Annotated in this window: 102 protein-coding genes, 5 tRNA genes and 2 pseudogenes (2 of these 109 running past the window's edge); 54 read left to right on the forward strand and 55 right to left on the reverse strand. The window is 63.2% G+C overall.

Annotated features, from left to right (window positions below):
• The 6 genes from E6P07_RS05840 to rfbF form a co-directional block, all read right to left on the reverse strand.
• Positions 1-1589, reverse strand: partial view of a flagellin N-terminal helical domain-containing protein gene (locus E6P07_RS05840; RefSeq protein ID WP_153974745.1) — the 5' portion only. It extends 514 nt beyond the left edge of the window; only the first 1589 of its 2103 coding nucleotides appear in the window; it begins with the start codon at positions 1587-1589; its stop codon lies beyond the left edge, outside the window.
• Between the two features lie 227 nt (positions 1590-1816).
• On the reverse strand, positions 1817-2311 hold the full coding sequence (locus E6P07_RS05845; RefSeq protein ID WP_153974746.1) for a hypothetical protein: 495 nt from the start codon (positions 2309-2311) through the stop codon (positions 1817-1819).
• 50 nt (positions 2312-2361) lie between these two features.
• Positions 2362-4365, reverse strand: a complete 2004-nt coding sequence (locus E6P07_RS05850; RefSeq protein WP_246172953.1) for an O-linked N-acetylglucosamine transferase family protein — start codon at positions 4363-4365, stop codon at positions 2362-2364.
• 17 nt (positions 4366-4382) lie between these two features.
• The gene (locus E6P07_RS05855) at positions 4383-6224 is read right to left on the reverse strand and encodes an O-linked N-acetylglucosamine transferase family protein (protein WP_246172954.1); all 1842 of its coding nucleotides are present in this window, start codon (positions 6222-6224) and stop codon (positions 4383-4385) included.
• A gap of 94 nt (positions 6225-6318) precedes the next feature.
• On the reverse strand, positions 6319-7374 hold the full coding sequence (gene rfbG, locus E6P07_RS05860) for a CDP-glucose 4,6-dehydratase (RefSeq protein WP_153974748.1): 1056 nt from the start codon (positions 7372-7374) through the stop codon (positions 6319-6321).
• On the reverse strand, positions 7371-8144 hold the full coding sequence (rfbF, locus tag E6P07_RS05865) for a glucose-1-phosphate cytidylyltransferase (protein ID WP_153976158.1): 774 nt from the start codon (positions 8142-8144) through the stop codon (positions 7371-7373). Before rfbF ends, rfbG begins: the two co-directional genes overlap by 4 nt.
• Positions 8145-8420: 276 nt before the next feature.
• Here rfbF and E6P07_RS05870 point away from each other — a divergent pair, with 276 nt between their 5' ends.
• Both E6P07_RS05870 and E6P07_RS05875 read left to right on the forward strand, forming a co-directional pair.
• Positions 8421-12623, forward strand: coding sequence for a hypothetical protein (locus tag E6P07_RS05870; protein WP_153974749.1), 4203 nt, complete (start codon positions 8421-8423; stop codon positions 12621-12623).
• A 376-nt stretch (positions 12624-12999) separates the two neighbouring features.
• On the forward strand, positions 13000-14136 hold the full coding sequence (locus tag E6P07_RS05875) for a transposase (protein ID WP_162008612.1): 1137 nt from the start codon (positions 13000-13002) through the stop codon (positions 14134-14136).
• Between the two features lie 231 nt (positions 14137-14367).
• On the opposite strand, the gene der is transcribed toward E6P07_RS05875, so the two are convergent.
• The 8 genes from der to ndk all read right to left on the reverse strand — a co-directional run bounded on the left by der (position 14368) and on the right by ndk (position 22536).
• Positions 14368-15771, reverse strand: coding sequence for a ribosome biogenesis GTPase Der (der, locus tag E6P07_RS05880; RefSeq protein WP_153974751.1), 1404 nt, complete (start codon positions 15769-15771; stop codon positions 14368-14370).
• Between the two features lie 5 nt (positions 15772-15776).
• Positions 15777-17051 (reverse strand): outer membrane protein assembly factor BamB, encoded by a 1275-nt coding sequence (bamB, locus tag E6P07_RS05885; RefSeq protein ID WP_153974752.1) that lies wholly within the window; start codon positions 17049-17051, stop codon positions 15777-15779.
• A 17-nt stretch (positions 17052-17068) separates the two neighbouring features.
• On the reverse strand, positions 17069-17695 hold the full coding sequence (locus E6P07_RS05890; RefSeq protein WP_153974753.1) for a YfgM family protein: 627 nt from the start codon (positions 17693-17695) through the stop codon (positions 17069-17071).
• 21 nt (positions 17696-17716) lie between these two features.
• Positions 17717-18979 (reverse strand): histidine--tRNA ligase, encoded by a 1263-nt coding sequence (gene hisS / locus E6P07_RS05895; RefSeq protein ID WP_153974754.1) that lies wholly within the window; start codon positions 18977-18979, stop codon positions 17717-17719.
• Between the two features lie 45 nt (positions 18980-19024).
• Positions 19025-20098 (reverse strand): RodZ domain-containing protein, encoded by a 1074-nt coding sequence (locus tag E6P07_RS05900; RefSeq protein WP_153974755.1) that lies wholly within the window; start codon positions 20096-20098, stop codon positions 19025-19027.
• 106 nt (positions 20099-20204) lie between these two features.
• The gene (gene pilW, locus E6P07_RS05905; RefSeq protein ID WP_153974756.1) at positions 20205-20993 is read right to left on the reverse strand and encodes a type IV pilus biogenesis/stability protein PilW; all 789 of its coding nucleotides are present in this window, start codon (positions 20991-20993) and stop codon (positions 20205-20207) included.
• Entirely contained in the window at positions 20990-22087 is a 1098-nt protein-coding gene (rlmN, locus tag E6P07_RS05910) for a dual-specificity RNA methyltransferase RlmN (RefSeq protein ID WP_153974757.1), read from the reverse strand. Before rlmN ends, pilW begins: the two co-directional genes overlap by 4 nt.
• 20 nt (positions 22088-22107) lie before the next feature.
• A complete protein-coding gene (ndk, locus tag E6P07_RS05915) occupies positions 22108-22536 on the reverse strand; it encodes a nucleoside-diphosphate kinase (RefSeq protein ID WP_153974758.1) in 429 nt (142 codons plus the stop codon).
• A gap of 545 nt (positions 22537-23081) precedes the next feature.
• Here ndk and E6P07_RS05920 point away from each other — a divergent pair.
• The 3 genes from E6P07_RS05920 to lysS all read left to right on the forward strand — a co-directional run bounded on the left by E6P07_RS05920 (position 23082) and on the right by lysS (position 26929).
• Positions 23082-24038, forward strand: coding sequence for an acetyltransferase (locus E6P07_RS05920; RefSeq protein ID WP_153974759.1), 957 nt, complete (start codon positions 23082-23084; stop codon positions 24036-24038).
• Between the two features lie 91 nt (positions 24039-24129).
• A protein-coding gene (gene prfB / locus E6P07_RS05925) for a peptide chain release factor 2 (protein WP_153974760.1) occupies positions 24130-25228 on the forward strand; the annotation gives its coding sequence in 2 pieces (ribosomal slippage) (positions 24130-24204 and positions 24206-25228; 1098 coding nt in all).
• A 180-nt stretch (positions 25229-25408) separates the two neighbouring features.
• Entirely contained in the window at positions 25409-26929 is a 1521-nt protein-coding gene (gene lysS / locus E6P07_RS05930; protein ID WP_153974761.1) for a lysine--tRNA ligase, read from the forward strand.
• Here the strand turns inward: lysS and ygfZ are convergent.
• Complete coding sequence (gene ygfZ / locus E6P07_RS05935; RefSeq protein ID WP_153974762.1) at positions 26926-27954, reverse strand: CAF17-like 4Fe-4S cluster assembly/insertion protein YgfZ; 1029 nt, start codon at positions 27952-27954, stop codon at positions 26926-26928. The genes lysS and ygfZ overlap by 4 nt on opposite strands.
• Before the next feature lie 76 nt (positions 27955-28030).
• Between ygfZ and E6P07_RS05940 the strand changes: the two genes are divergently transcribed.
• Positions 28031-29857 (forward strand): RNB domain-containing ribonuclease, encoded by a 1827-nt coding sequence (locus tag E6P07_RS05940; protein WP_153974763.1) that lies wholly within the window; start codon positions 28031-28033, stop codon positions 29855-29857.
• 81 nt (positions 29858-29938) lie between these two features.
• Here E6P07_RS05940 and mepK read toward each other — a convergent pair whose 3' ends face one another.
• Entirely contained in the window at positions 29939-30481 is a 543-nt protein-coding gene (gene mepK, locus E6P07_RS05945; protein WP_153974764.1) for a peptidoglycan L,D-endopeptidase MepK, read from the reverse strand.
• Positions 30482-30822: 341 nt separating this feature from the next.
• On the opposite strand from mepK, the gene E6P07_RS05950 reads away from it, so the two are divergent.
• The gene (locus E6P07_RS05950) at positions 30823-31503 is read left to right on the forward strand and encodes a lytic transglycosylase domain-containing protein (RefSeq protein WP_246172955.1); all 681 of its coding nucleotides are present in this window, start codon (positions 30823-30825) and stop codon (positions 31501-31503) included.
• A 22-nt stretch (positions 31504-31525) separates the two neighbouring features.
• Here the strand turns inward: E6P07_RS05950 and E6P07_RS05955 are convergent, their stop codons facing one another.
• From E6P07_RS05955 to E6P07_RS05985, 7 genes are all read right to left on the reverse strand, one after another.
• Positions 31526-31744, reverse strand: coding sequence for a hypothetical protein (locus E6P07_RS05955; RefSeq protein WP_153974766.1), 219 nt, complete (start codon positions 31742-31744; stop codon positions 31526-31528).
• A gap of 77 nt (positions 31745-31821) precedes the next feature.
• Positions 31822-31897: transfer RNA gene (locus E6P07_RS05960), tRNA-Thr, on the reverse strand.
• A 95-nt stretch (positions 31898-31992) separates the two neighbouring features.
• Positions 31993-32292, reverse strand: coding sequence for an oxidative damage protection protein (locus E6P07_RS05965; protein WP_153974767.1), 300 nt, complete (start codon positions 32290-32292; stop codon positions 31993-31995).
• A gap of 2 nt (positions 32293-32294) precedes the next feature.
• The gene (mutY, locus tag E6P07_RS05970) at positions 32295-33389 is read right to left on the reverse strand and encodes an A/G-specific adenine glycosylase (RefSeq protein WP_153974768.1); all 1095 of its coding nucleotides are present in this window, start codon (positions 33387-33389) and stop codon (positions 32295-32297) included.
• Positions 33390-33438: 49 nt separating this feature from the next.
• Positions 33439-33512, reverse strand: a tRNA-Gly gene (locus tag E6P07_RS05975).
• A gap of 10 nt (positions 33513-33522) precedes the next feature.
• A complete protein-coding gene (locus E6P07_RS05980) occupies positions 33523-34563 on the reverse strand; it encodes an integrase core domain-containing protein (RefSeq protein WP_153974769.1) in 1041 nt (346 codons plus the stop codon).
• Between the two features lie 42 nt (positions 34564-34605).
• Positions 34606-36435 carry an AMP-dependent synthetase/ligase gene (locus tag E6P07_RS05985; RefSeq protein ID WP_153974770.1) on the reverse strand — a complete coding sequence of 610 codons (1830 nt, stop codon included), beginning with the start codon at positions 36433-36435 and terminating at the stop codon, positions 34606-34608.
• A gap of 188 nt (positions 36436-36623) precedes the next feature.
• Between E6P07_RS05985 and E6P07_RS05990 the strand changes: the two genes are divergently transcribed.
• Genes E6P07_RS05990 through dapB form a run of 3 tightly spaced genes read left to right on the forward strand, consistent with a single transcriptional unit; the run spans position 36624 to position 41814 of the window.
• Positions 36624-37718 (forward strand): efflux RND transporter periplasmic adaptor subunit, encoded by a 1095-nt coding sequence (locus E6P07_RS05990; protein WP_425505159.1) that lies wholly within the window; start codon positions 36624-36626, stop codon positions 37716-37718.
• The gene (locus tag E6P07_RS05995) at positions 37711-40968 is read left to right on the forward strand and encodes an efflux RND transporter permease subunit (protein WP_153974772.1); all 3258 of its coding nucleotides are present in this window, start codon (positions 37711-37713) and stop codon (positions 40966-40968) included. Before E6P07_RS05990 ends, E6P07_RS05995 begins: the two co-directional genes overlap by 8 nt.
• 21 nt (positions 40969-40989) lie before the next feature.
• A complete protein-coding gene (gene dapB / locus E6P07_RS06000; protein WP_153974773.1) occupies positions 40990-41814 on the forward strand; it encodes a 4-hydroxy-tetrahydrodipicolinate reductase in 825 nt (274 codons plus the stop codon).
• A 159-nt stretch (positions 41815-41973) separates the two neighbouring features.
• On the opposite strand, the gene E6P07_RS06005 is transcribed toward dapB, so the two are convergent.
• Together E6P07_RS06005 and E6P07_RS06010 are read right to left on the reverse strand one after the other, a co-directional pair.
• Complete coding sequence (locus E6P07_RS06005) at positions 41974-42366, reverse strand: DUF3775 domain-containing protein (protein ID WP_153974774.1); 393 nt, start codon at positions 42364-42366, stop codon at positions 41974-41976.
• Positions 42367-42568: 202 nt separating this feature from the next.
• A complete protein-coding gene (locus E6P07_RS06010) occupies positions 42569-43501 on the reverse strand; it encodes a histone deacetylase family protein (protein WP_153974775.1) in 933 nt (310 codons plus the stop codon).
• A 147-nt stretch (positions 43502-43648) separates the two neighbouring features.
• On the opposite strand from E6P07_RS06010, the gene E6P07_RS06015 reads away from it, so the two are divergent.
• Positions 43649-46327, forward strand: a complete 2679-nt coding sequence (locus tag E6P07_RS06015; protein WP_153974776.1) for a bifunctional acetate--CoA ligase family protein/GNAT family N-acetyltransferase — start codon at positions 43649-43651, stop codon at positions 46325-46327.
• Between the two features lie 19 nt (positions 46328-46346).
• Here E6P07_RS06015 and E6P07_RS06020 read toward each other — a convergent pair whose 3' ends face one another.
• Positions 46347-46742, reverse strand: coding sequence for a zinc ribbon domain-containing protein (locus E6P07_RS06020; RefSeq protein WP_162008613.1), 396 nt, complete (start codon positions 46740-46742; stop codon positions 46347-46349).
• Positions 46703-46900 carry a MerR family DNA-binding transcriptional regulator gene (locus E6P07_RS13720; RefSeq protein ID WP_211363170.1) on the reverse strand — a complete coding sequence of 66 codons (198 nt, stop codon included), beginning with the start codon at positions 46898-46900 and terminating at the stop codon, positions 46703-46705. Before E6P07_RS13720 ends, E6P07_RS06020 begins: the two co-directional genes overlap by 40 nt.
• A 206-nt stretch (positions 46901-47106) precedes the next feature.
• Here E6P07_RS13720 and E6P07_RS06030 point away from each other — a divergent pair, with 206 nt between their 5' ends.
• Entirely contained in the window at positions 47107-48423 is a 1317-nt protein-coding gene (locus E6P07_RS06030) for an MFS transporter (protein ID WP_153974778.1), read from the forward strand.
• A 7-nt stretch (positions 48424-48430) separates the two neighbouring features.
• On the opposite strand, the gene E6P07_RS06035 is transcribed toward E6P07_RS06030, so the two are convergent.
• Positions 48431-51979 carry a sulfite exporter TauE/SafE family protein gene (locus E6P07_RS06035; RefSeq protein ID WP_153974779.1) on the reverse strand — a complete coding sequence of 1183 codons (3549 nt, stop codon included), beginning with the start codon at positions 51977-51979 and terminating at the stop codon, positions 48431-48433.
• 234 nt (positions 51980-52213) lie between these two features.
• On the opposite strand from E6P07_RS06035, the gene E6P07_RS06040 reads away from it, so the two are divergent.
• The gene (locus E6P07_RS06040) at positions 52214-52549 is read left to right on the forward strand and encodes a hypothetical protein (RefSeq protein WP_153974780.1); all 336 of its coding nucleotides are present in this window, start codon (positions 52214-52216) and stop codon (positions 52547-52549) included.
• Positions 52550-52570: 21 nt separating this feature from the next.
• On the opposite strand, the gene E6P07_RS06045 is transcribed toward E6P07_RS06040, so the two are convergent.
• The gene (locus E6P07_RS06045; protein ID WP_153974781.1) at positions 52571-53119 is read right to left on the reverse strand and encodes an Lcl C-terminal domain-containing protein; all 549 of its coding nucleotides are present in this window, start codon (positions 53117-53119) and stop codon (positions 52571-52573) included.
• Between the two features lie 161 nt (positions 53120-53280).
• Between E6P07_RS06045 and fliW the strand changes: the two genes are divergently transcribed.
• From fliW to E6P07_RS06110, 14 genes are all read left to right on the forward strand, one after another.
• Positions 53281-53706, forward strand: coding sequence for a flagellar assembly protein FliW (fliW, locus tag E6P07_RS06050; RefSeq protein WP_153974782.1), 426 nt, complete (start codon positions 53281-53283; stop codon positions 53704-53706).
• A gap of 253 nt (positions 53707-53959) precedes the next feature.
• Positions 53960-54424 carry a rhodanese-like domain-containing protein gene (locus tag E6P07_RS06055; protein ID WP_153974783.1) on the forward strand — a complete coding sequence of 155 codons (465 nt, stop codon included), beginning with the start codon at positions 53960-53962 and terminating at the stop codon, positions 54422-54424.
• A 10-nt stretch (positions 54425-54434) separates the two neighbouring features.
• Positions 54435-54722, forward strand: coding sequence for a DUF2934 domain-containing protein (locus E6P07_RS06060; RefSeq protein ID WP_153974784.1), 288 nt, complete (start codon positions 54435-54437; stop codon positions 54720-54722).
• 53 nt (positions 54723-54775) lie between these two features.
• Positions 54776-55573: a 16S rRNA (adenine(1518)-N(6)/adenine(1519)-N(6))-dimethyltransferase RsmA gene (gene rsmA / locus E6P07_RS06065; protein ID WP_153974785.1), complete on the forward strand. Its 798-nt coding sequence runs from the start codon at positions 54776-54778 to the stop codon at positions 55571-55573.
• A 68-nt stretch (positions 55574-55641) separates the two neighbouring features.
• Positions 55642-56817: a DUF5610 domain-containing protein gene (locus E6P07_RS06070; RefSeq protein ID WP_153974786.1), complete on the forward strand. Its 1176-nt coding sequence runs from the start codon at positions 55642-55644 to the stop codon at positions 56815-56817.
• Between the two features lie 192 nt (positions 56818-57009).
• The gene (locus tag E6P07_RS06075; protein WP_246172956.1) at positions 57010-58071 is read left to right on the forward strand and encodes a methyl-accepting chemotaxis protein; all 1062 of its coding nucleotides are present in this window, start codon (positions 57010-57012) and stop codon (positions 58069-58071) included.
• 97 nt (positions 58072-58168) lie between these two features.
• Entirely contained in the window at positions 58169-58540 is a 372-nt protein-coding gene (locus E6P07_RS06080) for a response regulator (protein WP_153974787.1), read from the forward strand.
• A gap of 40 nt (positions 58541-58580) precedes the next feature.
• Positions 58581-58901 (forward strand): STAS domain-containing protein, encoded by a 321-nt coding sequence (locus tag E6P07_RS06085; protein WP_153974788.1) that lies wholly within the window; start codon positions 58581-58583, stop codon positions 58899-58901.
• Positions 58898-60475, forward strand: a complete 1578-nt coding sequence (locus E6P07_RS06090) for a chemotaxis protein CheA (protein ID WP_170286770.1) — start codon at positions 58898-58900, stop codon at positions 60473-60475. The genes E6P07_RS06085 and E6P07_RS06090 overlap by 4 nt, the downstream gene beginning before the upstream one ends.
• Positions 60417-62468, forward strand: coding sequence for a methyl-accepting chemotaxis protein (locus E6P07_RS13585; protein ID WP_246172957.1), 2052 nt, complete (start codon positions 60417-60419; stop codon positions 62466-62468). The genes E6P07_RS06090 and E6P07_RS13585 overlap by 59 nt, the downstream gene beginning before the upstream one ends.
• Positions 62469-62478: 10 nt before the next feature.
• Positions 62479-63036 carry a chemotaxis protein CheW gene (locus E6P07_RS06095; protein ID WP_153974789.1) on the forward strand — a complete coding sequence of 186 codons (558 nt, stop codon included), beginning with the start codon at positions 62479-62481 and terminating at the stop codon, positions 63034-63036.
• On the forward strand, positions 63023-63895 hold the full coding sequence (locus E6P07_RS06100) for a CheR family methyltransferase (protein WP_153974790.1): 873 nt from the start codon (positions 63023-63025) through the stop codon (positions 63893-63895). The genes E6P07_RS06095 and E6P07_RS06100 overlap by 14 nt, the downstream gene beginning before the upstream one ends.
• On the forward strand, positions 63892-64494 hold the full coding sequence (locus E6P07_RS06105; protein WP_153974791.1) for a chemotaxis protein CheD: 603 nt from the start codon (positions 63892-63894) through the stop codon (positions 64492-64494). The genes E6P07_RS06100 and E6P07_RS06105 overlap by 4 nt, the downstream gene beginning before the upstream one ends.
• A 71-nt stretch (positions 64495-64565) precedes the next feature.
• A complete protein-coding gene (locus E6P07_RS06110) occupies positions 64566-65684 on the forward strand; it encodes a protein-glutamate methylesterase/protein-glutamine glutaminase (protein ID WP_153974792.1) in 1119 nt (372 codons plus the stop codon).
• A gap of 12 nt (positions 65685-65696) precedes the next feature.
• Here the strand turns inward: E6P07_RS06110 and E6P07_RS06115 are convergent, their stop codons facing one another.
• Together E6P07_RS06115 and E6P07_RS06120 are read right to left on the reverse strand one after the other, a co-directional pair.
• Positions 65697-67265 carry a methyl-accepting chemotaxis protein gene (locus tag E6P07_RS06115; RefSeq protein WP_153976159.1) on the reverse strand — a complete coding sequence of 523 codons (1569 nt, stop codon included), beginning with the start codon at positions 67263-67265 and terminating at the stop codon, positions 65697-65699.
• A 78-nt stretch (positions 67266-67343) separates the two neighbouring features.
• A complete protein-coding gene (locus E6P07_RS06120) occupies positions 67344-67961 on the reverse strand; it encodes a YfbR-like 5'-deoxynucleotidase (protein ID WP_153974793.1) in 618 nt (205 codons plus the stop codon).
• An 82-nt stretch (positions 67962-68043) separates the two neighbouring features.
• On the opposite strand from E6P07_RS06120, the gene E6P07_RS06125 reads away from it, so the two are divergent.
• A complete protein-coding gene (locus tag E6P07_RS06125) occupies positions 68044-69849 on the forward strand; it encodes an AAA family ATPase (protein WP_153974794.1) in 1806 nt (601 codons plus the stop codon).
• A gap of 147 nt (positions 69850-69996) precedes the next feature.
• Positions 69997-70728, forward strand: coding sequence for a putative metalloprotease CJM1_0395 family protein (locus E6P07_RS06130; RefSeq protein WP_153974795.1), 732 nt, complete (start codon positions 69997-69999; stop codon positions 70726-70728).
• Between the two features lie 18 nt (positions 70729-70746).
• Here the strand turns inward: E6P07_RS06130 and E6P07_RS13590 are convergent, their stop codons facing one another.
• Positions 70747-70959, reverse strand: a complete 213-nt coding sequence (locus tag E6P07_RS13590; protein WP_162008614.1) for a putative motility protein — start codon at positions 70957-70959, stop codon at positions 70747-70749.
• A gap of 244 nt (positions 70960-71203) precedes the next feature.
• Between E6P07_RS13590 and E6P07_RS06140 the strand changes: the two genes are divergently transcribed.
• The 5 genes from E6P07_RS06140 (at position 71204) to E6P07_RS06160 (ending at position 75334) form a co-directional block, all read left to right on the forward strand.
• Entirely contained in the window at positions 71204-71524 is a 321-nt protein-coding gene (locus E6P07_RS06140; protein ID WP_153974797.1) for a hypothetical protein, read from the forward strand.
• Positions 71525-71574: 50 nt separating this feature from the next.
• Positions 71575-71865, forward strand: a complete 291-nt coding sequence (locus E6P07_RS06145; protein ID WP_153974798.1) for a PilZ domain-containing protein — start codon at positions 71575-71577, stop codon at positions 71863-71865.
• Positions 71866-72113: 248 nt separating this feature from the next.
• Positions 72114-72908: a hypothetical protein gene (locus E6P07_RS06150; RefSeq protein WP_153974799.1), complete on the forward strand. Its 795-nt coding sequence runs from the start codon at positions 72114-72116 to the stop codon at positions 72906-72908.
• A gap of 284 nt (positions 72909-73192) precedes the next feature.
• Positions 73193-74413, forward strand: a complete 1221-nt coding sequence (locus E6P07_RS06155) for an HDOD domain-containing protein (protein WP_153974800.1) — start codon at positions 73193-73195, stop codon at positions 74411-74413.
• Positions 74414-74461: 48 nt separating this feature from the next.
• The gene (locus tag E6P07_RS06160) at positions 74462-75334 is read left to right on the forward strand and encodes an HDOD domain-containing protein (protein WP_153974801.1); all 873 of its coding nucleotides are present in this window, start codon (positions 74462-74464) and stop codon (positions 75332-75334) included.
• Positions 75335-75351: 17 nt separating this feature from the next.
• Here the strand turns inward: E6P07_RS06160 and E6P07_RS06165 are convergent, their stop codons facing one another.
• The 3 genes from E6P07_RS06165 to E6P07_RS06175 form a co-directional block, all read right to left on the reverse strand.
• Entirely contained in the window at positions 75352-76047 is a 696-nt protein-coding gene (locus E6P07_RS06165; RefSeq protein WP_153974802.1) for a diacylglycerol/polyprenol kinase family protein, read from the reverse strand.
• 80 nt (positions 76048-76127) lie between these two features.
• Positions 76128-76214, reverse strand: a tRNA-Leu gene (locus E6P07_RS06170).
• A gap of 64 nt (positions 76215-76278) precedes the next feature.
• Positions 76279-76737 carry a tetratricopeptide repeat protein gene (locus E6P07_RS06175; RefSeq protein ID WP_153974803.1) on the reverse strand — a complete coding sequence of 153 codons (459 nt, stop codon included), beginning with the start codon at positions 76735-76737 and terminating at the stop codon, positions 76279-76281.
• A gap of 264 nt (positions 76738-77001) precedes the next feature.
• Between E6P07_RS06175 and E6P07_RS06180 the strand changes: the two genes are divergently transcribed.
• Positions 77002-78279 carry a bifunctional O-acetylhomoserine aminocarboxypropyltransferase/cysteine synthase gene (locus E6P07_RS06180; protein ID WP_153974804.1) on the forward strand — a complete coding sequence of 426 codons (1278 nt, stop codon included), beginning with the start codon at positions 77002-77004 and terminating at the stop codon, positions 78277-78279.
• Between the two features lie 266 nt (positions 78280-78545).
• Positions 78546-79175: a phosphate signaling complex protein PhoU gene (phoU, locus tag E6P07_RS06185; RefSeq protein ID WP_343031247.1), complete on the forward strand. Its 630-nt coding sequence runs from the start codon at positions 78546-78548 to the stop codon at positions 79173-79175.
• A 58-nt stretch (positions 79176-79233) separates the two neighbouring features.
• On the opposite strand, the gene E6P07_RS06190 is transcribed toward phoU, so the two are convergent.
• The 4 genes from E6P07_RS06190 to miaB are packed head-to-tail and all read right to left on the reverse strand — an operon-like array spanning position 79234 to position 82944.
• Complete coding sequence (locus E6P07_RS06190; protein ID WP_153974806.1) at positions 79234-80118, reverse strand: CorC family transporter; 885 nt, start codon at positions 80116-80118, stop codon at positions 79234-79236.
• A 23-nt stretch (positions 80119-80141) separates the two neighbouring features.
• Complete coding sequence (gene ybeY, locus E6P07_RS06195) at positions 80142-80645, reverse strand: rRNA maturation RNase YbeY (protein ID WP_153974807.1); 504 nt, start codon at positions 80643-80645, stop codon at positions 80142-80144.
• Complete coding sequence (locus E6P07_RS06200) at positions 80642-81613, reverse strand: PhoH family protein (protein WP_153974808.1); 972 nt, start codon at positions 81611-81613, stop codon at positions 80642-80644. Before E6P07_RS06200 ends, ybeY begins: the two co-directional genes overlap by 4 nt.
• Positions 81610-82944, reverse strand: coding sequence for a tRNA (N6-isopentenyl adenosine(37)-C2)-methylthiotransferase MiaB (miaB, locus tag E6P07_RS06205; RefSeq protein ID WP_153974809.1), 1335 nt, complete (start codon positions 82942-82944; stop codon positions 81610-81612). Before miaB ends, E6P07_RS06200 begins: the two co-directional genes overlap by 4 nt.
• Before the next feature lie 281 nt (positions 82945-83225).
• Between miaB and E6P07_RS06210 the strand changes: the two genes are divergently transcribed.
• The 14 genes and pseudogenes from E6P07_RS06210 (at position 83226) to rsxC (ending at position 95565) form a co-directional block, all read left to right on the forward strand.
• Complete coding sequence (locus E6P07_RS06210) at positions 83226-83786, forward strand: Na+/H+ antiporter subunit E (protein ID WP_246172958.1); 561 nt, start codon at positions 83226-83228, stop codon at positions 83784-83786.
• Positions 83787-83891: 105 nt separating this feature from the next.
• The gene (locus E6P07_RS06215) at positions 83892-84158 is read left to right on the forward strand and encodes an MrpF/PhaF family protein (RefSeq protein ID WP_153974810.1); all 267 of its coding nucleotides are present in this window, start codon (positions 83892-83894) and stop codon (positions 84156-84158) included.
• Between the two features lie 10 nt (positions 84159-84168).
• Positions 84169-84450 (forward strand): cation:proton antiporter, encoded by a 282-nt coding sequence (locus E6P07_RS06220; RefSeq protein WP_246172991.1) that lies wholly within the window; start codon positions 84169-84171, stop codon positions 84448-84450.
• Positions 84447-84695, forward strand: a complete 249-nt coding sequence (locus E6P07_RS14190; protein ID WP_153974812.1) for a Na(+)/H(+) antiporter subunit B — start codon at positions 84447-84449, stop codon at positions 84693-84695. Before E6P07_RS06220 ends, E6P07_RS14190 begins: the two co-directional genes overlap by 4 nt.
• Positions 84696-85376, forward strand: a complete 681-nt coding sequence (locus tag E6P07_RS06230; RefSeq protein WP_153974813.1) for an MnhB domain-containing protein — start codon at positions 84696-84698, stop codon at positions 85374-85376. It begins immediately after the preceding gene.
• Entirely contained in the window at positions 85373-85720 is a 348-nt protein-coding gene (locus E6P07_RS06235) for an NADH-quinone oxidoreductase subunit K (protein WP_153974814.1), read from the forward strand. Before E6P07_RS06230 ends, E6P07_RS06235 begins: the two co-directional genes overlap by 4 nt.
• Positions 85721-85952: 232 nt before the next feature.
• Positions 85953-86336: pseudogene (locus E6P07_RS14195) on the forward strand (proton-conducting transporter transmembrane domain-containing protein); the annotation flags it as partial.
• Positions 86337-87068: 732 nt separating this feature from the next.
• A pseudogene (locus E6P07_RS14200) lies at positions 87069-87926 on the forward strand (proton-conducting transporter transmembrane domain-containing protein); the annotation flags it as partial.
• Positions 87923-89428: a proton-conducting transporter transmembrane domain-containing protein gene (locus E6P07_RS06245; protein ID WP_153974816.1), complete on the forward strand. Its 1506-nt coding sequence runs from the start codon at positions 87923-87925 to the stop codon at positions 89426-89428. The pseudogene E6P07_RS14200 and the gene E6P07_RS06245, both read left to right, overlap by 4 nt.
• Positions 89425-91110: a complex I subunit 5 family protein gene (locus E6P07_RS06250; RefSeq protein ID WP_153974817.1), complete on the forward strand. Its 1686-nt coding sequence runs from the start codon at positions 89425-89427 to the stop codon at positions 91108-91110. Before E6P07_RS06245 ends, E6P07_RS06250 begins: the two co-directional genes overlap by 4 nt.
• 178 nt (positions 91111-91288) lie before the next feature.
• Positions 91289-92629, forward strand: a complete 1341-nt coding sequence (locus E6P07_RS06255; protein WP_153974818.1) for an MFS transporter — start codon at positions 91289-91291, stop codon at positions 92627-92629.
• A 120-nt stretch (positions 92630-92749) separates the two neighbouring features.
• A complete protein-coding gene (gene rsxA, locus E6P07_RS06260; RefSeq protein ID WP_153974819.1) occupies positions 92750-93331 on the forward strand; it encodes an electron transport complex subunit RsxA in 582 nt (193 codons plus the stop codon).
• Between the two features lie 64 nt (positions 93332-93395).
• Positions 93396-93965 (forward strand): electron transport complex subunit RsxB, encoded by a 570-nt coding sequence (gene rsxB, locus E6P07_RS06265; RefSeq protein ID WP_153974820.1) that lies wholly within the window; start codon positions 93396-93398, stop codon positions 93963-93965.
• Positions 93966-93978: 13 nt separating this feature from the next.
• Positions 93979-95565, forward strand: coding sequence for an electron transport complex subunit RsxC (gene rsxC, locus E6P07_RS06270; RefSeq protein ID WP_153974821.1), 1587 nt, complete (start codon positions 93979-93981; stop codon positions 95563-95565).
• 64 nt (positions 95566-95629) lie between these two features.
• On the opposite strand, the gene E6P07_RS06275 is transcribed toward rsxC, so the two are convergent.
• Positions 95630-96577 carry a recombination-associated protein RdgC gene (locus E6P07_RS06275; protein ID WP_153974822.1) on the reverse strand — a complete coding sequence of 316 codons (948 nt, stop codon included), beginning with the start codon at positions 96575-96577 and terminating at the stop codon, positions 95630-95632.
• 218 nt (positions 96578-96795) lie between these two features.
• Between E6P07_RS06275 and E6P07_RS06280 the strand changes: the two genes are divergently transcribed.
• A complete protein-coding gene (locus E6P07_RS06280) occupies positions 96796-98070 on the forward strand; it encodes an HlyC/CorC family transporter (RefSeq protein WP_153974823.1) in 1275 nt (424 codons plus the stop codon).
• A 101-nt stretch (positions 98071-98171) separates the two neighbouring features.
• Here the strand turns inward: E6P07_RS06280 and E6P07_RS06285 are convergent.
• From E6P07_RS06285 to pncC, 7 genes are all read right to left on the reverse strand, one after another.
• Positions 98172-98262, reverse strand: a tRNA-Ser gene (locus tag E6P07_RS06285).
• 142 nt (positions 98263-98404) lie between these two features.
• Positions 98405-98614, reverse strand: coding sequence for a carbon storage regulator CsrA (gene csrA / locus E6P07_RS06290; RefSeq protein WP_153974824.1), 210 nt, complete (start codon positions 98612-98614; stop codon positions 98405-98407).
• Between the two features lie 271 nt (positions 98615-98885).
• Positions 98886-100112 carry an aspartate kinase gene (locus E6P07_RS06295; protein ID WP_153974825.1) on the reverse strand — a complete coding sequence of 409 codons (1227 nt, stop codon included), beginning with the start codon at positions 100110-100112 and terminating at the stop codon, positions 98886-98888.
• Positions 100113-100223: 111 nt separating this feature from the next.
• Entirely contained in the window at positions 100224-102830 is a 2607-nt protein-coding gene (alaS, locus tag E6P07_RS06300; protein ID WP_153974826.1) for an alanine--tRNA ligase, read from the reverse strand.
• A 39-nt stretch (positions 102831-102869) separates the two neighbouring features.
• Entirely contained in the window at positions 102870-103289 is a 420-nt protein-coding gene (locus E6P07_RS06305) for a regulatory protein RecX (RefSeq protein ID WP_153974827.1), read from the reverse strand.
• Between the two features lie 75 nt (positions 103290-103364).
• Positions 103365-104417 (reverse strand): recombinase RecA, encoded by a 1053-nt coding sequence (gene recA / locus E6P07_RS06310; RefSeq protein WP_153974828.1) that lies wholly within the window; start codon positions 104415-104417, stop codon positions 103365-103367.
• Between the two features lie 402 nt (positions 104418-104819).
• Positions 104820-105365, reverse strand: a complete 546-nt coding sequence (pncC, locus tag E6P07_RS06315) for a nicotinamide-nucleotide amidase (RefSeq protein ID WP_211363171.1) — start codon at positions 105363-105365, stop codon at positions 104820-104822.
• 366 nt (positions 105366-105731) lie between these two features.
• Between pncC and E6P07_RS06320 the strand changes: the two genes are divergently transcribed.
• Positions 105732-106013 carry a cupin domain-containing protein gene (locus E6P07_RS06320; protein ID WP_153974829.1) on the forward strand — a complete coding sequence of 94 codons (282 nt, stop codon included), beginning with the start codon at positions 105732-105734 and terminating at the stop codon, positions 106011-106013.
• A gap of 64 nt (positions 106014-106077) precedes the next feature.
• Positions 106078-106572 carry a DUF302 domain-containing protein gene (locus tag E6P07_RS06325; protein WP_153974830.1) on the forward strand — a complete coding sequence of 165 codons (495 nt, stop codon included), beginning with the start codon at positions 106078-106080 and terminating at the stop codon, positions 106570-106572.
• A gap of 13 nt (positions 106573-106585) precedes the next feature.
• Here E6P07_RS06325 and E6P07_RS06330 read toward each other — a convergent pair whose 3' ends face one another.
• The 8 genes from E6P07_RS06330 to E6P07_RS06365 form a co-directional block, all read right to left on the reverse strand.
• Positions 106586-106912, reverse strand: a complete 327-nt coding sequence (locus E6P07_RS06330; RefSeq protein WP_153974831.1) for a cysteine-rich small domain-containing protein — start codon at positions 106910-106912, stop codon at positions 106586-106588.
• Positions 106912-108741 (reverse strand): sodium-extruding oxaloacetate decarboxylase subunit alpha, encoded by a 1830-nt coding sequence (gene oadA / locus E6P07_RS06335; protein ID WP_153974832.1) that lies wholly within the window; start codon positions 108739-108741, stop codon positions 106912-106914. Before oadA ends, E6P07_RS06330 begins: the two co-directional genes overlap by 1 nt.
• Positions 108742-108771: 30 nt before the next feature.
• Positions 108772-110190 (reverse strand): acetyl-CoA carboxylase biotin carboxylase subunit, encoded by a 1419-nt coding sequence (locus E6P07_RS06340; RefSeq protein ID WP_153974833.1) that lies wholly within the window; start codon positions 110188-110190, stop codon positions 108772-108774.
• 163 nt (positions 110191-110353) lie between these two features.
• Positions 110354-110429: transfer RNA gene (locus tag E6P07_RS06345), tRNA-Gly, on the reverse strand.
• 60 nt (positions 110430-110489) lie between these two features.
• Positions 110490-111074 carry a CDP-diacylglycerol--glycerol-3-phosphate 3-phosphatidyltransferase gene (gene pgsA, locus E6P07_RS06350; protein ID WP_153974834.1) on the reverse strand — a complete coding sequence of 195 codons (585 nt, stop codon included), beginning with the start codon at positions 111072-111074 and terminating at the stop codon, positions 110490-110492.
• A gap of 4 nt (positions 111075-111078) precedes the next feature.
• Positions 111079-112911, reverse strand: coding sequence for an excinuclease ABC subunit UvrC (gene uvrC / locus E6P07_RS06355; protein WP_153974835.1), 1833 nt, complete (start codon positions 112909-112911; stop codon positions 111079-111081).
• On the reverse strand, positions 112895-113770 hold the full coding sequence (locus E6P07_RS06360) for an HDOD domain-containing protein (protein WP_153974836.1): 876 nt from the start codon (positions 113768-113770) through the stop codon (positions 112895-112897). Before E6P07_RS06360 ends, uvrC begins: the two co-directional genes overlap by 17 nt.
• Before the next feature lies 1 nt (position 113771).
• Positions 113772-114671 (reverse strand): alpha/beta fold hydrolase, encoded by a 900-nt coding sequence (locus E6P07_RS06365; RefSeq protein WP_153974837.1) that lies wholly within the window; start codon positions 114669-114671, stop codon positions 113772-113774.
• A 276-nt stretch (positions 114672-114947) separates the two neighbouring features.
• Between E6P07_RS06365 and E6P07_RS06370 the strand changes: the two genes are divergently transcribed.
• Positions 114948-115343, forward strand: partial view of an AmpG family muropeptide MFS transporter gene (locus E6P07_RS06370; protein WP_153974838.1) — the start only. 1179 nt of this gene lie beyond the right edge of the window; the window shows 396 of its 1575 coding nt (coding positions 1-396); it begins with the start codon at positions 114948-114950; the stop codon falls past the right edge of the window.

Genomic DNA, 115343 nt, shown 5'->3' on the forward strand with positions numbered 1-115343 from the left:
TGCACCCCGCCGCCGGACGCTGACCCATCTTCACCGGTATCGACCGCGCGCACCCCGGTCTGATCCGAGATGGCATTGACGGCACGCAGCAGTGCCTGACGGTCGGCACTCGTGTCACCCGAAGTGCTAAAGGCCGTGATGGCAACCCCATTGATGCTACCAGACACGTCCTGGCCGGCACTGGCGGTCTGGGCTGCCGTGTTCTTGGCGATGTTCTGATTGACGACCGCCCGCACCCCGGTCTGGTCGGCCACGGCGTTGAAGGCCGCCGCCTTGGCGATGGCGCTATACTCCTTGCCTTGTGATGAGGCGGTATCATCGGTGGCATAGGATGGCCCCACCGAGACGCCATTGACGAAGACATTGCCCGCGGCCATGGCCGTGGTCGAGTCGTTGAGGTGCGAAGCGACCTGGACGGTGGTGCCGCTGTACTTGCCTTCCACGAATCCGGCGTCGCTCGCTCGGCCGGTCGCGCCCGAGGTGATGTTGATCTCCTTGCCGCCCGCAGACACCAGGGTGACGGTCCCGGCGGCGATCGTGGCCGCGCTAGCGCCCGCCGTCAATTGCAGACCGGTGCTGGCAGCGGTCAGGTTGCTCGTGTTCTCCAGCACGATATTGCGCCCGTCCTTGGCGACCAGGGTGATGCCGCCCTCGATGGTGCCGGTATCGACCGCCGTGACCCCGGTGCGCTCCGACTCCAGATTGATGGCACGCACCACCGCCTCGCGGGTGGTGGCGTCATCATCCGTCGTCTGCAGGGTGATCGAGACCCCATTGATCGCGATGGAGCCACTGGTCGCCGAGGCGGTCATGGCCGCCCCGCCCAGCCGTGTCTCACCTACGACGGCAGTGACGCCGGTCTGGGCGCTCTTGGCGTTGATCGCCGCTGCCGTGGAGATGGCACTGGCGGCCTTGGCATGCGAGGAGGCGGTGTCGGCCGAGGCATCGGCGCCCTGGATCGCGATGCCGTTGATCACCAGGTCACCGGTGCCGAGCTGGGTGAGGTTGCCAACGGCGGTGGCGGCGTTTGACCCGGTGGCGGTGCGGGTAAAGGAGCCGACGCCGGCGGTCTTTTCGATCCCTAGATTGGCGGCATCGAGCTTGCCGATGTTGACCGAGATGGTCTGATTGGCGTCGGCGCCGACGTGCAGCTTGACCTCGCTCGCCGAGCCATCGAGCAGATTGAGCCCATTGAAGTTGGTGGTTTCGGCGATGCGATTGAGTTCTTTGATGAGCTGCTGGGATTCGGCGTTGAGCGAGGCGCGGTTGCCGGAGGTGAAGGTGCCGTTGGCCGATTGCACCGCCAGCTCGCGCATGCGCTGCAGGATGTTGGAGGATTCGCTCAGTGCACCCTCGGCGGTCTGTACCAACGAGATACCGTCGTTGGCATTGCGTACCGATTGGTCAAAGCCCCGGATCTGCGAGGTCAGGCGGCTGGCGATCGCCGAACCGGCGGCGTCGTCCTTGGCCGAGTTGATGCGCAGACCGCTACTCAGGCGTTCCATGGATTGGCCCAAGGCGCCCTGGGTCTTGGTGAGGTTACGCTGGGCATTCAGCGACATCACGTTGGTGTTGATGACCATTGGCATGGTTGCTCTCCTGTCGGTGTTGACCCTCGGCTGACGGCTGAACACCCGCGCGCACCGAGGTGTAATCGCTTCGATCCAACTGGGGTATCGGCCAGAGTGGCCAAAGCTTGAGCCGGGCTGCCGCCCCGAGTGTGATGCCGATCACACCTCCTGCTTCCGTGGCGGACGTTCGGAGGTGATTCGAAGGCAAGAGGGTGTTCGGTCACAACAGGCATCTTCAACCGCGCCTAGGCCGCGCGATCGGCAGCCTCCAGGGCGGCCTGGATGCCCGACTGGATCCAGTTGCCCAGTTCGCCCTCCAAGATCTGGACCTGCTCGAAGCGGGCGAGTGGGGCCAAGAAGGGGCGATTGACATGGAGCTCCAGTGCATCGGGGAGGGGTTCGGCCATCCAGGGCATGATCTCGAGCATCTGCTCGATGGCCTGGATCACCGCCTGCGGCTCGCCGAGCTCGGAGTGGATGCGGATCAAGGCCAGACTGGTGCCGATATGGCGGTCGCCTCTGGCGGCCAGGGACTGAAACCCCTCGCGACTGAGCGCGAGCCAGCGTTGACGCTCCTCATCCGTCAGGTCCTGGTCCTGTGTGGCCAGATAGGCGTCGAGTGCCTGCTCATAGTCGTTCCAATAGACATCGCGCTCGCGATCGGCGATCTGCCAGCCGATCAGCAGCGGTTGGGCATAAGGGTAGGCAGCCAGTTGGGTCGGCCAGCGGCGTTGGGTCATGGCAAGGGCCCTCGCTTTCAGAGACGGCAGGGATTTAGGTTCCGCAATCCTCACTGCTCGCCTCCCAAAATACAAGGGCGCGGCCTTTGTGCCTCGCACCACTGACGCCACATTTGTCGATAGGCCTGTTCGACGCGCCGGGCAAAGCCGACCTCGTCGCGCCAGGGGCTGGCCTCGAACTCGGGGCGCAAGTTGGCGCGGATGGTGGCCAGTCGTTCGAGGTCGCCGGCCAAGGCCACGGCCTTGTCGATGTATTCGGACTCCGATTGGGCAATCCATTCGGGGTGTCCTAGGCCGCAGAGGATGGAGCTGCCGATGCGACCGACGCTGGGACGCGCGGCCAGGGTGATGAAGGGCACGCCCAGATAGAGTGACTCGACCAGGGTGGTGCCCGAGTTGTGCGGAAAGCAATCCAGTCCGATGTCGATGCGGCGCAATACGTCCCAGGGTGGGCTGTGATAGCCGATCTCCAGACGTCCGCGTTCGATGCCGTGCGCGGCGAAACGCTCGGCCAGCCGTGCCTGTTCGGCCTCATGGGCAAAGGATTTGCTGTCGACGACGAGGCGTGCCCCGGGGAGTCTTTTTAGGATCTCGGACCAGACGCCGATCACGCGCGGATTGATGCGGATGCCGCGGGTCAGGGTGCCAAAGGTGACCTGACCATCCCGCCGCGCCGGCAGCGGCCCGACCTCACCCATGCCGGGGTGGGGGCGATAGGCGAGGGCGGGCGGATCCAGCCGCCAGGGCCGTTCGGCAAACAGATGATCGGCGTCTGGGGGCACCATGACCGGATCGGTGAGGAAATAATCGATCGCGCTCAGTCCGGTGGTATAGCCATAGCCCATCCAGGAGACCGACACCGGGGCCGGGCGGCGGGCAAAGACGCCCAGGCGATTGCCGGCGGTGTGTCCGGCCAGATCGACCAGGATATCGATGCCATCGGCACGGATGCGCTCGGCCAATTCGTCATCGCTCAGTCGCGACGTCGGTACCCAGCGATCGACCAGGCGACGATAACGCAGGGTCTGTGTATCTGAACCAATGCGTTGAGCGTAAGCCGTGAGTTCAAATTGATTGCGATCATGATTTTCCAGTAGCGGCTCTAAAAAATAACCAATCGAATGGAATCCAAAGTCGGGCGAGACATAGCCAATACGCAGGCGTCGCTCGGGGTCAGGGGTATTGGTGGGCGGGCGCCAGCGTGCGCGATACGGCTCACCAAAACGCCGATCGAACTCCTGATAGACGCTGAAGATCTGTTCTGCCGGCAGATCCGGATGATAGTTCAGGGTAAAGAGGATCTTGCTATAGATGGCGGCATCATCGGGCTTGAGCGTCAGGGCCTGATGATAGGTCTCGATGGCCTCATCGAGACGCCCGAGGTGCTGCAATGCATTGGCGAGATTGGACAGGATCTCTGGATGTCCGGGTTGGAGCCGAGCCGCACGCCCTTGGCAGGCGAATGCCTCGTCTAGCTCACCGAGACCCAGGAGCAAGTTGCCGAGATTGGTGAGCGCCTCGGGCTGGTTGGGGTCGATGGCGAGGGCGCGTCGATAATAGTCCAGTGCCTCCTGGGTATACCCCAGGTCGCGCAGCAGTGCCCCCAGGTTGTTGAGGGATTTGAGATGCGTTGGATCGATGGCCAGGGCATGTTTATAGTAGAAGCGCGCCTCCTCAAGGCGCCCCAGGCGCTGGAGTAACTTGGCCAGATTGTAGAATGCGGCCACAAAACCGGGCGCCTGACGGGCGGCCCGGGCATAGAAGACCCCGGCCTCCTCCCATCGCCCTTGCCCCTCGAGGGCGGCACCGAGCGCATTCAGGGATTCGGCATCCTCGGGTGCCCGCATCAGGGCGGTCTTCAGGCTGTAGATGGCCTCCTGATGGCGCCCGCGCTTGGCCAAAACCGCCCCGAGCAGCTTCCAGCCGAAGGCGTCCTGGGGGTCATGCTGGGTCCAGAGACGCGCCTTGACCTCGGCCTCGGCATAACGGCCCTGCTCAAATAGGGCCAGCAGGGTATCGGCGTCTACCTTAGGGGTCTCGCGGTGCGTCATCATCGAGTCTCCAGCGCCCGTCACGCCTTATTATTATTCGGTGCCGTTGCGCACCACTGACGCCACATTTGTCGATAGGCCTGTTCGACGCGCCGGGCAAAGCCGACCTCGTCGCGCCAGGGGCTGGCCTCGAACTCGGGGCGCAAGTTGGCGCGGATGGTGGCCAGTCGTTCGAGGTCGCCGGCCAAGGCCACGGCCTTGTCGATGTATTCGGACTCCGATTGGGCAATCCATTCGGGGTGTCCTAGGCCGCAGAGGATGGAGCTGCCGATGCGACCGACGCTGGGACGCGCGGCCAGGGTGATGAAGGGCACGCCCAGATAGAGTGACTCGACCAGGGTGGTGCCCGAGTTGTGCGGAAAGCAATCCAGTCCGATGTCGATGCGGCGCAATACGTCCCAGGGTGGGCTGTGATAGCCGATCTCCAGACGTCCGCGTTCGATGCCGTGCGCGGCGAAACGCTCGGCCAGCCGTGCCTGTTCGGCCTCATGGGCAAAGGATTTGCTGTCGACGACGAGGCGTGCCCCGGGGAGTCTTTTTAGGATCTCGGACCAGACGCCGATCACGCGCGGATTGATGCGGATGCCGCGGGTCAGGGTGCCAAAGGTGACCTGACCATCCCGCCGCGCCGGCAGCGGCCCGACCTCACCCATGCCGGGGTGGGGGCGATAGGCGAGGGCGGGCGGATCCAGCCGCCAGGGCCGTTCGGCAAACAGATGATCGGCGTCTGGGGGCACCATGACCGGATCGGTGAGGAAATAATCGATCGCGCTCAGTCCGGTGGTATAGCCATAGCCCATCCAGGAGACCGACACCGGGGCCGGGCGGCGGGCAAAGACGCCCAGGCGATTGCCGGCGGTGTGTCCGGCCAGATCGACCAGGATATCGATGCCATCGGCACGGATGCGCTCGGCCAATTCGTCATCGCTCAGTCGCGACGTCGGTACCCAGCGATCGACCAGGCGACGATAACGCAGGGTCTGTGTATCTGAACCAATGCGTTGAGCGTAAGCCGTGAGTTCAAATTGATTGCGATCATGATTTTCCAGTAGCGGCTCTAAAAAATAACCAATCGAATGGAATCCAAAGTCGGGCGAGACATAGCCAATACGCAGGCGTCGCTCGGGGTCAGGGGTATTGATGAAAGGGCGCCAGGTAACGCGATATGGTTGACTAAATCGGCGATCAAACTCTTGATAAAAAGTAAAGATGTCTTCTGCAGGGCGGTCTGGATGATAATTGAGTGCAAATAATAGATTAGAAAAATAGCTAACTGATTTTGGATCGAGAGCCACGGCTTTTTCGTATGCCTTTATCGCTTCGTCAATTTCTCCAAGATCTTGTAATGAAAGCCCTAGATTATTATAAGCCTCAGCCGATCTTGGATTTAATTCTATGGCCTTACGATTAAAATTGACTGATTCGATCAGTCGCCCAAATTTTCCAACCAAGCCACCTAGATTATAATAGATCTCTGGTTGTTTTGGATTGAGATCCAAGGCACGCTCAAGACAAACAAGCGCCTCTTCATGACGATCATAATCCATCAAGCACAAACCTTTTCCATTGAGGGCAGGTGAATGATCTGGATCGATTTCTAGCGAGCGATCATAGCATTCAAGCGCCTCTTTGATACGCCCCTGTTGACGTAATGCATTACCCAGTGTGCTTATGGATTCTGGGTCTTTATTGTTAATCGTAATCGACTTGAGCAAATTGTGTTCGGCCTCTTTGTAGCGACCGAGATAAAAATATATGACACCGATAAGCTTCCAGCCAAATGGATCCTGAGGGTAAAGATCGATGAAGCGACGAGCAGCTGATTCGGCTTCAGCATATTTTTGACTTGCCAGAAGCCGCATGATGGTCGTCTTTCGAAATTTGACTAGTGAATTCATAAGATTCCAGGTATCGCCAATTCTGAAAATTAGTAATGAGGATCGGCTTCAATCGAGGTTACGACAGAATCGCCTGATAGTCGCGGATCTGGTCACGGCTGACTACCTGCATATCGGCGCCCGCGCGCCAGGCGCGATGCCAAGCGAGCGTGCGCTCCAGGGCCTGGGCCAGGTTCCAGCGCGGACGCCAACCGAGCCGGATGCGTGCCTGGGTGCTGTCAAGATCGAGGCGCACCGACTCGCGCGGCCCCGGATCCGGATCGATCTGCCAATGCCCCTGAGTGCATTCGCATAGCCGGTGCACGACCTGTTCCACCGTCCAGGCATCACCCGGATCCGGGCCGAAGTTCCAGGCGGTCGCCATCTCGCGCTCCTGGGCGTGGAGACGCTCGGCCAGACTCAGATAGCCGGCGAGGGGTTCGAGCACATGTTGCCAGGGGCGGATCGCCTGGGGTGAACGCAGCCGCACGGCCTCACCCGCATCCAGTGCCCGCAGCACATCCGGGATCAGCCGATCCCGCGCCCAGTCTCCGCCGCCGATGACATTGCCGGCGCGCACACTGGCGATCTGAACGCCAGAGTCAGCGAGAAAGGCACTCCGATACGCCTGGGTCACCAGCTCGGCGGCAGCCTTGCTGCTAGAGTAGGGGTCATGGCCGCCGAGCGGATCGTTTTCGCGATAGGGCCAGACCCATTCGCGGTTGTCATAGCATTTGTCGGTCGTTACCACGATCGCGGCGCGCACGCTCGGGCAGAGACGCACCGCCTCCAAAAGATGTACCGTCCCCATGACATTGATGGCATAGGTCGCGACTGGGTCGGCATAACCAGCGCGCACCAGGGGTTGGGCGGCGAGATGGAGGACGATCTCGGGTTCAACGTCCAGCATGGCCCGCCCCAGGGCCTGCAGGTCGCGCACATCGCCCCTGACATCCCCCGACAGACATTCAGAGAGATGCGCGACTGTGAACAGATTGGGCGTGGTCGGCGGTTCGAGTGCATAGCCGTAGACCTCGGCCCCGAGTTCACTGAGCCACAGCGTCAGCCAGCCGCCCTTGAAGCCGGTATGTCCGGTGATGAAGACCCGACGTCGGCGCCAGAACCCTGGGGTCATGTCCAGCACTTCCAGGGCGCGCGGCCCGAGGCCCATAGGGATTCGAGATAGTTCTTGTCGCGCAGGGTATCCATGGCCTGCCAGAAGCCCTGGTGCTCGAAGGCCATGAGCTGCCCTTGGGCACTGAGCTTGGGCAGGGTGTCGATCTCCCAGCTGGTTCGGTCATTGTCGATGAGATCGATACAGTGTGGCGAGAGCACGAAGAAACCACCATTGATCAGCCCCTCACCGCCGCGTGGCTTTTCGATGAAGCCAGTAACCTTGGTCCCTTGGCGCTCGATGGCGCCATAGCGACCCGGTGCAGGCACGGCGGTGATGGTGGCCCAGCGTCGGTGAGAGCGGTGAAAGGCGATGAGCGCCCGGATATCGACATCGCTCAGCCCGTCGCCATAGGTGAAGCAGAACGCCTCCTGATCGCGCAGATAGGGGGCGACCCGCTTCAGACGCCCGCCGGTCTGGGTCTCGGCGCCGGTATCGATCAGCGTCACCCGCCAGGGCTCGGCCTGATGTTGATGGACCTCGAGCCGATTGGTGGCCAGATCGATGGTGACGTCTGACATGTGCAGGAAATAATTGGCGAAGTACTCCTTGATCATATAGCCCTTGTAGCCACAGCAGACGATGAAATCGGTCACGCCATGATGGGCATAGAGCTTCATGATGTGCCACAGGATCGGCATCCCACCGATCTCGATCATGGGCTTGGGCCGTAGGTGTGACTCCTCAGAGATGCGGGTGCCCAGCCCGCCGGCGAGGATGACCGCCTTCATGGAGGTGGTGTTCGGCATGTATTCGTGTATGCCTCGATCGCAGTTAAGACGGGGGTTGCCTGATGATCGCGGATCCGCTTCCAGGCGACAACCTGCCTCTCGGCCCCCGCGCACCAGGCCCGATGTCGGTATCCTCGTCGGCTGGAGACAATCATGTCGATTGTTGTGGAGTGCGATATGCCGGCTGCTCGTCCTCGCCGCCTGGCCGCGTCGCCTCGTGCTATGCTCGTATCCGAATCAGGGCGCGCTTCGACTCAAATCCAACGAGGTCCAGGTATGTCAGGCTCGAGTCTCGGATGGTTTGTTGTTTGGATATCACTCCTGCTCGCGCTGTCGCCGCTGATCCCCGCCGAGTCACAGACCTTCCAGTCTGCCGGATCCGAAACCCGCTCGGGTGAGGCACAGCCGGGGATCGCGATCCCCGAGGCGCTCGCCCCCTGGGTGCCCTGGGTGCTTGAACAGGGGCCGAACGGTCGCGATCGACGTGCCTGTCCGCTCGATGCGCGCGGTGTGAACCGGCTCTGCGCCTGGCCGGGCCTGTTGCAGCTCGAACTGGACACCGGGGATGGTCGCTTCGAGCAGGTCTGGGAGCTTAGGGCCGCCGACTGGATCGCACTGCCGGGTGACGTCGATCTCTGGCCGCAGGATGTGCGCGCTGATGACGTGCCACTGCCGGTTGTGGCGCGCGACGGGCGTCCAGCAGTCCAGCTACCCGCCGGACGACATCGTCTGACCGGACGCTTCCAGTGGCGCGAGCGTCCCGAATCCCTGCCGCTGCCCCCTGAGACTGGACTCCTGACCCTGGCGCTCGATGGACGTGCCCCAATCGCGCCGCGCCTGGACCGGGACGCTCGGCTCTGGTTGCGCGATCCCGGCCAGGCGCGCGCCGAGGGGGAGGGCGACCGTCTGCAGCTCCAGGTCTATCGGCGTCTCGATGACGATCTGCCACTGCGCGTCCTGACCCGTCTCGAACTGGAGGTGTCCGGGCGCGCACGCGAGATCCAACTCGGCCCGGTCCTGCTCCCTGAAGGCATCCCATCGAATATCGTAAGCCCTCTGCCGACTCGCCTGGGGCCGGACGGGACACTGCGCGTCCAGGTGCGTCCCGGACGCTGGGTACTCGAGGTCGCAAGTTACCATCCGGGCCATGTGACCCAGGTGGTGCGACCTCAGGATCTCGCCGCACCCTGGCCCGAGCGCGAGGTCTGGGCCTTCGCCGTCCAACCCGAACGCCGCCGGGTCGATCTCTCCGGGCTAGAACGGCTGGATCCGAGCCAGACCGGGCTTCCGGGCGATTGGGCGCGGCTACCGGTCTATGCGGCTGGCCCAGGTGCGGTGCTCACATTCACCGAGCAGGGACGTGGCGACACGGACCCCGGACCGGATCGACTGCGGCTTACGCGCGAGCTCTGGCTCGACTTCGACGGACAGGGCTATAGCGCGCGCGATCGTCTTGACGGCGATCTGACCCGAAGCTGGCGGCTGGAGGCCGCGCCCGGTCTTGCCCTGGGTCAGGTACGGGTCGATGACGAACCTGTGCTCATCACCCGACTCGACGCCGATTCACTACCTGGTGTCGAGGTGCGGCGCGGGCGTCTGGATCTGGTCGCCGACAGTCGGCTCGACGCCAGGTCCAACTGGGTACCGGCCTCGGGTTGGTCGCTGGTGCTCGACGGCGCGACCAGCCGGCTGCATCTGCCGCCAGGCTGGGATCTGCTCGCCGTCTCCGGGGTCGACAATCGTCCCGACACCTGGCTGACCCGCTGGACGCTGCTCGATCTGTTCCTGGTGCTGATCCTGACGCTCGGTGTCGGGCGTCTGTGGGGGCCGGGCTGGGGGGCGATCGCCTTGGTGACGCTCGTCCTCATCTGGCAAGAACCCGGTGCACCGCATCTGGTGTGGCTGCATCTGCTGGCCGCCGCCGCCCTGGTGCGTCTCTTGCCCGCTCAAGGCGAATCGCGGGGGCTCGCACGCTGGCGGACCTTCGTGCTCTGGTATCGGCGGCTGGCGGTGCTCGCACTCTTGGCGATCGGCTTACCCTTCCTGGTCTCCGAGGTCCGCGGCGGACTCTATCCGCAGCTCACCCAGCCGTATCAGCGTTCAACCGACAAAGTGGCGGGCGCCCAGGCCCCGGCGCCGACCTTCACGTTCGAGAACATGCTGACGGAGGAGTCGGTGAACCTGGCGCGTCGTGAAGACAAGATCGACGCCCGCTCAGCGCTGATGCCTTCGGCCGCGCCACCGCTGCCTCTGGAACGGCTCGATCCCAAGGCGCTGGTCCAGACCGGGCCTGGCGTCCCGGACTGGCAGTGGCGTGCGGTCGAGTTGAGCTGGACCGGACCCGTTGGACCGAGCGATGGTGCACGACTCTGGTGGCTGACGCCGGGCTGGCGTCTGGTGCTCGTACTCATCACCGGACTGCTGCTAGTCGCTCTGGGACTGCGCCTGTCGGACCTGAATCTCTCGGGGATGGATCTGAAAGGACACTGGCGGGCCAGGGTTCGCGCCGGTGCTCCGCTGGCGCTGTGGGTACCGGCCTTGATGCTTGGGGTAGCCCTGACCCCAGGCCCGACCCTGGCCGCCGACTTCCCGAGTCCGGCCCTCCTGGACGAACTGCGCACGCGCCTGCTCGCACCGCCCGAGTGTCTGCCCGAGTGTCTGACGCTCTCCAACCTCGACCTGCGTGCCGAGCCGGAGCGGCTAACCCTGGACCTGACCCTAGAGGCGGCGACGGCGATGGCCGCCGCGATCCTGGATGCCCGCTCGGGCTGGTCGCCGACTGGGGTGATGCTCAATGGCGTGGCGCTAGAGTGGCTGCGCCGCGACGAGGATGGACGCCTGCTGATCCCGCTCGAACCGGGCCGGCATCGGTTGCAGTTGGTGGGCAGGCTTGGGCCCGAGACCCGGATCGATCTCGCCCTGGCGCTCGATCCGCGCCGGGTCGAGGTCGTCTCTGCCGATGGTTGGCAGATCGAAGGGATCCGGACCCATGGCCGGCCTGGGCGCCAGATCCAACTGATCCGTCTGGCAAGCGCCGATGGCGGGGGACCGCTGAGACAGGATACCCTGCCGCCGTTGCTTTTGATCGAGCGCCGGCTCAAATTCGGGCTCAACTGGCGGGTCGAGACCTCGGTGCGCCGGCTCTCGGCGCCCGAGTTTCCGGCGCTGGTGCCTGTACCCCTGCTTCCGGGCGAATCGGTCCAGACCCCGGGGCTCCAGATCGAGTCCGAGCAGGTCAAGGTTGCGCTCACCCCAGGCCAGACCGAGCTCCACTGGACCTCTAGTCTCGAGCCGGTGAGCGAACTCGAACTGATGGCCAGTACCGACCCGCGCCTGACCGAGTCCTGGTGGCTGGATCTCAGCCCGATCTGGCATCTGGACGGCATGGATCTGACCCCCATCCATCCTCGGGGCCAGGGCGAGCCTTGGCTGCCGCACTGGCGTCCGCTGCCCGGCGAGTCGCTGCGCCTGCGGATCAGCCGTCCCGAGGGTGTGCCCGGTCCCACTCTGACCCTGGATCGGGTTGAGTTCAAGGTCGAACCCGGACGGCGCGGCACGGACACGACCCTGTCCCTGACGGCGCGCAGTACCCAGGGCGGTGTCTATCGGCTTCAGCTCCCCGAGGGTGCCGAGCTTCGCACCCTGGTCCTGGATGGCCGTACCCTGCCGCTGCCGAGCGGTCAGACGACAGTGGTCGAGCTGCCGCTGGTGCCCGGTACGCAGGAGATGCTGATCAGCTGGCGTCTGGAGTCACCGCTGACAGCGAGCTTCAGCCCGGCGAGTCCCGATCTGGGTCAGACGGCGGTCAATCTCACCCAGCGGCTACACCTGCCCGAGGATCGCTGGGTCCTGTTCGCCTGGGGTCCGGGGATCGGGCCGGCGGTGCTGTTCTGGGGGCTGTTCCTGGTGCTGGTCGGCCTAGCCCTGGTGCTTGGACAGGTGTCTCTGACGCCGCTGCGCTGGTATGACTGGTTGCTGCTCGGTCTGGGGTTGGCGCTGTCCGAGGTCTGGGTGACGCTCGTGATCGGTGGCTGGCTGCTTGCGCTCGGTTGGCGCGGGCGTCTGAATGCGTCGAGCCTGCCCTGGTGGCGCTTCAATCTGATCCAGTTCGGGCTGGTGTTGTTCACGCTCCTGGCCCTGTCGGCCCTGATCGGCGCCGTCCAGCAGGGGCTGCTCGGCCATCCCGAGATGTGGATCCGCGGTCATGGATCCAGCGCGACCCTGCTCAATTGGTATCAGGATCGCGGCGGCCCGCGTCTGCCCGCGGTCTGGGTGGTCTCGGTGCCGCTCTGGGTCTATCGCGCCCTCATGCTCGCCTGGGCGCTGTGGTTGGCGGTGCGTCTGCTCGACTGGTTACGCTGGGGTTGGCAGGGGTTCGCGCGCCCGAGTCCCTGGCTGGATCGGACCAAGCCGGAGGCCGAATCCGAGCCTCTGCGGCTCGATGGCTATGGCCGGGGCGACGGGGCTGGGCGCGAATGATTCAGATCCAGGCGGCGCCTGCCGCCGCCCTGTAGGATCGTGCCCAGTCCTCACCCATCCCGTCATCCAGGGAGCCGATCCGACGTCTGAGACCGCTCGCGAATCTGGCATCACAGCAATTCACGAGTGCTGCGATCGCCGCGACCTAGAGTAACGATCGCGCGCCCAGGACCCAAGCCAAGCCTGTCCCCCTCCTTCCGCGGCATGGGTATCTACACAAACCCGGCTCTGTTCGGGGGATTTCTCGCGGGGAAGATGAGGTACAAATAAGCGGTATGCGACAAATTTTGGTGACAAGCGTCTTGACGAACGCTATGGGAAGCTGTTCAAGGGGCATATGAACTGTACTGGCCCCTTGGCAGCGGGAGTCAAAGCCTTGCCGGACGGGAAGAAAGCCGCGTCGCACGCCCAGGCGATGGGGCGATTTCTGGCGAATCCACGGGTGACGCCTGAGGGGCTGTCGGTTCCGCTGTTGGCGGCGACACGGGAGGCCGTGACGGCGGATGGCGGTGAGTATGTGTTGGCGGTGGCGGACTGGTCGAGAGTGAACGATGGAGGGCACGCCTCGAAACGGGATCGCCTGCAAATGACCCATGCCACGGATGTGGGCGACGAACTGCAAAGCAGCCTCCTGGTCAGTGCCGAGGATGGCGCGCCCTTGGGGGTGCCGGTGCAGGATCTGGTGACGGCCCAAGGCGTCTGGAGCTCGTGTGCCGACACGATCAGCCCCAAGGTGTCTTCGCCTCTGGACGAATTGAGCGAGCGGATGAGTTGGCTGGAGCAGCAGAAATTCGGCCCCCGGTTGGTACATGTGATTGATCGCGAAGCGGATTCGGTCGGCCATCTGCGCCGCTGGACGCGCGACGGCCAGTTGTGGCTGGTGCGCGCCAAAGGGAACTCGACGGTACGTTACGGCAACGGCTCGATGCGCATCGACGCGGTGGCCAAGCAACTTGGCTATACCCGAGAACGCCAGGTTCTCTGCCAAGGCCGACCGATCCAGCACTGGATTGCCAGTGCGCCGGTAGTTCTGACCCGGCCGGCGAAGCCGAAGAAAATCGGCGCTGACGGGCGACGGCAGCGACCGGTTCCGGGCGAACCGCTGAAGGCCCGGCTGGTGGTCAGTCGCCTGTACGACGAAGCCGGACATCTGGTGGCCGAATGGTTCTTGCTCACGTCGGTGCCTGAAACCGTCAGTGCCGCGCGTGTGGCACTGTGGTACGACTTCCGCTGGCAGATCGAATCGTTCTTCAAACTGCTCAAACAGGCAGGCCATCAACTGGAGCAGTGGGGAACAGGAGAGCGGGGGAGCCCTATTCAAGCGTCTGCTGATCGCCACCCAGGCCTGTATCCTGGTGTGGCGCCTCTCTGCGCAGCAGACCGAGGAGGCACAAGCCGCCCGGCAGTTTCTCGTGCGCTTGTCCGGCAGGCAGATGAAGGCATCTCGCCTTGTTACCCCCTCCGCCTTGTTGGCTGGCGCTTTCATACTGTTCGCCATCCTCGATTCCCTTGATCACTCTTCCATCCCAGAACTCCGTGCCTTCGCCAACTCGATTCTTCTTGCTAACGGAGGGGATGGATGAAATTGTGTAGATACCTATGCTCCCGCGGGCGGGAGAGGGCCGGGGTGAGGGTGTCGAACCGACCACAGGCTTTCCGGGGGTGGATAGGCGCCCTCATCCCAACCCTTCTCCCGCGGGCGGGAGAAGGGCTTGCTCAGATGGCCAGCGCCTCTGCGAGGCGCTCAACCCTTGCGCTGCGTAAACCGTTTGAGCCGCTGCCGCTTGGCGATCTGACGCGCGGTGAGCGTGTTACGCCTGCCCTGATAGGGATTGGAACCGCTCTTGAACTCCAGCCGCAACGGGGTGCCCAGCAGATCGAGCTCCTTGCGGAAGCGATTGATGAGATAGCGCTTGTAGCTCTCGGGGACCTTGTCGGTCTGGTTGCCGTGGATGACGATGAGCGGCGGATTGCGTCCGCCCTGATGGGCATAGCGCAACTTGATGCGCCGGCCCTTGACCAGAGGCGGCTGGTGCTCCATCACCGCGGCCTCCAGCAGTCGGGTCAGCTCGGGTGTCGCCAGGTCGCGGGTGGCATTGGCATAGGCCAGATCGACATCGTCGAGCAGATGGCCGACCCCAGTGCCGTGGAGCGCCGAGACCCTGTGCAGCTTGGCGAAATCCAGAAACGCCAGCTTGCGTGCGAACTGATCGCGTACCCGATTGCGGCTGTCTACGTCCAGCCCGTCCCATTTGTTGATCGCCACCACCAGCGCCCGTCCGCTCTCGAGGATGTGCCCGGCGAGGGTGGCGTCCTGCTCGCCGATGCCTTCCTGCGCATCCAGGACCAGGATGATGACATGCGCCGCCTCGATCGCTTGCAGTGTCTTGATGACGCTGAACTTCTCGATCGGGTCGGTGACACGCGCACGCCTTCGGACGCCGGCCGTATCGATCAGGGTATAACGCTGGGCGTGACCGGGCCGTTCGAATGGGATGAAGATGCTGTCGCGCGTGGTGCCCGGACTGTCGAAGGTGACCTGTCGTTCCTCGCCGAGCAGCCGGTTGATGAGTGTCGACTTGCCCACGTTCGGGCGCCCGACCACCGCGACCTTGATCCGGTCGTCCTCGCTCTGTACCCAGTCCGCATCCGTGCCCTCGGGCAGGTGCTCGAAGACATGGTCGATGAGTGCGTGCACGCCCAGCCCTTGGGTCGCCGAGACCGCCCAGGGCACGCCCAGCCCCAGCCGATGGAAGTCGGCCACGGCCAGGGTCGGATCTGTGGTATCGCTCTTGTTCACGACCAGGGTGAGCGGCTTGCCGACCCGGCGCAGGCGCTGGGCAAGGTCGAGGTCCTCTGGGGTACAGCCGTCACGGGCATCGACCAGGAACAACAGATGATCGGCCTCTTCGATCGCACGCTGGACCTGGCGCTCCATCAGCGCCTCGATCCCCTCGGCGACGCTGCCGAGGCCGCCGGTGTCGACGATGACATAGGGGCGCGGACCGATGCGCCCGATACCGTATTGACGATCGCGCGTCAGACCGGGAAGGTCGGCGACCAGGGCATCGCGGGTGCGGGTGAGCCGGTTGAACAGGGTCGATTTGCCGACATTGGGGCGACCGATCAGGGTGATGACGGGCAACATGCGGATCAGAGTCGGGCTTGAGTGGTGGACCGATCGGCTGATGACTCAGCCGTCGGTGTCCGAGACGCTGGGGTTTTGGTGTCCGGCACGGGCATTGTCGCGCCCAGGGTCAGTGCGACGAGCGTGCCGTCGTCGGCATAGACATAGATCCGGTTGCCCACGACCAGCGGACGGGCAGTGATCGGTGCCTTGGTCAGGCGCATCCGCCCCACCAGTCGCCCGTCGCGCTTGTCAAGCAGATGCAGATAGCCCTCGAAGTCGCCGACCAATAGCCGTTCGCCAATGAGCGCCGGCGCAGTGAGCCGACGATAGCGCAGTTGATCCTGCTTCCAGCGCCCGGCCCCGTCGGCCATCTCGGCCCCCCAAACCTGATCTTTGGAGTCGGTCACATAGATCCCGTCGGCGTCGGACGTCAGGCCGGCATAGACCGAGAGTTCGCGCCGCCACAAGACATTGCCCCGGTCGAGATCCACGGCAGCCAGGTCGCCATTGTAGGCACCGACATAGACCCTCGAACCGACCAGGATCGGATCGGCATCGATATCCGTGATCCGCGCCAGTTCGGAACGTCCGCTCGGATGGCTAATGGTCACCTCCCAGATCGGCAGGCCATCCTTGGGGTCGAGCTTGACCAGCTTGCCGCCTGAGAGCCCGACAATGATCCCATCCTCGGTCAGGGCCGGGGTGCTGCTGCCACGCAGGGTCAGGACCGGCGGTGGATAGTCGATACGCCACTGGAGCTGACCGGTCGCTGCATTCAGGCCATGGAGGCTATCGTCGAGGGTGTGGACAAAGACTTGGCCATTCCCCCCGAACCGCGGGACCGAGAGCACCTCACTGCCGAGCTGGGCGCGCCAGAATTCGCGTCCATCTTGGGTCGAGAGCGCAACGACCTCGCCCTGGCTGGTCCCCAGCACCAGACGGTCGCCGGCCACCTCTGGCCCGCCGCTCAAGGTGAGACCCGTCTCGCGTTGCCAGAGCAGGCGTCCCGAGTCTGCCGCGAGCGCCACCACGCGCCCGCGTGCATCGGCGACATAGAGCCGCCCATCGGCAAAGGCCGGAACCAGATAGAGCCGCCGTCCCTCGGTGCCGCGTGTCGGGTGCGTTGACCACAGGGTGTCAAAGCGCGTCTCCTGCGCCAGGGTCGGCAACGGCGATGGGGGGGTCGGGTCTTTCTCCTTGCCGAACCAGGGGATACCGCCACAGCCGGTCAGCAACATGACCAGTGCCAGAATCAGGCTGAGCCGCAAGAGCAAGAATCCGAGGCGAAATCTCATCATGGCGGTATCCGGGCCGCCTAATCGGCGGCAGGCAGGTTGTCGAGCTTGAGTCGGATCAGTTGCGAGAGGCTGCTGCCGGATTCGATCGCGCGCTGATAGGCCGCGCGTGCCGCATCCAGGTCGCCGCGTGCGGCGGCGATGTCACCGCGCACCGCGGCGAACTCGCCGGCAAAGGCAGGGCTGACATCGTACTTATCGATCGTCTTGGACGCCGCGTCGAGTTGGTTGTCGGCGAACTGGAGGCGCGCCAGGCGGAGTGCCGCCAGGCGCGCGATGGCCGGATCGGGTGCGGTGTCGATGGCGTTGCGAAGCGCGGTCATGGCCTCAGCGGTCTGACCGGCCTCATGGAGTGCCTTGGCCGCAACCAGGTCGCTGAGTGCCGAGTAGGGCGTGGAGCCGAAGTTGTCCCTGATCGTTTGGGTCTGCTTGGTCACGGACTCGATCTGCTTGTCGGCGGCATTGAGCATCAGTTGCTCAAAGGCGGCAGACGCCTCGCCCGCGGTGCGCTCCTGGTGCTCGATCCACAGCCGCCAACCCCAGATGGTGGCTAGACCGATGACCGCACCGACGATGACCGAAAGGCCATTGTCCTTCCACCAGGCCTTGATCGCCTCGACCTTTTCCTCATCGGTTTCGTAGCTCACGACAGTCTCCATCAATTGGTTTTAAAGCGTCTCGGCGAGGAAGGAGGCCACATCCGCGTAACTGAGCTCGCGTTGTTCGGATGTGCCGCGCAGATCCTTCACGCCGATGACGCCGCGTTCCAGTTCTTCATCGCCCAGGATCAGTGCGAAGCGTGCCCCACTCTTGTCGGCCTTCTTGAACTGGCTCTTGAAGCTGCCGCCGCCGCAGTTTGACTGAAGACGCAGCCTGGGCAAGGCATCGCGCAGTCGTTCCGCCAGTGCGGGCGCGGCCGCCTCGGCCCGTTCACCGACGGCGACCAGATAGGCGTCAAGGCGCCGCTCGGCAGCAAATCCAGATTGCTCCAGGATCTCGACCAGCCGCTCTAATCCCAGGGCAAAGCCGACCGCTGGGGTCGGACGCCCGCCGAGCTGTTCGACCAGCCCGTCATAGCGCCCGCCGGCACACACCGTCCCCTGGGTACCGAGATCCGCGGTGATCCATTCGAAGACGGTGCGATTGTAGTAGTCCAGTCCACGTACTAGACGCGGGTTGATCCGATAGGCGATACCGGCAGCGTCGAGTCCGGCACACAGACGCTCGAAGTGGGCGCGTGTCTCCTCGCCCAGGACGTCTATGAGGCTGGGGGCGTCAGTCAGCAATCGCTGGGTCTCCGGGTGCTTGGAATCCAGGATCCGCAGCGGATTGGTGGTCAGGCGCCGCCGGCTGTCGGGGTCGAGCCGATCGGCGCGTGACGCGAGATAATCCAAGAGACGCTCGCGATAGACCTGACGCTCGGCGCTATCACCCAGGGTGTTGATCTCCAGCCGCAAGCCATCGAGCCCCAGACGCCGCCACAACCGCGCGGTAAGCAAGATGATTTCGATGTCGATGTCGGGTCCGGTCAGCCCAAAGGACTCCACGCCGATCTGATGGAACTGCCGATAGCGTCCGCGCTGTGGGCGCTCGTAGCGGAACATGGGCCCCTGGTACCAGAGCCGTTGCGGCTGCGTCAGCAGTCCGTGCTCGATGGCGGCGCGCACGCAGCCTGCCGTTCCCTCCGGGCGCAGACTGAGGCTGTCGCCATGGCGGTCGGCGAAGCTGTACATCTCCTTCTCGACGATGTCGGTCACTTCGCCGATGGAGCGCTTGAACAATTCGGTTACCTCGACCAGGGGGGTGCGGATCTCGCTGTAGCCATAGCCGGCCAGCACCTCGCGCGCGGTCTGCTCGACATGCTGCCAGACAGCGATGCGCTCTGGCAGGATGTCATGCATCCCACGGATGGCTTGGATGTATTTGCTCATGGATGGGGGTGTAAGTCGGGGTCGGTCGGAATTCGGCCAAGGGGATCATTCCATTGAACTTGGGTCGAGCGAGAAGCGGGCGACATTGCCCTTGGTTCGCCCCTTGAGGTCAAAGGGACGACCGCCGACCGTCAATCGGGTCGCGGCAGTATTGCCGATGACGAACTTATAGGGTGGCTGGCCATCCAGCACGTGCCGATCCCCCCGGCGCATCTCTCCATTGAGGACCACGCGCCCGTTGGCCCCACGCACATCGACCCAGGAGGTTCCGGTGAATTCGAGAACGACCTCGGTGGAAGTTGGCACGGGGGCGGGTGCCTGCGGCACGGATTCGGCCCGAGTTTCCGTGTCCAAGGTCGCGTCTTCGTCTTCGGGCGTGCCCTGGGCACCCGTCAGCGAGCTGGCGGCGACGAGTGTCTCCGTGGGTGCCTGGAGGGGGGGCGCGGCGGGTCCGGTTGGGGTCATGCCGGTGGGTGTGTGGGATTGAGCGCCGCGTAGCGGGATGCTCTCGGGAGGCGCCGTGATCGTCGTCCCCGGGCCGGCGGCAGAGGTCGGCGTCACGGCATTCATCGCCGCGGTTGCATTGGGCGTCGTCGAAGACGCCGTGGGGGCGGCGACCGCACTCGCGCTCGCTGTACCCTCGCCCTTGGGCGATAGTGCGAGTGTCTCAGATTGCAGCGCAGCATCGCGTTGTCCGCGCAGCCAAAGCGTGCTCACCCCAGCGACGAGACCAATCAGCAGCACCACGCTCACCCAAACCCAACGGTTGCCTCTGGACGAATGCGCGGAATTGCTCGGGACGCTCGGCGCCTGACCCAGGCTGCCTTCACGCGCCGGCACCATGGCGCGATAGGCTGCGACAAGGGGCGTTGAATCGGTCCCCAGTAGTCTGGCGTAGTTCTTGATGTAACCGATGACGAACACGGGTGCTGGCAGACGCTCGTATTGATCGCCCTCGATCGCCTCCACCACGTGGCGTTGAAGGTGGAGTTGGGCCGCGACCCGCTCGATGTCGAGCTTACGCGACTCCCGCAGTGCCCGCAGTCGGCGACCCGGGGTGTCGTTTGGATCCAGCATCTTGGGATCGTCTGACGGCGTGGTGTTGATCGATGGAGTCATGGCGTGATCAATGGTCGGTATCACTTGAATTGGACGGTTTGTCGAACTGGCCGGCGACGAGTGCCAAGCTCGGCCCGGTCGTTCTTAATCCTAACTAATGTGTCGTCTAGGGGACGCGACCCGGCTTCGTCGAGTCGGAGAAGCTCTTGTTTAATACATCCTGATAGAAGGCAGCACGCTTGCGATTGCCGAGCGCGCGTTCGGCCTCGAGACCGACCTGGAGCGCAATGCGCGAGACGGCGGGTGTGCGAACCGTCTCTGGCTTGAAATAGCGGTCGATGTAGTCCTTGGCGGCCTTGGCATCGCCGCGCTTCATTTTCAGCTCGGCGAGCTTGGCCAGCGGGGCACCAAAGTTGGGGTTCGCTTGGATGGCCGCGCGGTAATAGTCCTCGGCCTTGGTCGTGTCGCCCGCCTCGACGGCGCAGTTGCCGGCGTTGGTCAGGGCGATCCAGGGCGTGGCATAGACGGGATTAGCGGCGGCCTTGACGAACTGTGCATCGGCTTCAGTGTAGCGGCGCTGATTGCACAGGAAGGAGCCATAGGCATTGAGCACATCCGGATTGTTCGGGGCAAGTCGTGTGGCGTACTCATAGTGTTTGGCGGCCTCGTCGGTTTGCTTTAGCTGTTCGAACAGGAAGGCCAGCCAGACGTGTGCCGGCGCATATTTGGAATCGGTCTTGACGGCCTGCTGGGCGCGGCGCAGGGCAACCTCGGTCTGGCCCAGTCGTTGGTATTCCTTGGCCAGATCGACATAGAGCTTGGCCGGACTATCATCTTGGGTCAGGCCCAGTTCCTCGTCGCCTGTCTTCAGGGACGACTTGCCGCCACAGGACGACAGCGCCAGGCAGAGACCAAAGACCATGGAGTGTCTTGGATCGATGCGCTTTGTATTCATCGCGCCTCCAGCCTTTCCTTGAACTCGATTCGGACGCGCCCGCACCGTCCGGTGCGATCCCGAACGCGCCCGACCAGTTGGCCGCAGGCGGCGGCGATCTCGTCGCCGCGGGTCTTACGTGTCATGGCAAAGAGGCCGGAGCGCACGAGACGTGCGCGGAAGGTCTCGACCCGCTCTGGCGGCGAGGTGCCGAAATCGCTGCCGGCGAATGGGTTGAAGGGAATCAGATTGACCTTGGACGGCACGCCTTCGAGCAGACGGATGAGCTGTTTGGCGTGCGTCGGGCTGTCGTTGATGCCGTCGAGCATCACATATTCCCAGGTGATCTTGCGCCGCTTATCGCCTGCGACATAGTGTTTGCAAGCAGGGATCAGCTCAGCGAGTGGATACTTGCGGTTGATCGGCACCAGCACGTCGCGCAGGGCATCGTTCGGTGCATGCAACGAGACGGCCAGCGAGACGTCGCTGACCTCGCGCAGCCGGTAGATGTTGGGTACGATGCCCGAGGTGCTCAGGGTCACACGCTGCTTGGCCAGCATATAGGCCAGATCGTCCTGCATGATGTCCATGGCCCTGACCACGGGCTCGAAGTTGGCCAGCGGCTCGCCCATGCCCATCATGACCACGTTGGTTGGCGCGACGCCGAGCCGCCGCGTGGCCTGCCAAACCTGACCGATGATCTCGGCAACGCTCAGGTTGCGGTTGAAGCCCTGGCGCGCGGTGGCGCAGAAGGCGCACTCGAGCGCGCAACCGACCTGAGAAGACACGCACAGGGTGCGGCGCTTGCCCTCAGGGATGAACACGGTCTCGATCCGCTGTCCGTCGTCCAGTTCCAGCACCCACTTGACGGTGCCGTCGGCGGACGGGTGGGTCTCAAGGATGCGCGGCAGCCGGATCTCGACCGTATCGCGCAGGGCTAAGCGCAGGCGCTTGGGTAGATCGGTCATGGCGTCGAAGTCGACGACGCCATGCTTGTGCATCCACTTGAAGAGATTGCGGCCATGGAACGCCTTAAAACCGAGCGCCGTCACCAGCGACTCGCAACCTGCGAGGTCGAGGTCAAGCGGATTGGGTCTGGCCGAGGTGGCGCTCATGGCGGTCCTGATCGTCTCGATCAGCGGGTACGGGGGCAGACGCCCTCGGGGAAGAAGAAGGCGATCTCGACGGCGGCGTTCTCCGGCGAGTCCGAACCGTGCACGGCGTTCTCGGTGAAGGAGTCGGCGAAGTCGGCGCGGATGGTACCGGGCGCGGCCTGGGCCGGGTTGGTGGCACCCATGATCTTGCGGTTCTTGGCCACGGCATCCTCACCTTCCAGCACCTGGACCATCACAGGGCCGGAGATCATGAAGTCAACCAGTTCGTCGAAAAAGGGCTTGCCCTGATGGATGGCATAGAAGGCGCTGGCCTGCTCACGGCTCATGTGCAGCATGCGCGCGGCGACGATCTTGAGTCCGGCGGCCTCAAAACGGCTGAGGATGGCGCCGATGGCGTCCTTGGCGACGGCGTTCGGCTTGATGATGGAAAGGGTGCGCTCAATAGCCATGCGGGCTCCTAACGAAATGGGGCGGCGTTTGGTAACGAGGGTTTTGGAGTTGGAATTCGACGCGAATTAGAACGCTGTCGAGAGGCGGCTGGTTCGGTCCGAACGTGGACGGTCCGATGGATTCCAGCGGCATCTGTGTTCGTTGACATCCTCCCAGGCCAGAAGGCCGGAGATTCCTACGGCGCTTTAAGGCGCGGCATTGCGCCACACCTTAAAGTCGCTTCGATGGGTTCCTGGACCGAGTGCGCAACCGCTGCTCGTCTCTCCACAGGCGTGACTTCCGGCGTGCCCCGCCGTCGGTCGCCTTGGGTATCGGCGACAACATGATTGTAGGACGGCTGCGCCGTCCGCGCGATCCTTCCCTGACCTTCAGGCCGAGGCTTGTCGCGCACCGGGTCAATCCACTAAGTCTAATGGTAGCGGTCTGGTCGGGCAATGGCGCGATGCTGGGATCTCGGCCCAAGTGTCGTCGGGTCGCCCTGGCTACAGGTGTCACCCGGCGATGGTGCGATCTCCTGATATACAGGATACAGGTAGAGATTTGAATGAGCCGATACGATGTTTTCAATGGCGATGCCGATGGACTCTGTGCCCTGCATCAATTAAGGCTGATCGAGCCGATCGAGAGCCGACTCATAACCGGCCCCAAGCGCGAGATCGATCTGCTGGCCCGCGTTCCTGTGGATCAGGCCGAGTCTGTGACCGTGCTCGACATCGCGATGGAGAAGAATGCCGCGGCACTGTGCGCCCTGCTGGAGGCCGGCGTGCCTGTCACTTATTTCGATCATCATTTTCCAGGCGAGATTCCAAGGCATCCGGGGTTGAGTGCCTATCTGGACATGCGGCCCGAGACCTGTACCAGTCTGCTGGTCGATGCCTTTCTCGCTGGACGGGCGCGCGCCTGGGCCGTGGTCGGAGCCTTCGGCGACAACCTCGATCATGTGGCGCGCCAGGTCGCCGAATCGCTGGGGCTGGATGCGCCCGAGATCGAGTGTCTACGCGAACTGGGGATCTGTCTCAACTACAATGGTTACGGTCTCAGTATCGAGGATCTGCACCTTGCGCCGGATGCACTCTATCGGTGCCTCCAGCCTTACGCGAATCCGTTGGACTTTATCAACGAAGAGACTGCCTTTGCGCGACTGTGTGATGGATATGCCGACGACATGGCGCGCGCGCGTGCCCTCAGGCCCGAGTACGAGGACGCCAAGCACCGTCTCGTGATTCTGCCGGACGCCTCCTGGGCACGGCGCGCGAGCGGCACCTATGCCAACGAATTGGCTTGGGCGGCACCCGAGAAGGCGCATGCCATCCTCACGCGCCTGAGCACAGGTGGCTTTCTGATCAGTGTCCGCGCCCCGGTGGCGCGTCCTCGGGGTGCCGACCAGCTCTGCCGTCGCTTCCCGACCGGAGGCGGGCGCGCGGGCGCAGCCGGTATCAATCATCTGCCCGAGGCCGATTACGACGCCTTTTTGGAGGCATTCCGCACGGCCTTCGCCTGAGTGAGGCTCCGATATTCGCGCTTTGCAATCACTGGAAAGGCCCTGTGACGGCAGGATATGATTTCAATTTTTTACCCGGCTTGGATCTCTCATGCTTGACATCAATCCGATCGCCCATCAAATCGCTGATCTTAAGGGACGCGTCGAGTCCCTCAGGGGGTATCTTTGACTACGCCGAACGCAGGGATCGGCTGACCGAGGTCCTGCGCGAGCTGGAGGATCCCAACATTTGGAACGATCCGGCCCGCGCCCAGGCACTCGGACGCGAGCGCGCGGCGCTGGAGGCCGTGGTGCTCAGGCTCGACGAGCTGAACGGCGCGCTGGCCGACGCCGACGACCTGCTCGCGCTCGCCGCCGAGGAGTCCGACGAGGCGACGCTTGAATCTCTGGTCGCCGATCTCAAGAACTATGAATCGCGCGTGTCTGAACTCGAGTTTCGGCGCATGTTCTCTGGCGAGATGGATGCTTGCAATGCCTTTCTCGACATCCAGGCCGGCTCGGGTGGCACCGAGGCCCAGGATTGGGCGGAGATGCTGCTTCGCATGTATCTGCGCTGGGGTGAGCGACGCGGCTTCAAGACCGAGCTGATGGAGGTCTCGGCGGGCGAGGTCGCCGGTATCAAGTCGGCGACCGTCAGGTTCGAGGGCGACTATGCCTTCGGCTGGCTGCGCACCGAGATCGGTGTGCATCGTTTAGTGCGCAAGTCGCCCTTCGACTCAGGTAACCGACGGCATACGTCCTTCGCCTCGGTGTTCGTCTCGCCCGAGGTCGACGACTCGGTCGAGATCGAAATCAACCCAGCGGATCTGCGCATCGATGTCTATCGGGCCAGTGGTGCCGGCGGCCAGCACGTCAACCGCACCGAGTCGGCGGTGCGCATCACCCATCTCCCCACAGGGATCGTGGTCCAGTGTCAGAACGACCGTTCGCAGCACAAGAACAAGGATCAGGCGATGAAGCAGCTCAGGTCCAAACTCTACGAGTTGGAGATGCAGAAACGTCGCGCCAGTCAGCAGGCCCTGGAAGACAGCAAGTCCGATATCGGTTGGGGCAGCCAGATCCGTTCCTATGTGCTCGACCAGTCGCGCATCAAGGATCTGCGCACTGGGGTGGAGATCGCCAATACCCAAGCTGTACTCGACGGCCATCTCGACCCCTTCATCGAAGCCAGCCTCAAGAGTGGACTCTGACCCCCGGTACACGCGAGATCGAACCGCTAGAGAAGCAAAGGGCGCGAAGAATTTGAGTGGCCGTCCGTAAAAGTTGGAGGCGGTCGTCTGCAAACTGTCTCCTTGGTGCACCAAGGACCCACAGTCAATCGGCGCCCTTTGCACCTTTGCGGTTCCAACATTTAGCCTTCAGGAAACCGCATGGAGACCAATCCCAATTCGACTACCGCCGAGGCGCTCGATGAGAACAAACTGATCGCCCAACGGCGCGAGAAGCTGGCGCGGCTGCGCGAGCGTGGCAATGCGTTCCCAAACGATTTCCGGCGCGATGCCCTGGCCGGAGACCTCTTGGCTCAGTACGAGGCGCTGGAGGCCGAGGAACTCGAGAGGCGTGCGGTGCGTGTCAAGCTGGCCGGACGGCTGATGACGCGGCGCATCATGGGCAAGGCAAGCTTTGCGCATATCCAGGACATGTCGGCGCGCATCCAGATCTTTGTCCAGCGCGACCGGGTGGGCGAGGAAGCCTATGAGGATTTCAAGCGCGAGCTGGATCTCGGCGACATCCTCGGCGTCGAGGGCCAGGTGTTCAAGACCAAGACCGGGGAGCTCTCGGTGCGCTGTGAGGCGATCCGGCTGCTGACCAAGGCGTTGCGCCCCTTACCGGAGAAGTTTCATGGTTTAACCGACATGGAGCTCCGCTATCGGCAACGCTATCTGGATCTGATCATGAACAGCAGCACGCGTGAGATCTTCCGTGTGCGGGCCGCGATCGTGCAGTTCATCCGCGACTATCTCAATGGTCGCGGCTATCTTGAAGTCGAGACGCCGATGATGCAGGTGATTCCGGGCGGTGCAGCGGCGCGGCCCTTCATTACACATCACAACGCGCTCGACATGCCGCTCTTTCTGCGCATCGCGCCCGAGTTGTTTCTCAAGCGTCTGGTGATTGGCGGGTTCGAGAAGGTCTATGAGATCAATCGTAATTTCCGAAACGAAGGGCTATCGACCCGGCACAACCCCGAGTTCACCATGCTGGAGTTCTACGAGGCCTATGCCGACTATCAGGATCTGATGGATCTGACTGAGGACATGCTGCGTCGCATGGCGACCACGATCCTGGGGACCACCCAGATCCGCTATCAGGGCGCGACCTATGATTTTGGGCGACCCTTTGCGCGGCTGAGCGTGCGCGAGGCGATCCTTAAGTTCAATCCCGATCTGACGGCGGTGGACGTCGATGACCGCGATCGCCTGCGCACGGCGGTCGAGCGTCATGGCGTCGTACCCAAGCCGAGCTGGGGTCTGGGCAAGTTGCAGCTCGAACTCTTCGAGCAGACGGTCGAGGGCCGGCTGATGGATCCGACCTTCATCACCCGCTATCCGACCGAGGTCTCACCGCTGGCGCGGCGTAACGATGAGGACCCCTTTGTCACTGATCGTTTCGAGCTGTTCGTCGGCGGGCGCGAGATCGCCAACGGCTTCTCGGAGCTCAACGACGCCGAGGATCAGGCCGCTCGTTTCCGTGCCCAGGCGGCCGCGAAGGAGGCCGGCGATCAGGAGGCCATGTACTATGATGCCGACTATATCCGCGCCCTGGAGTACGGGCTGCCACCGACGGCGGGTGAGGGCATCGGCATCGACCGCTTGGTGATGCTCTTGACCGACTCGCCCTCGATCCGCGACGTGTTGCTGTTCCCGCACATGCGTCCTGAGTCGGTTTAGGCCGGGAATCCATAGGGCGGCTCACGCAGACTGAGCACAGGCCCAGCGACGCCAAGCCGGATCTCGTCACCACGGTCGACGGCGGCGATCTCGGCGACGACCAGTAAGACGTGGCGTCGCTCGCCGAGGGGGGCTGAGTCGACTACCCAGCCATCAGTCTGTTGCGAGGTGCTGGAGGCAGCAGAGAGCTCCTCGCCAGGCTCGGGCGGGGCCTCGCGTTCGACCTCGGCCAGATACATCCGCCGCTTGAGCTTGCCGAGGAACTGCATGCGCGCCACGACCTCCTGCCCGGTATAGCAGCCCTTGTTGAAACTCAAGCCATCGATGAGTTGCAGATTGAGCATCTGGGGCACAAAGGTCTCGACCGTTCGCTGATAGACGTTCGGCAGACCGGCCTGGATGTCGAGCCGGGTCCAGTCGACGGCATTGGCAGGCGCGGCCTGGGGCGCGAGCACCTCCCAGAGCCTGCGCAGCGGCTCGAAGGGACCGAGCAGCTCGAAGCGCGGTGTGGCGCCTGGGATCCGGATCACAGCGATCTCGCCGGACTGCGCCAGCCCATTGTCGCGTTCTGGGGTTGGCAGTCCCTGAGCCGCAAGCAGCTCCGCCGCCGTCGCGCCCGCCAGTCCGATGCGGATCAGTTCATTGCCGGCATCGCTTAGACTGACCTTGGCGCGTAGGATGAAGCGGCTTAGACGCTGGATGGTCTCGGCCACGCGCTCCAGCGGCGTCTGGAGATAGAGGGTCTCGCCTAGGCGCAGGACGCGAAACAGCGTCAAAATACGCCCTTTCTGGCTGCAATGGGCGCTGAGCTGGGTGTGACTGGCCGACAGCTCGCGAACATCGTTGGTCAGCTGCCCCTGCAGAAAATTCGCCGCATCCGCGCCGCGCGCCGCGATCAGACCGAGATGCGAGAGATCAAACAGCCGGCAGTCGGTAGGAGTCGTAGGTTCCGGGAACTGGACGCGCCCCGCGGCGTCGATGGAGCCTGTGCCGGCGGTCAGGACGTCTCGCCATTGATGCATCATGATAGGGACCTCGAAAATGAACATTTTTTGAACCGCGTCGAGTATGACATGCGGGTTTATCGGAGATAACAGCGCCTTGCCGACACATCAAGTGACACCCCCTCTCGATAGTCTGGTGCTCTACAAGGCCAAACCGGCCCGCGTCGCCGCGCTCGGCGAGAAGATCGAGATCGAACTGGAGGGCGGTCAGACCAAACGCGTTCGGCCCAAGGACATCGAACTACTGCATCCCGGACCTCTGCACCGGTTGTCCGAACTGGTGCCGCTGGAAGGCGAGTGGAATGCAGCTTGGGAACTGCTGGAAGGTGGTGAGACCACACTGCGCGAGCTGGCCGAGCTGGCCTTCGACGCCTATACCCCAGCGAGCGCCTGGGCGGTCTGGCAGCAGGTCACCAAGGGACTGGCCTTCGTCGGCACACCCGAGTCGATCCAGGTACGACCGCGCGCCCTGGTCGAGCGTGAGCAGGCCGAACGCGCCGCCAAGGAGGCCGCCGAGCGCGACTGGCGCGCCTTCCTGGAACGGATGGCCGCCGCGCGTCCGGCACCCGAAGACGCCCCCAGGCTCAGCGAGGTCGAACGCCTGGCGCTCGGTCAGTCCGAGCACAGCCCCATCCTGGAGGCACTCGGCCATCCGCAGACCCCGGAGGCCGCCCATCGTGCCCTGATCCAGGTCGGCTATTGGCCCGAGCGTTACAATCCGCATCCACGTCGCTGTGGTGCGCCGATGGACGACATCGACCTGCCAGTCCCGGATCTCGAAGAGGAGTCGCGGCTCGACCTCACCCATCTGCCGGCCTATGCCATCGACGAAGCGGGCAATCAAGACCCCGACGATGCACTGAGCCTGGATGGTGACCGCCTTTGGATCCATGTCGCAGACGTCGGCGCCCTGGTGACTCCCGACAGCGCGTTGGAACGCGAGGCGCGCGCCCGTGGTGCCAATCTCTATCTCCCCGAGGGCGTGGTCAACATGCTCCCCGGACGGGTGACCGAGCGTCTTGGTCTGGGCTTGCAAGAGGTCTCGCCCGCGCTCTCCTTCGCCCTGCGCTGCGATGCCGACGGCGAGATCCACGACATCGAGATCCACCGCACCTGGGTGCGCGTCACCCGCCTCAGTTATGAGGCGGTCGAACAGCGGCTGAACGAGGAGCCCTTCGCCACACTGTGCGCCCTTACCGACCGCTTCCGCGCCCGGCGCCTTGCCCAGGGGGCCAGCCGTCTGGCCCTACCCGAGGTCAGCGTGCGGGTCGAGGATGGACAGGTCAACATCCGCCCCCTGCCACGGCTCAGGAGCCGCGAGCTGGTGACCGACGCCATGCTGATGGCCGGCGTGGCCGCCGCGCGTTTTTGTCTCGACCGAGCGATCCCGATCCCCTTCGCCGTCCAGCCGCCGCCCGACACGGGCGAGGAGGGGACGGATCTGGCTAGCATGTATGCCCGCCGGCGTGGATTCAAACCCACTCGGTTGGTCCTAGAACCAGACCGGCACGCCAGCCTGGGCCTGGAACACTACACTCGTGCCACCAGTCCGCTAAGACGCTATTCCGATCTCCTGGTCCACCAGCAGATCCGGGCCTGGCTCGACGGCGCGCCGCTGCTCGATCGCGCCCAGGTGCTGGAGCGCATCGGCGCGGCCGAACAGGCGTCGATCGTGGTGCGCCGCGGCGAACGGCTCTCGAACCAACACTGGAAGCTGGTCTATCTCAAGGAAAACCCTGGCTGGAGGGGGCAGGGCGTGGTGGTAGCGCTGGAGGAGCGTCGGGCCGTGATCCTGGTTCCGGATCTGGCCCTGGAGGCACGGATTCGGGTCCGCGACACCGTGACGCTCAACCAGACGCTCAGGATCGCGGTCAGTGAGATCGATCTACCGGAACTCAGCGTGAGCTTCCGCACCCTGGGTTGAGCAGGCTCAAACGGCATGGATGTAAGGGGCGCGAAGGGAGGCGGCGACTGACTGATCTATACCGCAAGCGCCCCGGGCCGATCAGGCCCCCCAGGTGCGAACCTCACCCGTATCAAGGTGGACGAAGTCGGAGCGCCGATAGTACCCCACCCCACCCCGTTCGAGCGCAACTGCCGCGTCGCGCAGAAGACGGGTCGAAAGATCGGGCAGGCGCACATCAACGGCCTGACCGCGCATATGGAGGCTGTTTCTAGCGACGCCACCGGAAGTCTTTCTGAGTTGTGCATTGCTGGATGGTGAGCGGTAGGCACTGATGAGATCGAAACGGGCATCTGGGTCGCCGAGGCTCAGCTTCAGATCATAGAGGATGTCGAAGAGCCGCGGGTCTATTGGCGCGACCTCGCCGGTGCGGAAGTCGCGGAGGAAGTAGTTTAGCCGTTGCAGGGCTGAGCGCTGGTAGGTGTCGCCGATGCGGTAGGTGACCTCGATCAGGTCATCGGTATGCAGATGGCGGAATGACAGGACGCGCGGACGTTCGGTCGGTCGGCGCGAGAAGAAGGACGAGGCGGTAACGGGAGCAGCGACCGTGGACAGGGCCACCCCTAGAAAGTAACGTCGATTCATGTTCCCCCCGGTACATTGTTGACGTTAGTTGGTTTGGGGGGCCGATTATAGTCGGCTCGAGAGCCGAGTAAAATGAAAGTTTGATCGATTTCATTCAATGTGACTTTTATACTCAACACTAGAAATCAATCATAACTATCGAAATTCAAAGCAAACCGCAATGTGTTCTAAGCACGACATGATTGCGCCTAGAGTGACTTTGAATCAAACAGTTGGCAGGCCTCATGACCTTGGCTGTGGATACGATTCAGGCTGATTTCAGGACGCGAATAGACTATGCTGACCCTGATCGTTGCATCTCGGGGGGATGTGTAATGTACGGAACATTGAGGGCAACCTTGATGCTCGGTGCCGTTGCGCTTGCATCCTGGGGGACGGTACGGGCCGACATCTACAAATACGTCGACGCGACAGGCAACGTCTACTTCACAGACACACCGCTGCAGGGCAATCGCTACAAGCTCGAATGGCAGCGTGAGTCGAGTAAGGTCATACGCGAGATCAAGCCGCAGCTGGAGTCCAACATCACGGCCCGCGGGCGCGTCATCACCAGTCAGCCCAAACCGGCCCCCGACCTTAGCCAGTCACAATCGAGGCAGCGTGAGCTTTACCATCCACTCGTCTTGGCCAATGCGCGTCGCTATGGACTCTCGCCGAGTCTGCTCCATGCCATCATCCGCGCCGAGTCGGCCTATGACCCCATGGCCGTCTCGCGGGCTGGCGCCCAAGGGCTGATGCAGCTCATGCCGGAAACGGCCGCGCGCTATGGTGTCCGTAACAGCTTCGACCCGGCCGAGAACATCCGCGGTGGCTCGGCCTATCTGCGCGATCTGCTCGACATGTTCGATCAAGACGTCAAGCTCGCGCTCGCCGCCTACAACGCTGGCGAGGGGGCGGTGATGCAGTATGGGCACCAGATTCCGCCCTATGCCGAAACCCAGGACTATGTGCGGCGGGTGCTGAGATTCTATGCCGCCGAGCGTCCGAACAGCTTCATCCTGTCTGTCCAGTCGGCCCGCTAGGTCAGCCCGCTAGTAGGTCAGCTCAGTCCTCGCCGATCACGCGCGTGTCACGCGGGGTCGAGAGCAGACGCTCCGCCTCACCCTGCTGGTGCGCGAAGATCAAGCGATATTCCACGCCCGTCTCTGGTGGTTCGTTCCGGCGCCGCTCCCGCACCAGCTCGCGTGCGCGCTGATACTGATCGACAGTGTCGAGATGCTCAAGCTGGCGGGGCGGGGAGATCTTATAGACGAAGTACGGCATGGGTCTGACTCTCTGGGGCAGGTTGGGGCCTGATGGAGAGGTCAATGAGACGGGAGAGACCAAGGCGTCTTTAAGATTGGAGCTGGCGGACGGATTCGAACCGACGACCTGCTGATTACAAATCAGCTGCTCTACCAACTGAGCTACGCCAGCCACAGGCATATCGGGCGTGTGACTATAGCGCAAAAACGCAGCCCATCTCAACGTCCACCCCGTCGTAACGGCCTCATGTTGAGGACGGTTTCGGCTTAGATCGAGGCCGGTTCGCTGCTGTCATGGCGGTTAGGCGCCGTATAGCGCTCCGGCCTCTCGGCCCCCTGGCCGAAGAAATAGCGTTCCATCTGTCCTTCGAGGAATAGGCGCGCCTTAGGGTCAATCGGGCTCAGGCGGTTCTCGTTGATCAGCATGGTCTGATGGCGCAACCAGTCTTGCCAAGCGGCCTTGGAGACCTGTTCGAAGATGCGCCGACCCAGCTCGCCGGGGTAGGGAGGGCGGTCGAGCCCCTCGGCCTCACGACCGAGCTTGATACAGTGGACGGTACGGCTCATGGTCAGTCCTCAGTTAAGGTGCGTCCGGCGCCCCGGGTCAGAGCGGCGAGGATCTGGGCGATAGGTGCAGGCAGACCCAGTTTACCGAGTCGATCCCCGGTGGCCCAATACCAGTCGGCGCGGTCCCGAACTTGGGACGGAAAGGCGCCCAATTCGATCCGAACCGGCTCGATCCTGAGATGATGGTGGCTAAAGGTATGAAGGCGCTCGGCGAGCCTTTCAACCCGCTTAGGCCGAACGCCGAGCTGGAGGTGGCACCAATCGGCGATCGACTCGACATCCGAGGCCGGCACCCCGGTCTCGGGTAGGCCCCAGAGCCCACCCCAGATGCCGGCTGGCGGCCGCCGTTCGAGCAGGATCGCGTCGGACGGATCGAGGATAGCGAGTAGGGTGACGGTGCGCGTCGGTAGATCACGTCGCGGACGCGGCTTAGGCAGCTCGCGCTGGCGCCCCGTGAGTCGGGCGATACAGCCCTCGGCGAGCGGGCAGCGTGCGCAGTCTGGTTTGGTTCGGGTACAGAGCTTGGCCCCAAGATCCATCATCCCTTGATTGTAGGCCCCTGCCCGCGTCTGAGGCAGGCAGTACTCGGCGAGCCGCCAGAGTTCGGCCAACACCGCGCTCTGTCCCGGCCAGCCGTCGACACCGAAGACACGCGTCAGTACCCGCTTGACGTTGCCATCCAAGATCGGATGCCGCTGCCCGAACGCGAGCGACAGAATAGCCCCTGCCGTCGAGCGCCCGATGCCCGGCAGACGCTCGACCGCTGTGAAATCGTCTGGAAAGACACCGTCATGCCGCTCCCGGATCAACACCGCCGCGCGATGCAGGTTACGCCCGCGCGCGTAGTAGCCCAGCCCAGACCAATGCGCCAGCACGGCATCGAGTTCGGCGGCTGCTAGATCCGCAAGCGTCGGAAAAGACGCCATGAAGCGCTCGAAATAGGGGATGACTACGCCGACCTGGGTCTGTTGCAGCATGATCTCGGAGACCCAGACCCGATAGGGTGTGGGATCGCGCTGCCAGGGCAGGTCATGGCGACCATACCGGTCGAACCAGTCCAGCACGCTGGATGCAAGTTCAGCCGGCGACGGGGGCATGGGCCATCGTGAATGGCGGCAAGCGGGGAGGATGCGATCGAGTGAAGATTGGAGCGGGTGATGGGAATCGAACCCACGTTAGAAGCTTGGGAAGCTACTGTTCTACCATTGAACTACACCCGCGATGGGATGACTAGTTTATGATCGCGCCCCTGCCTTGGCAAGCCTTTGTATGAGTCCAGTACCTTTGGCAGTCGGGTTGGTTTTTCAGGAGGAAGGATAACGGAGCTTGCTGGCCAAGGGCGTGGTGCGGGCGCTGGGCGTTGTAGAAGACCCGCCAGTCGGCGAGCTTACGGTTGAAGAGCGCCAGGTCTGTGTAGAGCAAGTCCTCGTGGTCGTCGACGAAAGACTCTTGGATCGTGCGATTGAAGCGCTCGGCGTGGGCGTTCATCTTGGGCGTCTTGGGGTCGGTGTACCAGCGTTGGAGGCCGCGCTCATCGAGGAGCCGAGCGAAGTCGGCCTCGAACTCACTGCCGCTGTCGGACAGCACGGTCTTTGGGGTGTGAGGCAGCAACGACAGGCGGCGCTGGAGGGCGCGGGCGGTGTGCCGGGCGTGCTTGGAGGGCAGGCCCCTGGCGAAGGCAAAGTGCGAGATGGGATCGATGAAGGTCACAAGGTAGCGGCGCATGCCGTCGCGGATGCGCTCGAGCGTGTCGCAGGCCAGCACCTCCAGGGCTTCGGTCCTGACCTGCTTGGGTGTTCTGGGCTTGGTGTGCCGCCGCAGGGGCTTGACGCGTCCCCGGCGGTCGATGCGGCAGGGGGGGTGGCGCCTCTTGTCGGGGGCGCGGCTGATGATGCCCTCCCGGGCGCACCAGGGGGCAAGGAGCACGTGGAGCTTGGCCTTGCCGAGGTTAGGGTAAAGCGCGCGTAGCCGCCGGATGTCGCTGACCAGGCGCGGGTCGGTGTTGGGGGTTCGTCGCTTCTTGGGGGCACAAGACCTAGCGGCCAGGGCCGCCGGGTTGCCGCCCGCAGCTTTGAGGGCGGCCTGCCAGCGGTAGAGGGTGCGTCGCGACACACCGAAGGCGTCACGGGTGGCCGCCAGGCCGTGCTTGTCGAAGAAGCGCAGGATTTCCAGTCGTCGCTGGGCATCTTTGGGGGGCATGTCCCAAAGATGCCCCAAGGCGGCTACCCGGTAAAACCCCCGGATGCGGTAGCCGATGTGTTGCACTCGCATGGCACTCCTCCTGGTTCGCAGGAGTGCCATAGGTTTCTGAGCTTATGCAGGCCTTTGAGCATCACCACCATACATGGACGCAATGGCGGCGGCATGGTGCTCGATGATGCGGTTGCGCTTGATCTTCATGGTTGGTGTCAACAGCCCATTCTCGATCGACCAAGGTTCTAGGGTCAGGGTGACGCGCCGGATCTTGGTATAGCCAGGGAAGTCGCTCAATGCCAGGCGGATACGCTTGATGAGGTTTTTATGTAGCTGCGCGTCGTGCAGACTCTCTGCCAGATTGGGGTCGAGTCCATGCTCCTGGGCGATACCCGGCCAGAGATCGGCGTTGAGCACCAGGATGGCGCTGAGATAGGACTGCCCCTCGCCCACGACCATGACCTGATCGAACAACGGGTCCAGGCCAATGGCGATCTCGAGATCGGCCGGCGAGACCTTCTCACCGTTTGAAAGCACCAGGATATCTTTGATACGCCCGGTGATGAAGAGATGGCCATCCTGGATCCGCGCTCGATCGCCCGTATGCAGCCAGCCGTCATGAGTCATGACCCTGGCGGTGGCCTCTGGGTCGTTCCAGTAACCCTGCATCAGGTTCTCGCCCTTGACGAGGAGCTCGTCGTGGTCGCCAAGTCGCACCTCGACCCCTGGGATCGGAACCCCGACGCTCTCGGGAAGGTTGTCGTCAAGCGGATTGAAACTGATCACCGGACTGGTCTCGGTCAGGCCATAGCCCTGGATCAACGGCAGCCCCAGCCCGATGAAGGTACGCGCCACACCAATCGGCAGGGGCGCGCCGCCACTGACGGCCGCCCGCAGCCGACCACCGAGTTTCTGGAGCACTGGGGCGCCGACCTGGCGCTTGAGAAACGGCCACAGCAGTAGGCACAGATGCCAGCCGGCGCGTCCCTGTTCGCGCAAAAAGGCCCGCCAGCCGGATGCAACCGCCAACCGGAATAGCCAGCGCACCGGGGCCGGACGGGCCTGGAGCTGGTCGTCGATCCGGCGGTAGATCCGCTCGAAGATGCGCGGCACGGCGATGATGACCGTGGGGCGGATGCGTTGCAGATCCTCGGCCAGTTGCGCCACCGAGCGCGCATAGGCCACGGTCGCCCCTGCCATCATCGGTAGATAATAACCGGCCGTCCGTTCCAGCATGTGCGACAAGGGCAGGAAGGAGAGAAACAGATCCTCGCTATAGACGTCGACGAGCCTGAGCACGGCATGGGCGTTCGTCAGGATATTCTGATGGCTTAGCATCACGCCCTTGGGCCGACCCGTGGTGCCCGAGGTATAGACGATGGTCGCCAGGGCGTGTGGATCGCCGTCGCGCCGACTCAAAGGCGGGGCGCGGTCCGATAGCCAAGAGGCGGCGACCCGCACCCGAGTATCATGCGCGGCCAGTTCATTGGCTGCCGGACCCGATTCGAGGATGATCACCCGTTGCGGCCAGGGTGAGTCGCCAATGGCCTCGGCGAGGCGCTTCCAGCGTCCCGCGTCCTGGATCAACAGCACCTTGACCGCCGCGTCCTCGAGGATATAGGCCGCGTTGTCGGGGCGATCGTCGGTATAGAGCGGGACTGTCACCAGCCCGAGGGAGAGGGCGGCCTGATCGAATAGGACCCACTCCGGGCCGTTGCGCAGCAGCATCGCCACCCGATCGCCGATCTCCAGCGACTCCCCGGCGAGCGCCTGGCGCCAAAGCGCCACCCGATCGCCCATCTCGCGCCAGGTCAGCACGCGCCACCCCTGATCGCGCTCGAAATAGCGGTAGGCCGGGCGTTCGGGCGAGCGTTCGATCCGTCGCAGGAACAGCCCATCGAGCGTCTTGGCGTGGTCGACTGGAATCAGATCCTTGGATCCTAAGTTCACTGGGGAATCCACATCATCGCGTTACTTTAATCAGGTACCCAATTTGAACCGCAAACGCGCGTCTGGCGCAACGCAACCGCGACCCTGTCGCGCATTGGCCGCAAGCCTGCAAGACAGCGCTTGAAAAGCTGGACAATCGCATAATATTAGAAATATCTAATATTAAAGGAGTGATCGAAATGCGTTTGATGAGATCGACCCTGTTGCTGGCTTGCCTCGTCCTGGCGCCGGCGACGGTGGTGGCGGATCGGAACGATCCGCCACCATTGATGACGGCGCAGGCCGAATTACGTACCCTGCCGCGCGAATACCGGCTCGACGGTCTGGTCGAGGCGGTCAACCGCAGCACCGTCTCGGCCCAGACCCAGGGGCAGATTCAAGAGATCCTTTACGATGTCGACGACTTCGTGGAAAAGGGTGCGCTATTGGTGCGGATCAAGGATACCGAGCATCGCGCCCGTGTCAGTCAGGCGGTGGCGGATCTCAAGGCCGCGGCCGCCCGGCTGCGCCAAACCCAGGAGGAGCATGATCGGATCGCGGGTCTGTATCGACAGAAAAACGTCTCTGAGTCGGCCATGGACAAGGCGCGTGCCGATCTCGACAGCGCCAAGGCCGAGCATGAGGCCGCCATGGCGCGCCTGGAGGCCGCACAGGAACAGCTCGCCCATACCGAGATCCGTGCCCCCTATTCGGGTATCGTCACCGAACGCCATGTCTCGATCGGCGAGATCGCCAGCCCAGGCACACCGATCATGACCGGGATCTCGCTCGAAGAGCTGCGGGTGCAAGTCGATGTGCCCCAGAGCCTGATCTCGGCGGTGCGTCTGGCCGCCAAGACCCCGGAACGGGCCTGGATCTGGCTGCCCAATGAGCAGCGCCTGGCGGCGCGGCGGTTGACCGTCTTTCCCTTTGCCGACCCGGCCTCCAACACCTTCCGGGTGCGTCTGGAGCTGCCGCCCGGGGCCTGTGCCGACGAGCGATTGCTCTTTCCAGGGATGTATGTCAAGACCAGCTTCATGGTGGGCGAGAAGTCCGAGCTGATGGTGCCCAAGTCTGCCGTGGTCCAGCGCTCCGAGGTTACTGGGGTCTATGTGGTCGACGCGGACGAGCACATCCACTTTCGCCAAGTCCGGCTTGGTCGAGCCGTCGCGGACGACTATGTGGTCCTGGCCGGTCTGAGCGCCGGTGAACGGGTGGCCCTGGATCCGATCGCCGCCGGGGTGCGGCTCAAGGACCAGATGCCGAGGCGGCCTATTGCACAGGAGGGGCAGGGCCATGACTGAGCCGGCGAACGCTGGACACCTGGGGCTTTCGGGCCGGATCGCGGCCCAGTTCCAGTCCACCGAGATCACCCCGCTGTTGGCACTCCTGGGGCTGTTGTTGGGTCTATTTGCCATCCTCGTGACCCCGCGCGAGGAGGAGCCCCAGATCGACGTCACCTTTGCCGATATCTTCATCCCCTTCCCCGGGGCCTCGGCCAGCGAGATCGAACACCTGGTCGCCGGACCGGCCGAGCAGGTCCTCTCCGAGATCAAGGGTGTCAAGCACATCTATTCGGTCTCACGCCCGGGTCTGGCCGTGGTCACGGTCCAGTACGAGGTCGGCGAGGACAACACCCAGGCCGTGGTACGGCTGTTCAGCAAGGTCATGTCCAAGCAGGACTGGTTGCCGCCGAACCTCGGCGTAGGGACGCCCATCATCAAGCCGATGGGCATCGACGACGTTCCGATCCTGACCGCGACCCTCTGGTCCGAGGACGAACGGATCGGGGCCTATGAGCTGGGTCAGGTCGCCCATGCCATCGAGCAGGAGCTCAAGCGCGTCCCGGGGACGCGCGCGATCTATACGGTTGGGGCGCCGGAACAGCTCGTGCGCGTCCTCTTGCATCCCGAGGCCCTGGCTGCCCACGATCTGGACCTCGACGCACTGCGCCGCGCCCTCCAGGCCGGCAACCGCATCGCCGACAACCTGAGCGTCACCGCCGACAACCAGGAGATCCTGGTCCAAGCCGGGACCTTCCTGACCTCGGTCGAAACGATCGGCGACCTGGTGGTCGGGGTGCACCAGGGACGCCCCGTCCATCTGCGTGATGTAGCCACCCTCGAGCGCGGTCCAGGGTCGCCGGACAGTTATGTGGTCATGGGCATGGGGCCAGGTTCCGCCCAGTCTGGAGTCATCGCTGGATCATCACGTCCCGCCGTGACCCTGGCCGTCGCCAAGCAGCCAGGCGTCAATGCCGTCGAGGTGGCAAAGGATATCGACGCGCGGCTCGAACAGCTCAAGGGCTTGTTCATCCCCGAGGGGGTCGAGGTCACCATCACGCGCAACTATGGTGCCACCGCCGACGCCAAGGCCAAGAAGCTCATCAGTAAGCTGGCCTTTGCCACCCTCTCGGTGGTGGCCTTGGTCCTCTTGACCATGGGCTGGCGTGAGGCCCTGGTGGTCGGGGCGGCGGTGATCGTCACCCTGCTGTTGACCCTGTTCGCCTCCTGGGCCTGGGGCTTTACGCTCAATCGGGTGTCGTTGTTTGCGTTGATCTTCTCGATCGGCATCCTGGTCGATGATGCCATCGTGGTGGTCGAGAATATCCACCGCCATATGCTGATGAGCCGGGGGCGCTGGCTCGATCTGATCCCGCGTGCCGTGGATGAGGTCGGCGGGCCGACCATCCTGGCGACCTTCACCGTGATCGCGGCGCTCTTACCCATGGCCTTCGTCACTGGTCTGATGGGGCCCTATATGAGCCCGATCCCGATCAATGCCTCACTCGGGATGCTGATCTCGCTGACGGTGGCCTTCATCTTTACCCCCTGGATGACCAATCAGATGTTCAAACGGCGTCACCGAGCCCTGGTCGCCGCGGGGGAGGGCGCCGGCCCTGGCCATGCTGCCCAGTCCGAGCGCTTGCACTGGATCTTCGCGCGGCTGATGGGGCCCTTCGTGAACGCCCGGCGCGGACGGCTGAATCGTTGGTTGCTGCTCGGCGCCATCCTGGTCCTGATCGGTGGGTCGATCTGGCTGGTGGTCGGCCGCGTCGTGGTGCTCAAGATGCTCCCCTTCGACAACAAGAGCGAGTTCCAGGTGGTGCTCGACATGCCGGAGGGGACCAGTCTCGAACAGACCCTGCGCGTCCTGAGCGAGATGGGTGAGTATCTGGAGACCGTGCCCGAGGTCAGTCACTATCAGCTCTATGCTGGGACCTCGGCCCCGATCAATTTCAACGGTCTGGTGCGCCAGTACTATCTGCGCCAGGGCCCGCATCTGGGCGACATCCAGGTCAACTTGGTCGACGCCCATCATCGCGACCAGAAGAGCCATGCCATCGCCTTGGAGCTACGTCCACCCTTGCAGGAGATCGCGCGTCGTCATGGCGGCAACGCCAAGCTGGTCGAGATCCCGCCCGGTCCGCCGGTGCTCTCGCCCCTGGTCGCCGAGGTCTATGGGCTGGACTACGACGGCCAGATCGCGGTCGCGCGCCAGGTGCGCGAGGTCTTCGAGCGCACCCCCGATATCGTCGATGTCGATGACTCGGTCGAGTTCGCCTCGCGCAAGCTGACCCTGGTGGTCGATCGCACTAAGGCGGCCCGTCTCGGGGTGTCCCAATCGAGCGTCGCTGCCGACTTGGCCACGGTGCTCGACGGCGAGGACGTAAGCTTCCTCCACGGTGCCAACGTCAAGTATGCGGTGCCGATCCGGCTCGAATACAGCGAGGCCGACAAGGCCGATCTCGAACAGGTGTTGACGCTGCGCGTGCGCTCTGAGACCGGCCAACTGGTGCCGCTATCCGAGATCGTCACAGCGGTCGAGGGCACGCGCGAGCGCAGCATCTATCACAAGGACCTGTTGCCCGTGGTCTATGTCACCGGCGACATGGCCGGTGCGACCGACAGCCCGCTCTATGGCCTGTTTGCGATCTCAGCCAGTCTAAGCGACGAACTGAATCTGGAGCAGTGGTACCGTCAGGCCCCGACCAATCCCTATGGCTACAGCCTCAAGTGGGATGGCGAGTGGCAGGTGACCTATGAGACCTTCCGCGACATGGGCGCGGCCTATGGTGTGGGCCTGGTGTTGATCTATCTCCTGGTCGTGGCCCAGTTTCGTAGCTATTTGGTGCCGCTGGTCATCATGGCGCCCATCCCCCTGACACTGATCGGCATCCTGCCGGGGCACGCGCTCCTGGGGGCCCAGTTCACCGCGACCTCGATGATCGGCATGATCGCGCTCGCCGGTATCATCGTGCGCAACTCCATCCTGTTGGTCGACTTTATCAATCACCAGGTGCGCGCCGGGATGAGCCTAGAACAGGCGGTGATCGACGCGGCGACGGTGCGGGCCAAGCCGATCGCCCTGACCGCGGTGGCCGCGATGGTCGGGGCCGTATTCATCCTGGACGATCCGATCTTCTCCGGGCTCGCCGTGTCCTTGTTGTTTGGCCTCTTCGTCTCGACCCTGTTGACCCTGGTCGTGATCCCAGTGGTTTACTATGGCGTCATGATCAAGCGGGTCGAGTGGATTCGGACTGCGACGGGTTGAGACATTGAGACGAGGTCATGTATGAGTGAGATCAGAATCGCCATCGCCGGGGCCGGCGGGCGGATGGGGCGGACCCTGGTGCAGGCGGTCGTCGAGTCCGATGGGCTGAGTCTCGGGGCGGCGACCGAGTGTGCCGGAAGCTCGCTGATCGGTACGGATGCCGGCGAGCTGGCTGGTGTCGGGCGTCTGGGGATTGCGGTCACAGACCGACTGGCGAGCGTGCTCGACGACTTTGATGTCTTGATCGACTTCACCACACCATCTGCGACCCTGGAGCATCTCGCCGTCTGTCGAGCGGCCGGCAAGCGCATGGTGATCGGGACCACCGGATTCGCTGCGGACCAGCGCACGGCGATCGCGGCGGCCGGCGCCGAGATCGGGATCGTCTGTGCACCCAATATGAGCGTCGGCGTCAATCTCTGCCTCAGACTGCTCGACCTCGCCGCACGCGTGCTCGGTGACGAGGTCGATGTCGAGATCATCGAGGCCCATCACAGGCACAAGGTTGATGCCCCTTCGGGGACGGCGCTGGCCATGGGCGAGGTGATCGCCAGGGCGCTCGGACGGGACCTCAAGGAGGTCGCCGTCTATGGGCGTGAGGGCCAGATCGGTGCGCGCGAGCGGCAGACGATCGGTTTTGCCACCATCCGCGCCGGGGACATCGTAGGCGAGCACAGGGTCTGGTTTGCCGGCGAGGGCGAGCGGGTCGAGATCGCCCATCAGGCATCGAGTCGCCTCAACTTTGCCCGGGGCGCCGTGCGCGCTGCACGCTGGATCTTCGCCCAGGGGTCCGGCTGCTTCGATATGCAGGATGTCCTGGGGTTGCGCGATTCGTCGCTGGTCTGAGCCCGGATCTTGACATCCTCCTCAGCCTGAAGTCCGGAGATTCTTAACAGCGCTCAGGCGTGACAGGGAGGTGCCCCTTAAGCCGCTTCGGTGGGTTCCTGCGGCTGCCTGCCTGCGCGCCGCGCCTGACCGAAACAGCAGGGCGTGTCGCGCACCGGGTCAATCCGTGCAGGAATAACCGTGGGCGATCAGCCCTTCTTGGAGATCGTCTGCGACCATGGGGTGGGCGAGCAGATAGGCCGCGGCATTGAGTGAATAGTCGCCGATCGCGTCATCGACCGCCGTCTCCCAGTCCTCGATGCTGTAATCGCCGCGCCCAAGCCACATCAGGGCCACGAGCTCGGCGCGCTGGCGCTGGCTCATCTCACGGATGCAATAGAGCATCTCGTTGAGACTCTGGTCGCCGCTGTGGTCAGCGAGGATCTGCAATCCCCAATCCTCAGTCGGACTGCCCGGCGTATCGGGCAGGACGACCGCCTCCTTGGCCTGAAACTCGCGTGCCTTCTCGATGATCTGGCAGAGTGAATCGAGATCGATATGCAGCCGGCTCATAGCTTTGACTTCCGATTGCTGGACTTCTATCAAATTAAAGTTCACCTAAAGTGCGCACTTGCGTTTCCTGCCCCGAGTGCCTGAGGGCAGACTCGCCTCTGCTAGGCGTGACTTCCGGCGTGCCCCGCCGTCGTCCGCCTTGGGTTTCGGCGGCAGAAGATTTAAGGACGGCTGCCCTGACCACACGCCGGGTCAAGCGCCATCAGGCATGCCCGATCAACGCATCGATATGGGTACTCACACAGCGCCCGAGCGCCGAGAGCATGTAGCCACCCTCCAGACAGGACACGATCCGCTCCTGACTATGGTGTTTCGCCAGCTTCTGGATCTCGCGTGTGATCCAGCCATAGTCGGCCGTGTGCAGATTGAATTGCGCCATCTCGTCCTCGATGTGTCCGTCGAAGCCGGCCGAGATCAGGATCAACTGCGGCTGAAATTCGTCCAGTCGCGGGAGCCAAGCCCGTTCGACTGCTGCCCTGAATGCCGCGCCGTCGGTCAACCGGGGCAGGGGTAGATTGATGACATTGGGCGCGTCAGTGTCTGCCCCCGTGCCTGGATAGAAGGGATGCTGGAAACTGGAGCAGAACAGGATCCGCTCGTCCCCGATCACGATCTCCTCGGTCCCGTCGCCGTGATGGACATCGAAGTCGACGATCGCCACCCGCTTCAACCCGTGATGTTCCAGGGCGTGCAGGGCGGCGATGGCGACATTGTTGAAGATGCAAAACCCAGCGCCCCGGGCGCGTCCGGCATGATGCCCCGGCGGACGCACGGCACAAAAGGCGGCATGGTGCCGTTCACTCATCACCAGATCGACGCCCAGAATCGCCGCGCCCGCCGCATGGAGGGCCGCTTCCAGCGTATGGGTGTTCATGGCCGTGTCGCCGTCGATCCAGACCAGGACATCCTCGGCCTGAGGGGCCACATCCATGATCATCCGGATATAGGCGCGATCATGCGCGCGCGCGATCTGCTCAAGGCCGGCCTTGGGTGCGTCATAATGGGTGAGTAGCATCTCCATGCCGGAGGCGATCAGCCGATCCTGGATCGCATAGAGACGCTCGGGGCATTCGGGATGATGCGCCCCCATCCGATGTTCGCGACAGGACGGATGCGAGATGAAGGCGAGGTTCATGGTCTGGTCCTCGGGACGCGATCGCTACACTTGAGCCACGGGGGCGGAGCGATTCTGTTATTCGATTGGTTTTCAACTCGGTTCTTCGCCGTCTTGCGGCGGCTGGTCCAGAGATTAACCCTTTTCCCGGCTCGGAGCGCGGATCTCATGCGTTTGACGGATATCGATCAACTCTTTACACCAGGGGCCGTGGCCGTCTTCGGTGCCAGCGATAACGCAGACTCGATCGGTGGACGGGTGTTTCGCAACCTGCTCGCCGGCGGGTACAGGGGGCAGTGTTATGCCATCAATCCAAAATATACCGAAGTGGCGGGCCAACCCTGTTACAGCGACCTAAACGCACTGGACAAGCAGATCGACCTGGCCCTGATCGCCACGCCGGGTGAGTGCGTGCCGGCGATCCTCGATCAGTGCGGTCACTATGGCGTCAAGGCCGCGGTGGTGCACTCGGCCGGATTCGGTGAGCGGGGTGAGCGTGGGCTCGCCTTGCAAGAGAAGATGGTGGAGGCCGCGCGCCGCAACGGGATCCGCGTCCTGGGCCCGAATTGTCTGGGCGTGATGCGCCCGCAGGATGGGCTCAACGCCAGTGTCGGCGAGGATCTGCCGCGCTGCGGCAATGTGGCCCTGGTCTCGCAGTCGGGTGCGATTTGCACCGCCATGATCGACTGGTCAGAGTCGCGCGGTGTGGGATTTTCGGCGGTGGTCTCGATCGGGGCGGCGGCGGATGTGGACTTCGGCGATATCCTCGACTATCTGGCGCTTGACACCCAGACTCAGTGCATCCTGCTCTATGTCGAGGGGATTCGTAATGCGCGGCATTTTATGAGCGGGCTGCGCGCGGCGGCGCGGCTCAAGCCGGTAGTCATCGTCAAGGCCGGGCGCCATCCGGCCGGAACACGCGCCATCAAGTCGCACACCGGAGGCTTCGTCGGCTCGGCCGAGGTCTTTCGTGCCGTCACCGACCGCGCCGGCGTGGTCCAGGTGGCCAATCTGGATCAGCTCTTCGCCGCGGCCCAGGTATTCGGCACCCGGCGCCGACTGGCCGGCGATCGCATCGCCATCATCACCAATGGCGGTGGACCCGGGGTGCTGGCGGCCGATCGCGCGGTGGAGCTGGGGTTGACCCTGGCGCGACTCACCGAGTCCACGCGCCAAAAACTCGAACAGGTGCTGCCCGATTACTGGTCGCATGGCAACCCGATCGACATCATCGGCGATGCCACCCCCGAGCGCTATCGGATCGCGCTCGAGGCCTGCCTGGCCGATCCCGAGGTCGATGGTGTGCTCTGCATCCTGGCCCCGCTGGTGTTCGGCGATCCGGTGGCCACGGCCGAGCAGGTCATCGAGGTGACCAAGGGCAGCCGTAAGCCGGTGCTGGCCTGTTGGATGGGTGGCAAGCGGGTGCTGGAGGCCCAGGCACTGCTCTCCGCGCACGACGTACCCCAGTTCGACAGCCCAGAGGCGGCGGTCGAGGCCTTTTCATTCTTGGCCACCCATCAGCGCAATCAGAAGCTCCTGATGCAGTCGCCGGCTCCACTCTCCCATGAAGACCCCCCCGATGTCGAGGGCGCGCGTTTGATCATCGAGGGGGTGATGTCCGAGGGGCGCAAGATATTGGGCACCATCGAGGCCAAGGCCGTCCTATCGGCCTTTCGCATCCCGACCATGCAGGCCATCTTGACCCGTACCCCGAACGAGGCGCTGATGGCCGCCGAATCCCTGGGTTTCCCAGTGGTGATGAAGATCAGTTCGCCCGATCTGGAGCACAAGTCGGACGTCGATGGCGTCAAGCTCAATATCGATGATGCCCAATCCGTTCGCCGCGCCTTCACCGAGATCCTGGAACGCGCCAAACGTCTGCGCCCGGACGCGCGCTTCGATGGCATCACGGTCGAGCGCATGGTCTCCACGCGCGCGGCGCGCGAGCTGATGATCGGCGTCTTCCGTGACAAGATCTTCGGTCCTGTGATCCTGTTTGGCGCTGGCGGCACCAAGGTCGAGGTGCTGGGCGACCGGGCGCTGGGTCTGCCCCCGCTCAACGCCTTCATCATCGAGACCATGATCGACCACACCCGGGTGGCGCGCCTGATGGGCGCTTTTCAGAACATGCCACCGATGAACCGGGTGGCGCTCGCGCGCATCCTCCAGCGCGTCTCCGAGATGGTGTGCGAGCTCCCCGAGATCATCGCCATGGACATCAATCCCCTGATCGGTAACGACAAGGAGGTGATCGCCGTGGACGTCTCCATCCGGGTCGACTATCGCCCGCCACAACAGCCGACCTATGGCCACATGGCGATCCACCCCTACCCGAGTCATCTGATCGAGCGCATGCAGCTCCCCGATGGGCGGGATCTGGTGATCCGTCCGATCCGGCCCGAGGACGCCGAGATGGAACAGGCCTTCGTGCGCGGGCTCTCGGAGCAGACCAAGTATTTTCGTTTCATTCAGGCGATCAAGGAGCTCACGCCCGAGATGCTGGTGCGTTTCACCCAGATCGACTACGACCGCGAGATGGCCCTGATCGGGGTGATGGAGGAGAATGGGGTGGAGATCGAGGTCGGGGTGGCACGCTACATGGGGCGTCCGGGCGGCGAGAGCTGTGAATTTGCCATCGTGGTCTCGGACCAGCATCGCAATCTAGGCATCGGCTCGCGTCTGATGCGCTCGCTGATGCAGAACGCCCGCGCGCGCGGCTTTCGCTTCATGGAGGGCGAGGTGCTGACGGCCAACACGCGCATGTTGGCCTTGGTCAAGTCGCTTGGGTTTCGCATCGAGAGCGACCCCCAGGATCTGTCCATCAAACGGGTCGTCAAGGTGCTCTGATGTGCCGATACTTTTATGCTCACGCTTGTCCACAAGCACCAACACATACACGCCCATGTCTGAGCGAGGGCGTATCTACCAAAGCACGCAGGAAGATCCCACGTGCGCCATTGATGTCACGATCGACGGTGAGACCGTTGCTCGTGATGGTTTTCGCGCCACCGATCGACTTGATCTCGCCGGTCCAACTGGCCGTTTTCGAGGTATAGGCCTCGTTGACCCGTAACACGACCTTACCGACGCGCTTGGCCACTGCCTCCAGGCGTTGACCGAAGCGGAAGAAGGCGTAACCGAGTATCGCCCTGACCGACTTTGCCCGGATCTTGCACCTTGATTTCGCTGACAGCTCCTTGGTCTCAAAGGTCGGCAGCAGGATCAGGTCGAACCGGGCCAGTCGGTCGCGGTAGGCAACCACAACCCGGAGCTTAGCGCCGCGCAGGGGTCGTTGTCGAAGAGGCGCTGCCCGGCAGGGTTTCGGATCGTGGGGATGAGTCCGTCATCGGCGTATTTACGAAGCGTATTGGGATGCAGCCCAAGTTCGGCGACCGCCTTCCGTAAGGGGAGGTAGGCCATGAAAACGAAAAGAGCGTATGGGTTATAAAGTGAGCGTGTGTTGGCTTATTGGCTTATTTGTAACTGTTTATCAGCCTTCGAGGCGCCATACACTCGGCGCGTTCACCCAAAACGCCGCTCGATCATGATGCCCACGATCCTAGCAGAACAGTAGATAATGGGGCACTGACCCTTTCATCCAGCCATGGTCTTGAGACTCAAACCCGATGTCCACTCTCGATCGACTCCACCGACTCGGCCCGATTCAGCTTACCCCCGGCGTCACGCCCTGGCAGGCGGCAACCCTGTTGTTTGGCGCCTTCTTTTCCATCGGTCTGATGACCTTCATCACCGTCGGCCAAACTTATATCCTCAATGAACACCTGGGCATCCCAGCCGAGGTGCAGGGTACCCTCAGCGGCGATCTGGTGTTCTGGACCGAGGTCATCACCCTGGTGCTGTTCGTCCCCGCCGGCATCCTGGTCGATCGCGTCGGTCGGCGGCTGATCTTCGCCGTCGGCTTTCTGCTGCTGGCCTTGACCTATGTCCTCTATCCGATGGCCGGATCAGTCGAGGATCTCTATCTCTACCGGATCCTCTATGCCCTAGGTGTGGTCACGGTCGCTACGGCGCTCGCGACCGTGATGGCCGACTATCCGGACGAGTCTTCGCGCGGCAAGCTGGTGGCGATCGTCGGTGTGCTCAGCGGGTTGGGGATCGTCGTCATCAATCAATTCTTCGGTGGGCTGCCGAAGAGGCTGACCGCCGATGGCATGGACGGCATCCAAGCAGGCTATGTCACCCATTACATCGTGGCCTGTATCGCCGTCGTGGTCGCCGTCCTCGTCTGGCTGGGGCTCCAGAAGGGCACGCCGATCCATCATGAGAAGCACCCCTCGGTACGCGATCTGTTCGTCAGCGGGTTTGCGCAGGCCCGCAATCCGCGCATCCTGCTCGCCTATCTGGCCGCCTTCATCGCGCGCGGCGATCAGGCGGTCAATGCCACCTTCTTGATCCTGTGGGGCAACCTGGCGGCGCAGACGTCCGGACTGGACTCGGCGGCGGCGATCAAGAATGGCACCCTCATCTTTGTGCTGGCCCAGATCGCGGCCCTGGTGTGGTCGCCGATCATGGGGCCGTTCATGGATCGGGTGGATCGGGTGACAGGATTGGCGCTGGCGATGGCGCTGGCGGCGGTCGGCAATCTGGCGGTGATCTGGATGGTCGATCCGACACCGGGTTCGGCGTGGTTCTTCTGTGTGCTGCTCGGTATCGGCCAGATCAGCGTCTATCTGGCCTCACAATCGCTCGTGGGGCAGGAGGCACCGCTCACCCAGCGCGGCTCGGTGATGGGCGCGTTCAATGTCGCCGGGGCGATCGGGATCCTGCTCATCACGGCGATCGGCGGACGGTTGTTCGATGGGGTCGCGCCCTATGCACCCTTCGTGCTGGTGGGGGCGATCAATGTGGTGTTGTTGGTGCTCTGTGTGGCTGTGCGGTTGAGCGGCCCGGCCAAGCGGGCCGTGGTGCGGTCGCGCTGGTGATGGCCGCTCAACCCAGATCCATGGTGACCTGGGTCGCGCCTGCACGCGCCCCAAACACGCGGATGTCCTCGCGGATATGCTCGCGACAGAGCGCGCCTAGGGCGTCGCCATCGCCCTGCAGGCTGACCTTCAGATGCAGATCCGGTTCGCGCAGATACAGACACAGCTGCAACGCGATCCGGGCGCGCTCATGCGGCGGCTTCAGTCGTAAATCCAGCGTCAGCTCGAATGAGGCGGTCGCCAGCCGCGGACGCCGTGTCCAGACGCTCGACAGGTTGCAGTTCGGATCCTGACAGCGGCGACGCAGCGCATAGGCCAACTCGCGATCGCAGAAACGCCCCAGGGTGCGCTTGATCTCGTTTAGATGACGCTGGGCCTCGTGGAGTCGTTGCGGCGTCTCGATCGCCTGCTCGATCTGACGGCGCATCACGCACCGCAGGCGATCGAATGACTTGGGCAGGGTCCCGCTATGAAAGCCGCGGCGCAGCATGCCGCGCAGGGTCTCGCCGTGACTTCCGACGATAGCCGGTTCGATCGGGACCCATGTCAGGTGCTCGCGCCGCACGGCATAGAGCCCCGGCTTGACGTCCACTGCATTGGGCGCGCCCGCATGATTGGCGGCATAGAGCTTCCAGTTCTCCTTGAGCTCCCAGACCAGAAAGCCCGCCAAACCCGGCAACAGGAGGATGGTGAGGGTGACGAAGGGCAGGGCGATCCATTTCGGCAGGATGGGTTCGAGCATGTCCGACATGATCGAGGTGATGAGTGGCAGAAAGGGCAGCATCAGTTTGTGCGCGATCGTCACCAGCGGAAAATGCTTGATCGGGTTGATCTGTGGTTCCACCAACACAGTGACGTAGAACTGGATCACCCATTCCAGCGCGCGCCACACTGGCATCAGCAGCCCCTTGAACGCCAGTTCGAGCCAGGATTCGCCAAGACGATGGCTCATGCGCTCCTCGATCCGGTGGAGTATCTGCTGAAAGCGCCGCGTGACCTCCTTGAAGAACAGCATCAGCTCCTGGATCAGCCCGATCACCAGGGTCTGGTTGAGCCGGCGTAAAAACTGACCGCCGGCGCTGACGAGGTCGTCGAATAGACGCCGTCCCCCGGGCGTGTTGCGGATGAGCACGCCGAGCACCAGGGTCAGCGCGGCCATTGAGAGGTTCAGATCAATCAGTCCACCCTGGATCAGACTGGCCAGACCGATGATCGGCAGCATCAGGAGCGTCCCGCTCAGGAAGGGACGCAGCAGATTGCGCTCCAGTCCCCGTATCAGTTCGGTCTCTAGGATGCGTTTGATCGGCGGCCAGCGCAGCAGGCGTCTGAGACCATCGAAGAGCAGCAGTCGCAGCGTCCACCAGAGCGCGCGCAGAAATGCCCGCACCCCCAGGCGCCCGGTCCGGGTATAGGCCAGGGCGTTGATTACTCCCCCCAGTCCCAGGATCAGCCATAGGCTGGCCAGGTGGAAGGTCGCCTCCAGGGTCGGCAGGATGCCGATGAGGATATCGAGCGTCTTGAGGATGAGAAAGGACAGTCCGACCGGCAGGATCAGATGACGCAGCAGCAACCGGCCCTGGGGCGTGCCGAAGAGTGGTGCGCCGAGTCGTTGCAGTCCGGTGATATAGATCTCACCGGGGCGATAGAGACCAGGCAGGGCACGCTCGGCGCAGCGATCGAAGCGCGCCAGCCGGTCGCCCGTGCGCCATTCAGCGAGCGTGAGGTCGGGCAGACGCAGCAGATTGCGCGCCACGATATCGCGCACGTCGGTGAACTTGAGATGACGCCGGTGCTCGATGACATCCAGCAGTTCGTGGAGCAGTTTGTTGAAGGCAACCTCCTCACGATGGTTGCCTGGGCTGAATCCGGCCTCCTCCAGGGCACGCTGGAGACGCGGCCTGAGCTGGCGCTCCAGCTGTTCAGTGATCCGCTTGGAGAGTGCGTGCAGCGGACGACTGAAGCGTTCCACCTCTTCGAGAGGCCAGCCGAGCCGTTCTAGCCGATTTTGCAGGCTGTCAAGCAGACGCAGCGCCTTGAGCCTGGACTGGAACGGCAGGATCCGACGCAACGGCACCCGAGCGCGTGCGCGCAGCCAAGCGATGGGCTCGATCTGATAGTAGGTGGTGCGACGCTCGATCAGTACCAGTTCCAGATCCCGGCATAGATCGATCGCGGACCAGTGTTGATCCAAAACGGCGTCACCAAGACGCTGGATCAACGCCTTAAGCTCGCGGCTCATGCCGGGATTGAGCGTGCACTGCACGGCCAGTCGATCGGCCAGCGACTGCTCGGCGTGGCGTTGACGCTGATCGATGAGCCAGAGCAGCTGATTCGAGGCGGCGATACCTGCGGCGGTCATGGCGAGCAGGCGTCGTCTGGCCACGGCCAGGTGCGCGATGCTCTCGGCCAAACGCTCGGACTGCTCGGCATGCCGCGCCCGCCGGATGGCCAGGATAAAGAGCGGCGGATAGAGCGCCTGGGCGAGAGTGCGCGCCAGTTGGGACAGACCAGGGTGTCGCTGCCGGACAAACAGTTTCAGCAAGGGCTCTAGGGCGACCGCGACCAGCGACAGCAGCGGATCCAGAAGCCACCCTAGCCGAATGGGTTCCTTGGATTGCGGCTCGGACTGGAAGGCCGCCACACACCGCTTGGTGAGGCCGTCCTGAATCTGGAACCCGTTTTGGGGCCAAGGCCCCTGATCCGCCGCTGGTTCGTTTTCGGACAGGCGGGTGTCCGGCTTGGTGGAGGAGGTCTGCGCCGAACGGTAGATCTCCAGATCCGCATCGGACCTGGCATAGGGGAATCCGGACGGCAGACGGATAAGCCGGGTTGGATGACCGCAGTCGGGGTCGGGCCGGGATGACTCGAGCAACGCCGGAAGCGGTCCATCCAGGCTCGGCGGGGGCAGATCCAGACCGCTGTCGCGGATCCAGGCGTCGAGTGCGCGCCAGTCGTGGATGGCCGGAAAGAAATACCCGCGCACCCCAGGACTGAAGTAACGCAACCGCATGACCAAGGCAACGAAGGCGCGGCAGACCAGGGTATCGTCCAGTCCCCGCGGCAACACGCCGTCACGGGCGAGAACATCGCGCACCTCGTCCAGCGCGATCTCGCCGATCAGGGCCCGCAGTCGCTCCGGACCGAAGTCGGCCCGGTCGCTGTCTCGATCGCGCGCCAGCTGCCAGGCGCGCGCGATCTCGCCCTCGAAGCGACGTGCCCAATACTCGCGCAGCAGGCTGACGAAGCCTTCGTGATCCAAGTGGAGATCCAGCGGGATCGGCAGCAGGATCACGTATTCGGGCAGGGCCAGACCCTCGATGACCACCAAGGCTTCTGGGTTTTCGTACTCCAGCGCACTCAGGAAGTCCTTGGACGACATGACGTGATAGCCAAGACTGGGGATGGGGCCTGAGTCGGCCCAGGGTTCGAGATGTTCGGCGACCAGGCGCTCAAGGGCACGCGGATGAAAGAGAAAGATGCCTTCGGCCGGCTTGAAGACACGGGCATGAAAGTACTTCGCGGCGGATTCGGTCGTGGTCGGCAGCGGAGAGGACATGGATCCAGGCACTCTTCACAAAAGACGTCTGGTCTTGGAGTCAAGGCGGGATGCGGGAGCGAGCCGCGGTTGGCCGCAGGCACTGTTCGGACGTGGCGTCGGGGATATAATGATCACTTTGTACCGACCAGCCTTGGATCCCAAGGGCGCTGCTTGTCAGCCTCGTACGCGCAAAACGGACTCCGGATTGGTCATGGTATTCACGGTCGCTCCTGGAGCGCGAGCCCGCCCACTATGCACTACCGCGTCTTTTATCTCTTCGATCGCTCCGGTGACGCCATCTCCTCGGCCAGTGCCGTGGAAATGAGCGCCAAGGCCATCTGTGAGCAGCTCCTGCCGCGCCTTCAGACCGAAGATGATTATCTCGGTCTGATCGACGCGCGCGAGACCATTCTGCAGATTCTCTATGAACCACCCGAGCATCGCTACTGGGTGGAGCTGCCGGTCGATGCAGCCAAGGCCTCCTATGGGCGCTATGTCGGACTCGACGAGCTCAGGCAGTTCATCCTGTCGCTGCCCGAGTTCTTTGAGCGCGAGACCATTCCTGGTCTGGAATATCGCCCTTGGTAGCCCCTGAGTTCAGGGCGTCGCTCAAGGTTGTCTCAGGGTGCCGCGCACCCAGCGCACGCGCCCGTTCTGTGACTTTCCGATCCGGAAAGACTGGCCGCTGAAAAAGCTCACCGACCAGGCGCGCTCCAGCCCCCCGGTGTCGATCGAAGACGACCAGAACAGCGCCGAAGGTGTGTTCGGAAAGACCTGTGGATTGATCGCCGGGCCATCATGACATTTTTCGACGATGGTCAGGAGCTCCTCGCCGGTCGGCAGTCGCCAACCGTCCTGTGCCTTGGCAGCCAACTGCATGGCCTTTGTCCAGGTATGACTGGTCGGGCGCCCGGCGCAGACATTGGATTCGGCGTTCCAACTTTGCCCGAGCGCGCAGCGCTGCCATTCGAGACCCGTGCGCTCGTGTCGCACCACGGCACCGCCTTCCAGCACGACGAACTCGGACGAGGGGGTGGTTTCGACCTCGCCCTTCAGGCAGGCGTCTGTCGCCGCAGGAATCGGTGCAGATTCCTGTGCCCAGGGCGCAATTGGAGCCAGGAGGACGATGAACAGGGCGATGGGTGTCGAGTAGCGCATGATCGCAAGCCGCTTGAATTCGGGTTAGGATCGGCACCGGAATCTTAGGGTGACCCCTCGGCTCTTGTATCCTCAAGTAACGCACGTTCGCCGAGGTTTCCGGCATACTCTCGTCTCACTCAACATCCTCAAACATCGGCCTGAACCAGGAGCTAAGGACTATGAACCAGCAGACTGCCATGACCACCGAGCCGGATGTCCCAAGCACCATCGTCTTTCCCACTGGCATTCCGGGATTCGAGCATCTGAAGAACTATCGTTTAGCCTATTCCGACACCGAATCCGGGCGCGTCTACCGACTGCGCGCCCAAGACGACGCCGAGATCGAGTTCACGCTGGTCGACCCGAGACTCTACTCGCTCAATTATGTGCTCGAACTCGACGACGCGGAGCAGTCCTTGCTCCAGGCCGAGGATCCCGCGCAGGTATTGGTGCTGCTCATGCTCTGGAAGGACGAGAACGCCGCCAGCGGTGTGTCTGGGCTCAACGCCAACATTGGCGGACCCATCCTGATCAATGTCGTCAAGGGGGTGGGCATGCAGAAGATCATCGCAAATCCGCGCGTCGAGCTCAGCATTTCGAATTGAAGTGCTCGGATTCGGGCCTTAAGTTGCGGATTTCGAATGTCTCGCTCATCTGCTCCAGCGATACTCTGCCTCCAGGCGAGACGGGACGCTCCAGGAGTGGCGTCCCGCGTCTCCAATGCCTAGGGATACGCTGATTTATTCCATTCGTGATAAAACCTTCTCCCGTAACCCATTGATTTTGTAGGAGCGGCTTCAGCCGCGATTGAGAGGCACGCGATTTATTCAGCGTTTCCCTAGCGGGGCAAGATCGACTGTGAAGAATTTCCTAGAACTCATCAAGCATTGTCTGACCGAGGTGCGTGAGCTCATGCCCTGGGATCTGGAAGAGCGTCTCCAGGCCAATCCGGATCTGCTGATCGTCGATGTGCGTGAACCCGAAGAGTTCGCGGCCATGCACATCCCAGGCTCGATCAATGTACCTCGCGGCATCCTGGAATCGGCCTGTGAGTGGGACTATGAAGAAACGGTCCCCGAGCTGGTCCAGGCCCGCGAGCGCGAGATCGTGGTCGTCTGCCGCTCGGGCTATCGCAGCGTGCTGGCGGCGCATTCGCTGAACGTGCTCGGTTATACCAATGTTGCTTCGCTCAAGACCGGACTGCGTGGCTGGAAGGACTACGAGCAGCCGCTGGTCGACGGCGAGGGTCGGGAGGTCGATCTCGAGGCCGCCGACGATTATTTCACCCCGCGACTGCGCCCGGAGCAGCGCCGCCCAGCCTGAATCTGCGCCCATGTCCGATCGCGATGCCCCACCGACGCCTGCCGAGCGCCATGCGATGATCGCGGTCGCGGCCTATTACCTGGCCGAACGGCGCGGTTTTGCGCCCGGTGGGGCCGAGGCCGATTGGTTGGCGGCCGAGCGGGCGATCGACGCCATGCTCGCCGCGCGCCAGCTGACGGGACCCATGGATGATGCAACGCGCGCGCGACTCATCCGCAATGCCCTGAGGCTCCAAGGGGGCGCCGGCGCGGGCGCGACGCACGTACAGCCCGATCCCACAGAGACCGCCCAGCCTTGACCCGTTGCGCGACGAGCCTCGGCCTTCAGACCGGGGAGGATGTCAACGACCTCATGGAACATCATCGTGCCCGCAAGCGCTTCGGTCAGAACTTTCTGCACGATCCGGTCATCATCGACCGCATCCAGGCCGCCATCGACGCCCGACCGGGCGAGCGTCTGGTCGAGATCGGGCCGGGGCAGGGCGCCATCACCCTGGGGCTCTTGACCCGGGCCGGTGCGCTCGACGTCATCGAACTCGATCGCGATCTCATCGAGCCGCTGCGACGGCGGCTGGGCGGTCTGGGCGAGCTGCGCATCCACCACGCCGATGCGCTCGACTTCGACCTGCGCACACTCGTGGATCCCAGGGGCACGGCCTCACTGCGGCTCGTTGGCAATCTGCCCTACAACATCTCGACCCCACTGCTGTTCCATTTCCTCGACCAGATCGAGGTGCTCCAGGATCTGCACCTGATGCTGCAAAGAGAGGTCGTCGACCGTATCGTGGCCGCGCCAGGCGACAAGCGCTATGGAAGGCTCTCGGTCATGATTCAGAGCCGCTGTCAGGCCACGAATCTGTTTCGCATCGGCCCAGGCGCCTTCACGCCGGCCCCCAAGGTCGAATCGGCCTTTCTGCGTCTGCGTCCGTTGCGACCGCTCCCGTATCCCATCGACGATCCCATCATCCACGAACGGATCGTCGCCGCCGCCTTCGGTCAGCGCCGCAAGACCCTGCGTAACAGTCTGTCCGGGGTCGTTGCCCCGTCACTGCTCGAAGCGGCCGGTATCGATCCTAGGTGTCGCGCCGAAGAGCTCGATGTCGCTGATTATGCGCGACTGGCCAATCTGGTCGCCGCTCTTCCTGGTTGAGCACATTCAAGCCGACCGCGCATCTGCCGTTAAGGGGGGTATGCCCAATGTGCGCAGGAGCCGCTCCCATGAGCATTCAAGCCCAGTTTTCGTCGCTCGTCGCCAATACTCTGACCCTCAAGTCGCATACCCAGGTCGGCGCGCAGGCTGGATCTCCGTCTCTGCGTGAACCAGCCGGAGCGCTCTCCAGCCTTCAGGACAAGGCACTCAGTGCCATCGCCCGCGAGATCCCGGGCATGGATGTGGCCGGACTGAAAAAGCTCGATCCCAACGAATACACCCCTGAAAAGGTCGCAGACCGGATCACCCGCTTCGTCGCCCTGGGACTGGAGAATGCCCGCGCCCGTGGCAAGTCCGAGGAAGAGATCCAGTCGCTCTATGAGAGCGCGGTCAGGGGGGCCGAGCAGGGCTTCAAGGAGGCCAAGGAGATCCTCTCCAACCTCAGGGTCCTCGAGGGCAAGGTCGCCGAGCAGGTCGAGGCGACCGAAAAGCTGACCTTCGAGGGCTTGGCCAAGCTGTCGCCGGCCCTGGCCAGGGCCGAACCAAAGAACGCGCCGCCGACAGCCGCGATCTCTGGTCTGGCCGTCGCCGATCGTTATCAAAAAGCCGAGGACTTCAGCCTCAGGCTCAAGACGCGCGAGGGCGATGAGGTCGAGATCAGCTTTAGCCGCAACCTCGAGACCCAGGGGCGTTTTGGCTTCTCACAGGATGGCGAGGGCAACAGCGCGTCCGTCTTGGACATCAGCCGATCCGAGAGCACCGGTTATCAGTTCAGCGTGAAGGGCGACCTGAGCGAGGACGAACTCAAGGCCATCCAGAAACTGGTCCAGGACGTGGGCAGGCTGGCCAATGACTTCTTCGGTGGTGATGTACAGAAGGCCTTCGAGCAGGCACCGGATGTCCGCTTCGATCCCTCCCAGCTCGCCTCCATGAACCTGACCCTGAGTCGCTCCGAGAGCTACAGTGCGGCCCGAATCTATGAAGGCACCCAACGTCTCGAACAACCCGAATCGATCCAGAACGCGGGGCGTCGTCTCGGTCACATGATGCGCGAGCTGCGTGAGACCGCCGAGCGTCCAGAACTCGGTTTCCTCAGTCGGCCCGATCAGACGGTGGGGCAACTCCTGAAAGGGCTCGTCGAGCAAGATGGCCGTTTCCAGAACGCAGATGCCGATCAACAGACGCGCTATCTAGAATACGTGCAACGTCTACTCGGCTCGCTCACGCCGGAGCAATCCAACTAAATATTGATACAAGGCAGTATTCAGCTCAGCGCCAAACCCCTTAGAATCGCCCCCTAAAACCGAACAGCTTGGACCCAATCGCTACCCCCTGAGTTAGAGGGGGCGATTGTGTCCACATCAAGGGGGTCAAGGCGTGCCTGATCAATCATCACCATCGCTTGCGCTTGGGGCCCGATCCTCCTGGGGCTGGTCTTGCTGGGGATCTTGGCCGCCGGCGCGATCCTGGTCCTCGAGCATACCGCCCCCCTGGCCTGGGGGCTGGCGGTACTGCTGCCTGGGCTCGCCAGCCTGCTGGCGCTCGCCCAGGGGCGTGCCCATCAGGCCGAACTCGCCAGGGTCAGGGCCGAGGCCGGGCTCCAGATCGATTACCAGACGCGCCAGCTCCAGGCCTGGGAGCACGCCTTCGAGCGTCTGGCCATCGAGCTCTTCCCCATCTTGGTGCGCCACATCGAACACGCGCGTCAGCTCACCGAGCAGAGCATCACTCAGTTGTCGCATTCCTTCAGCGCCCTCGTCAGCGACCTGGAGGCGGTGATCGCGACCACTCAGTCGGACGACCCCCAGGATCAGGCCGTCCTCCGCCAGTTCGAGCAGAGCCGTGCGACCCTAAAAGAGGTGATCGCCGACTTCGAGTCCATCCTGCATCGTGAGTCGTCCATGATCGAGCAGGTCGATCATCTGACCGGCTTTGGTGAGCAGATGCGCCAGATGGCCCAGGACGTGCGATCGGTCGCCGAGCAGATCAATCTCCTGGCGCTCAATGCCGCGATCGAGGCGGCGCGCGCCGGTGAGCAGGGACGCGGTTTCGCAGTCGTCGCCGACGAGGTGCGCAAGCTGGCCGGTTCATCGGCCAACACGGGCGCGCGCATCAGCGCCAAGGTTGAGGAGCTAGCGCGCTCGCTGGCCCAAACCCAATCGATGGTTAAATCCTCGATATCAAGCGCCGATGAGATGGTGCGCGAGTCCGAGCGCAAGGTCGAGGCGGTCATGGATCGTTTGCATCAGACCGCCGCCGCCCTCGACGCCGAGGCGCAGCGTCTGCGCGCCCTGGGCGCCGATATCCGTACCCGCATCACCGCCTCGCTGGTGGATCTCCAGTTCCAGGACCGCACCAGTCAGGTGTTGGCGCATGTCTGCGAGGCATTGGAACGCCTGAGCGAGCGTCTGCGGACCACAGCCCAGCATGACCTGAGCGAACAGGAACGCGATCTCCTAGAGATCGACGGACTCCTGGCCCGGATGCTCGACTCCTAAAGCACCCTCGAGGAACACACCCTGCATCATGGCGGCCCCCTGACCTCGAGGTCGGCGAGCATCTCTGAGTTGACGTTCTTCTGAGAGGAAATCAGGCATGGCGAAGACGATCATGGTGGTCGATGATTCAGCCTCCTTTCGCAGTGTGGTGGGGATTGCGCTCAGGGGCGCAGGCTATGAGGTGATCGAGGCCTGCGACGGGCGTGATGCCCTGGCCAAGCTGGATGGGACCATCAAGGTGCATCTCATCATCAGTGACGTAAACATGCCCAACATGGATGGCATCACCCTGGTCAGCGAGATCAAGAAGCTGCCCAATTACAGGTTTACGCCGATCCTGATGCTGACCACCGAGAGTCAGCCCGAGAAAAAGGAGGCCGCGCGTGCAGCCGGGGCCAAGGCCTGGCTGGTCAAGCCCTTCCAGCCGCCGATGCTGCTGGATGCCGTATCCAAGCTGATATTGCCCTGAGCGGCGGGTTGTTTAGGCACTCGAATCCAGGAGCTTGAAGATGGACGCCCAACCAGACTGCCCCGATCAACTGCGACTGACCGGTGAGCTGACCATCTATACCGTTGCCGAGATCCTGACACGCCTGCGCGCCCCCTTGGCCGAGCATCCCGTCTTGGCGTTGGACCTGTCCGAGGTCACCGAGCTCGATGGGGCCGGGTTGCAGCTCCTGCTGTGGCTGCGCGAGACGGCGCGCGCCCGCGGCAGTGCGCTGCATCTGGTCGCGCCGAACCCAGCGGTGCGCAGGGTCATCGAGCTGCTTCAGCTCCATAACAGGTTCGACCTCGATGCCGCCGACGCGGCGGCGGGGGGCGGCGCATGAGCCTGGATACGGCCCATCAGGCCTTTCTCACCGAGGTCGCTGAGCTGCTCCACTCCATGGAAGAGGCGCTCTTGACCCTGGAGGACGACCCTGCAGATCCCGAGGCGCTCAATGAGGTCTTCCGGGCCATGCATACCATCAAGGGCACTGCCGGTGTGTTCGGCTATGAGGCCATCGTCGCCTTCACCCATGCCGTCGAGACCCTGATGGAGCAGGCGCGCTCGGGCCAGATACCCTTGACCCGGCCGCTGATCGCGACCCTGCTTGAGTGTCGCGACCACACCACACGGCTCGTCGATGCCGTCACCACGGGGTCTGCACCGGATGCACCGCTCGATCCAGAGCTCGCGGACGCCGGCGCGGCCTTGCTGGCACGGCTCGGGCCGGCCTCTGGCAAGGGGGCGGAGGCCGCCGCTGGTGGCGGGATCCGCCTAGACCCGGGTCAGCAGGCACACCGCGCGGCGGAGGCCAGCCAGCTGCCGGTCACCAGCGACCTCTGGATGATCACGCTCAGGTTCAAGCGCGACGCCTTTCGCAACGGCATCGATCCGCTGTCCTTCCTGCGCTATCTGGGGTCGCTCGGCGAGCTGGTCTATGTGACCACCCAGCTCGACCCCGAGGCGCTGCGCGAGGGTGGCTTTGACCCCGAGAGCTGCTATCTCGAGTTTGGCATCGGCTTTCGCGGCGAGGCCGATCGGGCGACCCTGGCCGGGGTGTTCGAGTTCGCCGATCAAGACTGCGAGATCCGGATTCTCGAACCCGATACGGCCCAGTCGAAATACCTGGATCTGCTCGCAGACGTGCCCGACGATCAGATCGGCTGGATCGGCGACCTCTTGGTCCAGATCGGTGCCCTGACCCAACGCGAGCTCCAGCGCGCCCTGGAGACGCAACTGGCCGAGGCCGAGACCGAATCCAGGCGCCGCCGTCTGGGAGAGATCCTGGTGGAACAGGGGGTCGTCAAGCCGGCGGTGGTCGAGCAGGCGGTACGTACCCAGGAGGCCGCACGGACCCGGCGTCAGGAGGAGACGCGCTTCATCCGGGTCGATGCCCAGCGCCTGGGGCATCTGATCGACCTGATCGGTGAGCTGGTCACCAGCAGCGCCGCGATCCGGGTCCTCATCAAGCGTGCCGGGATCGAGGATATCAACGAGGTGGTCGATGGCGTCGAGTATCTGGTCTCCGAGATCCGCGACAATGCCCTCCAGCTGCGCATGGTGCCGATCGGCGAGTCGCTGTCGCGTTTCAAGCGCGTGGTCCGCGATGCCAGTCGCGAGCTCGGCAAGGAGATCGAGCTGGTCATTACTGGCGGCGAGACCGAGCTCGACAAGACTGTGGTCGAGAAGCTGATCGACCCGCTGACCCATCTGATCCGCAACGCCGTTGACCACGGTATCGAGACGCCCGAGGTGCGGCGCGCACGCGGCAAGCCGGCTCAGGGCCGGGTGCGCATCAATGCCCATCACGATTCGGGCCATATCGTGGTCGAGATCGCCGACGACGGTGCCGGACTCGATGGACGCCGAACACAGCAGGCGACACCAGGGCGGACACTACATCAATCTGCGCGGTGAGGTGCTGCCCTTCATCCGTTTGACCGAACTGTTCGAGAACGCTGGCCCAGAGCGGCACACCGGTCGGCGCGAAAGCCTGGTGGTGGTGCGCTTCGGTCATCACAAGATGGGGCTGGTGGTGGATCGGTTGCTCGGCGAGCTACAGACCGTCATCAAACCGCTCGGCAAGGTCTTTGAGCGACTGCGCGGTGTGGCCGGTGCCACCATCCTGGGTACGGGCGATATCGCCTTGATCCTGGATGTCGCGGAGTTGGCGGCCATCGCCGAGGGGCAGCGTGATCGTCGCCCGGCCAGGGGCATCAAGGCGACCACAGAGGGTCTGGCCACCCTCATCGCCGAGGTTAAAAACGCCGAACGGCTCAAACTCTTGCACACGGCTCAGGAGCATATCGACAGCTACGCCAAGGGTGTCGAACGGGTCATCGGCTTGCTTCGCGAACGCAATCGGCTGGTCAATCTCGAGATGCCTAAGACCGGGGGCGAGGTCGAACAGGCCCTCACCGAGATCTGGGACCAGGCCAATCGCACTCAGGACCTGGAGATGGCGACCCAAGCGACCCTGGCGCTGCGTCATCTGCTGATTGCGCGCATCTATGTGCGTTACTTCGTCGATAACAACGCCATGTCGCATGTCGAGCGCGTGCGTCAGGAGTGGGCCGGGTTACAGGAGAGGCTCACCCAGCTCGACCGGGGATTGACCAATCCCGAGCAACGCCGCCGATTCGAGACCGCGCTGCGGGGTCAGAACGACTATCGGGGCCAGTTCGAGCTCCTGGTCAAGACCATCCTCGAACAGAATGAGATCGTCACCACGACGCTCGATGCCTTGGGTCCGAAGTTTGCCAGTCTGCTCCAAGAGGTCAGACACCAATACCTCGCCGAGCAGAATGAGCTTGGCCCCAAGGTGCAGGCGGCCAATGCCCGCGCCGTGGTCATCATCTCAGTATTGTCGCTGTTCGCTGTCCTGCTCGGCGTCCTGATCGCCTGGCTGATCATCCGCAGCGTCATGGCGCAGTTGGGCCATGATCCGGGCGTGATCGCCGAGGTGACCAAACAGGTCGCGGCCGGCAATCTCGCCATCGACTTCGATCAGACCAGGTTGCGCGGTGTCTATAAAGACATGTCCGCCATGGTTGAGCGCCTGCGCCAGGTGGTCAGCGAGGTCCGAGCCGGTGCCGACAATCTGAGCAGCGCCTCGAGCCAGGTCAGTTCGACGGCGCAGGCGCTCAGTCAGGGTGCGACCGAGCAGGCGGCAAGCGTGGAGGAGACCACGGCGAGCATCGAGCAGCTCAATGCCTCGGTGCAGCAGAACACCGAGAACGCGCGTGTGACGAATGGCATCGCCAGGAGCTCGGCTGAGGAGGCGCGTCGCGGCGGTGAAGCGGTGGCACGCACGGTGGCGGCGATGAAGGAGATCGCAAGCAAGATCGGGCTGATCGAGGACATCGCCTACAAGACCAACCTGCTCGCCCTCAACGCCGCCATCGAGGCAGCACGGGCGGGTGAACACGGCAAGGGCTTTACAGTGGTCGCTGCCGAGGTGCGCAAGCTGGCCGAGAATAGTGGCCTGACCGCCCAGGAGATCAACCAGTTGGCCACCAACAGCGTGGCGATCGCCGAGGAGGCCGGGAGGCTCTTGGAACAGATGGTGCCCAATATCGTCAAGACCGCGGACCTGGTGGAGGAGATCACGGCAGCCTCCAACGAGCAAGCGGCAGGGATTGCGCAGATCAACGAGGCGATGAATCAGCTCGACAAGGCGACTCAGCAGAACGCCTCGGCCTCGGAGGAGCTGGCGGCGACGGCCGAGGAACTCAGCGGCCAGGCCGGCCAATTGCAAGAGACCATGGGCTTTTTCCGGTTGGGGACGGGGGGGTCGCGACCCGCGAGCCGAAGGCCGGCGCCAGCGCCGGCAGGGGGGCGAGGGCGGTCGGAGCCAGTCGATACCGTGGCGCTCGAGACCTTCGACCACCAGGACTTCGAACGCTTCTGAGGGTGGGATCATGGGCGAGTTGGTTCTGAGTAACCGCGCGAGCACCGCCGCTCATACCGAGTCCAGCGACGAAGTCACCCAGTATCTGATCTTCACCGTGTCCGACGAGCGGCTGGCCATGTCGATCGACGCCGTCAAAGAGATCATCGAGACCCCGGCCATCACCCGCGTGCCCATGACCCCGGACTATATCCGCGGCGTGATCAATCTGCGCGGCAATGTCGTTCCGGTGATCGATCTCGGGGCGCGCCTGGGACGCGGCCCGATTACCCCGACCAAGCGCAGTTGCATCGTGCTGGTCGAGGTCCATGCCGGCGACGAGTCCCATGTGCTCGGGATGCTGGTCGATGAGGTCAAGGACATCCTTGAGATCGCGCGCGAAGACATCAAACCGCCGCCCGAGTTCGGCTCCGAGATCCGTACCGACTTCATCGAGGCCATGGGGCGGGTCGAGGACATCTTCGTCATCATCCTCAGCGTCGATCATGTGTTGTCCATGCAGGAGCTGGCCGCCCTGCGTCGATTCAGTCAGGAGACGCCCGCAGGCGGCACGGATGGCGAATCCTGAAGGATCGCGCGCCCGCGCCTGTGTGATGCAGCCACCGGATGTCGTACCGCTCAAGGAGCGCGAATTCGAGCGGTTGCGTCGTTTCATCCACGAGCAGACTGGCATCTGTCTGGCACCGCACAAGCGCCAGATGGTCAGTGCCCGCCTCCAACCGCGCTTGCGTCAGCTGGGGCTTCCTAGCTTCGCTGCCTATCTCGACCATGTCTTTGCGCCCGGGCACGAACCTGAACGCCAACATCTGATCGATCTGCTGACCACCAACGAGACCTACTTCTATCGCGAGCCGGCGCACTTCGACTATCTGCGCGAGCATGTCCTGCCGGACTATCGCGGACGTGAGTTGCGGTTGTGGAGTGCGGCCTGCTCGACTGGGGAGGAGGTCTACACCCTGGCCATGGTCTTGAGCGACGCCCTGGGGATGGGCGATTGGCGTGTCCTCGGTACCGACATCAGCCAGCGGGTGCTGGAGCAGGCGCGCCAGGGCATTTACCCGCTTGAACGCGCCCGCCACCTGCCGCGCCATTGGTTGGAGCGCTACTGTCTTAAGGGTGTACGCACCCAGGCGGGCAAGCTCCTGATCGACCCCAGACTCAAATCGCGGGTGAGACTGGAACAGCACAACCTGCTGCAATCGCGCCGCGAGGGTGAGCGCTTCGACATCATTTTTCTGCGCAACGTGTTGATCTATTTCGATCTGCCGACCAAGCAGCGCGTCATCGACCTGATATTCGAGTCGCTGCGTCCCGGCGGTTGGTTGTTCATCAGTCACGTCGAATCGCTGCATGGGATTGATACCCCGCTTGTCATGATCCGTCCCTCGATCTTTCAGCGTCCGAGCACGCGCCGAGGTGCACCATGAGTCCGGAGTCAATCCCGGCGAAAGGGATCAAGCGTCATCTGGTGCAACCCGGCGAATACAGGGTCACCAGCGAGCCGGTGATCCTGACGACCTTGCTGGGTTCGTGCGTCTCGGTCTGTCTGTTCGATCCGGTCGCGCGCCTGATGGGCATGAATCATTTCCTGCTGCCGATGCGCAATCCGGCCAGCCGCGAGCCGGTGCTGGCTACAGAGGCTGGACGCTATGGCGTCTGGGCGATGGAGTTGCTCATCAACGACCTGCTCAAGCATGGCGCACACCGCGAGCGGCTGCGCGCCAAGGCCTTCGGCGGTGCCAATGTCCTGTACGAGGCCAAGGACGCGCGACAGGATCGCTTCAATATCGGCGAGGCCAACCTGAAGTTCGTGCGTCAGTTCCTAAAGGACGACGGGATCCCCCTGGTCGCTCAGGATCTCGGTGGACGGCATGGACGCCAGATCCATTTCTACGGTGGGGATTATTCGGTGTTCTTGCGCCGGATCCCGCGTGCCAGGATAGAGCGGATCCTGAGCGACGAGCAGCACTATCTGCAAAACGCCACGACGGATAGGCCGCCGGGTGCGCCGGCGGAGTTCTTTTGACCGCCGTGCACCTGGGGTCAAACGGCCCAGGGGGCTGTGCGGCGCGGTGGAAGCGAACCCGTGGGTGAGAGATGACTATCAATGTGTTGATCGTGGACGACTCGGCCGTCGTTCGCCAGGTGCTCACCGAACAACTTTCTTCTATACCCGGCCTCAAAGTCATGGGCGCTGCACGCGATCCGCTGTTTGCGCGCAAGCTAATGGAAACACAATGGCCGGATGTCATCGTGCTCGACATCGAGATGCCGCGCATGGACGGCCTGACCTTTCTGCGCCAGCTCATGGCCGAGCGCCCGACCCCGGTCATCATCTGCTCGACCCTGACCGAGCAGGGTGCCGCAATCACCTTGCAGGCGCTCAGTGCCGGCGCCGTGGACATCATCGCCAAGCCCAAGATTGGGCTGCGCCAGTTCCTGGAAGATTCCAAGACCCTACTCGGTGATGCCGTCAAGGCCGCGGCTCAGGCACGCCTGGATCAGGTCTCAGTTGAGTTGCGTGCCAAACCAGTCATGACGCCCACACCGAAACTCTCGGCCGATGCGGTGCTCGCCGAGCGCAGCGCGACCCCGATCGCCGGCCTGACCGAGCGCGTGGTGGCCATCGGCACCTCGACCGGAGGCACCCAGGCGCTCGAATATGTGCTCACCCGTCTGCCGCGGACCACCCCCGGGATCGTCATCGTCCAGCACATGCCAGGTCAGTTCACCGCCGCCTTTGCCGCACGCCTCAATCAGCTCTGCCCGATCGAGGTGCGCGAGGCACGCCCTGGCGACCGCGTCATCCCCGGACTGGCCCTGATCGCGCCCGGCACGGATCATCTGCTATTGCGCCGCAGCGGCGCCCAGTATCGGGTCGAGGTCAGGGGCGGACCCCTGGTCAGCCGCCATCGCCCCTCGGTCGATGTGCTCTTTCGCTCCACCGCCCAGGCGGCCGGACCCAATGCGGTCGGCATCATCATGACCGGAATGGGCGACGACGGCGCGCGCGGGCTGCTGGAGATGCACCAGGCCGGCGCCCTGACCATCGCCCAGGACGAGCAGAGCTGTGTCGTCTATGGGATGCCCAAGGAGGCGGTCAAACTCGGTGCGGTGGATGCCGTAGTCAGCCTCTCCGCCATCCCCGAGATCGTCGCCCAGGCGCCGACCCGCCTGGCCTACAAGCGCCTACAGGGGACCTCCGGTCCCGGATGAGTGCGTCTGCGCTCAGACCCGGAAGTGCCCGACCAGCTCCTGCAACTCGGCGGCCAACCGAGCAAGCTGCTCGGACGCCTCTGTAGTCTGGAGCGCGATCCGTGCATTACCCTCGGCGGCGTCCGAGATACTGGTCACATTGCGGTTCATCTCTTCGGCCACCATGCTTTGTTCCTCGGCCGAGCTGGCGACCTGGGTGTTGACGTCATTAAGCGTGGTGACGGCGGTGGCGATGGCATCAAGCGCCTGCCCGGCCTCCAGGGCACGACTGCGGCTGTCCTCGGCGTGCTTGCGGCTGTCTTCCATCACAGATACGGCGCGACGGCTCGCCTGCTGGAGTCGCTCGATCATGGTCTGGATCTCTTGGGTCGAGGTCTGGGTCCGATTGGCCAGTGAACGCACCTCATCGGCCACCACGGCAAACCCGCGTCCGGCCTCGCCGGCGCGTGCCGCCTCGATGGCGGCGTTGAGCGCCAACAGATTGGTCTGCTCGGCCACACCGCGGATCACGTCCAGGATCTTGCCGATCTCCTGACTGTCCTGTCCCAGGTCGCGAATGACCTCTGAGGCATTCTGGATCTCCTGGGCCAGCTGTTCGATCCGCGACATGGTGCCGTAGACGATTTCCTTACCCGAGTCGGCAGCCTCCCGGGCGATGCGCGTGGTATCGGCGCCGTTCTGGGCACTGCGCGCGACCTCCTGGGCGGTGGCGCTCATCTCGTTCATGGCCGAGGCGAGCTGCTCAACCTCATGGCGCTGCTGATCGATCCCAGCATTGGCCTGTTCGGTGGCGCTCGCCAGGTTCCGGGCGGCCTGGGCCAGCTGGCGCGTCGACTCGAGGATCCGGGCGATGAGATCGCGGAAGTTGTCCATCATGGCGTTGAAGGCGGTGCTGGCGCGCCCGATCTCGTCCCGTCCATGGACAGGGAGGCGCCGGTTCAGGTCGCCCTCACCCTTGGCGATCGCATCCAGCCCCTGGGTCATCTGTTGGAGCGGGCGGGTAACGAAGCCGCGCGTGAAGAAATACAAAAACACCAGGACCGGCAGGCTCAGGGCGACCGCCATGGAAAAGATCTTGATGGCAAAGAGGGTGACCGAGCGGTTCACCTCTGTGAGATCGATCCGCATGCTCACGGCCCCGAGTACCGAGTCGCGCGGCGCCAGTGCATGGCAACTCGTGCAGTTTTTGCCGAGATAGTTCTCGCGGGCAAAGGCAGGTTTCACGGCGTGGAGGCTCTGGCCGTCGGGTGAGAGTTCAAGGTAAGGCTCGCCGGTCTCCAGGACGCGGCGCTCGATCTCGTCGCGCGGGCGTTCGTGCTCGGTTCCGGGGCCGAATTGTTTGATGACGTTCTCGCCGCGTAGCACCCGCAGATCCTGGACATTGGCCAGTTCGACGATCTGATCCAGGAAGGCGGCGCGTTGATTGATGGTCCCAGTGATCATCAGGGTGGTGAGTCCGGCCAAGGTCATCTCGTGCAGCGTATCCGCGAAGACCTGCGCCTGGTCGATGGCGGTCTGACGCTGCTCGTTTGCCGCCCAGAGGATGAGCCCGGTCCAGGCGGGGAACAGGATGATCCACATGGCGCCGACAAGGCGGATCCAGATCGGCAGGTCATTGATACGTCGTAGCACAGTCCACTCCTCCCATCGTTCGGGTTGTTATTCCTTCCTGAGGCATTCGGTCTGGGTCTGCTCGAACAATACACGATTGTCTGGGCCGGTTTCACCCCTGAGATGGGCATAGAGACTGAGAACTTGATCCCAATTCAGCTCGGGAAACCGGGCGCTGGCGTCTTGGATCCGCTGGCGCAACAGGGCCTCGCATTTGTCGGCGACGAGTGCCGCATGCCGACCGATCCCTTCCTCGCGGATAAAGAGACAGGCATCCATGAGGTCGGCGATCTTGACGATCTCGGCCAAGGGCGAACCGGCGAGGGCACGTCGATACTCGATCAGCTCGGGTGAAAGTTCCCCTTCGATGCGTGTGATTGGGTTGCGCTCACCGGCGATCTCGGCAATCCGCTGCTTGAGGGGGGAGGGCAGGTCGCCCATCAGCAATTCGGGCGTATCATGGATGAGTGCATATTCGAGTACCCGCAGGCGTGTCTCGGCTGAAAGGTCTGGGCCGAACAGACGTCGCAGCAGCTCGCGTGCGATCATGGCGACGAGATAATGGTGTTCGGCGAGCGTCTGGTTGCGCGCACAGCGCACCGAATGCCAACGCGTGACATGGCCTGAACGGGCGATGTCCTGCATGTTGAGCCTGAGATCGCGCATACTGAAAATAGCTCCTTGTCCTGAATATTTATCCACGCAGACCAGTCACGGGCCAAGCGGCCCTCCATCGGCAACCGGCATCATGTCACTGGATTCAGATTGCCTGGCCCGGCTCAAACTACGCCAGGCACCATTCGACACCCTCGCCAGCGAGGATTTTCTCTACAGCGACCCCTTGCTGGAAAGTCTAGTCGAGACCGCTGCGCGCGCAATTGGGGCGCCGGGTGCAGTTGTCGTCCTGGCCGGGCCAGACGGCTCGGGGCGTAGCGTCCAGTTGATGCGCCTGCTCGGTGTCCTTGAGGGTTCGTATGAGTTGATTGCCTTCCGCAGTCGGCCAAATATCCCCTTCGATGCTGTTGATGTGACCATTCGCGCCCATCTGCGCCGCGGTGGATTCGACAATCCTAACCGCCCCGTGGCCGAGCTGCTGGCCGAACGCGCGCGCGCTCAGGCACGCCTGGTACTAGCGATTGACGATGCGCATCTGCTCGGCCGCGAGGGCCTGGTCAAACTGGTGCGGCTGCGCGCGACCGTGCTGGAAGCGGGCGGGCAGGGGATGCGGCTGATCCTCGTCGGCGATCCGTCACTGAGTCGCGAACGCCTGCCGTTGCCCGATCTGCTCGACGACGCGCAGGTCGTGCGCCTGAATCTGCGGCCATTCAACCTCGAACAGGCGGGGGCCTATCTGCGTCATCGTCTGCGTGTCGCGGGTCTGGAGGACCCGGATAGCCTGTTGACCCGAGGTGACATCGCGGTGTTGCAGGGCAGTGCGAAGGGATTGCCGGCGGCGCTCAATGCCCAGGCCAACGCCTGGCTGGCGCGTCGCTGTAAGAGTCTGGAGGGCGGCGACCTGAGAAACTCACTGGGCGGGCGCTCGACTACAGCAAAGGCGGCAGGCACGATCCAGTCTCAGGTCGGCGCCGAAGCACGGCGCCCCCCGGAACCTTTCACCGAACCCGATCTGCTGGCGGAACGCCTGGAGTTGTCTGAGGAATTCCTGGAGCTCAAACCCGATACCTCTGTGCCATCCGCTTCATCCGCGCCCGCGCCGTCCCCCCCTAGAGAGCCTCAACTCTCGGACTTTTTGATCGGCGGTGAGGTACCCACAGCCCTGGCTCAGAGCGAGTTCGAGCAGATCCTCCAGCGCGTGCGTCAGCATCAACCCTGGGACCCCAGTGTGCCCGAACCCAAAGCGGCTACCCGAGAGCAGATCAAGGCAGCGGCGCCAAAACCCAAGACGCCGTACTGGAACCGTCCCTGGTTTATCCCGCTCATCCTGGTCTTTGTCTTGCTGGCCATTGCGGCCCCCGTGCTCTGGCAGCTCATGATCGACTCCAAGCCGTCGACGTCGCTACGAGAGCGATCCAAGCCGATCGCTCAGGCAGCCTCCGAGCGACATGATGCAGCACAGGAGGCAGCCAAGCCCGAGTCGCAATCGCTCGCCCCCGAGCCGGCTCAGGCAGAAGCAACGCCTGTATCGGACAGCACGAGTGCCGCTGTTGCTGATGCGTCCGAACCGGATGACGGTGCCTCCAAGTCCCAGGCGACTCCGAACGAGGGGATTGCGACCAGCGAGACGTCGCTCGCTTCCGAGGCATCGCCTGATGTCTGGGCCGAGGATCTCGCCTGGCTGATGCGTCAGGATCCAGAACGCTTCACCATCCAGCTCGTGGCGGCGCGCGATCTTCAGACGGCGCGCCGTGTGCTCGATCCGCAGGCCCTGGAAGGGGTGCACTATATCCAGACACGCTCCTATGTGATCGCTGTGCTCGGGAGTTTCCCGAACCGCACCCAAGCGGCACGTGAGTTGCCCAGGCTTCCCGCGTCCGTGCGCAACAATGGTCCCTGGATCCGCACCATCGGCTCGATCCGCGACAGCCTTCCCTGATAACCAGATACCTGGTTTACAGAATCGGCCTGTTGTCATCCACCTTCGGCGCGCCTATCGACTAGACTAGAAGTAGAAAGCCTGGTGCTCTAAGGTCGCTTTCAGGTGGAGATCCATTCACTTATCCGTTCCTCCCCTCCCTCTCCGATGCGCTGGATCGATGACAGCGGTGGGGTGTCTGCGTCTGGTTCCCGGGAGGCTGCCTACGGCGAACCGGTCGAGGATCCGCGGGCCATTGAGCAAGCGAGCGAGATTGCGTCCGAGCGCGCGACCAGGGAGGACGACCCCTTGGCTACCAAGGACGTGAATGGCGAGCCACTCTCGGACGACGACCTACGGGTCATCGAGCAGCTCAAGCAGCGCGATGCCGAGGTCCGTGCCCACGAGTTGGCGCATATCGCCGCCGGCGGTGGCCATATCACCAGTGGTCCGAGTTATTCCTATCAGACCGGCCCAGACGGTAAACGCTATGCCATAGGCGGCGAGGTCGGGATCGACACCTCGATGAAGGCGAGCGACCCCGAGGGCAACCTCCAAAAGGCCCGTGCCATCATTCGCGCCGCCATGGCGCCGGCCGAGCCATCGGCTCAGGACATGCGCGTTGCGGCCTCGGCGCGTGCCATGGAGGCGCGGGCACAGCAGGAGATCCGGGATCGTCAGATCAGGGAATATGAGGCGGTGATGAACGCGGGCACTCCCGACCGTGCGCCGGCATCCTCTGAAGCGGCTAAAGCCAAGTCCCCGGCGAGCGAAGAGCGGTCAGGTTCAACGACACAGTCAAGCCCGCGTCTGTCGGGAGGACAGGAACGCCTGGCGCAACGGACCGGGGCCCTGTTTTACACCGCTGCGGTTGAGACCGGACTGCATCGGCTGGCCTAGTCCGGACCGGCAGGCGGACTAGGCCGTTACATTGATGGTGCGGCCGATATGATCGGGAAGCGCTCGCGAGGACGATGCGGTTTCGGTGACGCTTTGAATCATCTTTTTGGCTGAGTCTGCCTGCATCTCGTTGGCCTTGTTCAGCATCACAAGACTGGCGCTGGTCTCGGTCTTGTTGCTGGAGGGCGTATAGACGTAACTTGCCAGACCCAAAGTGGAGGAGATATCCATCGCTTGAACCTCGTGTTGTTTGAGTGTCCAGCCTGATTTTCGGTGATTCCAATCCGTCCCGAAATAGATGGGCTTCAATGACAGGATAGAACAGATGTTTGAGGCCGTTTGCGATTCAGACCTCACTTTAGGCATTGGACGTCCAGCGTTCGGGTTGGGTTCCCCGAATGTCGGGGGTGCTTGAGACTCAAGTTTTGTATCCGAGTGTCGTTAACCAGAGTGCATCCCTCAGGAGATGGGCGCCATGTTACTCGACCCAGTCTGCTCTTCAAGCCCCGCGCGCGAACCTCGCGCTGAGGTTCGCCGTCTTGACTCCAGCGCCCTGATCAGCGGTTTTCTGCCGGCGTTCCGGCATCTCGAAACCGGCGAGACTCGGCTGTGTCAACTCGAGAATGGGCGTATTTCCAAATTTCATCTGCTCGACTCGCTCCCCGATGACTGGATCCTTGAACGCGATGCCGGGGGGCGTCCGGTCACGTTGGTGAGTCAAGTCGAGCCTGGCTTCCTGCGGGGTATTCAATTCTGGACACTGCAGAATTTGGCGAATCCAAGGCTCGATGGATGATCGAATGTGCCCTGATGCGCGTTACGACACATAAAGTAAATGGCTAACCGATGATCAACAATAACGAAAGGCGTCAGCATCCGCGCCTTCCAGTTGAGGTTAGGGTCGAGTTACATCGTTCCGATCGATCCATGTGCGTGGTGTGGACCAATGATCTAAGCAATGGTGGTCTGTCGCTCAAGATGAATGGCCAGGGTGATTGGCCGCCGGTCGGTTCCAGGGTACGGATACGGGTCTCGGATCCACTGGGCGGAGACGATGTGTCCCCCATGGTCGATGCCATCGTGGTGCGACACACCGAGGCGGGGATCGCCGTCCGCTTCGATGAGACACCCTCATGAGTAAGGATGTCGAGGCAGGATTCCAGCTTGAGGCGAATTTCAACGAGGTCAAAGCGATGTTAGTGACAGCAGTCTCCCATGCTACGCTTGCGCTTTCAACGACCCGGATCTCACACCGCGCCAACGCAACGCACAACACTGAGTTACAGTTGACCACACCGGTCTCGGCGGCGCCGCCCCCCCCTTTCGTCAGCCAAACCGATTCGGGTTCCGACAGCCTGACTTTGTCTGAGCAAGTCAAGGAACGAATGGAACAGGATCAGGATTATCAGATCTTGCGCCGCGCCTTCGGGCTCGATGATGTCGATGAGTCGAAGGCGGTACGACAGGAACTGGCTTCCGAAGCGATGCCGAGTGATCAGATCGATGCGTCGTCCATCCAGTCTGCTTCTCTGGCCGAATCCTTCGAGGTCCAGGCCGTCTCGACCCAGCGCCTTGAGATCTCTGTGCTGGCAGGCGAGGCGGCATTCATGACGTCGATGGCTGGTGCGAATGCCCAGCGGCTTGAACTCAATATCCAGTCCTCCGAGGGGGTACAAGTTCAGACTGCCGATCCATTGGTACTCGATCTGGGCGGACGGGGCCTCACAACCACGGGTCTTTCCGCTGGTGTCGATTTCGACCTCGACGGCGATGGTCGGCTCGAACGCATGAGCACAGTGACGGGAGATTCCTGGTTCCTGGCGCTCGACTGGAATGCCAATGGGCGCATCGACGATGGTCGCGAACTCTTTGGCGATCAAAACGGGGCCGCGCATGGATTTGCTGAGCTGGCGCGTCACGACATCAATGGCGATGGGCGCATCGACGCCCAAGATGGGGTCTTCGAGCATCTGCGTTTAGTGCAGTTGAATGTCGATGGTTCGCAGACCAGTCGCACGCTCAAGGAGGCCGGGGTCAAGTCGATCGAACTCGGCTATCGGAACATCAACCTTGCGCTCAATGCCTATGATCGCGTGGCCCAGACTGGGCGCTTTACTCGTAGCGATGGCAGTCAGGGCGAGGCGTCCGACCTGATGCTCGGCTATCATGATCTGGCTTGAGATCACCCCAACCCTGTACCTGTTTCCCCGCCTTAATGAAAGTCTGATTGATTCTGTTCGCGGCTAAAGTCGCTCAACCCATTGATTTTATGGGAGCAGTTTGAGCCGCGATTGATTCAGCGTCTCCTTGGGTATCCCTGCCCTGAAAGACGGGGTTTTAGTTTTACGACGCAATGGATAAAAAACGACGAACGGATCGTCAAGGTATGTCATGGGGGGTGTTGATGCTGCTAGACTAAGTTAGGTGTTGCCTGATCCCTTTGTTCTTCAGGAATCCATCTGTTATGCAGCAGACACCCAAAACATTGGAGGCATTTTCGATCCTGTCCGAGATCGAACTGACGCGCGATCTCAGCGAAGAGGATCGCGGTCGGCTCGCCGCACAGTGCCGGCTTGAGGAGTATTCGCTCAAGCACCGTATGCGACTGACCGATCAGAGGCCGGATCGACTGTTTCTGGTCGATGGCCATGTGGCGCGTCTCGAGAACGGCGTCATCGAGCGGCTCCAGGCGTTTCGGGGGCTCAGTGAACCGATCGATCTCATGGGGGAGACACTGGCGCCTGACGCCTGCCTGGTGACCGAAACCCCCTGTCTGTTCCTGCGGATTCCAGCCGACGTATTCAAGGCCGTGCTCTCCACCGGCACCGAGGTCAGTGACATCGAGCTCGATGCAGCCGAGGGCGATTTCCTGGCCGAACTCTATCATCTGATCAATAACAACCAGCTCGTCCTGCCGGCACGTCCCGAGGTCGCGCTCAAGATCCAGGAGCTGACCAACGACCCGGACGCCGGCATCGACGCCCTGACTGAGATCATCCAGCGTGACGGCACCATCGCTGGTGCCCTACTGCATGCGACGAACAGCCCGTTGTTCCGCGCCGCCAAGGAGATCAAGACCATCCGCGAGGCCGTGGTACGTCTGGGGTTCCGCAATACCCGGATGCTGGCTGTCAACTTGGCGCTGCGTCAGGCCTTCCGCGCCAAGAACGAAGTCACCCGCGCGGCGATGCAGGAGTCTTGGGCCGAGAGCGTACTTTGTTCGGCCTACAGCTACGTGATTGCCGAGGTCGCGCATCGGCTCGACCGTGAGCGTGCGCTGCTCGCTGGACTCATCGCCGGGATCGGTGCCGTGCCCATCATCCAATTCGTCGAAACGCGCGGGCAGGGGCAGACGCTCGCTCAGGTCCAGTCACTCGTTGCCAAGTTGGCGAGTATCACGGGCGTGCTGGTGATCAACTACTGGGGGCTCGGTGAAGATCTGGTGAGGGCCGCCGAGCACTATGGTGATTGGGGCTATCAGGCCGATGAGCCGGATTATGCCAGCATTGCCATCCTAGCCCGCTGGGCGGCGCTGAACAGCGAAGGACGCGAGGTCCCTGACGCAGCTTCGGTGCCCGCGTTCGCGGTGCTGGGCCTGACCCCGCCGGCAGCGGGTGAGCCGATCTCCGAGCTGGCCGGTAGCGAGCGGCTGCTCAATAATCTCAAGTCCATGTTCAATCTATGACGGTATGACGGATTGTGTCACGATTGAAGTCTTGGCGTAGGGGGCGGTGTGTCTGGAGCAACCATCGACAGGCTGGTCAAGGGAAGGGGGCAATTACTGGCGATCCCGCGCGTGGTCGGGGAGGTGCTGCGTCTCCTGGACGATCCGAACAGCCGTCAATCAGAGATTGCCCGGCAGCTGGAACAGGATCCGGCCTTGGTGGCCATCCTGCTACGGTTGGCCAATAGCCCGGCCTTTGCGCCCGCGCGCACGGTCGATTCGGTCGAGCGTGCCCTCATGCTGCTGGGGCGTGAGCACCTGCGCCGGCTGGTGATTACGGGTGCCGTCACCCAGGCGGCGGATCATCTGCCGAACCAGGACATGCTGCCGCTCGAGGTCTTCTGGCGCCATTCATCCTATTGCGCCGTCATCGCGCGCTTGCTGGCCGAGCAGGTCGCGCCCCGTCTGGCCGGATCGGTCTTCATCGGCGGCTTGCTTCACGATCTGGGACAGCTCTTGCTCTTTACCCAAGAGCCCCAGGCCGAGCATCAGGCATTCCTGAATTCGCTGGGGGCGCTGGATACCCTGTCGCCGCCGGAGGCTGAGCGCGCCGTGCTCGGCTTCGATCACGCCCAGCTCGGCGGCGCTCTGGCCGAGCACTGGGGGCTGCCCGAGAGTCTGGTAGCCTGTATCCGCTATCATCACGACCCGCTTGCCGCGCCCGAGGCACATGCCCTCGCCGTGTCCCTGGTGCATGTGGCCAATAGCATTGCCCATCTGGCCGAGCTCGACTCCAGGGATCTGCTCGATGCCCCGCCGATCGAGCCTAAGATTCTGGCAAGCCTCGATCTGCGTACTGAACGGCTCATGGAATTGGTCGAGCAGGCACAGTACCAGATCCTCGCCGTCGAAGCATTGCGCAATCCGAAGCTGGCCGAGTAGGGTGACTAACCCGACCGTCATAACAGCGGCCCCCAGTAAACCCCAAACAACAGCACCGCCGAGGCCGCGACGGTGATCAGGATATTGTCGTCGATGGGACCGAATTCATAGCGCTCGACCAGCGTGGCGACCGCCGCCGAGATCAGCCCCCACACCGGAATCGGCGGTTGCGCCATGCCGCCGATGATCCAGCCTATGGGCGCGCTGATGATGAACATGAAGACACTGCCGATCGGATTCTTTGAGCGCTTGCGGATGAAGGCATTGCGCACGATCCCGGTCACGCCGTCGCCGAAGGCCATATAGAGCGCCGGCAGGATCGCTAGCCAGGGATCATCCAGGATCCACCACAGCGTCGCGACCGAAATCGACCACATGAGCGCGAACTTGACGTCGTTGCGGTTATCGTCGGTCTGGAACCAATAGAAACGCATCCCGGTGACATGGGCCAGGTTGGTCAGGAGCGTCAGGAGCAAGCCGCTGACCAGCGGAAACCAGGGATTGACGAATACCAGCGGCACGGCCAGTGAACCGACACCGCCGGCCAGCATGTGCACGATCTTGCGATTGTAGTAAACGGCCCGGATTGGCTCTAGACCGTGCCGCACCATGGCCTGATAGGGCAGGCGCGTCAAGAACAGCACTGCCAGGACATAGAGGCTCAGGCCGGCGGCCCAGTAGAGCTGAGAATGGGGCTGTGGGTTAAGGGTCATGTGAAATCTTGTAAGGGCTCGGCGAGCCGCCCTCAAACAAAAGGGGCTAGGCCCTTCAACCTAACCCCTTGTCTTAATTATGGTACCGAGGGCCGGACTCGAACCGGCATGGGGTCGCCCCCGTCAGATTTTGAGTCTGATGCGTCTACCAATTTCGCCACCCCGGCGGCGTTAGAGGTGATTATAACAAATCTAAGACATCAGTGGGATCGGCCTCTCTGGAGGTCGAACCTACGACAAGGTCGTTGCGCGTTCGTCGAATCCAGCTCGTTTATAGAGGCGTTTTGCCTCTTCCAGATCCTGCTCTACGCCGTACCCTTTTTCGTACATCATCGCCAATGTGGTCAAGGAGCCGATGAGACCTTGGTCGGCCGCCTTCCTGAACCATTCGACCGCCTTGGCGGGGTTTTTATCGGTGCATTCACCTTCCATGTACATGAAGCCGAGGCCATGTTGCGCGAGACCGAGTCCAGCCTTGGCCGCACTCTTCATATAGCTGTAGGCCATGAGTGGATTGGGGAGCATGCCAAGACCGTTTTGGGCCATGATGGCCATGCGATACTGAGCCTCAACATTGCCTTGCTCGGCCAATGGAGCCAGCAGCCCCACGGCGCGAGAGAATTGCTTGGACTCGAAGGCGGCTATACCGCTCACCAGGTCCATGTCGATTGGGTTGGATTCTTCGCTCATTGGAGACTGAACCTCAGTTATGGTCGGCGAGTGTGCAATGCATACCGGCGGTGTGGATTGGCCGTTCCATCAGACTGACTCAGTGTCTACACCCCAAACAGGAGTGACGCTGACGTCCTAAGCCTTGCGGGTGCGGCCAGCGCCGTCCTCTCCAGAGGCACGACAGGCCGACTATCAGTTAGCCTAAGCCTCTAGGGAAGGCAAAATGACTATTATTGAAAATTCTGATTACCGCGACTCACCCAATCCACCCAGGGAGCATCCATGAAGCTTGAAACTCTGGCCATCCACGCTGGTTTTGAGCCCGACCCAACCACCAAAGCGGTGGCTACGCCGATCTATCAAACCACCAGCTACGCCTTCGACGACACCCAGCATGGCGCGGATCTGTTCGACCTCAAGGTGGCTGGCAATATCTATACGCGCATCATGAACCCAACCACAGAGGTGCTCGAACGGCGTGTGGCGGCCTTTGAAGGGGGAGTGGGTGCCCTGGCCCTGGCCTCGGGCATGTCGGCCATAACCACGGCGATCCTGACCTTGGCCCAGGCGGGTGATAACATCGTCGCCGTCTCGACGCTCTATGGCGGCACCTATAATCTCTTCGCACACACCCTGCCACGTCTGGGGATCCAGGTCCGTTTCGCCGCGCCCAACGACATCGAAGGCATGGCCGCGCAGATCGATGCGGGCACTCGGGCCGTCTTTTGCGAATCCATTGGCAATCCGGCGGGAAACGTCGCAGATATTGCCGCCCTAGCCGACATGGCGCACGCCCATGGCCTGCCGCTGATCGTCGACAATACCGTGCCTACCCCCTATCTATGCCGACCGTTTGAACATGGCGCCGATATCGTGGTCCACGCGCTCACCAAATACATGGGTGGACATGGCACCAGCATCGGCGGCATTCTGGTTGACTCGGGACGCTTCCCCTGGGCCGAACACGCCGAGCGCTTCTCGCTGCTCACCGAGCCGGACGTCTCTTACCATGGCGTGATCTATACCGAGACGATGGGGCAGGGGGCCTATATCGCGCGCGCCCGCGTTGTACCTTTGCGCAACATGGGGGCGGCCATCTCGCCGTTCAACAGCTTCCTGATCCTGCAGGGCATCGAGACGCTGCCGGTGCGCATGGACCGGCATTGCGAAAATGCGCTTGCTGTCGCCAATTATCTCAAGGGGCATCCGCAGGTGGCCTGGGTGCGTTATGCGGGACTGCCGGACAGTCCGGATTATCCGCTGATCCAGAGATACATGGATGGCGCAAAGGCAAGTTCCATTCTGTCGTTCGGCATCCAGGGCGGACGCGAGGCCGGTGCACGTTTCATCGATGCGCTCAAGCTCGTCGTGAGACTAGTCAATATCGGCGATGCCAAGACATTGGCCTGTCATCCGGCGACGACCACGCATCGCCAGTTGTCGCCCGATGAGCTGGCGCGCGCCGGCGTTTCGGAGGATCTCGTCAGACTCTCGATCGGTATCGAGCATGTCGACGACATCATTGCCGATTTGGATCAGGCGCTCGCGACGGCGGGCTGAGCCGCGTCGCGCTTTGGACATAGGAGAGGAGAGACGGGAATGGATTCCCGGAGATGCTTGGAGGCTAAGCTTAATTTACATAATATACATTATGCGAAATTTTTCATAATTATTCAGACGTTCCAAAACCCTGTAAGATCCAAGCTATCACCTTGAAACGCTCGCTCGTAATCGCGAGCAATTCACCCAAAACCACCATAGATTCTGAGGATAGAACAAGAGAGGATGGAACAATGGGAAACTTGAACCTGGTTCAAAAGAGACGTTTGCACCTACAGGAAGCCGTTGGCGATCTCGGCGCGGGTGTGGTCGAGGCCCTGTATCGATCGGTCGAGTGTCTGAAGACCCAAGACAAGGCGCTGGCCGCTGACATCATTGCTGGTGACCGGATCATTAACCAACAGCGCCGCCTCCTTGAGCAAGAATGCCTTGTTACCCTGGCTGCCTACAAACCCGCTGGCACGGATCTGCGCGCCGTCGGCGCCTGCATGGAGCTGGCCTCCGAGTTGGAACGCATTGGTGATTATGCCGCCGATGTCGCCCGGATCATCGAGCGCGACGTCCAGGAACCTCTGCCTACTGAACCTGTCACTGCCATCCTTGAGTTGGCCAAGGACGCCATCGACATGCTCGAACAAACCCTGGCCGCCTTCGTCGGCAACGGCAGCGAGGCCACACTACGCGCGGCGGTCGAGAAGGAATCCCAGGTCGACCGCGAAGAAGATGAATTCATCGCCCAGGTGCTGGAACGCATGCGGGCCGACGCTGCGTTCGCCGCCACCGGCACCTATCTGCTGTGGATCGTGCACAACTACGAGCGCGTGGCCGATCGCGCGACCAATGTCGCCGAGCGTGCCATCTATGTCGTCTCAGGGTATACGCCTGATCTGGACTGAGTCTCAACCGCCCTCTCCCGCCCTGATCCCCCTTCTCACAGGGTAGCCAATGGCCCCGTCAGCCCCCATCGCTCGCGAGGTCGGGCGGGGACTGATCCGGTGGGTCGAGCAACTCGATATGGAGCAGATGCACGCGCCGGCTGTCGGCGCGCATCACGGTAAAACGGAAGCGTCCAAGTTCCACCGACTCGCCGCGCTTGGGCAGATGCCCAAAGGCGTTGACCACCAGCCCGCCGATGGTGTCGAACTCTTCGTCTGAGAAATCCGTGCCGAAGTATTCGTTGAAATCCTCGATCGAAGTGCGCGCCTTGACGCTGAAATCGTTCTCACCGCGACGGAAGATGCCTGGACCTTCGTCATAGTCGTGCTCGTCGTCGATCTCGCCGACGATCTGTTCGAGCACATCCTCGATGGTCACCAGGCCCGAGGCTGTGCCGTACTCGTCGACCACGATCGCCATATGATTGCGGCTGGCACGAAATTCCTTGAGCAGCACATTGAGCCGCTTACTCTCGGGCACGAAGAGCGCCGAGCGCAGAAGATCGCGGATATTGAAGGCGCGTCGCTCGGACCCGACGCAGAAGGAAAGCAGATCCTTTGCCAGCAGGATGCCAACCACCTCGCCCTTGTCTTCGCCGGTGACCGGAAAGCGTGAATGGGCCGACTTGACCGCGATCCGAAGGATCTTCTCCAGCGGATCGTCGCGGCGCAATGCGACCATCTCGGCGCGCGGGACCATGATGTCGCGCACCCGCAGGTCAGAGACCTGGAGCACGCCCTCGATCATACTGAGGGCATCTGCGTCCAGCAGTTGCCGCTCTCGTGCATCCTTCAGCAGCTCGATGAGCTGCTCCCTGTCCTGTGGTTCGCCACCCAGCAGTTGGCCCAGACGTCCGAGCCAGTTGCGTGATCGCGAACCCTGGCTAGATCGATCACTCGCCATGCGTTGTCTTTTGATCCTCCAGGTTAGCTGCGCAAGCCCTGGTCGTCATAGGGTGGGTCAAATCCTAACCCGCTCAGGATCGCCGTTTCTAGTGTTTCCATTACAGCGGCCTCGGCATCCGTAACATGATCGTAATCAAGCAAATGCAGAACGCCATGCACCACCATGTGCGCCCAGTGGGCTTCCAGCGTCTTACCCTGCTCCAGGGCCTCGCGCCGCACCACCTCGGTGCAGATCACCAGGTCGCCGAGCAGGTCATGAATGGGGTTGTCCGGGTCCAGACCGGGCGGCGGCTCGAACGGAAAGGACAACACATTGGTTGGCCTGTCGCATCCGCGATACTGGCGATTGAGCGCCTGGCCCTCCTCAGGGGCGACCAACCGGATGGTGAGCTCGGCGCGCGGGCGCGGCCAGGGCGGATCGGCCTGCTCTAGTGCCGCTCGCACCCAGTGCTCGAACTGGGACGATGATGGATGATCGGTATCCGCGGTGGCAATCTGTAGATCCAGCTCCAGCTCGAGGCTCATGGCGGATTCTCGAAGGCGTCATAGGCGTTGACGATACGCTGGACCAAGGCGTGACGCACCACGTCGCGGGCGTTGAAGAAGGTGAAGCTGATCCCCTGAACATCCTTGAGGATCTCGATCGCCTGCCGCAGACCGGACGGCTGACCGCGCGGCAGATCGACCTGGGTGACATCGCCGGTGATGACGGCGGTCGAACCAAAGCCGATGCGGGTCAGGAACATCTTCATCTGTTCGGGCGTCGTGTTCTGTGCCTCATCCAGGATGATGAAGGACTCATTCAGGGTCCGACCGCGCATAAAGGCCAGGGGTGCGACCTCGATCACATGGCGCTCGATGAGCTTATTGACCTTCTCGAATCCGAGCATCTCAAACAGTGCGTCATAGAGCGGACGCAGATAGGGGTCGATCTTCTGGGCCAGATCACCAGGCAAGAAACCAAGCCGCTCGCCCGCCTCGACCGCCGGTCGCACCAAGATCAGCCGGCGGACGCGCTCGGACTCCAGCGCCTCGACCGCGCAGGCTACGGCCAGATAGGTCTTGCCGGTGCCTGCCGGCCCTACGCCGAAACTGATGTCGTGCTTGAGGATGGCGTGCAGATAGTTCTGCTGATTGGGTCCGCGCGCCCGGATCAAACCGCGCTTGGTTCTGATGACCACATCCGGCAACAGATCCTTGACCTGCTCCAGAATTGCGTCTGCACCGGATTCCTGGAGCGTGAGATGGAGGGTCTCGGGGGTCAGCACCGCCTCGGCAGTCTCGGCATAGAGCGCGCGCAGCACCTGTTCGCCGAGACGTATCGCATCGCCCTCGCCGATCAGACGGAAGCTCGCCCCACGATTGTTGATCTCGATCCCGAGGCGGCGTTCGAGTTGACGGAGATGTTGATCGCATTGGCCGCAGAGGTTGGCCAGGCGATTATTGTCCTCGGGCAGAAACTCGAGATCGATGGATTGGGGTTGGATGCTCAAGCGTCTCGGTAGGCCAGTTGCCCACGCAGCGAATTGGGGAGTGCCTCGGTGATGGTCAGCGCGACGAACTGGCCGATGAGCTCATCCGGACCGTCGAAGTTGACCACGCGGTTGTTCTCGGTGCGACCGGCGAGCTGGGCCGAATCCTTGCGCGACGGCCCCTCGACCAGCACCCGCTGCACCGTGCCGACCATGCGACGGCTGATGTGCTGGGCGTTGGTGTCGAGGCGCTGTTGCAGCCGCTCCAGACGTGCCTTCTTGACCGAAAGCGGTACTGCGTCCGGATAGTCGGCCGCAGGCGTACCTGGGCGACGGCTGTAGATGAAGCTGAAGCTGTGGTCGAATCCGACCTGATCGATCAGCGCGAGGGTGGCGTTGAAGTCGGCGTCCGTCTCGTTTGGGAAGCCGACGATAAAGTCCGATGAGATACAGATGTCCGGGCGCACCTCACGCAGACGCTGGACCTTGGCGAGATAGTCACGCGCGGTATGACCGCGCTTCATCGCCGCCAGGATGCGGTCGGAACCGGACTGCACTGGCAGATGGACGAAGCTCGCCAGCTTGGGCACCTCAGCGAAGGTCTCGATCAGGTCATCGCCGAACTCGACCGGATGGCTGGTGGTGAAACGGATCCGCCCGATACCCTCGATCGCCGCCAGATAGCGGATCAGCAGCGCCAGACTCGCCGTGGAGCCGTCGGCCATCAGGCCGCGATAGGCATTGACGTTCTGGCCAAGCAGATGGATCTCGCGTACCCCCTGATCGGCCAGGTCCGCGACCTCGGCGATCACGTCGTCGAAGGGACGGCTGACCTCTTCGCCCCGGGTGTAGGGCACCACGCAATAGGTGCAGTATTTGGAGCAGCCTTCCATCACCGAGACGAAGGCGGTCGGCCCCTCGGCGTGCGGTGCAGGTAGGCAGTCGAACTTCTCGATCTCGGGAAAGGAGACATCAACCTGGGGCTGGCGGCTGGTCTCCAGATCCTTGAGCATCTGCGGCAGGCGGTGCAGGGTCTGGGGGCCGAACACCAGATCGACATAGGGCGCACGGGCGCGGATCGCCTCGCCCTCTTGGCTTGCGACACAGCCGCCGACCCCGATCACCAGCTCGGGCCGTGCCCTTTTCCAGGACTTCCAGCGCCCAAGCTGCGAAAAGACCTTCTCCTGCGCCTTCGCGCGGATCGAGCAGGTATTGAGCAGGAGGACGTCGGCCTCTTCAGGCCGATCGGTCAGTTCCAGACCTGATTCGACATGCAGCGCCCTCGCCAGACGCGCTGAGTCGTAGGCGTTCATCTGGCAGCCGTAGGTTTGAATGAAAAGCTTACGCGACATGAGGATCTGATGGGCAGCAGGCAGCGTCGATTCGTGGGTCAAGGTAAAAGGATGGGCGCAATTTGCGGCTGGTCGTCGAACTGACGAAATAGCATGGGTATGCTGATCTCACAAATGGTCATAGTCTTGAATCGACCGAACTCTGTCAAGGTTGAGTATAGATTGGTCCAGCCGGACGGAGTGATCATCCGAGTCGCAACCAGACTCAGCGGCGACCTGGATGTGATCCGTGTGCACTCCAGGCCAATGGATCATCACCCAGGCTGAACTTAATCCAAGAATTGGGGCTCTCATTCATCGCTGTACCGCTCGGAGATTTCAGACTCGATGTCACACGATCCAAACCGACAGTCGGCGCCGTCCTGTTGCGACTGGGGCTGTTTGCGGCCACCTGGCTGGTGACCGCCGGGACCGATCCGACCTCCTGGTTGATCGGAGCACCGGCCGTGATCGCGGCGACCTGGTCCAGTCTGCACCTGAGCCGGCGCGCCGGCGGATCGCCGCGCCCGCTCGCGGCCCTGGCCTTCGTGCCCTTCTTTCTCTGGCAGTCGCTCAGGGGCGCGTTCGACGTGGCCTGGCGCGTGATGTGGCCGCGGATGCACATCGCACCAGGCCTGCACAGCTATCGGCTCAGGCTGGCGAACGCCTCAGCGCGGGTGCTGCTGCTTGACACCCTCAGTCTGCTTCCGGGCACGCTGAGCGCGGATCTGCGTGGCGACATCCTGACCGTTCATGCGCTCGACGCCAGCGACGGCGCGCTGCTCGACGCCGACATCGCGCAACTAGAACAGCGGATCGGCGCGCTCTTTGGCGAACGGCTCGTGTCCGTCCTCGATCAGTGAGGCCGACCCTGAACAGACGGACATCCTAATCCTGCCGGGATGCTAAAGCCGCCCAGACGTGAACGCCATTTTCGGGACGAAACATGACGAATCGAGAACATCCGTATGTCACTCTCTGACATCCATCTGGCCGTGGCACTGCTGCTGCTGTCGACCATGAGCATCGGGCTGATCCGGGTCGCCATCGGCCCGACGCCGTCCGACCGCCTGATGGCGGCCCAACTGCTCGGAACCTCCGGGATCGGGCTGCTGCTGGTGTTGATCACGGTGATCCGGGTGCCGGCGTTGATCGACGTGGCGCTGGTATTCTCGCTCCTGGCGGCGGTGGCCATCGTCGCCTTCACCCGCCGGCGCGTGGAGGAGGATACATGACGCCGTTGTCCTGGCTGGCGATCGCCTGCATCTTGGCCGGAGTTTTTTCTTCATCGCCGGAACGGTCGGACTCATGCGTCTGCCGGATCGGCTCAGCCGACTGCACGCCTTGACCAAGGCCGACAATGTCGGGCTGGGTCTGTTGGTGCTCGGTCTGCTGTTGGAGGGACCTGGGCTGTTGAATGGGATCAAGCTGGTGCTCATCTGGCTGTTTGTGCTGGCCGCGAGTGCCACCGGGGCGCATCTGATCGCCAAACGTGCGTTGCGTGGTGATGGGGAGGACGATCGATGAACCCACTGTTGCTCGGTTTCGACCTCCTGCTCTCGACCACGCTGTTGGGGTTGGCGCTCGCCGCGCTCACCAGCCGCGAACCCCGGCGCGGGGTCATCCTCTTCATTGCGTTCGGCCTGTTGCTGGCTCTGGTCTGGGCGCGACTGCGCGCACCCGATCTGGCGCTGGCCGAGGCGGCCATCGGTGCAGGTCTGACCGGAGCGCTGATGCTGTCCGCCGCCCGACGCGCGGCCCGGAGACGATAGATGTCATCCTCGAATCCCCAAACCCTCCTGATCCCGTTGCTGCTGGCGGCGATCGGGGCGCTACTGTTCTGGGCCTTCTGGAGCGGTCTCACCGGCCATGAGGGCGAGCGGCTGGCGGCCCTGGCCCTGGAACGGGTGCCCGAGTCGGGCGCGAGCAATCCCGTGACCTCGGTGCTGCTCAATTTCCGCGCCTATGACACCCTGCTCGAACTGGCGGTGCTGCTGGCTGCGCTGCTCGGAATCTGGTCGCTCGGCCCGGCGGCGGCGCCCTATCAGCGGGCGTCGCTGCTGCTCGACAGCCTGGTCGGCTGGGTGGTGCCCATGCTGATCATCGCCGGCGGCTATCTGCTCTGGATCGGCGGGCAGGCACCGGGCGGGGCGTTTCAGGCCGGCGCCCTGCTCGGCGCGGCCGGTGTGACCCTGGCGCTCTCGGGACGACCGAACGCCGGTCTGCCGGGCGAGCCTTGGCTGCGCGTGCTGGCCGCGCTCGGCACTCTGGTGTTCGCGCTCGTCGGGCTGACGCTCATGGGTTGGGGGCTGGGCTTCCTGACCTATCCGCCCGCGCTGGCCAAATGGCTGATCCTGACCATCGAGACCGGCGCGACCCTGAGCATCGGCGCCACCCTGGCGGCGGCCTTCCTCGGCGGCCGGCCGCGCACCACGAGGCCCGCCGAACCATGAGCCACGAAATCCTGCTGACCCAACTGCTCTACGGTAGCGCCGGCCTCCTGTTCTTCCTGCTCGGTGCGTGGTCCTTCATCAGTCACGAACCCCTGTGGCGCAAACTGATCGCGCTCAACATCATGGGAGCCGGAGTGTTCCATGTCCTGGTCGCGGTCGTCTATCGCGGGCTGGACACGCCGCCCGATCCGGTACCGCACGCCCTGGTGCTGACCGGGATCGTGGTCGCGGTCAGCGCCACGGCGCTGGCGCTCGCCTTCGGCCGGCGTCTGGATCGCGAAGAACCCGAGCAAACGTCCGACGTTCAAGGAGTCGATGACCGGGAGGACGGAACCCATGCTTGATCCACTGGCGCTTGCGGTCGCCCTGCCGCTACTCGGGGCGCTGCTCGTCACCATGCTCCCCGGCTGGTCGCGCACGCTGGGGATGCTCGCGGCGCTGGCGACCACAGGCGTGGCGCTGTGGCTGACCGTCATAGTCTGGGGCGGCGAGGGACTGCGTTCGGATCTCGGCGGCTGGGGCGTGCCGCTCGGTATCGCTCTGCGCGCCGACGGTCTGGCGGCGGCGCTGGTGGCCATGGCCAATCTAGTCGCACTGGCCATCAGTATCAATGCCACCGGCTATTTCGGCGCGGCTGAATCAAGCCGGAAGTTCTGGCCGCTGTGGCTGCTGCTGTGGACGGCGCTCAACGGGCTATTCCTGGCCGCCGATCTGTTCAATCTCTATGTGATGCTGGAGCTGCTGGGACTCTCGGCCGCCGCGCTCGGCGCGCTCACCGGCACCCGCGAGGCGGCCGAGGCCAATCTGCGCTATCTGCTGGTGGGCCTGCTCGGGTCCATGACCTATCTGCTCGGCGTGGCGCTGCTCTATACCGCGTATGGCGCCCTGGATCTGGAGTTGGTGGCTGAAGCATTGACGCCCGGCCCGGTGGCCTGGTCGGCACTGGCGCTCATGATCGGCGGGCTACTGCTCAAATCGGCGCTGTTTCCGCTGCACTTCTGGCTGCCGCCGGCCCATGCCAACGCACCGGCGCCGGTCAGCGCGGCGCTCTCGGCGCTGGTGGTCAAGGCGGCGGTCTATCTGGTGCTGCGGCTGTGGCTGGATCTGTTCGATGGGATAGCAACCCTGCCGGCGGCCATGCTGCTCGGACTGCTCGGGGCGGGTGCAGTGCTCTGGGGTTCCTGGCGCGCGCTGCGGGCCGAGCGGCTCAAGCTGCTGGCGGCCTATTCGACCGTGGCCCAGGTCGGCTATCTGTTCCTGTTCCTGCCGCTGCTGACGGCGACTCCGGACGGGGCCGAGCGCGAACGGCTGCTCACGGCGCTGGTGCTGCTGGCGCTCACCCACGGCTTCGCCAAGGCCGGTTTCTTCCTCGCCGCCGGGCTGGTGCAGAAGAGCACCGGGCACGATCGCATCCGTGAACTCGGCGGCGCGGCCCAGAGTCTGCCGGCGGCGACCTTCACCATCGGTCTGGCGGGCGTGGCCCTGATCGGCCTGCCGCCGAGCGGTGCCTTCTTCGCCAAGTGGGTGCTGGTCGGACAGGCCATCGCGCTGGGGCAGTGGTGGTGGGCGCTGGTGGCGATGGCCGGTACCCTGCTGGCGGCGGCCTATGTGTTTCGGGTGCTGGCGCGCGCCTTCAACCGTGAACCGACACCCAAGTGCTTCCTGACCGACCCGCGCACCGAGATCCCGGCCCTGCTGCTGGCCGGGCTGGGCGTGAAGGCGGCGCTGGTGCCCCTGCATGGCTGGCTGCCGCAGGCGATGGTTGCGCCGGCGCCGGTCAGTGCGCTGCTGCACGCGGTCGCCGTGGTCAAGGCCGGCGCCTTCGGCATCGTGCGCGTGGTCTATGACGTCTATGGCGTCGAATTCGCCCATGATCTGGGGCTGCTGACCGTGCTCGGCGTGCTGGCGGCCACCACCATCATCTATGGCTCGATCAAGGCGCTGTCGCAGGACGGACTGAAGAAACGGCTGGCCTATTCGACCGTCAGTCAGGTGTCCTATATCGCGCTCGGCGCCTCAGTGCTCGGCCCGATTGCGACCATCGGCGGTCTGGTGCATCTGGTGCACCAGGGCATCATGAAGATCACGCTGTTCTTCTGCGCCGGGAACTATGCCGAGACGCTCGGGGTGCACAGGGTCAGCGAGATGAACGGCGTCGGTCGGCGCATGCCCTGGACGACACTGGCCTTCACAGTCGGGGCGCTCGGCATGATCGGCATTCCGCCGGTGGCCGGGTTCGTCACCAAGTGGTATCTGGGGCTGGGCGCGGCTTCGGCCGGGGCCTACTGGGTGATCGGCGTGCTGCTCGTCAGTAGCCTGCTCAATGCCGCCTATTTCCTGCCGATCCTCTATCGCGCCTGGTTCCGCCCGCCGCCGGAGCACTGGCCGAAGGAGCCTGTGTTGTCGAAACGGCTGGAGACGGCCCCGGCACTCTTGTGGCCGCCGGTGGTGACGGCGCTACTGGCGGTGGTCGCGGGATTGCTGGCCGCCGCGCCCTTCAGTCCGCTCGAATGGGCGACCCTGATCGCTGAGCGGGAGTATGGGCGATGAATGGGCTGTTGTTGGCGGTGGTGCTGGTGCCGCTACTGCTCGCACCGCTCGCCGTGCATCCGGCGCGGCGCTGGCTGTTCCTGCTCGCGCTCGCCGGCAATCTGTGGCTGATCCTGGCGCGCGAGCCGGTCGGGTTCTATGTCGGCTTCGCCCTCATGGGGCTGGCCGCCTATGGGCTGATCCTGCATCCGGGCGGGCTGATGCGCCGACGGGCCGGGCGTGTCTATCTGGCCATGACCTTGATCGGCGAACTGGCACTGTTCGTGGCGCTGTTGCTGATGGCGCGGACTCAGGGCGTGACCTGGAGTCTGCCCGAAACGCCGGCGCCCGATGGCGCGGTGATCACGCTGCTGCTGATCGGGTTCGGCATCAAGGCTGGACTCATGCCGCTGCATCCCTGGCTGCCGCTGGCCTATGGCGCCGCGCCCGCACCGGCGGCGGCCGTACTGAGCGGGGCTATGAGCAAGGTCGCCCTGCTCGGCTGGCTGCGACTGTTGCCGCTGGGACAGGTCGCACTGCCCGAGTGGGGGATGCTTTTCGTGTGGCTGGGGCTGGTCAGTCTGCTGGTGGCGCTGGGCGTGGGGCTGGTACAGACCGATCCGCGTCGAGTGCTGGCCTATTCGAGCATCAGCAAGGCGGGGCTGTTCGTGCTGTTGCTGGGGCTGCTGTTGCTCGAACCGGCCTTGACGCCGGTCGGGGTCGGGGCGCTCACGCTCTATGCCGCGCATCATGCGCTGGTCAAGTCGGGGCTGTTTCTGGGGCTGGGATTGCGTGATCTGGACCCGGCGCGGCCCTTGGTGCGGGCGGGGCTGATCCTGCTGGCGCTGGCATTGGCGGGAGCGCCGCTGACCAGTGGTGCGCTGGCCAAGTATGTCGCCAAGCCGGTGCTGCTCTCGCCGGGCTGGATCTGGCTCGATCTGGCGCTGATGCTGGCGACGGTGGCGACCGCGCTATTGATGGCGCGCTTCGTCTGGTTGATCTGGCCGGCGCCGGGCGTGGTCGAATCCGCACCGACAGTCAGTGACTCCCAAGAGCCTCAGACGTCGATCGGCCCCCTACCCGCTTTTCCGATCTGGAGTCTCGCGGCCTGGATCCTGCTGCTCGGACTGGTCGCGGGCTTTCCGTTCGTGCTCGGCGAGCCGTCGGCCTGGCCGACCAATGCCGGGGCCATGCTCATCGCCGCGCTGATCGCCGCACCGCTGGCGCTCGCCATCCGGCATCGGGCGCCCGGCTCGGGACGTCCCGCGCGGCGGCGCAGCCTAGGCGATCTGGCGGTGCTGGTCGAGCCGATCCTGACCGCCCAGCTCTGGGCGGGGCGCGCGCTGTTCGGACGCTGGAACGCAACGGTCGAGGCGGCGCGCGCGCATCTCTATGGTCTGGGCGACCGATTCGGTCCGCCGCCACCCGATCCCGAGCGGACATTACGCGCCTGGCCCACCGCCGGCCGGCTGTGGCTGGGCGTGATCGTGCTTCTTCTGCTACTGGTCCTGATCACGCCATGACACTGCCGTTGATCCTGAGCTGGCTGTGGCCGTTGCTGCTCGCGCCGCTGGTGCTCCGGCCCCGGCGGCACTGGCTCGTCACTCTCGCGCCCCTGCCGGCGCTGGCGACAGCGCTGTGGATTCCGGCCGGCACCCGGATCGAGCTACCCTGGCTGCTGGTCGGCACCACCCTGGGTCTGGACACGCCGGGGCGGATCTTTCTCGGCTTCACGGCACTGCTGTGGCTGGTCGCCGCCGTCCATGCCATCCGCGCTCTGCGTGACTCGCCGCACGCCGCGCGTTTCCATCTGTTCTTCCTGCTCGCGATGGCGGGCAATCTGTGGCTGATCGTCGCGCTCGATCTGGCAAGCTTCTATACCGGCTTCGCGCTCATGGGGATCGCCTCCTATGGTCTGGTCATCCACGACGGACGGCGCGAGTCGCTACGCGCCGGCAAGGTCTATCTGATCCTGACCCTGCTCGGCGAGACCACGCTCTTCATGGCGCTGGTGCTGATCGCGCACCAGACCGGCTCGCTCGCGCCCTCGGCCAACGCACTGACGGCACTCGACGATCTGGCCATCGGGCTGCTGATCCTGGGGCTGGCGGTCAAGGCCGGTCTGATGCCGCTGCACGTCTGGCTGCCGCTGGCGCATCCGGCCGCGCCGGTACCGGCGAGCGCCGTCCTGAGCGGAACCATGATCAAGGCCGCCCTGCTCGGCTGGCTGCGCTTCCTGCCGCTCGGCGCCTTGGCGCTGCCGCACTGGGGGCTGCTGCTGGTGCTGGCCGGACTGATCACGGCGATCCTGGCCCCGCTGATCGGTCTGATCCAGACCAACCCCAAGGTGGTGCTGGCCTATTCGAGCGTGGCCAAGATGGGCGTCATGACCCTGACACTGGGACTGCTGCTGATCGAACCTCACTTGGCTCCGGTCGGCGTGCCGGCGCTTGCCCTCTATGCCGGACACCATGCCCTGACCAAGGGCGGACTCTTCCTCGGGGTTGGATTGCGTCACACGAGCAGACGCCAGCCGCTGATCTTCGCCGGACTGAGCCTGCTGGTGCTGGTCATGGTCGGCGTGCCGCTCACCGGCGGGGCCATCGCCAAGGATGGGCTCAAGCCGGTGCTCTTGGTGCTCGACTGGCGCTGGCTCGGCGCGGGTCTGGGACTGACGACCTTGGTCACGGTGCTGCTCTTGGCGCGTTTTCTGTGGCTGATGTGGCGTACCGAGCCGCATCCGGAGCCAGGCTATCGATCGGCGGGGGCCGCCTGGGGGCTGCTGATCGCTCTGATCCTGATGCTGCCGCCGGCCATTGCACTCAGCGATGGGGCAAAGCTCGGCTGGACAACCAACCTCGGCCTCATCGCCATCGCCCTGGCGCTCGGGTTGCCCGTGCTGCTGGCCGCGCTCCAGCGCCCGGGCATGCTCGACGGGATGCTCGACCGTATCCCGCCCGGTGATCTGCTGGAGGCGCTGCGTCCGTTGCCGCCGCTGTGGCGCTGGAGTTGGCGTTGGACCAAACGCCGCTGGGCAGACCGGCGCGCGCGTCTGTTCGATCCCTGGTGCGATTGGATCGAGCGGCACTGGCACACGACCCGCACCGGCACGGACGAGCTTCGGCTGGCACGCTGGCCGGTCGCAGGGGGACTCTGGATCGGGCTGTTGCTGCTGCTCATGGGCCTGGCCTGGGGTTGGCCATGATCGCGGCCGCCAGGCGTCCTGGAGGCTGGAAACAAGCCCCTCGATCGATTTGGCATGGTGGTCGTGGTGCTGGTGCTGAGAGACCCTGCCTCAGGGCGCGGCTTTAGGACCGTGCATGTCGATGACCAAATGACCAAAGACTGAAGTCCGATCGGCCAACCACGCGAGGAACAGAACCATGTCCAGACGACCCCGTGCCCCGCACCGCGAGATCCTCGGTTGGGCGATGTTCGACTTCGCCAACTCGGCCTATACGCTGCTGATCATCACGGTCGTCTTCGGTGATCTGTTCACGCGCGTCATCGTCGGCGATGCGCCTGACTACCGGCTCGGCAATCTGCTCTGGAGCCTGGCGCTCGCGGCGAGCTATCTCATGGTGGTGCTGGTCTCGCCAGTGGCGGGGGCCATCATGGATTACAGCGCGAGCAAGAAGCGCTTCTTGTTCGCGAGCTATCTGTTGACGGTCTCGACCACGGCCGCGCTCTACTGGGCGGCGCCCGGGCAGGTCTGGGTCGGGATGGTGTTTCTGATCCTGTCGAACTTTGGCTTTGCAATCGGCGAGTCCTTCATCGCCAGTTTTCTGCCGGACCTCGGCCCGCCCGAAGATCTGGGCAAGATCTCGGGCTTTGGCTGGGCGCTCGGCTATCTCGGCGGACTGGTCGCCGCCAGTTTTGTCCTGCTGGTCCTCGGTGAGGTCAGCGCCGAGAACTTCGAGCGTATCCGCTGGGTCGGTCCCTGGACGGCGCTGTTTTTCCTGGTCGCTGCGCTCCCGACCTTCCTGTGGCTCCGCGAGCGCGGCACCGCGCGTCCGCTGCCACCGGGACTGGGCTATCTGCGTCTGGGATTCAGTCGGGTTGGTCAGACGCTCGGCCATCTGCGCGATCACCGCGACCTGGTACTCTTGCTGATCGCCGTCTTCTTCTCGATGGGCGGTATCGCCATCATCATCACCTATACCTTCATCTATGGCGCCCAGGTCATCCGCTGGGACGAAGGGATCCGGACCCTGATGTTCGTGGCCGTCCAGATCACGGCCGCAGCCGGGTCCTTTGTCTTCGGTCTGGTCCAGGACCGCGTAGGGGTCAAACGCACCTATGGCCTGACCCTGATCCTCTGGATCGTCGCCATCGTCCTGATCTACCTCACACCCCAGATCGCCGACGGGGTGCGTCTCTGGTTCGGGCTCGACTGGCAGGCGCAGCACATCTTCCTGGTCGTCGGTTGTATCGCGGGGACGAGTCTCGGCGCCTGTCAGTCGAGCACCCGCGCCCTGGTCGGACTCTTCGCCCCGCGTTCGCGCTCGGCCGAGCTGTTTGGCTTCTGGGGCCTGGCGATGAAGCTGGCCAGCGTCTTCGGTCTGCTCGGGATCGGGCTGCTCCAGACCTGGTTCGGACTCCAGCAGGCGATGCTGTTCTGCGCCCTACTCTTCGCCTTGGCGTGGTTGGTCGCGCTCGGCATCGACGAGACTCGCGGACGCCGGATCGCCGAGGAACACGAGGCCGGACTTCGCGCCTGGTGAGGCCGGTGCTTGGCATAAACCACAACGAATGTCGGTTGTAGCCAAACGACGAGCGGCGTATGCTTATCCGCCCATGTCCGGTCCGTCGACCTTCATCTGTTTCCCTCATTCCTCGCTCGCATGACCGAATATGCGCTCATCCTGGTCGGCACCGTGCTGGTCAACAACTTCGTGCTGGTCAAGTTCCTTGGACTCTGTCCCTTCATGGGCGTATCCAAGAAACTGGAGACCGCGACCGGCATGGGGTTGGCAACCACCTTTGTCATGACACTGTCCTCGGTCATCACCTGGGTGGTCAACAAGTTCGTGCTCGTACCGCTCGAGATCGGCTATCTGCGCACCATCTCCTTCATCCTGGTGATCGCGTCCGTGGTGCAGTTCACCGAGACGGTGATGCGCAAGACCAGTCCCATGCTCTATCAGTTGCTGGGCATCTTCCTGCCGCTCATCACCACCAACTGTGCCGTGCTGGGCGTGTCCCTGCTCAATCAGCAGGCCGCGCACACCTTGGTCGAGTCCGCGCTCTATGGGTTCGGTGCCGCCATCGGATTTTCATTGGTACTGACGCTCTTTGCCGCCATCCGCGAGCGGGTCGCCGTGGCCGATGTGCCCGAGCCGTTTCAGGGCAGTGCCATCGCGCTGGTGACAGCCGGACTGATGTCGCTGGCCTTCATGGGGTTTGCTGGTCTGGTCCCAAACTGAGTCCGTGGGTATCAATGCCGCGTCTGTGTCTCTCCCATTGGCCGTCATTGAGTGATCCGTCGTCATGTTAGCCGCCATCCTGGCCCTCTCCACCCTCGCCGTTTTCTTCGGTGTCCTGCTCGGTTATTCGGCGCTCCGCTTTCGAGTCGAGGGGGATCCCATCGCCGACCAGATCGACGCCTTACTGCCACAGACACAATGCGGTCAGTGTGGCTTCCCGGGCTGCCGTCCCTATGCCGAGGCACTGGCCAAGGGCGAGGCCGAGATCAACCGATGTCTGCCGGGTGGCGAGGCCCTGGTACTCACGCTCGCCGATCTGCTCGGACGTGAGCCAGTGGCCATGGACATCAAGAAAAAGGTGCCATCAGTCGCCTTCATCGACCCCGAGCTCTGCATCGGCTGCACGCGCTGCATCCAAGCCTGTCCAGTCGATGCCATCATCGGCGCGACCAAACAGTTGCACGCGGTCCTGAACAGCGAATGCACCGGCTGCGAGCTCTGTGTCGAGCCCTGCCCGGTCGACTGCATCGAGATGCGCCCAATCCCCGAAGACATCCAACGCTGGCGCTGGCCCTATCCGGCCCATCAGCCGGTCGCGAGCGACAGTGTCGCGCCCCTCCGAGACGCCGCCTGAGGAACGCTGTCGCATGGCCATTGCACTCAAGCCCAAATCCACCGGCCAGCGCCGTCTGTGGCGCTTCCACGGCGGCATCCACATCCCGGACGAGAAGGCGCTGTCGAACGAACGCACCATCGAGCGCGCGCCCCTGGCCGAGCGTCTCTGGGTGCCCCTGCAACAGCACATCGGCGCCTCGGGACGACCGCTGGTCGCTGTAGGCGACCACGTACTCAAGGGCCAGATGATCGCTGAACCGGACGGTTTCATCAGCGCCCCGGTCCATGCCCCGACCTCGGGCCGGGTGGTTGCGATCGAGCCGCATCCGGTGCCCCATCCATCCGGGCTATCGGCGCCCTGCGTGCTGATCGAACCGGATGGTCTGGACACCTGGGCCGAACTCCCGCCCGCGCTCGCCGACTATCCACAGCTCGACCCGGGGCTGATCCGTGAACGCATCCGCTGGGCCGGCGTGGTCGGCATGGGCGGCGCGGCCTTTCCGACCAGCGTCAAGCTTACGCCCGGCACGGATCGCGAGATCCAGACCCTCATCATCAACGGCGCCGAATGCGAGCCCTATATCACCTGCGATGATCGGCTGATGCGTGAACGCGCGGCGCACATCCTCAAGGGCGTGCGCATCATGCATCATCTGCTGCGGGCGCGAACGGTGCTGATCGGGATCGAGGACAACAAACCCGAGGCGATCGCGGCCATGCAGCTGGCACTGGTCGCGACCGACATGGGCGACTATACCGAGATCGTCTCGATCCCGACGCTCTATCCGAGTGGCGGCGAGAAGCAGCTCATCCGTATCCTCACCGGCAAGGAGGTGCCAACCAGCGGTATCCCGGCCCAGATCGGCATCGTGTGCCAGAACGTTGGCACCGCGGCGGCAGTCGCCGACGCCGTACTCGAGGGCAGGCCACTGATCGCGCGGGTCGTGACAGTCACGGGTCGCGCCATCGCCGAGCCGCGCAATCTGGAGGTCCCGATCGGCACCCCAATCTCCCACCTGATCGAGTACTGCGGCGGCTATCGCGAGACCCCGCGCAAACTCGTCTGCGGTGGACCGATGATGGGCTTCGAGCTCCATGAAACGACCACGCCCATCACCAAGGCGACCAACTGTGTGCTGGCGCTCACACCTGAGGAGGCTCCGGATCCAGGGCCGGCGCTGGCCTGTATCCGCTGTGGACGCTGCGCTGAGGTCTGTCCGGCCAATCTTTTGCCCCAGCAGCTGTATTGGAATGCGCGCGCCAAGGATTTCGACCGGGTCCAGGACTACAACCTGTTTGACTGCATCGAATGCGGCTGCTGTGCCCAGGTCTGTCCCAGCCACATCCCGCTGGTGCAGTACTATCGCTATGCCAAGACCGAGATCTGGGCGCGCGAACAGGAGAGGCGCAAGGCCGAACAGGCACGCGCCCGTTATGCCGCCAAGCAGGCGCGACTGGAACGTCAGGAGCGAGAGAGGCGGGCGCGATTGCGCAAACATGAGGAGGCCTTAGGCGCACCTAAGGCCGAGATGGGCGACGAGGATCCCAGGCAGGCCCTGATTGCGGCGGCGCGTGAGCGTGCCGCCACGCGCCGGACGCTGGACACCGGCTCGGCTTGAGGACTGGTGCTTGGTCTGTTGACATCCTCCCAGGCCTTCAGGCCGAGGCTTGTCGAGCACCAGGTCAAAAAGGGGTATCCCGCCAGGTTGCGGAGTCTGTGCCGGCGTCTAGGCTTTCTGGTGTCAGCCCGAACACTTCATCGAGCCGCGCGATCAGCTGACGCACCTGCAACGCCAGGATCACGAACTCTGCCTCCAGTCGCTGCACCGGATCCATATCGTCGTCGTCCAGTGTCTCCAGCACGGTCTCCGCAACCCGTAAGCGTCTGAGCGACAGATCCTCGGCCAGGGTAAAGCTCAGACGCCCGTCCCACTCCAGTGCCAGCTGGGTCACCTGCTTGCCCGCGCGCAGATGGTTGAGGATCTCGTCGCTGGTCAGATCCTGCCGGCGACAGCGCACTACGCTCGCCTGTTCACCCGGGTCACGTAGCTCACAGGCGTCTCCCACCACAAAATCGCTCGGAACACGATCCTCCAGCAGCCAGTGTGTCAGCACACGAGACACCGGGCGCACCGGATTCGGCAGCCTGACCGGCAGCGAACCCAGCGTCTCGCGCAACAGCGACATCACGTCCTCGGCCTGCTTCTCGCTTGAGGCATCCACCACGAGCCAGCCGCTCTCGGTGTCGATAGAAAGCTGGGTGCGCCGCGAGCGGGTGAAGGCGCGCGGCAGCATCTCATTGATGATCTGCTCGCGCAACCGCCGCCGCTCGGAACGACCGACATCGCGCGCCTCGCCTGCCTCAAGCTCGCTCACCCGTTCGTCGAGCGCCTCGGCCACGGCGGATGAAGGCAACAGCCGCTCCTGCAGGCGGGCGCAAACCAGATGACAGCCGCTCACCGTCCATACCAGCGCCTCGGTCTCCTCAGCCAACGACGGCGTCCAACCCAGGGTCGCCGTCTCGATCGGACCACAGGGACGGAAACGCCGCCGACCCAGCGCCTCCTCCAGCTCAGTGTCCGAGAACTCAAACGGCTGATCCATCCGGAAGAAACGCGCATTCTTGAACATGACAAGCCCTCCTGGAAAAGGCGCGAAGTATGCCTGAGTCAAGACATGGCGGAAAACCGGAATCAGCGCGCGGGTGCGCGCCAGCGCGACTCGAGCAAGCCTGAATCCGCCTTCGGATTAGGGTTTGGACGATGTCGGCCTAAAACTTGGATCTGGGTTCGAATTTGCAGCTGATCAGGGTTTAGAATGGGTAGATCTTGGCTACCCAAGGGTTCCATGTGAACGAACTCTCACTGCCCGGACTCTTCATCGCACTCCTCATCCTCATCGCGCTCTCGGCCTTTTTCTCCGGTTCGGAGACCGCGCTCCTGACCATGAACCGCTACCGGCTGAAACATCTCGCCGAGCGCGGACACAGGGGCGCGCGTCTCGCCCAGCGACTGCTGGAGCGGCCCGACCGACTGATCGGACTGATCCTGCTCGGCAATAACTTCGTTAACATCATGGCCTCGTCGTTGGCGACCGTGATCGCGCTGCGTCTCGGCGGCGAAGCGGCCATCGGCTTCGCCGCCGGTCTGATGACGCTCGTCATCCTGATCTTTGCTGAGGTCGCGCCCAAGACCTACGCGACCCTACACCCCGAACGTCTGGCCTTTCCGTCCGCCCATGTCTACCGGCCCCTGCTGACGCTGCTCTATCCCATCGTCTGGTTCGTCAATCTCTTCACCAACGGCATCCTGAGACTGATCGGGATCGTCCCCGAGGGCGCGCCGCCGGCGGACCTGAGCCGCGAAGAACTGCGCACCGTGGTCAGCGAGGCCGGGGCCATGATCCCGGAACGCAGTCGCACGATGCTGCTGGCGATCCTGGATCTGGAGAACGCCACGGTCGAGGACATCATGATCCCACGCAATGAGGTCGAGGGTATCGACCTCCAGGACAGCGAGGACGAGATCCTCCAGACCATCCGCAACACCAGCTATACCCGGCTACCCCTCTACGACGGCAGTATCGACAACGTCGTCGGTGTGCTCCATGCACGCAATGCCCTACATGCGATGCTGGAACACGGGCTGGACAAAACGTCGCTACGCGAGATCGCCCGCGAGCCCTATTTCGTTCCCGAAGGCACACCGCTCTATCAACAGATGCTCAATTTCCAGCGTACCAAGCAGCAGGTTGGTCTGGTCGTCGACGAATATGGCGACTTTATGGGACTCATCACCATGACGGATCTCCTGGAGGAGATCGTTGGTGAATTCACCACCGACCCGTTCGATAGCCTGCCCGAGATCCATCGCGCCGAGGACGGTAGCCTGCTCGTCGACGGCTCGATTAGTCTGCGCGATCTCAACCGTGCCCTGCGCTGGGAACTTCCGACGGATGGGCCAAAGACGCTCAACGGGCTGATCCTGGAGTACATGGAGACCATCCCAGAGCCCGGAACCAGCCTCAAGCTCTCCGGTCATCCGCTGGAGATCATCCAGACAGCCGACAATGGCGTGCGGACGGTCAAGATCGTGCCGACACCACCCCGCAAGGGGTGGCGGTGACAGGATGCGTTGTGGTTTTATCGACTGGGGGGGCTTAGTGGGAGCGGCGCAGGGCCAGTTGATTGATCTATTTGATTTTCAAGAAAATCTTGCATTTGGAATGGCGGAGAGAGAGGGATTCGAACCCTCGATAGGGGTTTAGCCTATACTCCCTTAGCAGGGGAGCGCCTTCAGCCACTCGGCCATCTCTCCGTGGAAAACAGATCTATTTGGTGTCAAACTCGATGCTTGGTTAGGGTCAAGTTTGGATCGAGGTCTCGCCTCTTCGCTCACCAAATAGGGCGGGCATGTTAACATACCCGTCCGAACTTGCAAGCAAACCTAATCAGTCATACTAGACTCGCTGGCTCATTAAGGGGACATCCTGGGTGAGGCCGGCCTGTTCACGCTTGATACGTTCATAGATCTCTTCGCGATGAACGGCCACATCCCGCGGAGCATTGACACCGATCCGAACTTGATTGCCCTTGACGCCGAGGACGGTTACCGTGACTTCGTCGCCAATCATCAAAGTTTCGCCAACCCTGCGAGTCAAAATCAACATTGTTTCGGTCTCCCTTTATGAGTCCCTAAATCCAAATTGCATGAATGATTCATCCGTTTTGGCAAACCCGACCGCGCTTGCACGGCCACCGCGCAAAAACTGGACCACGTCTGAACCACAAGCGATTGGAGCGAGGCTCCAATGCTCGGCATTCTATCAACTCCAATGGGACCAACATAGGGCTTTATCCCATTGCAAGTGAAATTTGGCTTGATTCGCCAAAAACAAGCGGTTCAAGCCGCTGTTTTCGACGAACGGTCCGTCACAACAGCTAGACCGCAACCCGGTCCAACCCAAAGGCCTCGTGGAGTGTGCGTACACCCAACTCTAGATACTTTTCGTCGACCACCACCGAGATCTTGATCTCCGAGGTCGAGATCATGCGGATATTGATCCCCTCCTTGGCCAGAGCGGCGAACATGCGGCTGGCGATCCCGGCATGGCTGCGCATCCCCACGCCGACAAGCGAGATCTTGACGATGGTGTCATCACCCGTCACCTGACGGGCGCCCAGGTCGTCGGCAGTGCGTTTCAGGATCTCGAGCGCCTGTGCATAGTCGTTGCGATGCACTGTGAAGGTGAAATCCGTCGTGGTACCGTCGGCGGCGACGTTTTGCACGATCATATCGACCTCGATGTTGGCCTCGGCGATTGGACCGAGGATGCGGTGCGCCACGCCCGGCTGGTCCGGCACGCCGAGCACAGTCAGCTTGGCCTCGTCGCGACTGAAGGCGATTCCGGAGATCTTGGCGTCTTCCACGTCATTGTCCTCAAAACTGATCAGTGTGCCCTCACCTTCCTCGAAGCTTGAGAGCACGCGCAATGGAACCTGGTACTTGCCGGCGAATTCGACTGAGCGGATCTGGAGCACCTTGGAGCCGAGGCTGGCCATCTCTAGCATCTCCTCAAAGGTGATGCGATCAAGCTTGCGCGCCCTGGGCTCGATGCGCGGGTCGGTGGTGTAGACGCCGTCGACGTCGGTGTAGATCTGGCATTCGTCGGCCTTGAGTGCAGCGGCGATGGCCACCGCCGAGGTGTCTGAGCCGCCGCGTCCAAGTGTGGTGATGTCGCCCTTTTCATCGACACCCTGGAAGCCAGCAACGACGACCACGCGCCCGGCCTCGAGGTCGGCCCGCATACGGGCAGCATCGATGTCGCGGATACGGGCCTTGTTGTGGACGCTATCGGTCAGGATGTGAACCTGTGCGCCGGTATAGGAGCGCGCCGGGCAGCCCTGGGCGGCGAGCGCCATGCTCAGAAGCGCAATGGTCACCTGCTCACCGGTCGACAGCAGCACATCGAGTTCGCGCGGCTCGGGGCGCTCCTGGAGTTGTTTGGCGAGTTTGATCAGGCGGTCGGTCTCGCCGGACATGGCCGAGACCACGACCACCAGCTGGTTACCACGGTTGCGCCAGCGTTTGACGCGCTCGGCCACCGCCTGGATGCGCTCGATGCTCCCGACCGAGGTTCCGCCGTATTTTTGAACGATCAGGGCCATCACTGATACCTGGATTGCACGTCTTGCATAGTCAATCAATCAGTAGATTACTGAGGGATTTTGCGCCGCGAAGACGCAAAGGGCACAAAGTCCAAGATTTAAGGATCCAAATCAACTCAGTCGCGCAGCGACCCAGTCGGGGACCAATTCCAGCGCGGCCGGCAGTCCGGACGGGTCGTTGCCGCCGGCCTGGGCCATGTCGGGACGTCCGCCACCCTTACCGCCGACCTTCTCGGCGACCTCGCGGATCAGATCGCCGGCCTTGAGCCGGTCGGTCAGGTCCTTGGTCACACCTGCCACCAGACTGACTTTACCATCGGACTCGGTCGCAAGTACCACGACCGCGCTGCCGAGTCTATCCTTGAGCTGATCGAGGGTGACGCGCAGGCTCTTGGGGTCGGCACCGTCCAGGCGTGCGGCTAGGGTCTTGACACCCTGGATATCGATCGCCTGGGCGGCTAGATCCTGACCAGCAGCCCCTGCGACCTTGGCCTTGATCTGGTCAAGTTCTTTTTCCAATCGACGCGTGCGTTCGATGAGCTGGGTCACGCGCTCGTCGATGTCCTCACGTCCGCCCTTGAGCAAGGCGGCGATCCGCAGTAGGCGCTCCTCGTCGGTCTCGACCCACTCCAGCGCAGCGGCGCCGGTGAGGGCCTCGATACGGCGCACACCGGCGGCGATGCCGCTCTCGGAGATGATCTTGAACAGCCCGATATCACCGACCGACTTGACATGGGTGCCGCCACAGAGCTCGGTCGAGAAGTCGCCCATACGCAACACCCGCACCTGATCGGCATATTTCTCACCAAAAAGCGCCATGGCACCGGAGGCCTTGGCATCCTCCAGGCTCATGATCCGGGTCTCGACCAGGTGGTTGGCGCGAATCTCACGGTTGACCAGCCGCTCGATGGTCAGAATCTGCTCGCGCGAGACCGGTTCGAAGTGCGAGAAGTCGAAGCGCAGACGTTCCGGACCGACCAGGGAGCCTTTCTGCTGAACGTGCGGACCGAGCACCTCACGCAGTGCGGCATGGAGCAGATGGGTCGCCGAGTGGTTGAGCGCGGTGGCGCGACGACGCTCGGCATCGACCTGGGCATCGACCCGATCGCCGACCGTCAATTGACCCTCCTCGACCCGACCGAGATGGACCAGCACCCCATCGCCCTTCTTCTGGGTGTCCTGGACCTCGAAGCGTGCGGTCTCGGAGTTGATCCAACCACGATCGCCGACCTGACCGCCGGATTCGCCGTAGAAGGGTGAACGGTCGAGGATGACGATCCCCTCCTCGCCTGCCTCTAGCAGGTCGCAGGACTCGCCGCCGCGATAGAGGGCAACGATCGTGGCGTCTTCTTCCTGGAGCCGATCATAGCCGCAGAAGTCGGTTTCGCCCTGGATCTGGATATCGAGCGCATGACCGACCCCAAACTGACTGGCCGCGCGTGCCCGCTCCTTTTGACGTTCCATGGCTTGCTCGAACCCGTCCAGATCAAGCGTCAATCCACGCTCGCGCGCGATGTCGGCGGTGAGATCGAACGGGAAACCATAGGTGTCATAGAGCTTGAACACGGTCTCGCCTGGGATCCGATCGCCACTCAGTCCCGCGATGGCCTCGTCGAGCAGACGCATGCCATGCTCCAGGGTCTCGGCAAACCGCTCCTCCTCGAGCCTGATCAGGCGCTCGACGTGCGCCTGATTCGTACGTAGCTCGGGATAGGCATCGCCCATCTCACGCGCCAGCGGTTCGACCAGGGTGTGGAAGAAGGGTGTTGAGCAACCGAGCCGATACCCGTGCCGGATGGCACGGCGCATGATGCGGCGCAGGACATAGCCGCGCCCTTCGTTGCCCGGTGTGACCCCATCGGCGATGAGAAAGGCCGTGGAACGGACGTGGTCGGCGATGACACGCAGCGACTTGTCGGCCAGATCCGTGCAGCCAGTGGCCTGGGCCGCGGCTTCGATCAGATGACGGAACAGGTCGATCTCATAGTTGCTGTGCACACCCTGCATCACGGCCGCGAGCCGCTCCAACCCCATCCCGGTGTCGACCGAGGGACGCGGCAAGGGTGTCAGATGGCCCTCGGCATCGCGGTTGAACTGCATGAAGACCAGGTTCCAGATCTCAACATAGCGGTCGCCGTCCTGGTCGGGCGAGCCGGGTGGACCGCCGGGGATGCCAGGACCATGATCATAGAAGATCTCGGAACAGGGGCCACAGGGACCGGTGTCGCCCATCGACCAAAAATTGTCCTTGGCCCCGCAGCGCGAGAAACGCTGAGGATCGATGCCGATCTCCTTGAGCCAGATGTCGGCGGCTTCCTGGTCTTCGATGAAGACCGTCACCCATAGCCGTTCGGGCGGCAGCGCTAGCACCCGGGTCAAATAATCCCAGGCGTATTCGATCGCCTCACGCTTGAAGTAGTCGCCGAAGCTGAAGTTGCCCAGCATCTCGAAGAAGGTGTGATGTCGCGCCGTGTAGCCGACGTTCTCTAGGTCGTTGTGCTTGCCGCCAGCACGCACACAGCGCTGCGCGCTGACCGCGCGGTTGTTGGCGCGACGCTCGCGTCCGAGGAAGGCATCCTTGAACTGGACCATGCCGGCGTTGGTAAACAGCAGGGTCGGATCATTGGCCGGGATCAGCGGGCTGGAAGGCACCCGCTCGTGTTGGTGTTGCTCGAAATAGTCGAGAAAACTCGCTCGCAGCTCTGCACTGGTGGTCATTTGGCGATCTCGAATGAACCCCTCGCCGCACGGCGAGGGTCAATCAGGAAGGTGGAGCAGGTGCCGGATCGAATCGGGCGTGAAACCACGCTGTTCGAGGAAGCGCGCGCGTCTGGCATAGTCGGAACGGTCGCTGGGTTGTGACTGGCCGAAGCGGCGCACATGCGTGCGTTCCAGCACCTCGGGCCAGAGGTCGTTCATGGGTTGGAGATGGCGGTCGATCAGGCTGTCGGCAAGCCCCTTGGCGCGCAATTCGGCGCGGATGCGCAGCGGGCCGAAGCCCTTGGCGGCACGTTCGGCGACATAGTGTGCCGCCAACCGAGATTCGTCGAGTGCACCCGCATCGATCAACCGGTCGAGCGCGCCGGCGATGGCCTCGGGGGCCAGACCGCGCGCGCCGAGCTTGCGGGTCAGTTCCAGACACGAATGTTCGCGCACCACCAAAAGACGCAGGGCCACACGCACCGCCTCATCGATCCCCGCGTGCGCGCCGACCTGGTTCGTGGTCAGGGCCTGGGAGGGTTCGTTCAGAGGTCAATCCTCCAGTGGATCGAACGATTCGGGCACATCGGTCTCGGCAGCGGCACCAACCCCACACTTGGGCAGCAGCTTGTCGCGGATACGCGCCTCGATCGCTTGAGCGATCTCGGGATTTTCGCATAGGAAGTTGCGGGCATTGTCCTTGCCCTGACCGATGCGGTTGCCCTCATAGCTGTACCAAGCGCCCGATTTCTCGATGAAGCCCTCGGCCACACCCAGATCGATGATCTCGCCCTCGCGCGAGATACCCTGGCCATAGAGGATGTCGAAATCGGCCTGCCTGAAGGGGGGGGCGACCTTGTTCTTGACCACCTTGACCCGGGTCTCGTTGCCGATGACCTCCTCGCCTTTCTTGATGCTGCCGGTGCGGCGGATGTCGAGCCGGACGGAGGCATAGAACTTGAGGGCGTTGCCGCCGGTCGTGGTCTCAGGCGAGCCGAAAAGCACCCCGATCTTCATGCGGATCTGATTGATGAAGATGACGCAACAGTTGGAACGCTTGATGTTGCCGGTGAGCTTGCGCAGGGCCTGGGACATGAGGCGCGCCTGTAACCCGACGTGTGAGTCGCCCATCTCGCCCTCGATCTCGGCCTTGGGCGTGAGTGCGGCCACCGAGTCGACGACCACGACATCGACCGCGCCGGAGCGCACCAGCATGTCGGTGATCTCGAGCGCCTGCTCTCCAGTGTCGGGCTGGGAGACCAGCAGGTCGTTCACATTGACCCCAAGCTTTTCGGCATAGACAGGATCGAGCGCGTGCTCGGCGTCGACGAAGGCGGCCGTGCCGCCAAGCTTCTGCGACTCGGCGATGATGTGCAGTGTCAGCGTGGTCTTGCCTGAGGACTCGGGACCGTAAATCTCGATGACGCGCCCCTTGGGGACGCCGCCGATGCCAAGCGCCAGATCCAGCCCGAGCGAACCGGTCGAGATGACCTCGACGTTGCGCACGACACCCACATCGCCCAGGCGCATGACCGAGCCCTTGCCGAACTGTTTTTCGATCTGGGTCAGCGCGGCGGCCAACGCCCTCTTGCGGTTCTCATCCATTGCGGTCTCCGGTGCGCTCGACGATTAGCCAAAAATTATGACATAAGCCTTGGGCAACTTCAGCTTACCGCAATGGTTGCGTTGCTTGAACGGATCGAGCCGCGCTGTATCAGCAGCGACATGGAGCCTCAACGCCTGATCGATGCCCAGGTACCATCCTTCGGGTTACAGCACTCGCCTGTCCGATGGGGCTGGATCTCGACTGTCACCCCGGTAGCTAGCTGGGATCAGGGTCAGTTCGGGATGGGCGGTCTGGTGGCGTTAGCGGCGGGCGTCGAGCCGTCTGGCGATATTGACCAGCCTGTTGTCGGGCAGGATCGCGGTGTCGGAGCAGCCGCCTCCGTGTGTCGGTCGGCGTGTCTCCAAGCCTGGGCGTCCAGACGGTTCGCCGGGAGCCGGTGTTCAGCCTTCTGTCCGGTGAGTGTGTGGAAGATTCAGATATTCGAGCAGACCCAGCAACGCCGTGCGCACCGCCTGGGCGCGAACCGCCTCGCGATCGCCGGCAAAACACTCGCGCCGTGTCACGGATCCGCTGCCCGTCTGCCCCCAGGCGAACCAGACGGTTCCGACCGGCTTCTCGGGCGAGCCGCCACCCGGTCCGGCGATACCGCTGACGGCCAATGCGATCCCGGCGCGACTGTGCGCCAGTGCACCCGCGACCATGGCCAGTACCACGGGCGCACTCACCGCACCATGCACCTCGATCAACCCAGCGTCGACACCGAGCAGCTCCTGCTTGGACGCATTGCTGTAGGTGACGAACCCGCGATCGAACCAATCGCTGCTGCCGGCAATGTCGGTAATCGTCTTGGCGACCCAGCCGCCGGTGCAGGATTCGGCAGTCGTCAACCGCCAGCCGCACGCCTTAAGACGTTCACCGGCGCGCGCCGCAAGCTGCACCAGTTCGTGGGATGAGACCAATTGGTGAGAGTGAGGATCCGTGGTCATGGGACGTGATCTTCACCGAAGACGGCGGATCGGACAAGCGCCGGTGTTGGCAAAAGGCCTCTGAAAACCGCACTATTAGGCTTCATATTCAAGCCCTGGCCCTGTCGAGGTGGATCTCGGCAAAGCAGGTCGGCGGGTTTTTTAGTGGCGCCGTAAGGCACGATCTTAGCCTCCCTTCCCGCCTCAACCGTCAAGATCGCGGCTCAAGCCGCTCCTACCGCCGCTTCGACGGGAGGCGTTGGCGGGCTAGCAGCACCTTTGAGCGCGATCCACGTCTTTATTGGGGCCGGGTTGATTAAGTGCGGCAGAGCCGCCGACACTTCAGAGCTTCAGACGATCCGATTCAACCCAACCGACGAGATGACCATGAGCGACCTTGAGATCCTTTGCGAACACAAGCCATCACCCGCCAAACTGGAGGTCATGGGCGTCGATGACTGGCCGATCTGGAAGAAGGAACCCTCGACCTTCCCTTGGCGCTATGACCAGACCGAGATCTGTTACATCCTGCGCGGACGTTTTCGCGTGACGCCCGAGGGCGGGGAGACACAGGAGTTCGGGCGCGGCGATCTCATCACCTTCCCGTCCGGTCTTTCCTGTACCTGGGAGATCATCGAGGCGGTCGAAAAGCACTATCACTTCGCGTAGGCGTCCCCACTCCGCACTCCATACCGAAGAACGAGAACATCAAAGAGGAAACGAGGACCATCCCATGCGAAAGATCCACTGGCTTGCCGTGTTTGCCGCCCTGCTCTGGCTGTTCGCCCCACTGACGCCGCATGCCGAGGGCATGGGTCTTGCCAACACCGTGGTCAAGATGCCGCTGGCCGAGGGTGTCTCCATCGATGACGCGATCGATTCTATGCTGGTGCGCGCCAACGGGCTGAATTTCAAGCTGGTCGCGCGCCAGCCGCTCTATAAGGAGCTGGAGGCCATGGGCGTGGAGACCAGGCACGTCGAGATCTTCCAGTTCTGCGACGCCCGTATCGCGGCCCAGATGCTCAACCATGACATCGATTTCGCCGCCTATCTGCCCTGTCGCATCACCCTGATCGAGGACCGCGACGGCAAGGCCTGGCTGGTGACGCTGGATCTGGACCAGGTGATGCAGATGGCCGATCTGCCGCCGGACCTCAAGGAACTGGCGATCAAGGTACGCGACACCATAAACGAGATCATGACGGCGGGCGCCAAGGGCGATCTGTAATCCCCTGCCCGACTCAACTGCCGCGCGCGGCCTGGCGCTCGCGCGCGTCCAACTCCATCCCACCCCAGGTCATGGGTCGCTCCAGCCATTTCTGGATGAAGGACCAGGACGCCCGATAGTCCTCATGCGGCAGCCGACACTCCGAACAATCCTTGCGCCTGAGTCCATGGGCGTCGGTATAGACCCGATAGGGTCCGGGACACTCGTAGGCGATGAGCGGACAGTAACAGAACAGACAGTTGAAGGCCCGTTTGACCCCGGTGTGGCAGGGATAGAACGGGCATTCATGGTTGGTGAAGCCCTGGTAGGCTTCGTTTGCCGTGGCGTCCCTGGTCTGCATCAGGAGGTCGGCGAGATCTCGATCAGCACCTCGTCTGGGTTGACCGTATCGCCCTTGACGACATAAACGGCTGTGACTGTGCCAGTGATCGGGGCCTGGATCTCGGCCTCCATCTTCATCGCTTCGGTGACGATGACCGGCTGACCGGCGATCACGGTATCGCCTTCCTTGACCAGCACCTCGACGATGTTGCCCGGCATCGAGGTCGCAACATGCCCCGGTCGGCTCGGCTTGGGACGCTTGCCGCTGATGGCGCGCGGGCCGGATGCCGCCCCGCCGCCGGTCAGGACCAGTTCGTCGAGCGTCTCGACCACGACCTCTTCCGGGATGTCATCGATGGTGAAATAGAAATGACGCTCGGCCTGACCCTTGTGCCCGGCACCCGTGACCTTGATGTGATAGGTCTCGCCATGGACGTTGATATTGAACTCGGTCGGCGCCGCCTTGGGTGGCTCGCTCGGACGTGGTGGTGGCTCTAGCGGCTCGGGCACCAGGGTGCCAGAAGCGCGCTGTTCGAGGAAGGTGCGTCCGATCTCGGGGAACATGGCATAGGTCAGGACATCGTCTTCGGACAGGGCCAAGGATCCGATCTCCTGGGTTAGACGGTTCAGTTCGGGTTTCAAGAGATCGGCAGGACGGCAGTCGATCATCTCTTCGTTGCCGATCGCCTGCTGTTGCAGGAGCGGATTGACCGGGGCCGGGGGAGCACCATAACGGCCCTGAAGATAGAGCTTGACCTCATTGGTGATGGTCTGATAGCGCTTCCCGGTCAGCACATTGAACACCGCCTGGGTACCGACGATCTGCGAGGTCGGCGTAACCAGCGGCGGATAGCCGAGATCCTGGCGCACGCGCGGGATCTCCTCCAGCACGGTGCTCATACGGTCGAGCGCGTTCTGTTCTTTCAACTGATTGGCCAGGTTCGAGATCATGCCGCCTGGCACCTGATTGACCTGGACCCGGGTGTCGACGCCGGTGAACTTGCTCTCGAACTGATGGTACTTTTTGCGGACCTGGTAGAAGTACATCCCGATCTCCTGAATAGCCTCCAGATCCAGTCCGGTGTCGTACTCGGTGCCGCGCAGGGCCGCGACCAGGCTCTCGGTCGGTGGATGCGAGGTGCCGCCGGCCAGTGCCGAGATGGCGGTATCGATGGCGTCACAGCCGTTTTCGATCGCCTTGAGGTGACACATCTCGGCCAGACCCGAGGTGGCGTGCGAGTGCAGATGCAGCGGCAGATCGACGCTGTCCTTGAGCGCCTTGACGAGGTCGGCGGTGACGAAGGGCGTGAGCAGTCCAGCCATGTCCTTGATCGCAATCGAATCGCAGCCCATGGCTGCGAGCTCGCGACCCAACTTGACGAAACTGGGGATGTCATGGACCGGGCTGACCGTATAGCAGATGGTGCCCTGGGCGTGCTTGCCGGCGGCCTTGGTCGCCTCGATCGCGGTCCTGAGGTTACGCAGATCGTTGAGCGCGTCGAAGATGCGGAAGACATCCATGCCGTTTTCGGCCGCACGCCCGACGAAGGCGCGCACCACGTCGTCGGAATAGTGCCGATAGCCGAGCAGGTTCTGACCACGCAACAGCATCTGCAGGCGGGTGTTGGGCAGCGCCTCGCGCAGTTTGCGCAGACGCTCCCAGGGATCTTCCTTCAGGAACCGCACACAGGCATCGAAGGTCGCCCCACCCCAGCACTCCAACGACCAGTAGCCGATGGCGTCGAGCTTAGGACAGATCGGCAGCATGTCCTCGGTGCGCATCCGGGTCGCGAGCAAGGATTGATGCGCGTCGCGTAGGATGACGTCGGTGATCTTGATCTTTGGCATGGATGAACTCACTTGAGGCGGCCAGTGGTCTCACAATCCCGCGTGCGCGGCGATGGCGGCGGCGATGGCGGCGGCGACATCCTCGCGGCGGCGCTTGGTCGAATAGTTGAGAAGTTCTGGATGCGACTCCAAGAATCCGGTATCGAAGTTCGCGGCCCGGAAGTCGGGATGGCGCAGGATCTCCTGATAGAAGGGAATGGTGGTCTTGACCCCATAGACACCCATATCGCGCAGGGCGCGACAGCCGCGGTTGACCACATCGTCCCATTCCAACGCCCAGACGATGAGCTTGACCAACATCGAGTCGTAATAAGGCGGCACATGGTAGCCGGTATAGATGGCGCCATCGGTGCGCACGCCTGGACCGCCCGGCGCGTAATAACGCGAGATACGCCCAAAGCTCGGCAGGAAGTTGTTTTTGGGATCCTCGGCGTTGACGCGAAACTGGATGGCAAAACCGCGGCGGTGGATCTGGTCCTGACGATAGCGCAGCGGGAGCCCAGCTGCGATCCGGATCTGTTCATCGACCAGATCGACACCCGTGATCGACTCGGTAATGGTGTGCTCAACCTGGATGCGGGTGTTCATCTCCATGAAGTAGAACCGCCCGTCCGAATCGAGCAGGAACTCCACAGTGCCGGCATTGGTATAGCCGACTGCACGCGCGGCCAGCACTGCCAGTCCACCGACGTATTGTCGCTGGGCGTCGTCGAGCTGGGGCGAAGGCGCAATCTCGATCAGTTTTTGATTGCGACGCTGGATGGAGCAGTCGCGCTCGAATAGATGGATGCAGTGACCATGATGGTCGGCCAGCACCTGGACCTCGATATGCTTGGGATTGACCACGCACTTTTCAAGGAACACCTCGGCGCGTCCGAACGCCTTGGTCGCCTCCGAGATGACGCGCTCATAGTTGTGACGCAGGGCCGTTGGGTCGTCGCAACGCCGGATGCCGCGCCCGCCGCCGCCTGAGGTCGCCTTGAGCATGACTGGATAGCCGATCTGCTCGGCGCAGTCGAGCGCCTCGTCGAGGCTGTTCAGATTGCCAGGACTGCCGGGCGTGACGGGGATACCGGCCTTCTGCATCGCCTGACGCGCAGCGGTCTTATCGCCCATGCGGGCGATGACCTCGGCATTGGGGCCAATGAAGGTGATGCCGCGTCGCGCGCAGGCCAACGCCAGCTCGGGATTCTCCGACAGGAAACCGTAGCCTGGATGGATGGCATCGCAACCGGTCATCACAGCCAGGTTGACGATGTTGTGGACATTGAGATATCCGGCGAGTGGGTCACTGCCTAGGCTGTAGGCCTCGTCGGCCTTTTTGACGTGGAGCGAGTGACGGTCGGCCTCGGAATAGATGGCCACCGAGCGGATGCCCAATTCGGCGCAGGCGCGGATGACGCGCACGGCGATCTCACCACGGTTGGCGATCAGGATCTTACGAAGCATGGGCGAGCCTCTGGAACGGCCGGACGTTGGCCGTACTGGGGTTTGAGATGAGCGAGGATCCAACTCACCGAGTGGGCTTCTTGCGCTGGAACACTATAGCGAAGGTGCCTCGGTCTGCAAAGAACATGAAAAAGCCCTCGCGAAGAGGGCTTTTAAAGAAAGATGGAGCGGGAAACGAGACTCGAACTCGCGACCCCAACCTTGGCAAGGTTGTGCTCTACCAACTGAGCTATTCCCGCTTGCAGTAGGTCGGGGATTATAGGCGCTTTTTTCAGTCCGTCAAGCTAAATTTTGACAATTTAGTTTGGTTGACCTCTTCCTGAGGATTCAGTTCGACCCGAAAGACTGGGCCAAGCAATGGCTAGGTATAGCACCATCGACCAAAGCGTGAGAAGGGCCGCGATATAGAGCAGTACTACCCCTACCCCATAGGTCCAGGGACCGAATACCGACTCGCGCAGGATCAGGATCACGATCGAGATCATCTGTGCCGTAGTCTTGATTTTACCAAGCGCGGAGACCGCCACCGCCGCGCGGGCACCGATCTCGGCCATCCACTCGCGCAGGGCCGAGACCGTGATCTCGCGCCCGATGATGACCATCACAGGCAATGCGATCAGCACCCGCGGATCGGCCTGCAACAACACCACCAGCGCCACGGCGACCATCAGTTTATCGGCGACCGGATCGAGAAAGGACCCGAGCGGCGAGGTTTGGTCCCATTTTCGCGCCAGATAGCCGTCGAACCAATCGGTCAGGGCCGCTGCGCTAAAGATGGCCGCTGCCGCATAGGGGGCCCAGGGCGCATCGAGATAGAAGACGACGACGAATACCGGGATGAGCAGGATCCGCAACAACGTCAGGATGTTCGGCAGGTTCCACATGGTGTCAGGCTTGGTCGCGATGGAAGGCGGCGTGAATGCGCTGGGCCAGTGGATGGCCGATCCCCTCGACCCTAGCGATGTCCTCGACCCCAGCGTGCTCCAGGCCACGTAGTCCGCCGAAGTGTTTGAGCAGACGCTGACGCCGTTTGGGTCCGAGTCCGGGGATATCCTCCAACACCGAGGTCAGGCGCGCCTTGGCGCGGCGCCGACGGTGGCCGGTGATCGCGAAGCGATGGGCCTCGTCGCGGATCTGCTGGATCAGATGCATGGCTGGTGATTCGCTCGGCAGTATAACGGGCGCCTCTCGACCCAACAACCAAAGGCGCTCGCTGCCTGGGCGTCGATCCGGCCCCTTGGAAACGCCGACCAGGATCGGGCCATACAGACCCAGTTCCTGGAGCGCCTCATCGACGGCGGCAAGCTGGCCGCGTCCGCCGTCGATCAGGATCAGGTTCGGGATCGGATACTCACCCTGCGCCACGCGCTTGTAACGGCGCGTCAGCGCCTGAGCGAGCGCCGCATAGTCATCACCTGGCGTGATGCCGGTGATGTTGAAACGCCGATAGTCGGACTTGCGCGCGCCCTCACCGTCGAAGACCACGCAGGAGGCGACCGTTTGCTCTCCCTGGGTGTGACTGATGTCGAAACACTCGATCCGCCTGGGGCATTCGGCCAGATCCAGAGCAGCGCGCAGCGACTCCAGCCGTTGGGTGTGGCCGGCCTGGCTACCGAGCCGCTGGTTGAGTGCGAAACGCGCATTGTCGCGCGCCATCTCCAGCCAACGGGCGCGTTCACCGCGTACCTGGATCTGGAGCCGAACCGCTCGACCCGCCCGTTCGGCGAGCGCGGCGCCCAGGGTCTCGGCGTCCTCTGGCAGGGCGCTTAGGATCAGGGTCTCTGGGATCTCGTGGCTGGCATAGAACTGCGCCAGAAAACCGGCCAAGACCGCGCCCTCGTCCATGTCTGGCGGCACCTTAGGAAAGAAGGCGCTGTTGCCCAGATGCCGTCCGCGACGGACGACGAACACCTGGACGCACCAGACATCGTCCGCGCGCGCCGCGGCGATGAGGTCTAGATCGCCGTCCTCGCCGATCACCGCCTGGCGTTCCAAGATCCGACGCAAGGCCTGGATGCGGTCGCGATACTGGGCCGCGCGCTCGAATTCGAGCGCCGCGGCCGCCGCCTCCATGGCGCCGATCAATTCCTCGATCACCTCTGCGGCGCGCCCGTCGAGAAACTTGAGGGTACGCGCGACGTCCTCTGCATACTGCTCGGGCGTGACCAAGCCCACACAGGGCGCGCTGCAGCGCTCGATCTGATACTGGAGACAGGGACGCGAGCGATGGCGGAAGACGGCGTCTTCACACTGACGCACTGGAAACAACTGTTGCAGGATCTGGAGGGTCTCGCGGACCGCCCAGGCGCTCGGATAGGGTCCAAACAGCCGCCCCGCGACCCGGCGCGGGCCGCGATAAAAGGCAAGACGCGGATAGAGATCCTGGGTAGTGAGCCAGATATAGGGATAGCTTTTGTCGTCCCGGAGCAGGACATTGAAGCGCGGCTTGAGCGACTTGATGAGCTGGCTCTCCAGGAGCAGCGCCTCGCCCTCGCTGCGGGTGACGGTCACCTGGATGTCGGCGATCAGGCCGACCAGACGCGCATGCCGCGGTGTGAGCCGGCGCCCGAAATAGCTGGCGACCCGGCGTCTGAGGTTCTTGGCCTTGCCGACATAGAGCACGCCGCCCTCGGCATCCAAGAACCGATAGACCCCTGGACCCAAAGGTAGCTCCACGAGCCGGCGCCGCAAGTCGGCGTTGGTTTCAGTGCCCCCGGTCATCCGCCAAGAGAGAAGAGATCCGCTGCTCCCAGGCCGCGGGTGGCATGGCGAGCTCAGCGAGCGCCCAGTCGCGCTGATCTAACAGATCCGGGTCATCCTCGATCCCCCGCCGTCGCGCCAACACCACCCGCGCCAGCCTGGCGACAGCGATCAACAGGCGCAACGATCCCTCAAACTGGGCAGGCGGTTCGAGGGCATACTGATGATAGATCGCCAAGACCACCGACTCGGGTAGATGCCAGGTTCCAGCCACCAGAAAGCCGACCGTGACGTGATCCGTACCCAGGATGCGACGTTCATACTCGATCAGGGTCTGAGGTGCGGTCAGGGCCCGGAGCGCCCACTCATTGCCATAGTCAGGGACCAGGTCTGCGAAGATGAGACAGCCGACCCCTTGCATCAGCGCAAACAGGGAAGCCTCATCCGGTTTGAGTTCCGGGGTCAGCGTGGCTATGGCTGCAGCGACCTGGGTTTGTTCTTGGATGAAGTCGAGGATCAGACGCGCCCCGCCTTCGTACTCGTCAAGCAGGCGATTGAAGGCAGCGGCTGTGACCAAATTGGTGAGACGCCGTAATCCGATCAGGGCCGCGGCCTGATGGACGCTGCTGATCTTGGTGCCCCGGCCAAAAAGCGGCGAATTGATGGTCTTGAGCACCAGCCCGGTCAGGGCGGGGTCCATGGCGATGAGGTTGGACGCGCGCGTAAGGTCGGGTTCGGAACGCCTCAGCTCCTCATGTAGGTTATGGACGATATCTGGAAGCTGGGGGAGTTTGGCGTGCCGCACAGACCGAAAGGCGGCTTCGAGATCGGTGCGGGGCGGATAGAGGGCGTGATACTGAGGGTTGGTTGGATGGATCATGTCAGCTCATCCCTTGGCGTGGTGGATGCGCCCAGAAGTCATCGAGTGCCGCGACCGTTTCGGCGAGCCTCTCCCAGTGCGGCAGTCCTCGGTGTGGCTCCAGGGTCACGCGATGCCAGGTCGGATGACGCACGATGAAGCTCGGCAGGCGTTCGAAACCGATGTAAGGATCCTGATCGGCGATCACCAGAACCGGGAGCTCCGTGAGCCGGTCGTAGAGTAGATCGATGGCGTCCGGCGTGAACAGACGCATGGCCAAAAAGGCCAGCGGCGCATGCGGCGCCCCTGGCTGGTGTGCCGTGGCCCAGGCATGATCGATCATCGCCTGCGGCACCGGGCCAACGAAGGAGCGATTGAGAAAGTGACGAATGCTCGGACGCGAGGCGACCAGGCCGTAGAACCATTGACCGAGTTTGGGCCATTGCATCAGGGTTCCGAGGGGGCTTGAATTCGGCAGCGGACGCCCCCCGAACCCGGTCGGCGAGATGAAGACCAGTGAGTTCAGATGCTCTGGGACCAGACGCGCAGCGCGCGCGGCGAACTCAGCGCTCAAGGACAGGGCGATCAGATCGACTGGTTCTACGACGACCTGGGTCAGCAGATCGGCGATGGCTCGGGCGTAGAGCTCAGGCGAATAGCCCCCGGTCCGGCGTTCTGAGTGTCCGAACCCGGGTAGATCCAGGCTATAGACCGGGCGCGAGAGGCGGTAGTGCTCAAACAGGGGTCGCATCTCGAAGCTGCTGGAGGCGGCATTGATGCTATGGATCAGCACCAGCGGACGGCCTGGATGGATCCGCTCGGCATAATAGGCCAGGCGCCAGCCATCGCGGGTGATAAAATCGCGGCGGGGGGCGGCGATGGCCTCTGGTAGCGTCCGCTGCCCTGGTGGGCGGAGACTCATCTGTGGGTACCTCCTTATGGAATGGCCGGCGGCGCCCTGACACAAGGACGCTCGACCCTCTTTAAGGGCGGATCGAGACATTGATACGGTTATTCTAACCGCGCCCTGATCGAGACGTCATGAAGTTGTATGGATGCAAAGTCCGGGTGGCGGATGCTCACCTTCGGAATCGTCGAATCTCCTACCTGGGGCGCTCGGTTTGCCCTTGTCGCCAAGGGTGCCTAACCTGCTAGGCGAGCACCCTGGCGTATCGCAGATCAGGATCCTCTCACATATATGGCTCAGCTCCACTCAGAAGCACCGAGCGATTGGCGCCGGACGCTCGCCGGGCTGCGCGACCGGCGCGTGCTGGTGATGTTTCTGCTCGGTTTCTCGGCCGGGATCCCTTTGCTCTTGATCTTCTCCTCGCTGTCACTCTGGCTGCGCGAGGCCGGGATCGAGCGCGAGACCGTCACCTTCTTCAGCTGGGCGGCGCTGGGTTACTCGTTCAAGTTCGTCTGGGCGCCGTTGATCGATACCCTGCCCCTGCCCTGGCTAACGCGCCGGCTGGGTCGGCGACGCGCCTGGCTGCTGGTCTCGCAACTGGCAATCATCACGGCCATTGTCCTCATGGCGCTGATCGATCCGGCACGCGGCGGCTCCAGCCTCATCCAGATGGCGTTCGCTGCGGTG

The sequence above is a fragment of the Thermochromatium tepidum ATCC 43061 genome, assembly GCF_009664085.1.
Classification (GTDB): domain Bacteria; phylum Pseudomonadota; class Gammaproteobacteria; order Chromatiales; family Chromatiaceae; genus Thermochromatium; species Thermochromatium tepidum.

Coding starts and splice junctions, on each gene's coding strand:
- E6P07_RS06235 (WP_153974814.1), top strand. CDS start 85,373: ATGAGCCACGAAATCCTGCTGACCCAACTGCTCTACGGTAGCGCCGGC.
- E6P07_RS06125 (WP_153974794.1), top strand. CDS start 68,044: ATGTCACTGGATTCAGATTGCCTGGCCCGGCTCAAACTACGCCAGGCA.
- E6P07_RS06245 (WP_153974816.1), top strand. CDS start 87,923: ATGAATGGGCTGTTGTTGGCGGTGGTGCTGGTGCCGCTACTGCTCGCA.
- E6P07_RS06090 (WP_170286770.1), top strand. CDS start 58,898: ATGAGCCTGGATACGGCCCATCAGGCCTTTCTCACCGAGGTCGCTGAG.
- pncC (WP_211363171.1), bottom strand. CDS start 105,365: ATGACCACGGATCCTCACTCTCACCAATTGGTCTCATCCCACGAACTG.
- E6P07_RS06190 (WP_153974806.1), bottom strand. CDS start 80,118: ATGGCGAGTGATCGATCTAGCCAGGGTTCGCGATCACGCAACTGGCTC.
- E6P07_RS06130 (WP_153974795.1), top strand. CDS start 69,997: ATGCGCTGGATCGATGACAGCGGTGGGGTGTCTGCGTCTGGTTCCCGG.
- E6P07_RS06330 (WP_153974831.1), bottom strand. CDS start 106,912: ATGCAGACCAGGGACGCCACGGCAAACGAAGCCTACCAGGGCTTCACC.
- E6P07_RS06015 (WP_153974776.1), top strand. CDS start 43,649: ATGCGTTTGACGGATATCGATCAACTCTTTACACCAGGGGCCGTGGCC.
- csrA (WP_153974824.1), bottom strand. CDS start 98,614: ATGTTGATTTTGACTCGCAGGGTTGGCGAAACTTTGATGATTGGCGAC.
- E6P07_RS06085 (WP_153974788.1), top strand. CDS start 58,581: ATGGACGCCCAACCAGACTGCCCCGATCAACTGCGACTGACCGGTGAG.
- hisS (WP_153974754.1), bottom strand. CDS start 18,979: ATGAGCAAATACATCCAAGCCATCCGTGGGATGCATGACATCCTGCCA.
- E6P07_RS05900 (WP_153974755.1), bottom strand. CDS start 20,098: ATGACTCCATCGATCAACACCACGCCGTCAGACGATCCCAAGATGCTG.
- E6P07_RS06140 (WP_153974797.1), top strand. CDS start 71,204: ATGTTACTCGACCCAGTCTGCTCTTCAAGCCCCGCGCGCGAACCTCGC.
- E6P07_RS13720 (WP_211363170.1), bottom strand. CDS start 46,900: ATGGCCTACCTCCCCTTACGGAAGGCGGTCGCCGAACTTGGGCTGCAT.
- E6P07_RS06005 (WP_153974774.1), bottom strand. CDS start 42,366: ATGAGCCGGCTGCATATCGATCTCGATTCACTCTGCCAGATCATCGAG.
- E6P07_RS05990 (WP_425505159.1), top strand. CDS start 36,624: ATGAGATCGACCCTGTTGCTGGCTTGCCTCGTCCTGGCGCCGGCGACG.
- E6P07_RS06030 (WP_153974778.1), top strand. CDS start 47,107: ATGTCCACTCTCGATCGACTCCACCGACTCGGCCCGATTCAGCTTACC.
- lysS (WP_153974761.1), top strand. CDS start 25,409: ATGGAGACCAATCCCAATTCGACTACCGCCGAGGCGCTCGATGAGAAC.
- E6P07_RS06040 (WP_153974780.1), top strand. CDS start 52,214: ATGCACTACCGCGTCTTTTATCTCTTCGATCGCTCCGGTGACGCCATC.
- E6P07_RS06360 (WP_153974836.1), bottom strand. CDS start 113,770: ATGATCCATCCAACCAACCCTCAGTATCACGCCCTCTATCCGCCCCGC.
- E6P07_RS06060 (WP_153974784.1), top strand. CDS start 54,435: ATGTCCGATCGCGATGCCCCACCGACGCCTGCCGAGCGCCATGCGATG.
- bamB (WP_153974752.1), bottom strand. CDS start 17,051: ATGATGAGATTTCGCCTCGGATTCTTGCTCTTGCGGCTCAGCCTGATT.
- E6P07_RS05965 (WP_153974767.1), bottom strand. CDS start 32,292: ATGAGCCGTACCGTCCACTGTATCAAGCTCGGTCGTGAGGCCGAGGGG.
- miaB (WP_153974809.1), bottom strand. CDS start 82,944: ATGTCGCGTAAGCTTTTCATTCAAACCTACGGCTGCCAGATGAACGCC.
- rlmN (WP_153974757.1), bottom strand. CDS start 22,087: ATGAGCGCCACCTCGGCCAGACCCAATCCGCTTGACCTCGACCTCGCA.
- E6P07_RS06295 (WP_153974825.1), bottom strand. CDS start 100,112: ATGGCCCTGATCGTTCAAAAATACGGCGGAACCTCGGTCGGGAGCATC.
- recA (WP_153974828.1), bottom strand. CDS start 104,417: ATGGATGAGAACCGCAAGAGGGCGTTGGCCGCCGCGCTGACCCAGATC.
- E6P07_RS06250 (WP_153974817.1), top strand. CDS start 89,425: ATGACACTGCCGTTGATCCTGAGCTGGCTGTGGCCGTTGCTGCTCGCG.
- dapB (WP_153974773.1), top strand. CDS start 40,990: ATGAGTGAGATCAGAATCGCCATCGCCGGGGCCGGCGGGCGGATGGGG.
- E6P07_RS06115 (WP_153976159.1), bottom strand. CDS start 67,265: ATGTGGATCATCCTGTTCCCCGCCTGGACCGGGCTCATCCTCTGGGCG.
- E6P07_RS06215 (WP_153974810.1), top strand. CDS start 83,892: ATGTCACTCTCTGACATCCATCTGGCCGTGGCACTGCTGCTGCTGTCG.
- alaS (WP_153974826.1), bottom strand. CDS start 102,830: ATGACCACCAGTGCAGAGCTGCGAGCGAGTTTTCTCGACTATTTCGAG.
- E6P07_RS05870 (WP_153974749.1), top strand. CDS start 8,421: ATGTCAGGCTCGAGTCTCGGATGGTTTGTTGTTTGGATATCACTCCTG.
- E6P07_RS05980 (WP_153974769.1), bottom strand. CDS start 34,563: ATGCGAGTGCAACACATCGGCTACCGCATCCGGGGGTTTTACCGGGTA.
- E6P07_RS06165 (WP_153974802.1), bottom strand. CDS start 76,047: ATGACCCTTAACCCACAGCCCCATTCTCAGCTCTACTGGGCCGCCGGC.
- ndk (WP_153974758.1), bottom strand. CDS start 22,536: ATGGCTATTGAGCGCACCCTTTCCATCATCAAGCCGAACGCCGTCGCC.
- ybeY (WP_153974807.1), bottom strand. CDS start 80,645: ATGAGCCTCGAGCTGGAGCTGGATCTACAGATTGCCACCGCGGATACC.
- E6P07_RS06150 (WP_153974799.1), top strand. CDS start 72,114: ATGGAACAGGATCAGGATTATCAGATCTTGCGCCGCGCCTTCGGGCTC.
- E6P07_RS06045 (WP_153974781.1), bottom strand. CDS start 53,119: ATGCGCTACTCGACACCCATCGCCCTGTTCATCGTCCTCCTGGCTCCA.
- E6P07_RS06180 (WP_153974804.1), top strand. CDS start 77,002: ATGAAGCTTGAAACTCTGGCCATCCACGCTGGTTTTGAGCCCGACCCA.
- rsxC (WP_153974821.1), top strand. CDS start 93,979: ATGGCCATTGCACTCAAGCCCAAATCCACCGGCCAGCGCCGTCTGTGG.
- E6P07_RS06320 (WP_153974829.1), top strand. CDS start 105,732: ATGAGCGACCTTGAGATCCTTTGCGAACACAAGCCATCACCCGCCAAA.
- E6P07_RS06120 (WP_153974793.1), bottom strand. CDS start 67,961: ATGCGCGATCTCAGGCTCAACATGCAGGACATCGCCCGTTCAGGCCAT.
- E6P07_RS05845 (WP_153974746.1), bottom strand. CDS start 2,311: ATGACCCAACGCCGCTGGCCGACCCAACTGGCTGCCTACCCTTATGCC.
- E6P07_RS06010 (WP_153974775.1), bottom strand. CDS start 43,501: ATGAACCTCGCCTTCATCTCGCATCCGTCCTGTCGCGAACATCGGATG.
- E6P07_RS05995 (WP_153974772.1), top strand. CDS start 37,711: ATGACTGAGCCGGCGAACGCTGGACACCTGGGGCTTTCGGGCCGGATC.
- ygfZ (WP_153974762.1), bottom strand. CDS start 27,954: ATGATGCATCAATGGCGAGACGTCCTGACCGCCGGCACAGGCTCCATC.
- E6P07_RS06175 (WP_153974803.1), bottom strand. CDS start 76,737: ATGAGCGAAGAATCCAACCCAATCGACATGGACCTGGTGAGCGGTATA.
- rsmA (WP_153974785.1), top strand. CDS start 54,776: ATGGAACATCATCGTGCCCGCAAGCGCTTCGGTCAGAACTTTCTGCAC.
- E6P07_RS05850 (WP_246172953.1), bottom strand. CDS start 4,365: ATGATGACGCACCGCGAGACCCCTAAGGTAGACGCCGATACCCTGCTG.
- mepK (WP_153974764.1), bottom strand. CDS start 30,481: ATGAATCGACGTTACTTTCTAGGGGTGGCCCTGTCCACGGTCGCTGCT.
- rfbG (WP_153974748.1), bottom strand. CDS start 7,374: ATGACCCCAGGGTTCTGGCGCCGACGTCGGGTCTTCATCACCGGACAT.
- rsxA (WP_153974819.1), top strand. CDS start 92,750: ATGACCGAATATGCGCTCATCCTGGTCGGCACCGTGCTGGTCAACAAC.
- E6P07_RS05950 (WP_246172955.1), top strand. CDS start 30,823: ATGCTCGGTGCCGTTGCGCTTGCATCCTGGGGGACGGTACGGGCCGAC.
- E6P07_RS06255 (WP_153974818.1), top strand. CDS start 91,289: ATGTCCAGACGACCCCGTGCCCCGCACCGCGAGATCCTCGGTTGGGCG.
- E6P07_RS06275 (WP_153974822.1), bottom strand. CDS start 96,577: ATGTTCAAGAATGCGCGTTTCTTCCGGATGGATCAGCCGTTTGAGTTC.
- E6P07_RS05855 (WP_246172954.1), bottom strand. CDS start 6,224: ATGCGGCTTCTGGCAAGTCAAAAATATGCTGAAGCCGAATCAGCTGCT.
- pilW (WP_153974756.1), bottom strand. CDS start 20,993: ATGAATACAAAGCGCATCGATCCAAGACACTCCATGGTCTTTGGTCTC.
- rsxB (WP_153974820.1), top strand. CDS start 93,396: ATGTTAGCCGCCATCCTGGCCCTCTCCACCCTCGCCGTTTTCTTCGGT.
- pgsA (WP_153974834.1), bottom strand. CDS start 111,074: ATGTGGAACCTGCCGAACATCCTGACGTTGTTGCGGATCCTGCTCATC.
- E6P07_RS06070 (WP_153974786.1), top strand. CDS start 55,642: ATGAGCATTCAAGCCCAGTTTTCGTCGCTCGTCGCCAATACTCTGACC.
- E6P07_RS13585 (WP_246172957.1), top strand. CDS start 60,417: ATGGACGCCGAACACAGCAGGCGACACCAGGGCGGACACTACATCAAT.
- E6P07_RS06145 (WP_153974798.1), top strand. CDS start 71,575: ATGATCAACAATAACGAAAGGCGTCAGCATCCGCGCCTTCCAGTTGAG.
- E6P07_RS06110 (WP_153974792.1), top strand. CDS start 64,566: ATGACTATCAATGTGTTGATCGTGGACGACTCGGCCGTCGTTCGCCAG.
- E6P07_RS06105 (WP_153974791.1), top strand. CDS start 63,892: ATGAGTCCGGAGTCAATCCCGGCGAAAGGGATCAAGCGTCATCTGGTG.
- E6P07_RS06325 (WP_153974830.1), top strand. CDS start 106,078: ATGCGAAAGATCCACTGGCTTGCCGTGTTTGCCGCCCTGCTCTGGCTG.
- E6P07_RS06035 (WP_153974779.1), bottom strand. CDS start 51,979: ATGTCCTCTCCGCTGCCGACCACGACCGAATCCGCCGCGAAGTACTTT.
- oadA (WP_153974832.1), bottom strand. CDS start 108,741: ATGCCAAAGATCAAGATCACCGACGTCATCCTACGCGACGCGCATCAA.
- E6P07_RS06100 (WP_153974790.1), top strand. CDS start 63,023: ATGGCGAATCCTGAAGGATCGCGCGCCCGCGCCTGTGTGATGCAGCCA.
- E6P07_RS14190 (WP_153974812.1), top strand. CDS start 84,447: ATGAACCCACTGTTGCTCGGTTTCGACCTCCTGCTCTCGACCACGCTG.
- E6P07_RS05955 (WP_153974766.1), bottom strand. CDS start 31,744: ATGCCGTACTTCGTCTATAAGATCTCCCCGCCCCGCCAGCTTGAGCAT.
- E6P07_RS06095 (WP_153974789.1), top strand. CDS start 62,479: ATGGGCGAGTTGGTTCTGAGTAACCGCGCGAGCACCGCCGCTCATACC.
- E6P07_RS05920 (WP_153974759.1), top strand. CDS start 23,082: ATGAGCCGATACGATGTTTTCAATGGCGATGCCGATGGACTCTGTGCC.
- mutY (WP_153974768.1), bottom strand. CDS start 33,389: ATGCCCCCGTCGCCGGCTGAACTTGCATCCAGCGTGCTGGACTGGTTC.
- E6P07_RS06080 (WP_153974787.1), top strand. CDS start 58,169: ATGGCGAAGACGATCATGGTGGTCGATGATTCAGCCTCCTTTCGCAGT.
- E6P07_RS13590 (WP_162008614.1), bottom strand. CDS start 70,959: ATGGATATCTCCTCCACTTTGGGTCTGGCAAGTTACGTCTATACGCCC.
- der (WP_153974751.1), bottom strand. CDS start 15,771: ATGTTGCCCGTCATCACCCTGATCGGTCGCCCCAATGTCGGCAAATCG.
- E6P07_RS06365 (WP_153974837.1), bottom strand. CDS start 114,671: ATGAGTCTCCGCCCACCAGGGCAGCGGACGCTACCAGAGGCCATCGCC.
- E6P07_RS06340 (WP_153974833.1), bottom strand. CDS start 110,190: ATGCTTCGTAAGATCCTGATCGCCAACCGTGGTGAGATCGCCGTGCGC.
- fliW (WP_153974782.1), top strand. CDS start 53,281: ATGAACCAGCAGACTGCCATGACCACCGAGCCGGATGTCCCAAGCACC.
- rfbF (WP_153976158.1), bottom strand. CDS start 8,144: ATGAAGGCGGTCATCCTCGCCGGCGGGCTGGGCACCCGCATCTCTGAG.
- E6P07_RS06230 (WP_153974813.1), top strand. CDS start 84,696: ATGTCATCCTCGAATCCCCAAACCCTCCTGATCCCGTTGCTGCTGGCG.
- uvrC (WP_153974835.1), bottom strand. CDS start 112,911: ATGACCGGGGGCACTGAAACCAACGCCGACTTGCGGCGCCGGCTCGTG.
- E6P07_RS06155 (WP_153974800.1), top strand. CDS start 73,193: ATGCAGCAGACACCCAAAACATTGGAGGCATTTTCGATCCTGTCCGAG.